Origin of the sequence: Duganella sp. Leaf61 (assembly GCF_001421905.1) — a bacterium.
Taxonomy (GTDB): Bacteria; Pseudomonadota; Gammaproteobacteria; order Burkholderiales; family Burkholderiaceae_D; genus Rugamonas; species Rugamonas zoogloeoides.
In genome coordinates this window covers 1-112,061 of record NZ_LMLM01000031.1, presented here as the reverse complement: position 1 = coordinate 112,061, position 112,061 = coordinate 1, and the positions used below count along the sequence as shown (strand labels likewise).

Genomic DNA, 112,061 nt, shown 5'->3' with positions numbered 1-112,061 from the left:
GCGAAAATGATGATCGAGATGCCATTACCTAAGCCACGCTCGGTAATTTGCTCGCCCAACCACATCACGAACATGGTTCCGGTCAACAGCGTTACGACCGTTACGAAACGGAATGCGTAACCAGGATCGAGCACCAGACCTTGTTGCGACTCCAGAGCGACGGCAATGCCGAGGGCCTGGAACGTAGCCAGAACAACCGTGAAATAACGGGTGTACTGGGTGATCTTGCGACGGCCTGCTTCGCCTTCCTTCTTGAGCGCTTCCATCTGCGGCGAGACGATCGACACCAACTGCATGATGATCGAGGCCGAGATGTACGGCGTGATACCCAGCGCAAACACCGTAAAGCGCGCAAGAGCGCCACCACTGAACATGTTCAACATGCCCAGGATGCCGCCCTCTTGCGACTTGAACAGTGCGGCCAGCTGTACCGGATCAATCCCGGGGACCGGGATGTGAGCACCGATACGATATACCACCAATGCGCCAAGCAAGAACCAGAGCCGGCCCCAAGGGAACCCGGCTGCAGCGCTTTTTGCAAGTTGTGGATTAGTCGCCAATTTTCGCTCCGATCAAGCTGTTTAGCGGCAAGCTCAGGCTACCGAGCCGCCAGCTGCTTCGATGGCTGCTTTCGCGCCAGCGGTCACTTTCAGGCCTTTGAGGTTCACCGCTTTGGTGATCTCGCCGGACAGGATGACGCGCACGTCGCGTGCCAGCACGCTGAGAACGCCAGCTTGCTTCAGCACCAGGATGTCGACATCGCCAACAGCCAGGTTGTTCAGGTCGGACAAACGCACTTCAGCTTTGAAGGTGGCGTTGAGCGACTTGAAACCGCGCTTAGGCAGACGGCGTTGCAGAGGCATCTGACCGCCTTCGAAACCGACTTTGTGGAAGCCGCCCGAACGCGATTTTTGACCCTTGTGACCACGGCCCGAGGTTTTGCCCAGACCGGAGCCGATACCGCGGCCGACGCGACGCTTGTAGTGCTTGGCGCCGTCGGCTGGTTGAATGGTATTCAGTTCCATGATTTCTCCGTGTGTAAGCCTCGCGGCTTACCCAACTACTTTAACGAGGTACGAGACTTTATTGATCATGCCGCGCACGGATGGGGTGTCTTGCAGCTCGGAGACCGAGTTTACACGACGCAGGCCCAGGCCGCGTACGGTGGCACGGTGATCTTCACGCGTACCGATCAAGCCCTTGACCAGTTGTACTTTGACAGTTTTGTTAGTCATATCGTTCACCTTAGCCCAGGATCTCTTCAACCGACTTGCCGCGCTTGGCAGCGATATCGGAAGCAGTCGTCATTTTTGCCAGACCGTCGAGGGTCGCACGCACCAGATTGTAAGGGTTGCTCGAGCCGGTGGATTTCGCCACGACGTCGGTCACGCCCATTACTTCGAAGATAGCGCGCATGGCGCCACCAGCGATGACGCCGGTACCTGGTTTCGCCGGGATCATCATTACTTTCGATGCGCCATGACGACCGTGTACGGTGTGATGCAGGGTGCCGTTTTTCAACGGTACTTTGATCAGGTTGCGACGGGCTTCTTCCATTGCCTTCTGCACACCCACTGGTACTTCTTTCGACTTGCCTTTACCCATGCCGATGCGGCCATCGCCGTCACCAACCACGGTCAGCGCGGCGAAACCCATGATACGACCACCCTTGACCACTTTGGTCACGCGGTTGATCGCGATCATTTTTTCGCGCATGCCGTCATCCGGCTTGTCGCTTGCCATTTTTGCTTGCATTTTTGCCATGATCGCTCCTTAGAACTTCAGACCGGCTTCACGCGCGGCTTCAGCCAGCGCCTTCACACGGCCATGGAAACGGAAACCGGAACGGTCGAAGGCGACTTCGGTGATTCCTGCTTTCAGTGCTTTTTCTGCGACACGCTTGCCCACCAGTGCGGCAGCAGCGGCGTTACCGCCCTTGCCCGATTGGCCAGCCAGTTCAGCGCGTACTTCCGCTTCCAGGGTCGAGGCCGAAACCAATACTTTGGCTTCCGGGCTGATCAGGCTTGCGTAGATGTGCAGGTTAGTGCGGTGCACCGACAGGCGGTTCACTTTCTGCTGCGCAATCTTGATCCGGGTTTGACGTCCGCGACGCAGACGAGATTCTTTTTTATCCATCGTCAGCCCCTAATTACTTCTTCTTGGTTTCTTTAAGCTTAACCACTTCGTCCGAATAACGGACGCCCTTGCCTTTGTAAGGCTCAGGAGCGCGGTAAGCGCGAACTTCGGCAGCCACTTGGCCCACTTTTTGACGGTCGATGCCTTTGATGACGATCTCGGTCGGAGTGGCGGTAACAACCGTTACGCCTTCTGGCATGGCATGCACGACAGGGTGCGAGAAACCAAGCGACAGGTTCAGCTTGTCGCCCTGGGCTTGAGCTTTGTAGCCCACGCCGATCAGGTTCAGTTTTTTCTCGAAGCCTTTGGTGACGCCATTGACCATGTTGTTGACCAGTGCGCGCAGCGTACCGGACATGGCGTTGGCTTCACGGCTGTCGTTTGCTGGCTCAAAGCTCAGCGTGCCGTCGTTGTTTTGTACTTTTACCAGGCCGTTCAGGTTCTGGGTCAGGACGCCCAGGGGGCCCTTGACGGTGATCGCTTGTGCGGAGATGGCGACATCAGCGCCAGCTGGCACAGCGATTGGCATTTTAGCTACACGGGACATGTGTTACTCCTTAAGCGACGTAGCAAATAACTTCGCCGCCGACACCGGTAGCGCGTGCTTTGCGATCGGTCATGACGCCTTGCGGAGTCGACACGATGGCCACACCCAGACCGTTCATCACCGTTGGGATCTCGTCTTTGCCTTTGTAGACGCGCAGGCCCGGACGGGATACGCGCTCCAAGCGCTCGATGACGGGACGACCGACATAATATTTCAAACCGATTTTCAGTTCCGCTTTGCCACCATCTTCGGCAACTGCGAAATCTTCAATGTAACCCTCGTCCTTGAGGACGTTGGCAATCGCTACTTTGACTTTCGACGATGGCATGGCCACGGTCGTTTTTTGAACGCCTTGGGCGTTGCGAATGCGGGTCAGCATATCGGCGATAGGATCGCTCATACTCATTGCATATTCTCCTATTACCAGCTAGCTTTAGTCATACCCGGAATTTCACCACGCATGGCGAATTCACGGAGCTTGATACGGCCCAGACCGAATTTACGGAAGGTGCCGCGTGGACGACCGGTGACGGCGCAGCGGTTACGCTGGCGGGTCGGAGCCGAGTTACGTGGCAGGGTCTGCAGTTTCAGACGCGCTTCGTAACGTTCTTCTTCCGATTTCGACTGGTCATCGATGATGGCCTTGAGCGAGGCGCGCTTGGCGGCGAATTTGTTCGCCAGTGCCACGCGTTTCGCTTCACGGTTAATCAGTGCGAGTTTTGCCATGATCTCTTAGTTCCTGAACGGGAATTTGAAGGCGGCGAGCAGAGCTTTCGCTTCGTCGTCGGTCTTAGCGGTGGTGGTGATCGAAATGTTCATACCACGCAGCGCATCGATCTTGTCGTACTCGATTTCCGGGAAGATGATCTGCTCTTTCACGCCGATGTTGTAGTTACCACGACCATCGAACGAACGGCCATTCACACCGCGGAAGTCACGCACGCGTGGCAGAGCCACGGTGATGAAACGATCCAGGAACTCGTACATGCGAGCGCCACGCAGGGTAACCATGGTACCGATCGGATAGCCTTCACGGATTTTGAAGCCCGCGATTGCTTTGCGCGACTTGGTGGTCACTGGCTTCTGGCCAGCGATCTTGGTCAGATCGCCAACAGCGTGCTCAAGGACTTTCTTGTCCGCGATTGCCTCACCAACACCCATGTTCAGGGTGATCTTGGTCAGACGGGGAACTTCCATCACCGACTTGTAACCGAATTTTTCGGTCAGGTCAGCGACGACTTTTTCTTTATAGAACTCTTGGAGACGTGCCATGATTTCTTAAGCCTTCACTACTTCGCCGGTCGATTTGAAGACGCGGACTTTTTTGCCGTCGACATCTTTGAAACCTACGCGGTCTGCCTTGCCACTAGCTGCATTGAACAATGCAACGTTGGACACGTGAATCGGCATAGTCTTGTCGACGATACCACCTTGTACGCCAGTCATCGGGTTCGGCTTGGTCGCTTTTTTAGCAACGTTGACGCCTTCAACCACTACGTGTTCTGCGTCTACGCGACGCGAAACGACACCGCGTTTGCCCTTGTCTTTACCGGCCAGAACGATGACTTCGTCGTTTTTACGAATCTTATCCATTGCTGACTCCTTACAGTACTTCAGGTGCCAGGGACACGATCTTCATGAACTTTTCAGTGCGCAGCTCGCGCGTCACTGGTCCGAAGATACGGGTACCGATCGGTTCCAGCTTGGCGTTCAACAGAACGGCGGCATTGCCGTCGAACTTCACCAGGGAACCGTCTTGGCGGCGAACACCTTTAGCGGTGCGCACAACCACGGCGTTATAAATTTCACCTTTTTTGACACGACCACGTGGCGCAGCAACCTTAACGGTTACTTTGATCACGTCGCCAATGCCAGCATAACGGCGCTTGGAGCCACCCAATACCTTGATGCACAAAACTTCTTTTGCACCGGTATTGTCGGCAACTTCGAGCCGGCTTTCAGTTTGAATCATAGTATTCTCTTTCCCAACTTAAGCCGAAGAATCCACACAATGCGGACCTGCGGTCAGTCTTGGTCCCGCCAATGCGCTCAAGCAGAGCTCATTGTTTGGGTGCTTGACCTTCGTACTGCTACTGACCGCACGGTTCAGCGTCTGTGGCCAGACACTTTGCGGCGTTACATGAACGAAGCCCGCAAGTATTACATACCTTTTGCGGGCTTGCAAGAACTAATTGAAAAGCGCCGCCGAAAACACAGTTCCGGCGGCGATGTCTCAATTAAACGATTTGCGCGGCTTGCACCACGCGAGTCACGGTCCATGCCTTCGTTTTGGAGATCGGACGACCTTCCACGATTTCCACCGTGTCACCGGCTTTCACCTGGTTGGTCTCGTCGTGCGCGTGATACTTGTTCGAGCGCACGATGATCTTGCCGTACAAAGGATGTTTCACGTGACGTTCGATCAGAACGGTAACGGTTTTGTCCATTTTGTCGGACACCACTTTACCGATCAGGGTGCGCTTGAGCGACTTTACTGGTTCGGTCATTTGGCTTCCTTGGTGTTCATTACCGTTTTTACGCGTGCGATATCGCGACGTACCTTCTTGAGCTGCGAAGTATTGCTCAGCTGCTGCGTAGCGATTTGCATACGCAGGCCGAACTGGGCCTTCAACAGGTCATTCAGCTCTTTTTGCAGAGCTGCCTGGTCTTTGCCGCGGAGTTCAGATGCTTTCATATTTCACTCCTGTTATTGGCCGACTTGACGGACCACGAAAGTGGTCGCCAGTGGCAGTTTGGCAGCGGCCAGGCGGAATGCTTCGCGCGCCAGTTCTTCTGCGACGCCGTCCATTTCGTACAGGACTTTGCCCGGACGGATTTCAGCGACGTAGTACTCTGGATTACCTTTACCGTTACCCATACGAACTTCAGCTGGCTTGTTCGAAATCGGCTTGTCCGGGAAAACGCGGATCCAGATACGACCGCCACGTTTGATGTGACGGGTCATGGCGCGACGAGCGGCTTCGATCTGGCGTGCCGTGATACGACCACGGGCAACTGCTTTCAGACCGAACTCACCGAACGACACCGAAGTGCCGGTGCCATGCGAAATGCCGGTGTTACGGCCTTTCTGCTCTTTACGATACTTTCTGCGTGCTGGTTGCAGCATGATTATTCTCCTGCTTTCTCAGCCGGCTTGGCAGCAGCACGACGGGCGCCTGCAGGACCAGCTGGACGTGGACGGCCCGATGGCTTGCCGTCGTCACGACGTGGGCCACGTGGCTTTTTCTCGTCAGGTGGGGTATCGATGACTGGTGCATCGCCGTTAGGCGCGCGGTCACCTTTGTATACCCAAACCTTGACACCGATGATGCCGTAGGTGGTCGAAGCTTCGCTGGTGCCGTAGTCGATGTCAGCGCGCAGGGTGTGCAGTGGCACACGGCCTTCGCGATACCATTCGGTACGGGCGATTTCGATGCCGTTCAGACGACCCGACGACATGATCTTGATGCCCAGGGCACCCAGACGCATGGCGTTTTGCATCGCGCGTTTCATGGCGCGACGGAACATGATGCGTTTTTCGAGCTGTTGCGAGATCGAATCGGCGATCAGTTGCGAATCGATTTCCGGCTTGCGGATTTCCTCGATATTGACGTGCACTGGCACGCCCATGATCTTGGTCAGCGCCGACTTCAGCACTTCGATGTCTTCGCCTTTTTTACCGATGACCACGCCCGGACGCGAGCTGTAGATCGTGAAGCGCGCGTTCTTGGCTGGACGCTCGATAACGATGCGACCGACCGAAGCGTTCTTCAGTTTGGTTTTCAGGTAAGCGCGTGCTTTCAAGTCTTCGTTCAGCATGGCAGCGAAATTGCCGTTGCCTGCATACCAGCGCGAAGCCCAGTTACGGGTGACCGCCAGGCGGAAACCGGTTGGATGAATTTTCTGACCCATCGTAGCTCCTTAGTTACCGACGGTCACATAAATGTGACACGATTGTTTCGAGATACGATCGCCACGACCTTTAGCGCGTGCAGTGAAGCGCTTGAGGATCGGGCCCTTTTCAACGTAGATCGTTTTCACGAACAACTCGTCGATATCGGCACCATCGTTGTGCTCGGCGTTGGCGATAGCCGACTCGAGTACTTTCTTGATGATGGTGGCGCCTTTTTTCGGGCTGAATTGCAGAATGTTGAGTGCTGCGTCAACTTTCTTGCCACGAATCAGGTCAGCAACCAGACGGCCCTTTTGGTCCGACAGTCGCACGCCTTTGAGGATAGCTTTGGTTTCCATTATTTCTTCGCCTTCTTGTCAGCGGCATGGCCCTTGAACGTGCGGGTCAGCGCGAATTCGCCGAGCTTGTGACCTACCATGTTCTCGGAGACGTACACAGGCACGTGCAGCTTGCCGTTGTGAACAGCGATCGTCAGGCCGATGAAGTCAGGCATGATGGTCGAACGACGGGACCAGGTTTTGATTGGCTTTTTGTCTTTGATCGCTTGCGCGGCTTCGACTTTTTTCACCAGGTGGGCGTCACAGAACGGCCCTTTTTTCAATGAACGAGTCATGATTTATCCTTATTTCTTGCCGCGGCGCGAGACGATCATGGAAGACGTGCGCTTGTTGCTGCGAGTCTTCTTACCCTTGGTCTGCTGGCCCCATGGCGACACTGGGTGACGACCGGCTGCAGTTTTACCTTCACCACCACCGTGCGGGTGATCGACCGGGTTCATGACCACACCGCGAACGGTAGGACGAATACCGCGCCAACGCATGGCACCGGCTTTACCGATCTTGCGCAGGCTGTGTTCGGCATTGCCGACTTCGCCTACGGTCGCGCGGCACTCGATGTGCACGCGGCGCACTTCACCCGAACGCAGGCGAACCTGGGCGTAGGTGCCGTCACGGGCCATCAGAACAACGCCGGCGCCGGCCGTACGGGCCATTTGGGCACCCTTACCTGGCAGCATTTCGACGCAGTTCATCACGGTACCGACCGGGATGTTGCGAATTGGCAGGCAGTTACCGGCCTTGATCGGGGCTTCCGAACCGCTCATCACGGTATCGCCTACGGACATGCCTTTGGTGGCGATGATGTAAGCGCGGGCGCCGTCGGCGTAGCACAGCAGTGCGATGTGCGCGGTACGGTTTGGATCGTATTCGATACGTTCCACTTTCGCCGGGATGCCATCTTTGCTGTTACGCTTGAAGTCGATCAGACGGTAGTGCTGCTTGTGACCACCACCGATGTGACGGGTGGTGATGTGGCCGTTGTTGTTACGACCAGCAGTTTTCGATTTTTTCTCAACCAGGGCTGCCAGCGGACGACCTTTGTACAGGTCGCTGTTGACAACTTTCACCATGCCGCGACGGCCTGGGGAGGTTGGCTTCATCTTAACGAGTGCCATTATTTAGCCTCCTCGGTGAAATTGATTTCCTGGCCAGGCTTCAGGCACACGAAAGCACGCTTGGTGTGGTTGCGACGGCCAGTGTGGGCGCCCGAGCGCTTCTGCTTACCTTCGCGGTTCACGGTCTGCACCGATTCCACTTGCACTTTGAACAGCAGTTCAACGGCAGCCTTGATTTCTGGCTTGGTTGCGTCGGTGGTGACGCGGAACACGATCTGCTCGTTCTTTTCCGCGACCATGGTGGCCTTCTCGGAAATCACTGGAGCAACCAGCACCTTCATCAGGCGCTCTTCGCTAAATTTCAATGCGCTCATGCCAGCATCTCCTCAATCTTGGCCAATGCAGCTTTGGTGACCACGATCTTCTTGTAGAACACCAGGGACATCGGATCTGCGTGACGTGGTTCAACAACCAGTACGTTAGGCAGGTTACGCGATGCCAGTTCCAGGTTTTCGTTGGCGACGTCGGTGATGATCAGCACGGACTCCAGGCCCATACCGTTCAGCTTTTGCGACAGCAGCTTGGTTTTTGGAGCTTCGATAGCGAAGTCTTCAACAACAACCAGGCGCTCTTCACGAGCCAGCTGGGACAGGATCGAGCAGATACCTGCGCGATACATCTTCTTGTTCACTTTGTGGGTGAAGTTCTCGTCAGGCGAGTTCGGGAAGATGCGACCACCGCCGCGCCACAGTGGCGACGACGACATACCAGCACGAGCACGGCCGGTACCTTTTTGGCGCCATGGCTTCTTGGTCGTGTGGTGGACTTCTTCACGATCTTTTTGTTTACGGTTGCCGCTGCGAGCATTGGCTTGGTAAGCAACGACGATCTGGTGGATCAGGGCTTCGTTGTAGTCGCGACCGAATACGGAATCGGCGGCAGCAACATTAGAGGCGGCTTGACCTTGAGCATTCAAGAGCTTGAGTTCCATCGTTTAAGCTCCCTTCTTTGCTTTAACTTTGACAGCAGGCGATACCACTACCTGGCCGTTTTTGGCGCCAGGAATCGCACCTTTGACCAGCAGCAGCTGACGGTCGGCGTCGATACGAGCGATTTCGAGGTTCTGCACGGTGCAGGTAACGTCACCCATGTGACCGGTCATGCGCTTACCAGGGAATACACGACCTGGATCCTGCGCCATACCGATCGAGCCTGGTACGTTGTGCGAACGCGAGTTACCGTGGGTAGCGCGGCCCGAAGCGAAGTTGTGACGCTTGATGGTACCGGCGTAGCCTTTACCAATCGAAACACCTTGAACGTCGATTTTTTGACCGACTTCGAACAGGGAAGCAGCGATAACTTCGCCAGCTTTCAGTTCTGCAGCTTTGGCTGCGTCGATGCGGAACTCTTTCAGCAGAGTACCAGCTTCAACACCGGCTTTAGCGTGGTGACCAGCAACAGCTTTCGTTACGCGGGAAGCGCGACGTTGACCGAATGCGACCTGAACTGCGGTGTAACCATCAGTTTCAGGAGTTTTGATTTGTGCAACACGGTTGTTCGATACGTCAACAACGGTGACTGGGATCGAATCCCCGTCATCGGTGAAGATGCGCATCATACCAACCTTGCGACCGAGGAGGCCAAGGCTCATTTTTTCTCCAATTCCCACCTACGATTGGGCGGGGATATGTTGAACTACAAAATAAGTACGGATCAATAAAAAGATGAATCCATACCGAAGCCGGCTAGTGTAGCGTGAAAAGACCCTTGACGCAACAACTTAGTACGAGGTATGTCAGGTTTTTGCGGCGTTGTTGTTGCGGGTTCGTTGCATGTTGGAAAAGCTGTGGCGCGAATGCGCATTTTTGGCCGCAAAGCGTGGCGCCATGCGGGTTTGGCGGCGGTCCCTGCGTGCGCGCAAACGGCGCGGGGAACAGCGGCCTAGCATCGATCAGGCAGGCGTCCGTCTGCCTCGCCCATCCTTCCACCCACCGGAGCTCCCATGAAAACCGTGCTACCCGCAGTGCTGCTGGCCCTGGCCGCACTGACCACCACCCTCGCCGCGCCGTCGGCCCAGGCCGGCGCCGACGGTGCCTCGCGCATCGAGAATGTCACCCTCGGCGTGATCGACCTCACGCCCGGCGACGGCAGTGGCGCCAGCTATACGCTCAACTATGGCGACAGCCGCCTGCTGACTTATTCCAACACGCTCAACAACGGCGGCAGTTACACCCAGCTGTCGGTGTACCCGGCGCCGTTCTCTGCCGGCCAGGCCGTGCTGCCTGCCAGCGCCGGTCCGGGCACCGCCGTGGCTGGCACCACCGGCGCCGTGGGCAATGTCGCTGCCAACGCAGCGGCCGACATGTCGCTGGGGGTGGGCAACTACGTGGGCGCCGAAGGCTACCAGCAAGTGGGGCTGACGCTGGCGCCGCACACCTTGCTCACGGTCGGCGGCGATTTATTGACGCAGGCGCGCCGCACCATGGCGGCCGGCGAGAACTACGCGGTATTCAGCTGGGCCTCGATCGACATCACCGACGCCGAGGGTACGACGTCCACTACGCTCAACCGCGAAAGCGCGTTGCGCTGGGATGCCCCCTACTCCACCGAGGCCGCGCGCCAGGAGCGCTTCCTGCTGGCATTCGCCAACCCTGGCGACTACGACCTGTTCCTGACCTTGAGCTTCCTCGCCTACACGGACATCACGGTCAACCCGGTCGATGCGCTTGGCGGCGGCGTGGCGCCGGTGCCGGAACCGCACACCTGGGCCATGCTGCTGGCTGGCCTGCTGCTGACCGGCACCCTCGCCCGCCGACGCCGCCAGCGTCCGTTCTAAGAACCCATCCCGGTAGGGAGGAGGCAGCGGATTGCGATGCCTCGGTAGCGGGGGCAAGGCCCGAGGAAGAAGCATGGCGGGCCATGCGATGACGAGCAACGCTGGCCCCGCTGCCGAGGCGCGCAAGCAGCGCCTCATTCCCTGCCGGGATAGGTTCTAAGCCTCGGGGACGTGAATGCTGGCCTTGATATGCTTGAGGTGGGCGATGATGGTGAAGGTCATCACCACCAGCAGCGACCACGAGCTCCATTTGCTGACGTGGACGGCGCTCCAGGCGCCGAGCTGGTTGGGGTAGCGCCATACGCCCCAGAACGTGCTGATGTTTTCTGCCAGCCAGATGAACAGGCCGATCAGCACGAACGACAGCAGCAAGGGCATGCGGCGGTCGCGGTCGAGCGGGCGATATACCACCATGGTGCGGGCATACAGGCCCAGTGCGGCGGCAGCCAGGTACCAGCGGTAGTCGCCGATGTAGTGGTGGGTAAAGAAGTTGGCGTAGATGAGGAGCGCGATCAGCACCGCCATCCAGTACGGCGGGTGGTGACGGATGCGCAGATCGAACAGGCGCCAGGCCTGGATGATGTAGCTGCCCACGGCCGCATACATAAAGCCCGAGAACAGCGGCACGCCCCACAGCTTGGTGTAAGCGAAATCGGGATAGCTCCACGAAGCAATCGCCCCGGATACCTTGAACACCTCGAGTGCAAAACCCACCAGGTGGAACAGGCACACGGCCTTCAGTTCATCCCATGTCTCCAGCTTGCTCCACACCATGCCGGCCTGGATCGCCAGCGCGGCAACGAGCAGCACGTCGTAGCGCGCCACGCCAAACAGACCGGCGCGCGGGGTCAAAAACACGGCGCTGAAGAACAGTCCCACGAACAGGCAGGCACGGGCGTTCTTGATGCCGAAATACAGGAACTCGAGCAGGAAGCGCTGCTTGCCAAGCAAGCCGCTGCGCGGGGCGCCATCGAGCAAATGGGTGTCGAACGTGTTGATGGTATTGAGCATGCGACAACTCTAGCGCCCGCCCCTTGAGATGTAAAGCGCAAAAAAAGACCAGGCATCGAGCCTGGTCTTTTGGTCGTCGCCCGGTATTGCTATCGGGCGGCATGATCAGCTGGCGCCGATCAGAAGAACTTGTAGCTTGCGCTCACGCCAATACGACGGAACTGGAACGACTCGGCATAACCACGACGCCACTGGATTGGCGCAGCCTGGTCGAACAGGTTGTCGATGTACAGGCTGACCTTGGTATTTTTGATACCGGTGTATGCCAGGTTGTAATCGACCGTGGTGTTGCTGCCCACATGGCCGCAGGTTGCCAGGTTGGCAGCCGAAACGTTGTTGGTGGCGCAGTAGTTCATCGAGTCGAGGCTGTTGTTGCTGAAACCACTTGCGTAGTTCAGGGTCAGGCCGTTGTCGAAGTTACCCGATTTCAGATAGCCACGCAGTTTGGTTTTCAGGCGCGAGCCCATGTCGTACGTACCGGCCATGTTGACGTCGTAGGCATTGTCCGCAACGCTGAACTGCTGGTAACGATCGAGGTAGGTACCTTCCAGTTTCAGACGGACCAGGCCAAGTGCCGTGTTGAAGCGACCCGATGCGTCGAAGTCGAGGCCCGAAGCACGGGTCTTGCCGCTGTTGACGTATGGGTTGTACAACAGGCCGATTGCGCCAACGCCGCCGAAGTTCAGGGTGTTGCTTGGCACGTACTTGTTCACCAGTGCCAGGAATTGTGCATCCGAGGCAGAGTTGTCAACACGAACCAGCTGACCTGCTGGCAGGTTGGCTTCGCCGCGCAGGATGTCGGACGTGGTGCGGGTGCCGATTTCATCTTTACGCTCGATGTGGAAGTAATCCACAGCCAGGGTCCAGTTTTTGATCGGCTCGAACACGAAGCCGGCGGTCAGCGAACGCGAGGTTTCTGGTTTCAGGTCCTTGTTGGCAGACACGAAAGTCGGGATACCTGCCAGGCAGTCGGCGTTCTGCAGCACGTTACCTTGGGTTTTGTCAGCTGGGGTCACGCCGGCGGCGTTCTGAATCAGCTTGTTCAGTGCGCTGGCGGTAGCGCAGCGGCGTGGGTCGCTGATGCTGTTGGCGAACGAGCTACGGCCCAGGCCGTTACCGGTTTCAACGATGTTCGGTGCACGGAAGCCGCCAGCAGCGGTAGCGCGCAGCAACAGGCTGTCGGTAGCGTTGTAACGCAGGCCCAGTTTTGGCGAATAGTGCACGTCGCTGTTGGTCGACTTGTCGGCGCGTACCGCTGCGCTCAGTTCAACACGCTTGATCACTGGAATGGTCGCTTCCGCGAACAGTGCGTAGTGATCCATCTTGTCCTTGACTTGCAGACCGGCGATGCCGATCAGCTCACCACGCAGCACATTGTCCGAGCTGGACATTTCATATTTTTCCTGGCGAATGTCGGTACCGAACGCAACGTTCAGAGGACCGGCCGGCAGTTGCGCCACTTCGCCCGATACGACAGCATTGGCAAAGCCGATTTTCGATTCGCCGATGGTGGTACGGACCGGGAACATCGAGTCCAGCAGCGCATAGCTGTTAGGGCTGCTGGTGCTGTTGAACTTGTAGGTACCGTTGACGATGGCGGCAGTGTAACCGGCGGCGCTGGCAGCACGGGTCGCCTTGGTAGCGTCCGAGGTCATGTAGCCAACCGACGATTTCCAATCAAAGCCTTTGACTTCGCCCGTCAGGCTCAGCATGACGCGCGACTGTTTCGATTCGGTGCGGTTGAAGTTGAAACCATCGCCAGTGTCCATGAAGCGGGCACGGAATTCGACCGGGGCGCCGGTGGTATTGGCCGGGTTGTTGGCTGGCAGCTTCGGATAGAAGAACGGACCAACCATTTTGCCTTCCAGCGCGTTGTACCAGGTGCTCGACGCGGTGGTCGGCTGCACGGCAAACGGTGCAACGATGTAATCGTTGCTGGCACTGGCGTGGGTGATCTCGAAGTTGGCGTCGATATCCTTGCCGATACGGAAGTGCGTATTGCTGGCCACTGCGTAACGCTTGGCGTCGGTGGTCAGGCCGGTATCGTTGAGGATATCGTATTTGCACAAGCCGTCGCGCGGGTCGATGCTGGTTGCAGGGCAACCTGGCGCTGGTTTGTAGTTGTTGGCGTTGACGTAGTAGTTACCGGTAGGCGAATAAACACTCGGGGCGTCCCAAGTCGAACGGGCCGGGGTCTGGCGATGCCATTCCGGGTAGTGACTGCGCAGGTCGCCAACCGAATAGCCGTCGCTCTTGTACGCTTCGTACGTCAGGTAGGTATTGAAACCGTTCTTGTCGATGTCGCCCCAGCCGATGATGCCAGAGATGTTGCGGTTGCGCTGATCCTTGAAGCCGTCGGTTTCCTTGTAGTTACCGGTCAGCTTGGCGCCTTCGAAGTCCTTGAACAGGATGATGTTGACCACGCCGGCGATGGCGTCGGAACCGTAGATGGCCGATGCGCCATCTTTCAGGATCTCGATACGCTCGATTGCTGCCGCTGGAATCGCATCCAGGTTGGTGAAGTTTTGTTGTGCACCATCGGCCAGGCCGTACTGCGCAATGCGCTGGCCATTGACCAGAATCAGGGTTGCGACCTTGCCCAAACCGCGCATGTCCACGCCCGACGAACCGGTAGCGAAGCTACCCGAGCTGCTCGATGCCGAGCTGATGTCGGTACCAATGGCGGACGACGAACGCAGGATATCCAGTGCAGTGGTCTGGCCAGTACGCTCGATGTCGTCACGGTTCAGGATCTGGATCGAGCCGGCGGCTTCTTGTTCGGTGCGCTTGATGCTACTACCGGTGATTTCGATGCGTTGCAGCTTGGGTTCGGTGGCTGCTGCTTCTTGGGCTGCAGCGTGCTGCGAAAATGCCAAGCCCAGCGCCATCGCAATGGCACTTTTTTTCATGGTGTGTTTCAAAACTACTCCCGAGAAATTAATGGATTCCATGCGCTTCTGAGTACCATCGACCGGGTAAGGTGATCAGCACTTTCGACGTCTAAGGAAGAATCTCTCACAATATTGATGGGCGGGAAAAGGCCCAGTGCAGTTTTTGCACGGCATTTGTCGAAAAACCCCGCATTTTGTTGTTTTTCTGTTCGAAAATGATTGTCTATTGAATAGCAACAAAATATTCCACTCAAGAACATTAAAAGAAAAGCTTTTTATATTAGCAACCCCATGCCGATACGGCTGTTCTCGGAGTACGTGCGTCTAGCGCTTCATGCGGTTGAGCAAGTGCGCGCGCAGCATGCGGGCGCCCATGGCGTCGATCGGCGCCAGCACATGGCGCGCTGCCTCGGGGATGTGGGCGGCCTCGGTGCCGTCGCTCTCGAACACGTAGTGGCGGAACAGCTCCTGCCACGCCAGCCGCTGCGCGGGCGGCAGGTCGCGCATGGTCAGCAGCGCGTGCAGCAGCGTGGTTGCAGGCGTATCCATGTACGCAGGCGACTGCCGCCACCAGTAGTTGACCAGCACATTGAAGCTGTCCTGCGCCTCGATATGGTGCCACCACATGCTGGGAATGAAGATGGCGTCGCCGGCGGCCAGCTCGGCCTGCTGCGCATGCGCCCACGCGGTGGCGAAACGCGGATAACGCACCAGGTCCGGCGCGGCGAAATCGACCAGGCTCACGGCCTGCCCGGCCGGTGTCAGGTCGAGCGGACCGATGTACAGGTTGGCCAGCTGGTCGGGCGGGAACAGCGTAAAGCGGCGGCGCCCGGCCGCCACGCACGCCAGGTTGTCGGGCAAATCGTAGTGGGCGGGTATGCGGGTACGGTTGCCCACCCAGATGCTGGCCAGCGCATCGCGCCCACCGAGCTTGACATCGTTTTCAGCCGTAAAGCCAGGCAGACAGGCGTCGATCGTGGTCGAGCCCACGTACAACGTGGGCGGGCGCGGGTCGTCCTGGTGCGCGCGCAAGGCGTCAAGCACGGCGTCGAAGCGCACCTGCTGCATGCTGAAATTAAAGCCGGACAGGTCGTCGTTGTAAAAAATCCGCCCGTCGATCTCGGGTGCACCGTGCATCGCCATCACGGTGGCGTCGCGGTAAAAGCCGCGCAGGTAGGCATCGGCCGCCTGGCTGGACGTTTTGGCGGCGCGTACCATCGGCCAGTGCGATACCAGTCCGCGCAGCACTACCGGTTCGGTGGCGGCCAGGATCTCATCGGGCAGCGGCGCGCCGGCGGTCCAGGCGATCTCGGCGATCGGCTGTGCGGCCGTCGGCATCACGGCGTCAGCGGGGGACGGCATGCCGACGGTTCTCGCGTTCGATCAGGGCACGGAAGTTCGACAGCGACGCCACCACCATGTAGATCGGCAGCAGGTAGCCGGCGCGGTGCAGGCGGTCCAGCGCCGCCGCGTCCAGCGCTGCCAGCGCTTCCTCGTTGATGGTGTACAAGCCTTCCAGCCGGCGCTCGCTGCCGTCAGCCAGTTCGATCTCGAACACGAATGCCTCGAGCAGCGCGTGCTCGCGCAGCGCGGCAATCAGGCCGGTCATTTCCAGCATGCCCTCGTGCAGTGCGAACAACATCGAATTGACTTGCTCGAGATACGGCGTGGGACTGCCCTCCTCCAGGAATACGGCTTCGCCTTCGTCGGGACCGCAGCGCAGGCGCGCGTTGTCCTCGTCCACGTGGACGGTCAGTTCCTGGCCCGACACGCCGATCAGGAACGGCTGGCGGCGCACGGCCAGCGGCACGTAGTCGGCATCCCAGCCGTCATTGCTCAGGAAAAGGTTGTCGCCGGCAGCCAGGCCGAACAGGGCCAGCGCTTCGAAACCGTCGCCGGCCGTGGGCCGGAACACGATCGGATAATGCGCCTGCGCCTGGCGGAACTCGGCCGCGACGATCGGTGCGGCCATCTGGTTGTCGCCGAATTCGGCGCCGGGGCCGGTGCGCACCCGCAGGTGCTGGTGGGTGATGTTATTGAGTAAGACTGGCTTGGCCATGGTTGCTCTTTGATTGCGTTGACTGAACAAGAAAGGGGCGGCACTTGTCAGCGCCGCCCCCGGGTCACACCTCGGTGTTACCGATCAGAACTTGTAGCGCGCGCCCAGCATATACCGTGGGCCGGCTTGCGTCACGTTCAACGTCGCCATGCTGGTACGGCCGTGCTGACGCTGGGTCTCGTCGGTCAGGTTGATCGCCTCGACCTGGAAGCTCAGGTTCTTGTTGTAGTTGTAGCCGATGCTCACGTCGGTCTGACCATAGCTGTCAGTGTACACCGGCGCCGCCTTGCCCGAACCGTCCACGGTGGCGGCCAGGAACTCGCCGCGCCAGTTATAGGCCAGGCGCACCGACCACTTCTCGTTCTCGAAGATGCCGACCACGTTGGCCGAATTGCTCAGCCCCAGGATTGCGAACTGGTCGCTCACGTTGGCGTTGTCGTACTTGAGTGGCGAACGCACGTAGGTGTAGTTCGCCTGCACGCCAAAGCCGGTACGGCCGAACATGTGCTGGACGTTTGCTTCGGCGCCGCTGACACGCGCCGACTTCTGGTTGGCGTAGCTGGTGGTAAGGAAGTTCGCCAGCGGGTCGCCTGGCAGGCCGGTAATGCGCCCCTTCAGGTTGCCGTCGGGGTTGACACCGGTGCGCACCACGCCAGGCTGGCCGTCGTACGTGCTCAGGATGTAGTTGCGAATACAGTTGGTGTCTGCCACCGTGCAGCCACCGGTGGCCAGCGCCGCCTTGTAGTAGGCGCCACCGACCGGGGTGTGCAGGTCATACAGCGAGCCCGGAGTCACGATGGTACCGGCATAGTTATCCATTTCCTTGCGGAACAGGGCCAGCGAGAACACGCTCTGCTTGTCGTAGTACCACTCGTAGGACAAGTCGAGATTCTTCGATTTCACCGGTTTCAGCGCCGGGTTACCGACCGATGCGGTGCCGTTGTAGGTGCTGGCGATCGTACCCAGGCTCAGGCCGCCCTGCAGCTGGTCGTAGCGGGCACGGCCGATGGTGGCGCCGGCGCTGGCGCGCAGCTTCATGTCGGCACGCAGATCGACGTCGAAGTTCAGGCTCGGCAACACGTTGTTATACGACGACGAGGTATTGGCCGTTTCCGCCGGTGCCAAGGTGATCGGCAACTCGTTCTGCGACTCCCACACCATGGCTGTGCCGGGCTGGAACTGGGCCGCCGACATCACCTTGGTTTTCTCGAAGCGCACGCCAGCGGACGTGTGCATCGGCATGGCGGTATCCCAGTCGGTACCGAACGACGCATAGACCGAGCTGGTTTTTTCGACCAGCAGGCGGTCGGTATCGGCACTGGCGAAGTTCGGCAGGTAACCGGCCTGGTTGCCGGTGGCATTCGCCGTCAAGGCGCGTACGGTGGCGAAGTCGAACGTGTACAGCGTGCCGAACAGGTTAGGCGAACCGCCGATCTTGCTGAAGTAGTCGCCCAGCGGGTTGGCCTGGTAAGCGCTGGCCGGGTAGTCGGACGCCTTGCTGGCGCCGCTCCAGGTGTTGTTCTGCACGTTCGAGTACGTCGAGCGGTTGGACGACTTGCTGTAGCCGCCGCCGAACTTGACGGTCGAAGCCTCGAGCACCTGCCAGTCACCGCCAACTTGCACCTGGTCTACCTTGGCCTTCTGGTAGCTGTTGTGGAACCACGAACCGGTACCCTGGATCGGTTGCGCGGCCAGGTTGGCCGCTGGCATGGAGACGATCGGCAGCTTGTTGGTGAAATCAACCTTGGTGTCGCCACGGCTGAAGCTGGCGTTGGACAGGTTGTTCTCGGTACCCCACGGGCTGTCGGCGCCCGATTCGGCGGTCGAGTGGTGGACGTCGAAATTGAGCTTGAGGGCGTTACTGGCTTTCCATACGGTATTGAAACCGATCGACTCGTTCTTGGTCTTGGTGGCGTAGTCGCCGCCAACGATCGATATGTCCTGCGGATCCTTGTAGGTTTCCGAGTACGTCAGCGGCGACTGCACGTGACCACCCGGCCAGGTGCTGGTCGAGGTTGGCGTCTGCGCGAACCATACGCTCAGCTCGTTACGCTTGGTCTGCACCTTGTTTTCCGAATAGGTCAGATCCAGCGTGGTAGTAAGGTCCTTGACCGGGCGGAACTGCAAGGCCAGTTGGCCGTTGGTGCGTTGGCGCTGGATGCCGTTGACGCCATAGCCGAAGTTTTGCGGGATCGAATACACATCGGTCGGACCCGGGCGGTTGGTGATGTTTTGCGAACCGGGCTGTCCTGGCTGCGGCAAGGTGGCGCCATCGGGAGTGGTCGCCGAACCCAGGAACGGTCCCTGGTAGCCGTTGGCCAGGCCGGCGCGGTTGAAGCCCGAATTACGCTCCTGGTAGCTGGCGCTCACGGCCACGCCGAAGCGGCCGTCTTCGCTGGTGTTGGTGTAGATGCCCGACACTTCCGGCGTCACACTATCGCCCTTGAGCAGGCCCGGCAGGTGCTTGTTGGACGTGTCGTGCACAGCCTTCACGCCGATGCTCGAATGCATGCCCGGGTTGTCGAACGGACGCGCGGTCATCACGTTGATGGTGGCGCCAATGCCGCCGGTCGGGTTGTCGGCACGGCCGGACTTGTACACCTGCAACTGCGAAATCGCTTCCGAGGCCAGGTTGGAAAAGTCGAACGAGCGGCCGCCCAGGTCACCGAGGTCGGTGGTCGGCATCTGGCGGCCGTTGAGCAGCACCAGGTTAAAGTCCGGGCCCAGGCCACGCACGGTGACCTTCTGCCCTTCGCCATTGCTGCGGTCGATCGACACGCCGCTGATGCGCTGCAGCGATTCGGCCAGATTGGTATCGGGGAATTTACCGATGTCGTCAGCGACGATGCCGTCAACGATGCCGTCGCTGTTGCGCTTCATGTTCATAGTGGACTGCATGCTGGCGCGGATGCCGGTAACGACCACTTTCGGGCCATCGACGTCGCCTGGTACCGGAGCGGCGACCTGCTGTGCATGAGCTGGCACGAAGCTGGCGCACGCTCCGGCAACCGCCAAGGCGATCAGACGGCGTTGCTTCGGCAGCGGTTTCGGCAGAAGCTTTGAAAACGTTTTCAGATTTTGTTGCATTTTGTCTCCGTTGTTTGTCAGTTTATTTTTTACGACTTATTTTCGGGTAAAACAGGCGGGGCGGTTGTAGCCCCGGGGGGCGCGTTACGGCACGGTCTGCCAAAGTGGCATGCTTGGCGTGTAGATAGCGCTATCAAGAATAGGAGGAAAATAATTTTTAGTCAATTCAAGTCGCACATTGTGCGAAGCAATCTCGACAATGAGGTAAACGCGCAACAGTTACTTCAGGTATGGACGAAAAAAAACCGGACGCTGCCGTCCGGTCTCTTCTTAGCTGGCAGCGCTGTGCGCCGCCCGGCTGGAATACAATTATTGCAGTTTGATTTCGACGTCAACACCAGCTGGCAGGTCCAGCTTCATCAGTGCGTCAACGGTTTTGTCGGTTGGGTCGACGATGTCCATCAGGCGCTGGTGGGTACGGATCTCGAACTGGTCACGCGAGGTTTTGTTGACGTGCGGGGAACGCAGTACGTCAAAACGCTGGATGCGGGTTGGCAGTGGGACTGGGCCTTTGACCACGGCGCCGGTACGCTTGGCGGTGTCAACGATTTCCAGTGCGGACTGGTCGATCAGCTTGTAGTCGAAAGCTTTCAGGCGAATACGGATTTTCTGGTTTGGTGCGGACATGATATTTCCTTGAAAAGAACGAACTGGCGACTATGTAGTGCCAGCAAATTTAAAAAGAACGAGGTTCTGCAATGAAGCCCGACATGGTATCACACCTTGCCGGGCTTCATTTATTCAGCGCTTAAAAATTAAGCGATGATTTTTGCAACAACGCCGGCGCCGACGGTACGACCGCCTTCACGGATAGCGAAACGCAGACCTTCTTCCATCGCGATCGGGTTGATCAGCTTGACGGTGATCGACACGTTGTCGCCTGGCATAACCATTTCTTTGTCCGCTGGCAGTNGCGAAACGCAGACCTTCTTCCATCGCGATCGGGTTGATCAGCTTGACGGTGATCGACACGTTGTCGCCTGGCATAACCATTTCTTTGTCCGCTGGCAGTTCGATCGAACCGGTCACGTCAGTCGTACGGAAGTAGAACTGTGGACGATAGTTGTTGAAGAACGGGGTGTGACGGCCGCCTTCATCTTTCGACAGAACGTAGATCTCGCCGGTGAAGTGGTTGTGCGGCTTGATCGACGCTGGCTTGGCCAGAACCTGACCACGTTGCACGTCTTCACGCTTGGTGCCGCGCAGCAGCAGACCAACGTTATCGCCAGCTTGACCTTGGTCCAGCAGCTTGCGGAACATTTCCACGCCGGTGCAAGTGGTTTTGACGGTGTCGATRATGCCGACGATTTCGATCTCTTCGCCGACCTTGATCACGCCGCGCTCGATACGACCGGTCACAACGGTACCGCGACCCGAGATCGAGAACACGTCTTCCACTGGCATCAGGAAGGCGCCATCGACTGCGCGCTCTGGCGTAGGGATGTAGCTGTCCAGTGCATCKGCCAGACGCATGATGGCGTCAACGCCCATCTCGCCTTCTTTGCCTTCCAGCGCCATACGTGCCGAACCTTTGATGATTGGYACGTCGTCGCCTGGGAACTCGTATTTCGACAGCAACTCACGMACTTCCATTTCRACCAGTTCCAGCAGTTCTGCGTCGTCGACCAGGTCGCACTTGTTCAGGAACACGATGATGTATGGAACGCCAACTTGACGGGCCAGCAGGATGTGCTCGCGACACCGGCGTGGGCCACGACGCCGGTCAATTCACCTTCAAGGCCGGCGATGCGCTGTACGGCGCTTTCGANAGTTCCAGCAGTTCTGCGTCGTCGACCAGGTCGCACTTGTTCAGGAACACGATGATGTATGGAACGCCAACTTGACGGGCCAGCAGGATGTGCTCGCGAGTCTGTGGCATTGGGCCGTCAGCTGCGGAGCAAACCAGGATCGCGCCGTCCATCTGCGCTGCACCGGTAATCATGTTTTTGATGTAGTCGGCGTGGCCTGGGCAGTCAACGTGGGCGTAGTGACGGCCGGCGGTTTCGTACTCGACGTGAGCGGTGTTGATGGTAATGCCGCGTGCTTTTTCTTCTGGTGCAGCATCGATCTGGTCGTAGGCTTTAGCTTCGCCGCCGAATTTTTTCGACAGAACGGTAGCGATTGCAGCGGTCAGGGTGGTCTTGCCGTGGTCAACGTGACCAATGGTGCCGACGTTGACGTGCGGCTTGGTCCGCTCGAATTTCTCTTTTGCCATTTTAGACTCCTAACGATGTGGGGTGATTGCCCGGGCCTACGCCCGACTGCTGACTTAATACTATGCTTTTTGCTGATGGGGCCGCGCGTGGCAGCCAATACTGCGTACTGCGAATTCTGGTGCCCTTTACGTGGATTGAACACGTGGCCTCTCCCTTACCAAGGGAGTGCTCTACCACTGAGCTAAAAGGGCTGATTGGGTACTGCTTTATTGTGTACTACGGTGATGCCCTGATTGCGCATCGGCATTGCAACAACACTGGAGCGGGTGAAGGGAATCGAACCCTCGTCGTAAGCTTGGAAGGCTTCTGCTCTACCATTGAGCTACACCCGCGAGGTATCGTTCATTTCACTACTATCAGTCTCACTGCAACAACTTGGTGGAGGGGGCTGGATTCGAACCAGCGTACTCATAGAGAACGGATTTACAGTCCGTCGCCTTTAACCACTCGGCCACCCCTCCGCGAGGAACCGCAGAGTATGAAGCAACTTCTTTAACCTGTCAACTGCGCCTGACATTATTTCGTGTCGTTGCAATTAACTGTCTGCTTCGGGGCGAGATTGTAACTGCACGAACTGCAAAAGTGCAAGTGTTGTTTTTAAGTTGAATTGAATGCTGAAATTTTAGGCGATGATTTCCTCCAAACAACCCTATACAATCTTTCGACCATCACGTGCCAGGAGCCCCTTCGTTTGGACCATCAGTCGGGAAACAACCCATGGCGCCTGCTGTGCGCCAACCTGGCCCTGCTGGCCGCCTATGTGATCGCCGGGCGCCTGGGCCTGCTGCTGGCAATGCCGCCTGCCTATGCCTCCCCCATCTTTCTGCCGGCCGGCATCGCCCTGGCCGCCTGCGCCGTCGGCGGCGCCCGGCTGTTGCCGGCGGTGGCGCTCGGCGCCCTGGTCGTCAACTTGCTGGTGCTCCTGGTCAATCATATCCCCCTCACGCCGGCGCTGCTGGCGTGCGCCGTTGCCACCACCATCGGCGCTACCTTCCAGGCCTGGGCCGGCAGTACCGTGTTCCGCCACTGCATCGATCCGGCCATCGGCTCCGGGCGCGATGTGGCGCGCTTCGTCCTGCTGGCTGTCGGCGTCACGTTCGTCAGCAGCACCGTGGCGCTGGCCGGTCACGTGCTGGCGGGCCAGCTGCAGGGCGACACCATCGTTGGCGACTGGCTGGCCTGGTGGATGGGCGACTCCATCGGCATCCTGCTGGCCGCGCCGCTGACCTGGATCGCCATCGGCCGCCCGCGCGCGCTGTGGTCGCGCCGGCGGTTGCTGGTTGGCCTGCCATTGCTGCTGTCCACCGCCGCCTTCATCGGCATCTACCTGCAAGCCGACCGCTGGGAGAACAACCAGCAGATGCAGACGTTCCGCCTCAAGGCGCAGCAGACCGGCGACCTGCTGCAAGCGCAGTTCAGCGAGCACGAGCGCTTTGTTTTCGCCATGGCCAAGGCGCTCGACGATCCGCGCCGCACGCTGCACGCGGAAGAATTCAGCAACCTGGCGCACGGCTACCTGGACCAGCGCCCCGAACTGCTGTCGATGTCGTGGCTGGTGCCGGTGGCCGGCAGTGAACGTGCCGGTTTCGAGACCTGGGCGCGCCAGCATATCGACCCCGGCTTCGAGATCCGCGAACCGACGCTCACCGGCTATCCGCGCAGGGCCGGCACGCGTGAACAATATTTTGTGGCGACCTACATCGAGCCGGCCGATGCACGCGCCTACCTGGGCCTGGACTTCCTGTCCGAAGACCAGCGCCGCGCCACGCTGGAGCTGGCAATCCAGTCCGGCCAGCCCACGGCGGGCCCGCCTTTGCAGTTCGTGCGCAACCTGCCCGGTGCCGGCCTGGTGCTGCTGCAGACCGTGTATCCCGCCAGCGATCCGCGCAATGCCACCGGCGCCCTGCTACTTACCATGCAGTTCGACACGCTGCTGGAACAGGCGCTCAAGCGCTCCGAGTTCGAGCATTTTCTGGTCCGCTTCATCGATGTGGGCGACACCAGTTCCAGCCGCATCCTGCGCGATACCCTGCCGGCAGGCGCCAGCACGAGCGGCAACGACTACCGCCGCCAGCTGAGCTTTGGCGGCCGCACCTACGATCTGACCCTCGCGCCCACACCGGCCTACCAGATGCTCCAGCGCGGCTGGCAAAGCTGGACCGTGCTGACCGGCGGCCTGCTGCTCACCGGCCTGTTGGGCGTGCTGATGCTGCTGATCAGTGGGGAACGCGCACGCATCCAGGCGCAAGTGACCGACAGCACCGCGCGCCTGCGCGAGCGCGAGGCGCGGCTGCAGGCGATTTTGAACAAGGCCGCCGACGCCATCCTCACGGTCGATGGCGACGGCTGGCTCAAGTCGGCCAATGCCGCGGCCGGCCGCCTGTTCGGCTACTCGCCCGAGCAGATGATGCGCCTGCGGCTGGAGCGCCTGGTGCCGGTCGGCGTGGGCGAGGCCGAGGGGCTCGATGCGGCGGGCCTGCTGCGCATGATCGCCTGCGGCGTCACCCACGGATACGAGCTGACGGGCTGGCGCAGCGACGGCAGCGAATTCCCGCTGGCCATGTCGGTGAGCGAGGTGGAGCTGCCCGACGAGCACCTGTTTGTGGCCATCCTGCACGACCTGACGGCCCAGCACCAGGCGCAGGAGCGCATCCACCGCCTGGCCCACAGCGACGCCCTCACGGGCCTCGACAATCGCCTGTCGCTCAACCTGCGGCTCGACCAGTTGCTGTCGCAAACGCGGCGCGGGCAAGGCACTGCTGCCGTGCTGTTCCTCGACCTCGACCACTTCAAGAAAATCAACGACACCCATGGCCACGCGGTGGGCGACCAGTTGCTGGTGGCGGTGGCCAACCGGCTGCGCGAACTGCTGCGCGAGGTGGACATCATCGCGCGCCTGGGCGGCGACGAATTCATCATCGTCACGTCCGGCGCGGTGAGCCCGGACGATGCCTCCAACATCGCCGTGCGGCTGGTGGAGTCGCTGAGCGCGCCGTACACCTTGCAGGGCAAGACCATCCACAGCGGCACCAGCGTGGGCGTGGCGATGTTCCCGTCCGACGGCCTCGACGCCGGCACCCTGATGCGCCATGCCGACACCGCGATGTACGCGGCCAAGAACCAGGGACGCGGCAATTTCCAGTTCTTCTCGGCCGAAATGAACGCTGCCACCCACGAGCGGCTGCTGCTCGAAGGCCGGCTGTGGCAGGCGCTCGAACAGCACGAGTTCGAGCTGTATCTGCAACCGCAAGTGGACCTGGCCACCGCGCGCATCATCGGTGCCGAAGCGCTGCTGCGCTGGCACCATCCCGAGCTGGGCATGGTGGGGCCCGACCGCTTCATTCCGATCGCCGAGGAATCGGGATTGATCCTGCCGCTGGGCGAGTGGGTGCTGCACGAGGCCACCGCGCGGCTGGCGGCATGGCGCGGCGCCGATCTGGCGCATTTGCGCCTGGCCGTCAACCTGTCGGCGCGCCAGTGCCACGGCCCCGGCCTGCTGCCCCTGCTCGACCGCTTGCTGAGTAGCCAGGGTATCGACCCGGCGCTGCTGGAACTGGAGATCACCGAATCGGCGGCAATGCAGGATCCGGAACGCAGCCGCATGCTGCTCGAACAACTGCGCGCGCGCGGCATCAAGGTGGCAATCGACGACTTCGGCACCGGTTATTCGTCGCTCAGCTACCTGAAGCTGTTCGAGATCGACCGCATCAAGATCGACCGCGGCTTCGTGAAGGATATCGAGACCGATCCCGACGATGCGGTGATCGTGGCGGCCACCATCGCGCTGGCCCATTCGCTGGGCCTGGCCGTGGTAGCCGAGGGCGTGGAAACCGAAGCCCAGCGCGACTTCCTGCGCTCCAAGCAGTGCGAAGAGGCGCAGGGCTACCTGTTTGCGCGGCCGATGCCGGCTTGCGAGTTCGAGGCGATGGTGCGCGCCGGCGGCAGTTCCGTCTAAGTGGGCGTATGCCCGATCGACGGATCGCGCTCGATCAGGTCGCACAACGCCGCCACCACCTCCGGATCGAACTGCGTGCCCGCCCGCTCACGTATATACGTCATCACCTCGCTGTGCGGCCACGGCTCCTTGTACGGGCGCTTGTGCAGCAGCGAATCGAAGACATCGACCACCGCCACGATCCTGGCCGCGATCGGGATGGCGCGGCCCTTGAGGCCATGCGGGTAGCCGTTGCCGTCGAAGTGCTCGTGGTGGCCGCCGGCGATCTGGGCGCCGTAGGTGAGATAGCTCACGCCATCGACCATGTTGGCCGCGCGTTCGAGGATGGCCTGCCCCACGCCCGCGTGTTCGCGCATGCGCACCCGTTCCTCGGGCGTATGCGGGCCGGGCTTGAGCAGGATGGCGTCGGGCGTGGCCACCTTGCCCACGTCGTGCAGGATGCTGGCCAGGCCGATCATCTCCAGCAACTGCGGGGTGATTTCATCGGCACACGCGCCGCGCTCGGCCACGCGTTCGGCCAGCGCCGTGGACAGATGCTGCACCCGCCGCACATGGCCGCCCGTGGTGTCGTCGCGGAACTCGGCCAGGTCGGCCAGCGCCACCACGGTGGCTTCCTGCGCCTTGCGCAGCTGGCCGAACATGTACAGGTTGTCGAAAGCGGCCGCAATGCGCTGGCAGAACACCTCGAGCAGGTCGCGCTGGATCTGCGCCAGCGGCCAGGGCGGCGTGACGGAAATGGCGACTTCACGGTTTTCCAGCGTGTGGATGAACAGCACGTTGGCCGGGTGGTCGAACTGGCTTTTCTTTTCAGTGAAAGCCTTGGCGATGGTGGGCCATAACGGGTGATCCAGCGGCATGGCCTCGGCGTCGGCCAGCGTCGCATAGCCGCCGGTGGCGGCCACCACGCTGGTGGCGCCGGTGCCGCCCTGCATCAGGCACAGCACGCCGTCGGCGCCCACGTCCAGGATGGCGCTGACCTGGTTCAGTACCCCGGAGGCGAATTCGCGCAGCGAGTGGATCTGGTACAGGTTGGTGGCGCCGGATAGGATTTTGCCCAGCCCCGCGCGGCTGCGTTCAAGCATATTGAGGCTCTCGTACGCGCGCAGCGACGAGATCACCGTGGTGAACAGCTTTTGCGTGGTCAGCTCGGTCTTGGCCTTGTAATCGTTGATGTCGTATTCGATGATCACGCGCTGCTCGGGCGCCTGGCCCGGCTGGCCCGTGCGCAGCACCACGCGCACGATCTGGTTGTCGAGCTCTTCGCGGATGCGGCGCGCCAGGATCAGGCCCGCATCGTCGGTTTCCATCACCACGTCGAGCAGCACCAGCGCGATGTCGGGCGTATCGCGCAGGATGGCGAACCCTTCGCGGCCGCTGTAGGCCGAAAACAGTTCCAGCTCGCGCCCCTTGAAGCTCACATTGCGCAGCGCCAGCCGCGTGACCGCATGCACATCGACATCGTCATCGACAATCAGCACGCGCCATTGGCGCTGTTCCGGGCCGCCGTAGGCTGGCGGGGGAAGCTCCTCGTCTTCCTCGATCAGCCAGTCTTCCTCGGTGGCGTGGGAATCGGTCATGCGGACTATCTCCTGTTGAGTCACGTGCGGCTGATATTGCCCTAGCATAATCAGATTCCCACACGGTGACAAGCCCAATGGAAGTCGGCCCACCAGCGCGCAACAACCCGCCGGGCAGCGCTGCCGGCACGGTTGAAACTTGCCTTATGAAAGTATCAGAGCAGCGAGGACGGACGCGGGTTGGCGTCGGCCGCGCGGCTTGGCGCGGGCACCGTGGACGCCGGGCAGGACGCGCTGCTGTCGAGGTTCTGGTAACGGATTTCGTACTTGCCGTTGGCCAGCTGATCGACCATGTACTTGTCGTGCGCCTGCACATACGCGTAGCGCACGTTGGCGCGGCGATCGACGTCATAGACCTTGATGAACACGGCCGAGGCATTGTTGGCGTTGTCGAGCATCAGCTGCATGTCGTCGCCGCGGTTGCCGACCGAAAAACCGTCGAGATAGCCGGACTGGCGCGGCCACGGTTCGCCGTTGGGGGCGAGCAGCGGCAACGCGTGGTTGCCGGTATCGTTGTTGTCGCAGTCGCCGCTGGGCAGCACCACCTGCGACATGGCCACGACCTTGATGCCGGCCGGGCGGTCGGACAGGCCGGCGCGGTCGGCGGCGGCCAGGGCGTCGTGCGGTTCGGGCGGTGCATCGGACGCGGCGGGCGCGGCGGCGCGTGCCTGGGAAATGCCGGGCGGCGTGCGGCCGCCCCAGGCCTTGTCGAGCCAGTGCGGCTCGGCCGTGATGGCGCCGCCCACCCAGCCCACCACCAGGCAGCCGAACAGCGCGGCGCCCCACTTCCAGCGTCCCAGCGCTTTACGCTTGCGGGGCGTACGGTCCACCGTCTCTGGCTGCCAGTGCTCGGTATCGGGACGCCCCTTGTCGCCGCGATGATCTTCGTGGCGCGTGCTTTCGACCCAGTCGACTTCCCATTCCTCGGCCGCAATCCACTCGTCGTGCTCCTTGCGGCGCTGGGGGTCGGACAAGGTGGTGTACGCGCCATTGACGATGGCCATGATGCGCGCAGCTTTTTCATCGCCCGGGTTTTTGTCCGGGTGATATTTCTGGCTGAGTGCCTTGTAGGCCGCACGGATGACCTCCTGCGGCGCCATGCGCGACACTTTCAGGTTGTCATAGTGAGTATGTACTTTGCCCATCTGTGCAATGCTGGCCGAGGCGGTGGAAGGAGGTTGACGTCAATGATGCAGCCAAATCGACGCTGAATCATTCATGATAGCCGATCTTGCGCCGCGCGCAGCAGCAATCCGGCACGCAGAGTCGATGCACGCCATTGCTTTATCAATCATCGTGCCTTTTTAGCTACAGATTCGCTCATAGCCGGTGGCTGCGGTCCTGCGCCAGGATCGTTTCCGGCAGCACTACATTCTTGCCAATCGCCAAAACTTTGAACAATTCGCCCATCTCGGCAGGCGACACCAGCTTGTGCACGGCTTTTGACTGCGGGATGTAGGCGACCACGTTGTCCGGGTCGGTACGCAGCAGCAAGTCGCCGATGCCGGCGCCCAGCAGGAAGCCGGCCTGGTTGAAGTAGCCGAGGATGTCGATACCGGCGTCCTGCGCGGCCAGCGCCATGGCCGTGAAATCGACGTGGGCAGTGATGTCCTGCAAACCAGGGTGGAAGAACGGTTCGGCGTGGGCATGGTGGCGGTAGTGGCACATCAGGGTGCCGGTGGCGCGCAGGTCGAGGTAAAACTCGTGCGCCGGGAAACCGTAGTCGAACAGGAAGGCGGCGTTGGCGCGGCCGGCCAGCAGCATGCGGCTGACGCTGGCCATGAAGCCGCAGGCCACGCCGTGCACCTCGCTCACATAACCGACCGGCAGCGCGTCGTGGTGGGCGATCTGGCGCTGCACCTGCGCCAGCAGGTCGGCGCCGATCGGCGCTTCCAGGTAATCGAAGCGGCCGTTGGCCACCGTCACTTGCAGTTCGCGCCAGCCGTCCGGATGTCTGGTGACCAGGTGCACCGGCATGGCATCGAGCACCTCGTTGCCGAACACCACGCCGTCAAACGACTCGGGCATGGTGTCGAGCCATTGCACTTGCGGGAAATCGCGCAGCGTGTGCTGCTGGCGCGCGCGCAGTTCGCCCGACAGTTCGACGATGCTGTAGCGTTCGACGCGGATGCCGGCAGCGGCCAGTTCGGTCAGGATATCGAAGGCCAGCTTGCCGGTGCCGGCGCCGAATTCGAGGATGTACGGCGCGCTTTGGGCGATAATAGCGGCTGCCACCCGCGCCAGGGTCGCGCCGAACAGCGGCGTGAGTTCGGGCGCAGTGGTGAAATCGCCATCTTTTCCCAGCTTGGCGGAGCCGCCGCTGTAGTAGCCCAGACCGGGCGCGTACAGGGCCAGCTCCATGTAGCGGGCAAAGGAAATGGCGCCTGCGTTGCGTTCGATGTCGGCGGCGATCAGGTGCTGCAGGGCGTGGGACGCGGCCAGCGCGTCGCTAGAAGGTTCGGGTAGGGACATCCCGATATTGTAGCGAATCGGCACGCCCTGCCTCTTTTTAAACGATCAGACCATCATGACAACCTTGGAATCGCCTACTGCTCCCGCAGCTCCCGTAGCTCTTGCAGCGCCCGTCGCGCTGGTAACCGGCGCAGCCCGCCGCCTGGGCCGCGCCATCGCGCTCGGCCTGGCGCGCGCCGGCTGGGACGTGGCCGTGCACTACCGCGACTCCGCGACCGAAGCGCAGCAGGTGGCGGCCGACATCGCGGCGCTGGGCCGGCGCGCGGTCACGCTGCGCTGCGACCTGGCCATCGAGGCCGACGTGCGCACGCTGCTGGCGCAGGCGATTGCCGCCCTGGGCCCGGTGCGCTGCGTGGTCAACAACGCCTCGCTGTTCGACTACGACAGCGCTGACGATTTCACCGTGGCCCGGCTCGACGCCCACATGCACGCCAACGTGGCCGCGCCGATCCTGCTGGCGCAGGCGCTGCACGCGGCCACGCCGGCGACTGCGCCGGCCGGCCAGGCCGTGGTGATCAACCTGCTGGACCAGAAACTGTACAATCTCAACCCCGACTTTTTGTCGTACACCCTGTCCAAGGCGGCGCTGCACACGGCCACCACCATGCTGGCGCAGCAACTGGCGCCCACGGTGCGGGTGGTGGGCGTGGCGCCCGGCATCACCATGGTGTCCGGCGACCAGACCGCAGACGGCTTTGCCAACGCCCACCGGCAAACGCCGCTCGGGCGCTCGAGCACGCCCAACGATATCGCCGACAGCGTGGTCTACGCGGCGTCGGCGCGCGCGCTCACCGGCACCACCTTGCTCGTCGATGGCGGCCAGCACCTGGTGCCGCTGCCGCGCGACGTGATGTTCGTGGCCAAATAATGTTAGTAGCACCCCTATTCAACCGAAAGAAGGTAATGCCCATGTTGTCCTCCCTGATGCACCCCAGTCTGACCGACTGCCGCCGCCTGTTCCTGCGCAATTACGAAGTGATGATCAACATCGGCGTGTACGAGTTCGAGAAAAAGGGCGAGCAGCGCCTCCTGATCAACGTCGACCTGTACATCCCGCTGGCGGAATCGACCCCGGTCAACGACCAGCTCGAGGAAGTGGTGGACTACGATTTCATCCGCGACACCATCGCCAAGCTGATGGCGCGCGGCCACGTGCAGTTGCAGGAAAGCCTGTGCGACGACATCGTGCGCGCCATGCTGGCCCACCCGCGCGTGCGCGCGGCCAATGTGTCCACCATGAAGCCGGACGTCTATCCGGACTGCGAAGGCGTGGGCGTGGAAGTCTTCAAGACCAAGGAGTCGGTATGAATGCCGCAGTGATGGAAACCGTGGAAACCCTGAACGCGCCGCTGGGCAAATCGGCCGAAAAGATCGCCCACGAGAACAACAAGCTGCACAAGCGCCTGTGCCGGCTGGTGGGCCAGGCCATCGGCGACTTCAACATGATCGAAGAAGGCGACAAGGTGATGGTATGCCTGTCCGGCGGCAAGGACAGCTACGCCCTGCTCGACATCCTGATGACGCTGCGCGAGCGCGCGCCGATCAACTTCGAGATCGTGGCCGTCAACCTGGACCAGAAGCAGCCCAACTTCCCCGACCACATCCTGCCGGCGTACCTGGAAAAGCTGGGCATCCCGTACCACATCGAAAACCAGGACACCTACAGCATCGTCAAGCGCCTGATCCCCGAAGGTAAAACCACGTGCTCGCTGTGCTCGCGCCTGCGCCGGGGCATCCTGTACCGCGTGGCCGACGAACTGGGCGCCACCAAGATCGCGCTGGGCCACCACCGCGACGACATCCTCGAGACCTTCTTCCTGAATATGTTCTTCGGCGGGAAACTGAAAGGCATGCCGGCCAAGCTGATGTCCGACGACGGCAAGCACATGGTGATCCGCCCGCTGGCGTACGTGAAGGAAGAAGACACCGAACGCTATGCCGAAGTCAAAGGCTTCCCGATCATCCCGTGCGACCTGTGCGGCTCGCAGGAAAACCTGCAGCGCAAGCAGATCAAGGCCATGATGCGCGACTGGGAAAAGAAATTCCCGGGCCGCGTGGAGAGCATCTTCTCGTCGCTCTCCACGGTGGTGCCGTCGCACCTGATGGACCGCGACCTGTTCGGCTTTGCCGACCTGAAGGCGGACGGCCAGGCCAATCCGCTCGGCGATATCGCGTTCGACGAAGAGCCGTGTTCGACGCCCACCACGGGGCTGGGCGTCATTTCGCTGCAGCGGGAAGACTAGTACTTCATCGCCGTGCGCATCACCGGGTAGAGGTTGTAGCGCTCATCCCACGACGAATGGCGGCGCGCGAAGAATTCCAGCCGTGCCTGCGGACTCTTGTTGAAGTCCGCATCGGTGTCGAGCTTCTTGCGGAATTCTTCGCGCAGCGCGGGGCTGGTTTCCAGCTGCTCGCGCGCCACATCCTCCGCCACGTAGTCCTCCATGTACTCCTTGCGCTCGAACCAGTTGTTGAACGCGCCCCAGGCCAGCAGCGAATCCGGGCCGCGCGGCTCGAGCATGGTCATCACCAGGCGCGCCTTCGGCTGCGCGATCGGCACGAACAGCGCGCCCTTGGACAAGGCGCGGCGCTCGCGCGCCCACTCGCCTTCCACCGCCAGCGCCTGGTGGCCCTCGAACGACTTGGCGCCGAACGTGGTCTTGGTGGCGCGGAAGGTTTCCACCTCGGCCGACATCTCGTCGGCGCCCAGCAGCTTGTAAGTGATGCCGTGCTGTTTGAGCTTGGCGGCCACGCGCGCCGCTTCGGCCAGCGGCACCAGGTAGCCGCCCTGCGGCGCCGCCACTTTCAGCTCCGGCACGATCTCGTCGCGTAGCGGCACGGTCCACACCTGCGGTTTGGTTTCATCGTACTGCGTCATCAGGGCGCCGGAGATCTCCGAGTGGCCACGCGTGTAGGCGTAGCCGGGAAAGTCGATGGTCTTGGCGTTGAAGGTGGTGCGGTACGTGAGCGTAAAGTCGGCGCCACCCATGGCCGCGGCGCGGGCGTCGGCTTCCTGCGCGGTCTTGGCCCATTCCTTGCCATGCTGTCCCACCTGCGACAGCAGCGAGACGATGGTGTTGCGGGTGATGCGCACGCGGGTCGGATAATCCTTCCACGAGTGGGTTTCCACCAGTACGCCGAAACGGTTGCGCATGACAAAATAACCGTGCGAGAAGCGCGGCGTGGGCATGCTGTCCACGAAGCCCGACATCGGGTCGTCTTCCTTGGCAAACGAGATGTAATACGGCTTGGGATCGGAACCCTGGGCCTTCAGATCGGCCAGCACCCCTTGTTGCAGCGCGCTGCCGGCCTCGCGCAGCGGCGCGTCGCCGCCGTGCACCGGCTCCACCTGGATCGAGATATCGGGCTGGAACTTGGCGCCGTCGGTCACGTGCAGATCGACGTACGCCAGCGGATCCCAGGCGTTGACCAGCGCCAGCATGGCCTGCATCTCGGTGGTGTCGGCCTTGACGTAATCGCGATTGAGGTTGTAGTTCTGCGCCGTGGTGCGCCAGCCCATTTCCACCGGGCCGCGCTGGTTGGGGCGGTTGTAGCGGCCGAAGCGCTCGTGACCATCGACATTGAACACGGGGACGAACAGCAGCACCTGTTTTTCCAGCGCACCGGGGGCGGCGCGGTTTTCCAGCACCTCGCGCAGGGCCAGGAAGCCGGCGTCCTTGCCGTCGATTTCACCGGCGTGGATGCCGCCCTGGATCAGCAGCACCGGCACGCCTTTTTTCTTCGCCTGGTCGGCGGTCAGGGCGCCGGTGCGGGTGACGGCCAGCGCCAGCATCGGCCGGTTTTCCGGTGTGCGGCCAAACTCGAAGCAGCGTACCTGCTTCGGGTACGCTTTTTGAAAGCGCGCGCACAGGTCCACCACCTCGGCGTAACGGCCGGTGCTCTGGAAGCCCGAGCGTTCGGAGACGGTGGTCAGTGGCGATGACGATGCGGCAGGCGCTGCGCTGGCACTGGCGGCCAGCGTGGCAAGGGCGAGCGATACGGCGAAACGGATCATGAAGGAGTTTCCAGGTGGGCCGACGCCGGGACGGCGTCGCAACCTGGAAAATTATAATCCGCTTCGGCGCTTGAAACTACCTGAGGATGGCGGCTTCCTTGGCCAGCGGGCGCACCAGTTTCAGCGGCGTGGCGGCGCCGGCGGCAAAGCGCGACGCCGTGGCGGGACAGATGCCATTGGCGCGGTAGCTGAGCGCCGCCGACAGCATGCCTTCGCTGGTGTCGCCCACCGGGCGGGTCAGGTCGTCGCTGACGCGGCAGGTCGGCTGGAAGCCGTTGGCGTAGTCACCGAAGCCCTTGTCGTTTACACCCTGGAACTGCACCGCGAAATACGTGGTGCCGCAGTTGTCCTCGGGGTAGAAACCATAGGGCTTGCCGCAGGTTTCGCCGCCGACCAGGTTCACCTCCACATCGACGCCGCGCAAGCCGTTGATCACCGACTCGCTGGCCGAGCAGGTGCCGGGCGTGGTCAGCATCGTTACCCGGCGCAGGCCGAGGTAAGGCAGCGCGGTGCCGGCCGCAGTCGGCGCCGGCGAGCTGATACCCGCAGCGCTGGCAAGGAAGTTCATCGGCGCGATCGGTGTAGTCTTGTCGTTGAACTGCAGGCGCGAGAACACTTTGCCGGTAGTCGGGGTGGGACCGGCGATCATGTAGGCCAGTTCGTTGGCAATGGCCAGGTAGCCGCCGCCGTTGTAACGCATGTCGAGCACCACGTCGGTGACGTTGGCCGCTTTCAGGGTGTTGATGGCGGCAATCAGCTGGGTTTCGGCGACCGCATTATGGTCGTTGAACAGCAGGTAGCCGACCTTGCCGGTCGGGGTGTCGATGACCTTGACGTTGGCGACCGGCTGCAGCGACAGCCGGGCGGCGGCCAGCTGCACATTGACGGTGACGCCGTTGCGGTCCAGCGCAAAGCGGTGCAGGCTGCCCGCCGACTGCGGGAACAGCGCCGCATTGATCACGTTGATGCCGGACTGCGTGGTGTCGGAAATCGATACGCCATCGACCAGTTGCAGGGTATCGCCGCGCTGCACGCCGGCGAGGGCGGCCGGTGAACCCGGCTCCACCAGGGTGACCCGCCACAGGCGCGGCAACACGTTGGCCGCGCTGGAAGCCCAGGTCACGCCGTAACCCAGTTCGATGCCGCTGGTGGACGACGCTTCCCACTCGTCGGTGGCATAGGTGAAGTGGAACTGGTCCTTGGCACGGCCCGAGGACGTGACCGCCGTCGTCTTGAGGTCGGCGAAGTAATCGATCGGGTTGCTGTAGTTTTCCTGGCGCAGGGTGGTTGGCACTTCGCGGTACCACAGGTAGGTCTCGTCGATGAACGAACGCACCCATTTGAGCTCGTCGCTCAGGCTGCCCTGGCGGTCGGGGAAACGCACGCCGGCGGCCGAGGTGCCGCTGCGCGGACGCTGGCACGAAGCGGCCAGCTTGACATAGTCGCTGCGCGTGTCTGTTGAGCCCGTGGCTCCGCTGCCGGAATTTGTACCGTTGCCGGCGGTCGTGCCGGAGGAGCCACCACCACCGCCGCAGCCGGACAACATGGCTGCGGCAGCGAGCGCGGCCATGAATGCAGGAGATAATTTAATGTTCATGTGCAACATTATAGCTGGCGGCATACGAGAAAAGTGCAAATTAAGCTACTTATTTTCGCAATCGACGGGCTCTATGCCTGCAAGTCGGGGTCGCTGCGCAACAGCTCCGCCAGCCATGCCGCGAACACGCCCAGGCGCGGCGACGCCATGCGGCCTTGCGGGTACAGCAGCGAGATCGGCATCGGCGCCGGTGGCGTGGCCGCCAGCACCTCCACCAGCGCGCCGCTGGCCAGGTGGTCGCGCACCTGGTAGCGTGCGGCCTGGATCAGGCCCATGCCCTGCAACGCGCAGCTGATATAGGCATCCGGTTCGTTGACCGCGATCGCCCCGCGTATGGGGACGATCACGGCGCGGCCATCGACCATGAAGTCCCAGTCGAACACGCGCCCGGTGCGGCCGGAAAAATGCAATACGCCGCGGTGGCCGGGCAAATCGTCGAGCGTGTGCGGCGCCCCGTGCTGCGCTAGGTACCAGGGCGAGGCGCAGGTAAGAAAGCCCATATTGCCCAGGCGCCGCCCCACCAGCGACGAGTCCTGCAACTCGCCCACGCGCAGCGCACAGTCGAGGCCCTCCTGCGTCAGGTCCACCACGCGCTCGGTCATGCTGACCATCAGTTCGATCTCGGGATAGGCGCGGGTGAAGTCGGCAATGCGCGGAATGACCAGGTGGCGGCCCACCGCGCCGGGCAGGTCCACCCGCAATTTGCCGCGCGGGCGTTGCAAATTCTGGCCCCGAAAAGTACTTTCGGCGTCTTCCACCGCCTCCAATATGTCCAGGCACTTCTTGAAGTAGTCGGCACCGTCGGGCGTGAGCGACAACCGGCGCGTGGTCCGGTGCAGCAGGCGGGTGCCGAGGAACGCTTCGAGCTTGTTGATGGTGGCGGTGAGCGCGGCGCGCGGCAGGTCGAGCGTTTCCGCAGCCTTGGTATAGCTGTTGGCTTCGACGATGCGCACAAAGGTCTGCATGGCCTTCAGTCTGTCCATGATTGTTCACATTAAATGAATGGTATGTGACCATTATGCCCTGATTATCTTAGTCCGCAATCGGCCTACACTGGGTTCATCGTTATCTCCACCGGAGTTCATCATGAATCACACAGAAGACAAAGACATCAAGGAACAAGATATTAGCCCGGGCATGGTCATGCTGCTGGCCGTGGCCACCGGCCTGATCGTCGCCAACCTGTACTACGCCCAGACCCTGGTCGGCCCGATCAGCGCCGCCACCGGCCTGTCGGCCGAAGCGGCGGGCCTGATCGTCACGCTCACGCAAATCGGCTACACCATCGGCCTGCTGTTCATCGTACCACTGGGCGACCTGCTGGAAAACCGCCGCCTGATCTTCACCGGCCTGTTGTTTACCTCGGCGATGCTGGTCATCGCCGCGTTTTCCACCAGCGCCTGGCTGTTCCTGGTGGCCGCATTGGGTATCGGCCTCGGTTCCGTGGCGGCGCAGATCATCGTGCCGTTCGCCGCCCACCTCTCGAAAGAGGCCACGCGCGGCCACACGGTCGGTAAGGTGGTCAGCGGCCTGCTGCTGGGGATCATGCTGGCGCGCCCGGTCGCCAGCCTGGTGGCCGACGCCACCAACTGGCACGTGGTGTTCGGCGGCGCCGCGCTGATCGTGCTGGTCGTGGCGTTGATCCTGCGCGCCAAGCTGCCCGAGCGCGTACCGGTATCGAGCATCACCTACCCTGCCCTGCTGGCATCGCTGTGGCATCTGTTTGCGACCACGCCGGTACTGCGCCGCCGTGCCGCCTACCACGCCGGCCTGTTCGGTTCGTTCAGCCTGTTCTGGACCGTGACGCCGCTGATGCTGGCCGGTCCGCAGTTCCACCTGTCGCAAACCGGCATCGCCATCTTTGCCCTGGTGGGCATGGCCGGTGCGGTAGCGTCGCCGATCGCCGGCCGCCTGGCCGATGCCGGCCACACCTTGACGGCCACCGCTGCGGCCCTGGCGCTGGGCGTGATCGCTTTCGCCTTGCCGATGCTGGCGCCCGAATCGGCGGCCATGCGCAACGTCTCGCTGGGAATATTGGTGGTGGCGTCCATCGTGCTGGACATGGGGGTAGCGGCCAACCTGGTGCTGGGCCAGCGCGCGATCTTCTCGCTGGGCGCCCATGTGCGCAGCCGTTTGAATGGGGTGTACTTCGCGCTGTTCTTCGCCGGTGGCGCGTTGGGTTCTGCCCTGGGCGGCTGGATGTACGCCGCACATGGCTGGCATGCGGCGCTACTGACCGGGATGGCGTTCCCCGGCCTGGCATTGATTTACTGGATGACCGAGTATGCCGCCCACACCTCGGCGCAGCGCAAACCGGCATAACATAGCCTTCATGGCGGCGTTGCAGCGCCTCGCCGTACTATCGTACTGTCTTCGTCGCTGCGCCTTGCTCTGAAGGCTATGTCCAATTTTAGAAGTGGTAGTTCACTTCCAGCCAGCCCTGTCGTCCGACCGGGCTGTAGTTGCCTATCGGGTAGTACGGCCAGCCATCGCTCGCATCTTGCTTGACCTTGTTGAACAGGTTGTTGACCGCAACCGATACCGTGGTGCGTTCATTGAGGCGATACACCACGCTGGCGTTGACCAGCACCGTCGGCGTCAGGTATGCCTCGGATGCAGCATTGGGCACCTTGCCGTAGCGCTGCAGGAACAGCGTGTTGGACCAATCGCCCTTGTTCCACGCCAGGCTCACATTGAGCTTGTCGCGCCAGTCGTGGTTGTCCAGGTCGGCCTTGTCGTCGTTGAGCGGATCACCGGCAAACTGACGCGAGTGCTTGTCGAGCGTCTTCGAATAATTCACCCGCGTGGTCAACACGCCAAGGTTCTGCGTCCGCATGGCGTAGCGACCGCTGATGTCGATGCCATCGACGCTGGTGGACGCGGCATTGATCGGATTGACCAGGATGGTATTGATCTCGCCCGGCTTGTTCAGCGCCGTCAGCGGATTGCGCACGATGCGGCGGATGGTGTCGGCGCAGGTAGGCGACGTCAGGTCACCGGCCATGCGGCAGTCCGACTCGTCGCGCAGCAGTTTATCCGCGTTCAGATTGGTCACCAGGTCGTTGATCTTGATGTTCCAGTAATCGACCGTCACATCGAAGTCCGCGCTGGGTGACCACACCAGGCCCAGGCCGGTCGAGCGGCCCTTCTCCGAACGCAGGTCACGGCTGCCGGTCTGCACGTAGTCGGCGCCCGGCGCATATTTGCAGGTGGCGGCCGGCTGGCCGGTCTGGGCGCAGCGGTAGTAGTCGGTGGTGGACTCGTAGTAGCCGGTGCCGCGCGCCTTGTAAATGTAATTCATGTCCGGCGCGCGGAAGCTGGTGCCGTACGTGGCCCGCACCAGCAATTGCTTGACCGGGCGCCATTCGATGCCGCCGTTGTAGGTGGCCTTGCCGTCGTGGCGGTCGGCGAAGCTGTAGCGGTCGTAGCGGCCGGCCAGCGTGGCCGACAGTGTATCGACAATCGGCACATTCGCTTCCAGCCCCAGCGCATAACGCTCGCGGGTGCCGGACGTGACATCCGAACCGGCCAGATTGAAATAGCCCTGGTTCAGGCGGCTGTCGGGACGGTTGGAGAAGCCCTGCTTGCCGACTTCGGCCACCGTGGCCAGCCGCACCGGTCCTGCCGGCAACGAGAACGCCTCGCCGTTGGCCGACAGGCTCACCGTGTTGGTCCACGACTTGTCGTTGCTCACCGCCGTGCCGTAAATGCTGTTGAATTCCGTGGGCGTGAGACGCTGCGCCAGGCGTGCTGCATCGGGCGCGTAGATTGCCACGCCGTTGGCGTCCACGCCCTGCTGTGGCCCCAGGAAGAAGCTGTCGATGGTGGACAATGCGCGTGGCGTAAAGCTCTGGCTCTTGTACAGCGACGCGGTGTAGCCCGCCTCGTACTGCCAGCTGGTGCCGGGAATGTCACCGCGCGCGCCGAGCGACAGCGACGTTGCTTCGTCGTCCCAGCGGCGGTTGAAGCGCGCCACGCCCCCCATCTCCTCGGGCGAGATATAGCGGCTCCAGTTTTCGTAGCTGCCGCTGTTCTGGTTCAGGAGCGCCTTGTCGGAGAGCGAGCGCGATTCCCAGATCGGGCCGCGCGTGTTGTTGATGCTGCGGTTCTTGCCGAACAGCGCTTCCGCGAACAAGGTCGTGGTGGGCGAGAGCGCATAGTTGGCACCGCCGAACACGTTCTGGCTGCTGTTTTTGGTCTGCGTGGTCCAGTAGGTGGGACGCACTTTCTCGCTGCCGCAGTAACTGCCGGTGCTGCCGGTGCGTTTAACGGTGCTGCCGCCGAACAGGTCGCCCAAGTTCGAGCAGGTGTCACCGGGATCGACATAGCGGCCGGTACCCAGGTCACGTCGGCCCAGCACCGACGTGAACGTGCCCCGGTTGACGCTCATGAAATCGCGATCGGTGCTTGACAACGGATCGCGCTCAAGCAGCTCCACGCTGAACAGCGTATTGAGCTTGCCGAAAGTCTGACCGCCGGAAAATTGCAGCCGCTGGTTGGCCGCGCCACCGCGCGACGTGCCGCCGGCTTTGAGGTTGATGTCGTAGCCGTCGTACTGCTTTTTCAGAATGATGTTGACGACCCCGGCGATCGCGTCCGAGCCATAGATGGCGGAGGCGCCGCCGCTGAGGATCTCGATGCGCTCGACTACGCTCGACGGAATATTGGCCAGGTTGGTGAAGTTGACGGCGCCGTCGTAGGCGACCGGGAAGTCCGCCATGCGGCGCCCGTTCAGCAGCACCAGCGTGTGATTCGGCCCGAGGCCGCGCAGGCTGATGGCGTTGGCCGACGGCGTAAACGTGTTGCCGTAGTCGGCGCCCTGGGTAAAGCCGCTGTTCTGCGACTGGTTCGACAGCGCGTCGAACACATTCGTGAAACCCTGTTTGGTCAGATCGGCCGCAGTGATCACGGTCACGGCCGACGGTCCTTCCAGGCTGGCGCGCGGAATGCGCGAGCCGGTGACGACGACGCTCGTCGGCGCCGGGGGGACGGTGGTGGCCGGTGTCGGCTGGCCTTGAGTTTGGGCCAGGGCAAGCGACGGGCCGGCAACACTGCACAGCAGCGCGATGGCACCAGTCGCCAGCGGCGTCAATTCGAATTTTGTTGTCATTGAGTTATCCGGTAAGCAGAGGAGGGCAAAAGGGGCGGAACTTTACCAAAATTTACTTCACCAGTGAAATAACGATTCCGTACTAGCTTATGCAGAAACTGGCGGTCGATTGTGCTGCCTACATTTGAGGCAGGTCGAAGGATGGACTGGCAGCGCTGCTAACTTGGATCCTCGTCCGTCCACTTTCTCTGCCCATCATGGCAACCTCGCTGCGCAACGATTTACTGCAAATGGGCATCGCTCCGGGCGACGTGGTGCTGGCGCGGGCCGCGTACCGCGCCGTCGGCCGGGCGGGTGCCGGCGGCGGCGATTTCCTGGCCGAGCTGCTCGACCTGCTGGGCGACCAGGGCACGGTGGCCTGCCTGGCGTTTACCAAGGGCGGCTGGTGGTGGCAGGCCCGGCATCTGGCGCCGTTTACGCCCGCCACGCCCTCGTATGCGGGCGCCCTGCCCAACGCCATGCTGGCCCACCCCGATGCCTGTCGCAGCACCCACCCGCAATGCTCGATCGTCGCCATCGGCCGCCATGCGCGGGCGCTCACCGAAGGACACGGCCCCGCCAATGGCGCCTACGAACCGATGCGTAAACTGATCGCCCTCGACGCGAAAATGCTGGTGGCCGGCTGCGTGGCCGTCAACCCGGGCTTTACCACCACCCACCTGGCGGAAGTGGACCTGGGTCTGCACCGGCGCCGCATCTTCCCCTGGCTGTCGGTGAGCCGCTACCGCGACGACCAGGGCCAGGTGCGCGTATTCCACCGGCGCGATCCCGGCTGCTGCTCCAACTCGTACTGGAAGTTTTATGGCGCCTATGTGCGGCACGGCATCCTCACCACGGGCCGCGTCGGCAACGCCTATGCCATCTGCGCGCCGGCCGCGCAGTGCTACGCCATCGAGCATGACATCCTGGCGCGCGACCGTCGCTTCAACCTGTGCGATTCGCCCGACTGCCTGACCTGCAATGCGCTGCGCTGGGACCGGGTTCACCGCTGGCCCCTGTGGCTGTGGCGGCGGGTGCGCCGCCAGTCATTCACCTGATACTGGAGGCCTTTTATGAATGACGCTCTCGAGATCGTGGTGCCAGCGGCCTGCCGCCAGCCTGCCCAATGGGTGCTGCGGTGGGTCTTCGACGAGGTGCTGGGCGTACCGGCGCGCTTGATGGATTACGCCGAACAGCAGATCGACGGAAAGCAGGCCGGCGGTAATGCGGGCGACCAGTTTGCATTGCGCTGGCGCGGTCGGGTGCTGACGCTGGAGAACGACTTCTTCCGCCGGCACCAGGACCTGTGGCAGCAACCGGCGGCATTGCTGCTCGATCCGCCGTGCCAGTGGATCAATGTGCGCGCCATGCTGGACGTGCAGCTGGAAGATGCGGCGATCCCGGTGCTGTGGGGCGCGCCGGGCCTGGTCCATACGCCCCACGGCGCACACCTGAAGCTCGACGTGATCGGCGCGATTTTCTTCCTGCTGTCGCGCTACGAGGAAGTGCTCTGCCCCGCGCGCGACCAGTACGACCGCTTTCCCGCTGCCGCTTCGCTGGCGGTGCAGCGCGGCTTCCTGCAACGGCCGCTGGTGGACGAATACATCGAAATCCTGTGGGCGGCGCTGCGCAGCGTCTGGCCCGGCCTCACCCGCAGGCAGGCCGGTGGCGCCATGCGCGTAAGCTGCGATGTCGATGAACCGTACGAGCGCTGGATCCGCAATCCGTGGCTGCTGGCGCAGGGCGTGGCCGGCGCACTGCTGCGCAAACGGTCGGTCGCAGGCGCGAAGGCGCGGCTGAAAAACGCGTGGCAAAGCCGCCGGGGCGACTATCGCCACGACCCGCACTGGACCTTCGACTGGTACATGACCCAGCTCGAAGCGTGCGGCAGCAGGGGCGCGTTCTACTTCATCGCCACGCCGGGGCGCACCCGCTACGACTGCGCCTACACGCTGGAGGAACCGAGGATGCAGGCGCTGCTGGCGCAGATCGCCGCGCGCGGCCACGAGATCGGCCTGCACGGCAGCTTCCATACCTACCGCAACGGCACGCAACTGGCCCGTGAACGCCAGCGCCTGATGGCCGCCTGCACACGCGCCGGTGCAAGTGCCAGTGGCGGCGCAGGAGCCAGTGCTGGTGCTGGTGCGGGTGCGGGTGCGGGTGCGGGTGCGGGTGCGGGTGCGGGTGCGGGTGCGGGTGCGGGTGGCGGTGCAGCTGCAGCTGCGGCTGCGGGGGACGGGCGCGTTACCGGGACCGGCGGCGACACCCAGGTACGCGGCAACCGCCAGCACTACCTGCGTTGGGATGCGGGCATCACGCCGGACCTGCTGGAGCAAGCCGGCTTCGACTACGATGCGACCGGCGGTTTTCCATACGATCCGGGCTTTCGCCATGGCACGGCGCGCGAATTTCCGATGTGGAGCTGGAAAAAGCAAGGGCCGCTGCGCTTGCGGCAGCGGCCCCTGATGCTGATGGAAAGCGCCGTGCTTGGCGACTCGGCCCGGGCGGACCGCGGGTCGGCGCTGGACACCATGGCGCGGCTCAAGCACACCGCGCTGCGCTACGGCGACTTCAACCTGCTATGGCATAACTCGCGCTTCACGGAACCGGGCGACCGCGCACTGTTCCGCAAAATCCTCGAAGCGTAAGCTGCGTGCGTCAGGCCACGTGCGCCTGCCGCACCAGCTCAATCACCTTTTCAGCCGGCTGATCAAAAGCGGCAATCAAGCCCGCTTCCTTCTGCCTGGCCGCCTTCAGGTGGCGTTCCTTGACGTGGCCATAACCGCGGATATCTTCGGGAATGCTGGCAATCGCCACCGCCTGCGCCAGGTTCGCTGCGGTCAGCTTGGGCAGCAGCGTACGCACGGTCTCGCGGTACTGGCCGATCAGGGCGCGCTCGGTCTTGCGCTCTTCGGTGTAGCCGAAGATATCGAACGCCGTGCCGCGCAAGCCCTTGAACTTGGCCAGCACGCCAAACGCCTTCATCATCCAGGGGCCGAACTCCTTTTTCACCAGCTGACCCTGGGCATCATGCCTGGCCATGATCGGCGGCGCCAGGTGGAACTTGAGCGTGATATCGCCCTCGAACATGGCGGCGATCTTTTTCTGGAACGCGCCGTCCGTGTACAGGCGCGCCACCTCGTACTCGTCCTTGTAGGCCATCAGCTTGTAGTAATAGCGCGCCACGGCTTCGGCCAGGCGCGTGCCCTTGCCCAGTTTCGCTTCGGCGGCGCGCACGTCATCCACCAGTGCCAGGTACTGCTGCGCGTACGCCGCATTCTGGTACGCGGTGAGCAGTTCCACCCGTTTGGCGATCACGTCGTCAAGCGTCTGGATGCGCTTGAACTCGATCACCTTTGCTGGCGCGGTCAATCGCGTGACCGAACCGAGGTCGTGCGCGGCCGTGCGGCCCCAGGTAAACGCGGCCTGGTTGAACGCCACCGACACGCCATTGAGTTCGATCGCGCGCACGATCGACGATTCCGACAGCGGCACATGGCCCTTCTGGAACGCATAACCAAGCATGAACATATTGGTGGCGATCGAGTCGCCCATCAGCGCGGTAGCGATCTGGCCGGCATCGACGAAGTCGGCCATGTTTTCGCCGCAGGCGCGCACGATTTCGCTGCGCGAGCTGGCGTCCGGGAACTGCCAGTCCGGGTTCTTGACGAATGCCGCCGTCGATGAGCCGGTGGAATTGATCATGGCGTGCGTGCGGTTTTCTCCCATGCGCGACAGGGCGTCGCGGCTGGCCGTGACGATCAGGTCGCAGCCGATCACCAAGTCGGCGCTGCCGGTGCCCACGCGGGTGGAGTGCAGGTCGGCTTGACTGTCGGCCAGGCGCACGTGCGACATCACCGGGCCGCCCTTCTGCGCCAGGCCGCTCATGTCGAGCACGATGGCGCCCTTGCCTTCCACGTGCGCGGCCACGGCCAGGATCTGGCCGACCGTCACCACGCCGGTGCCGCCGATGCCGGTGATCAGGATGCCGTACGGTTGCGCCGTGGACGGCAGTACCGGCGTTGGCAGCACCGCAGGCGGCGCAGCGTCCTTGCCGGCAGCAGCCTTCTTCGGCTTTTTCAGCGCGCCGCCTTCCACCGTCACAAAGCTCGGGCAGAAACCGGTGGTGCACGAAAAGTCCTTGTTGCACGACGACTGGTTGATTTGCCGCTTACGTCCCAGTTCCGTCTCCAGTGGTTCGACCGACAGGCAGTTCGACTGCACCGAACAGTCGCCGCAGCCTTCGCACACGGCTTCATTGATCACGGCGCGCTTGGCCGGATCCGGGTACTCGTTGCGTTTCCGGCGGCGGCGTTTTTCGGACGCACAGGTCTGGTCGTAGATCATGGCCGACACGCCCGGCTGGTCGCGCAGTTCGCGCTGCACGTCCATCAGTTCCGAGCGGTGGCGCACGGTCACGCCTTCGGCCCACTTGTAATCGGACGGGTATTTATCGGGTTCGTCGGTGACGACGATGATCGGCGTGACGCCTTCGGCGGCGATCTGGCGCGAGATCATGCCGGGATCAAGCGGACCGTCGAACGACTGGCCGCCGGTCATGGCCACCGCGTCGTTGAACAGGATTTTATAGGTGATGTTGACCTTGGCCGCGACAGCAGCGCGGATGGCGAGTATCCCGGAGTGGAAATACGTGCCGTCGCCAAGATTGGTAAACACATGCTTCTCGTTGGTGAACGGCGCCTGCCCCACCCAGGTCACGCCTTCAGCGCCCATGTGGGTAAAGGTGGACGTCTCGCGGTCCATCCACAGCACCATGTAATGGCAGCCGATGCCGGCCAGCGCGCGCGAGCCTTCCGGCACCTTGGTCGAACTGTTGTGCGGGCAGCCGGAGCAGAAGAACGGCGTACGGTCGGTTTGCGGATTCGGTTTTGCCGGCAGCGTGGTCAGCGCCAGCTCTTTCGCCTCCAAAAAGGCGATACGCTGCTTGACGCGTTCGGCCACCGGGTGGCCGTCGCAGTAGTGGGCGATGCGGCTAGCAATCGCGCGGGCGATCTGCGCCGGATTGAGTTCGTAGGTGGCTGGCAGCAGCCAGTCGCCGTGGCCGGTCTTGCCCTTGTTGCTCCATTCGCCCGTGTCGTCGAACTTGCCCACCACGCGCGGACGTTCGCCGTCGGGCAGGTTGTACAGTTCTTCCTTCAACGCGTATTCGAGGATTTGCCGCTTTTCTTCAACCACCAGGATTTCGTCGAGGCCCTTGGCGAATTCGTGCACGCCGTCCGCTTCGAGCGGCCAGGTCATGCCGATTTTATACAGGCGGATGCCGATGTCGGCGGCGGCCTGCTCGTCGATGCCGAGGTCGGCCAGCGCCTGGCGCGTGTCGAGGTACGACTTGCCGGCGGTGATGATGCCGATCTTCGGCTTCGGGCTGTCCCAGATGATTTTATTGAGTTTGTTGGCGCGGCAGTACGCGAGCGCCGCGTACCACTTGTACGTGTTCATCCGCACTTCCATATCGAGCACGGTGTCGGGCCAGCGGATGTTCAAGCCGCCGGCCGGCAGCTCGAAGTCCGTCGGCAGCTCGATCTTGACGCGGTCCGGGTCGAAATCGACCACCGCGCCCGACTCGATGATGTCGGTGACGCATTTCATCGATACCCACAAGCCGGTATAACGGCTCATGGCCCACGCGTGCAGGCCGTAGTCGATGTACTCCTGCACCGAGGCCGGGTACAGCACCGGGATGCCGCAGGCATTGAGGATGTGATCGGACTGGTGGGCGGTGGAAGACGACTTGGCGGCATGGTCGTCGCCGGCCAGTACCAGCACGCCGCCGTGCTGCGCGGAACCGGCGTTGTTGGCGTGCTTGAAGACATCGCCGCAGCGATCGACACCAGGGCCCTTGCCGTACCACATGCTGAACACGCCGTCGTACTTGGCGTCCTTGAACAGGTTGGTCTGCTGGGTGCCCCAGACGGCGGTGGCGGCCAGGTCTTCGTTCATGCCGGGATGGAACTTGACGTGGTGGGCGTCCAGGTATTTCTTGGCCTTCATGGCCGTCATATCGACGCTGGTGACGGGGGAGCCGCGATAGCCGGTGATATAGCCGGCGGTATTGAGGCCGGCCTGCAAGTCGCGTTCGCGCTGCATCATCGGCAGGCGGATCAGGGCCTGGGTGCCGGTCATGAAGGCGCGGCCGCGTTCGAGCGTCCACTTGTCGTCGAGCGAGAATTCAGGTACATCCGTCGGGATGGCCGGATCCAGTAGCAAACCCTTTTGAGGTGCGTTCATTGTGTTTGTCTCCACTATTCTTGCAGTGCGCGCCTCGTGAGCGCGCACGGAATGTGTTTCAGTGCCGGCGCGCCAATCTGTGAGGCGCTGCCGGCGAAAATAACGATTATGCGGTCAACACCCCGCGCTTGATTTGATCGAGTTCGATCGATTCGAACAGGGCGCGGAAATTACCCTCGCCGAAGCCCTGGTCGCCCTTGCGCTGGATGATCTCGAAGAAGATCGGGCCGATCACGTTTTGCGTGAAAATCTGCAGCAGCAGTTCCCGCTCAGTTTCGTTACTCTGGCCATCGATCAGGATGCGCAGGCGGCGCAGGTCCTCGAGCCGCTCGCCGTGGTTCGGCAGGCGGCGGTTGACCAATTCGTAATACGTTTCGATGGTGTCCTGGAAGGCGATGCCGGCAGTCTTCATGCCCTCGATCGACGTGTAAATGTCGTCGGTGCCGAGCGCGATGTGCTGGATGCCTTCGCCGTGGTACTGGTCCAGGTATTCGGCGATCTGCGACTTGTCGTCCGACGATTCGTTGATCGGGATGCGCACCTTGCCGCATGGCGAGGTCATGGCCTTCGATTTCAGGCCGGTGTGCTTGCCCTCGATATCGAAGTAGCGCACTTCGCGGAAGTTGAACATCTTCTCGTAGAAGTCGGCCCATTCCTTCATGCGGCCGCGATGGACGTTGTTGGTCAGGTGGTCGATGTACGTGAGGCCATGGCCGACGGGGTTGGCCTCGGCGCCGGGTATGGCGACGAAATCGACGTCATAGATGCTGATGTCGCCGATGGCGCCCTGCTCACCGCCGTTCTTGCCGCGCCAGCGATCGACCAGATAGATCAGCGAATCGCCCACGCCCTTGATGGCGGGGATATTGAGTTCCATCGGACCGTTCTTGTTGTCGAATCCCCAGGCGCCCTGCTCGAGCGCGCGCCGGTACGCAAACGCGGCGTCCTTGACGCGGATCGCGATCGCGCACACGGACGGGCCGTGGTGGCGCGCGAAGCGCTGGGCGAACGAATCCTGTTCGGCGTTGATGAGGAAATTGATGTCGCCCTGGCGGTACAAGGTGACGTTTTTATGGCGATGGCGGGCGATGGCGGTAAAGCCCATGCTCTCGAACAGGGCGCCAAGCGCTTGCGGGTCCGGGGCCGCATATTCGACGAACTCGAAGCCGTCGGTGCCCATCGGGTTGTCCCATGGCTGGAATTGCATTGCTGTCTCCTCCTGGTTTTGTTTTGCAAATTTATCGCCCAGTATAGACCCGCCAACCCGGCATTTAATTGCAAACAATTCCCCGGCATGGCGAATGTGCGCAATAATATTGCCTTAACGCTGATTTATTGAGGTATTTATGACCAAAGTTGCATTGGACAAAACCGATCGCAAAATTCTGTCCATTTTGCAAGCCGACGGCCGGCTGTCCAACCAGGATGTTGCCGAGATGGTGGCGCTGTCGCCATCGCCGTGCCTGCGCCGCATCAAGCGGCTTGAAGAGGCTGGCGTGATCCGCCAGTACGTGGCGCTGCTCGACCCCGACAAGATCGGCCTGGGCCTGCTGGCCTATGTGAACGTGCGGCTCGAAAAGCACAGCGACGCCGGCGCCCACAGCAACGCGCGGGCGCTGGGCGCCCCCAATGCGCCGCCATCGCCGCGCGCCGACTTTGCCGACTCGGTGGGACAGTGGCCAGAAGTGGTGGCCTGCTATGCGATGACGGGCGAGATGGACTACCTGCTGCGCGTCCACGTGGAAGACATGGAGCACTTCTCGCGCTTCATGATGGCCACCCTGCTGCGCCACCCGGCGGTGCTCGACGTGAAATCGAGCTTCGCCCTGCAGCGCATCAAGGATACGACCGCGCTGCCGCTGACCAGCCAGCCGTAACCGCCGTTATGGGAAGTGACGGTTCAGATGATTTAAAAACGGCTCGGCTTTCATGAAGCCGATCACGCGGCTGCCCGGCACTTCCTGGCCATCCTTGAACAGGATCATGCCGGGGGGGCCGAACAGGCCGAAGCGTTTCATCAGCGCCTTGTCGTCCGCGTTATTGGCCGTCACGTCCACTTGCAGCACGCGGATCTTCGCCATCTTGTCTTTCACCGCCTGCTGCGAGAACGTGAAGCGCTCCATCTCCTTGCACGACACGCACCAGTCGGCGTAGAAGTCCAGCATCACCGGGGTCCTGGTGGTGGCCAGGACCTGGTCCAGCTCCGCCACGGTTTTGATGCGCGGGAAGTGCGCGTCGGCCGCCGCCGGCGCGGCGCCTGCGTCACCACCGCGTGCGGCCAGGTGACCGAGCGGCTGCAGCACATCGCGGCCACCGCTGGCGGCGCCCGTCAGTTCCAGCACACCGACCAGCAGCAGCGCCATGCCCAGCGCCTTGCCCACGTACGTGCCCAGTCCCGCGCCCTTGGCGGCGGATTCGAACACGTTGAGGAACGCAGCGCACAGCAGCGCGAACACACCCCACAGCACCATGCCGGTCGTGGCCGAGAACACCGGCGTGATCATCCAGATCGCGGTGGCGATCAACAGCAGGCCAAACAGCTTTTTCACGCCATTCATCCAGCCGCCGGCGCGCGGCAGCAGGCTGCCGGCCGAGATCCCGGTGAGCAGCAGCGGCACGCTCATGCCCACCGCCATCGAGAACAGCGCCCAGCCGCCGGTCCAGACATTACGGGTCTGGCTGATGTACAGCAGCGCGCCAGCCAGGGGACCGGCCACGCACGGCCCCACGATCAGGGCCGACAGCGCGCCCATGACAAACACGCCGGCGAACTTGCCGCCGCCCATATTGCCGCTGGCGGAACTGAGCTTGCTTTGCAGGCTGCTGGGCAGCTGCAACTGGTACACGTCGAACATCGACAGCGACAGCACGAACAGCAGTGCGCCAAAGGTCAGCAGCACGGCCGGCTTTTGCAGCGCTGCCGCCAGGCCTTCGCCGGCCAGCCCCGCCGCCACGCCTAGCGACGTATACACCAGCGCCATGCCCAGGCTGTACGCCAGCGCCAGCGCAAAGCCGCGACCGCGCGACGGATTGCCTTCACCGACGATGATCGAAGACAGGATCGGCACCATCGGCAGCACGCAGGGCGTAAACGACAGCAGCAGGCCGAAGACCAGGAAGGCGAGGCCGATGCGCCAGGCGCTGCCGCTCTCCAGCGTGCGCTGGGCGATCGAGCTGTCGTCTTCATGCACGGCCGGCGCCGCTGCCGGTGCACCCGCCGCCGCTGGCGGCACGGCTGGTGCAGCACTTGCGGATGCCGCCAAAGCAGCTTCGCCATCGGCCGTCAGCGCCGTCAGCACGCCGGTTTTGGCCGGGTCGATGGCATAGCTGGCACTGGCCGGCGCGTAGCACAGGCCCGCGTCGGCGCAGCCCTGGTAATTCACCGTGAGCTTCATCGGCTTGCCAGACGCCAGCGGCAGATCGACCACCAGCTGATCCTGGTACGTCTCCATCTCCTTGTTGAAGTTGGTGTCGAACTTGCGGATGCCGTCCGGCAGGCGCGGCGTGGCCAGCGCCACGCCGTCGGCCTCGAAGCTCAGGCGCTCGCGGTACAGGTGGTAGTCGGGCGCGATCTTCCACGCCAGCCGCACGGTGCGGGCGTCAGTCTGGGTGGCGGTGAGCTTGAACGCCTGCTCGGGTTCGAGGAAGTCGGCGGCGCGCGCCGGGTTGGCCATGCCAACGATCAGTGCCAGCAGCATGGCCAGGGCGGCCACCACCATGGCAGCCGGCATTTGCATGCGGCGCCACAGCCATTGTTGTGTTTTCATGTCAGAGATTCCTGTAAAGCGTCTGTCCGTGCTCGTCGATGGCCAGGTAGCCCATGTCGGAGGTCTTGAGAAAAGTGTGTCCTTCGTGTTGCTTGAGCATGGCGATGGTGGAGCAGCTACCCGCCGCCACCGCCATCGGCGCCATCACGCTGACCGAGCGCCAGTACCGCACCGGCATGCCGCTGCGCGGATCGAGGATGTGGCAGTAACGCACGCCATCGAGCTCGAAAAACCGCTCGTAGTCGCCGCTGGTGGTCAAGGCGCCGGAGCTGATCGGGATGCTGGCAATGGTGGCGCCGGGGTCGCGCGGGTCCTGGATGCCGATGCTCCACGGCCGCCCGTCCAGGCGCGGGCCGATAAAGCGCATGTCGCCGCCCAGGTTCACGTATCCGTGCCGCACGCCGGCCTCGATCAGCACCGCCGCCGCGCGGTCGGCCGCGTATTCCTTGCCGAAGCCGCCGAAGTCGATCTCCATGCCCGGTTGCAGCAGGTACACCTGCTGCCGTTCGCAATGGACATGGCGCCAGCCCACCAGCGCCAGCAACGGCCCCAGGGTATCGGCATCGGGCACGCGCGGCTTGCCGAAGTCCCAGGCCCGGCGCAGCACGCCCGACGTGATGTCGAACAGGCCGCCGCTGGCCGCGAACAGCGCGGCCGCGTAATCGATCAGCGCCATGGTCTCGCTGTCGCACGCCACCGGCGCGCGGCCGGCAGCGGCGTTGATGCGCGAGACGATGCTGTCGGGCCGGTAGCGCGAGTACTTGGTCTCGATGCGCCGCACCTCGGCGATTGCGCGCGCCGCCAGGTCTGCAGCCGCCGCCGCGTTCGGCGCCGACAGGCGCAGCTCGCAGCGGCTGCCCATGGCGTCGAACTGCTGGCGGTGGATGGCCGCTACCATGTGCGGTTGACCGCCAGCTGGATGGTGCGCGCGCGCAGCGGTTCGAGGCCCGGGCTGCCCGAGCCGAACGCGCGCCAGCTGCCGCGCTGCTGGTAGGCCGAGACCTTGGCATCGACCGACCAGTCCTTGTCGATCTGCTTGCTCACCTTGAGGCCCAGCGTCACCGCGCCGAAGCCCGAGAGCCGGTAGTCGGCCGACGCGAAGTTGCTCGGACTGTACCCCGGCGGGAACGGCTGGCCCAGCGCCTGGTCGTACACGGGATCGAAATAAAAGTCGGCCGCGCGCTGGGTGTACAGCCGTACTTCCGGCGTGACGGTCCAGCCATCGGCCAGCGGCTGCACGAACTCCTGGCCGAGCGTGTGACCGCGCACGCCGAAGCTGTCGCGGTAGTAGCGGTACGACGTGCGGCTGGTGCCGCCGGTCGCTTCCACGTAATGGTTCCAGCGCAGCAGCAGCGTGCTCTCGTCGCGGCTGCGCGGGCGGTTATCGGGAAACTTGTACGGATCGTTGAAGTATCCCTTGCCGATATCGTGGGCCAGCGTGACCTGCACCACGTCGGCCTTGCCCAGCACCTGCGTCACGCCGAGCAGCAGGTTGGTGCTGTGTTTGCGCTCGTCCCGGACGATCTGGTTGGTGGGGTTGATTTCATCGTTGGCGCGGCCGATGCCGGCCGACCAGGTGGTGTTGCGGTCTTCGCTCTCGAAGGTACCCGACAACGACACCGCGCGCGACAGGTAATCGTCCTCGGACGAATACGCCGCCCCCACGCTCAAGCTGCCGCGGTCGAAGTAGCGCTTGACGGCAACGTCGCCGGCCGTGCGATGGTCGCTCATGCGCGAGGCGCCCGATACCGCGCTGTGGTAGCGCGGGGTAGCGCCCGAGACGTCGTCATTCACGGCCGAAGCGCTGATGCTCCACACGCCGGCCACCGGCGCCATGACAGACACCGACGGCGCCTTCACGTGGATGCGGTCAAGGCCAGACTGGCTGTCCTTGTAATCGAGGTAGCCGATGCTGATCACGCCATTGGTGGGCGGCGCCTCGGCCTGCGCCTGCACGCCGGGCAGCAGCAGCGCGGCGGCCAGGATGGCGGAGGCCGCGAAGGGAGACGTAGCGGACGGGGCCGCCCCGGAAGGGGTTTCGGTCTTGATAGGTTCCATGTGCCTGTTCCTAGTTGCAGCCGCAGCCGCCGCCACCAACGCCGGCGCCGCCCGAAGACGATTCGCGGCTGGTGTAGATATGGTCGTCATAGCGGTTGAACACCCCGCTGTCGTTGAAGGTCATTTCGGGCTTGGCCAGGTTGCCCTTTTCCCACGGCTGCACCTGGCCGAAGCCTGCGCAACCGGTCAGCCCTGCGGCCAGCATGAGCGCGAACACGAGCTTCATTTGGCCGCTCCCAGGGCGGCGACGATCTGCGCCTCCAGCGCGGCGCGGTCGCTGTCGCGGAAGCCCGAGTGCTCGGCGATTACCTTGCCGTCGGCGCCCACCAGCACGCTGCTGGGCATGCCCTTGATGCCGTACTGGCGCGGGGTGGCGCCCTTGGGATCGAAGGCGATGGTGAACTTGGCCGGCGTGGTGGCAAGGAATTTGCGCGCCTCGTCGCTGGTGGCGTCCACGTTGACGCCCACGATCTGTAAACCGCGCGCGCCGTACTTGGCCTGCATCTCGTTCATCCACGGGAACGACTGGCGGCACGGACCGCACCACGATGCCCAGAAGTCCACGTACACCACCTTGCCCTGCAGGCTGGCCAGTTTGATCTCGCCGTCGGCGCCCGGCAGCGTGAACTGCGGTGCGGGCGCCCCCTTGTCCAGCGCCAGCACCAGCGCGGGCGCTGCGGCCAGCGTAACGGCCAGTGTGGCCGCCGATACCATCGATAACATCTTCATTGCTTAGCTCCTCGGTTGGTGTTGGGCGGGCCGCCGCGTGGACGGCCCGGTATGTCATGCCAGCGCGATCACGTGCTGCGCTTGCGGCGCCAGAAGATCACGCCGCCGGCCAGCAGGACCAGGAAGGCCAGCATCGGGTCGTTGACGTCTTGCGAGGCCGAGCAACCGCCGCCGCCGGTGTTCTGCGGCGTGGCGTTGGCTGCCGGTGCGGCAGTGGCCTGGCCGGTCAAGGCGATGGTCGAGCTGCCGCCGGCCACGTTCGCATTGAGCACGATGGAACCGCTATTGCTGCCCGGGTTGACCGGGGTATAGCGCACCACCAGGTCGCACGTGGCGCCGGGATTGAGCGTGAGCGGGAACGCGGCGCAGCCGGTGCTGTCGGTAACCTGGGCGAACGGACCGCTGAAGGTGGCGCCGGACAGCGTGAGCGCAGCCGAACCGCTGTTGGTCAGGGTGAAGCGACGCGTTGGCGTGGCGCCGATGGTGACAGCGCCGAAGTCGAAGCTTTGCGGATTGACGCCAAGCGCCGGCGCACCGGCTGCCACAGCCACGCCATTGCCGCCCAGCGCCAGCGAGAACTGCGCACCGCCGTCGGTGACGACCATCAGCGTGGCGCTGCGGGCGCCGGCTGCCGTCGGACGCAGCGCCGTGGTCAGGGTGCAGCTGGCGCCGGCGCCCACCTGGGCGTTGGCCACGCAGGTGCCGCCGAGGACAAAGTCGCCGGGATTGGCGCCGCCCAGCGTGAGCGTGGCGATGCGCAGCGTGGCAGTGCCGGTGTTATTGAAGGTGGTTGTGTGCACGGCGGCCGTGGCGCCCACCTGGGTATCGGCAAACGCGATCGGACCGGCTTCGGACAAGACCGGCACGCCAACCGCCTGGGCGCTGCCGGTGCCGGTGACCGCCACTTGCAGCGGCGCGGCGTTCGACGCGACGGCCAGGGTGGCGGCAATGGCGCCAGCGGTGGTCGGTGCAAAGCGCAGCGGCACCGAGCAGCGCGCGCCCACGGCCAGCGTGTTGCCGCAATCGCTGCCCGCGATGGTGACGCTGGCCGCGCCAGTGACGCCGATGCTGGCGATGTTCAGGACCACGTTGCCGGTATTGGCCAGTACCACGGTCTGCGCGACGGCCGGCGTGTTGACGGTCTGCGCGCCAAAGGCGATGGCCGATGGCGTGGCGGTCACCGCCGGGGCGGCGGCGCTGGCGGTGCCGCTCAAGCCCACGCCGGCGCTGCCGTTGGCAGCGTTCGACGCCAGCGTCAGCGTGCCGGCAAAGGCGCCGGCGGCGGTTGGCGTGGCGGTAACGGTCACGGTGCAGCTGGCGCCGGCGGCCACCGGAGTGGCAGTGGCGCAGGTGCCGCCAACCGTGAAGATGCCGGCATTGGCGCCACCCACGGCGATGCTGCTGAACGTGAGCGTGGCCTGGCCGCTGTTGGTGACGGTGACGGTAGATGGCGCGGACGCGGCGCCCGTCAGCTGGGCGCCAAAGTTGATGGTGGCAGCCGACAGGCCGATAGTGGCTTGCGGCGTGCTGTTGCCGGTACCGGAGAGGGCCACGCTGCTGCTGCCGCCGGTGGCGTTATGGGTGATGGTGAGCGTGGCTGCGCGGCTGCCGGCGGCAGTCGGACGGAAACTGGTTTGCACGGTGCAGCTGGCGCCGGCGGCAATCGCCGCGCCGTTGGCGCAGGTGCCGCCGCCGATGCTGTAATCGCCCGCAGCGGCGCCGCCCAGCGCGATGGTGCCGATGTTGAGCGCGGCGCTGCCGGTGTTGCTGAGCGTAGTGGACAGCGGGCCACTGGTCTGGCCGATGGCGGTGCCGGTAAACGTCAGGCTCGCCGGCGCCAGCGAGGCTGCCGGCGCGGCGGTCACATTCGGGTTGCCGATGAACGCGGCCAGGTCTTCCAGCTCGGTAGACGAGAACCGGCCCGTGAACAGGCTGCCCATGCCGCCGCGATTATTGGCAATCGCATTGGCGATGACGGACGGCTGGTTGGCCGCGCGCGTGATGCCGTTGACATTGGCCGCCGGCGAGGCGCCGTGGCACGACGCGCAACTGGCGCCGCCGGTCACCGGGCCGTTGAGATACAAATTCCTGCCGTTGAGCGCATCGGCGGCGCCTGCATGCGGCGCAGCTGCTGCCGCCCCGATGATCAATACCGCCCCGGCCATACGTCCCGCCAATCCCGTCCCCATTGTCCCGCCCATGCCTGTTCTCCTGAAGTGAATTTAGATACTGCAAACGGAGATCGCAAAGGCATTCATGCCGCTGTGCGCCAGCGCGCACCAGCGCCAGCTGCGGGTGCGCGCATACAGCATCGCCAGCACCAGTCCCGGCCCCAGCACCGCCAGCGCCACGTGCCAGCCGCTGCCCAGGTGCAGCAGGCTGAAGGCGCCGGCCGACACCAGCACCGGCCACGCCGAAGCCGGCCAGCGCCGCATCAGCCACTCCTGCAATCCAGCGCGCACCACGAGTTCTTCGAGCACGGGCGAGAGCAGCAGCAGGCGCAGGAAGTCCCACGCCGACGGGGCGTACAGGTGCGCGCCGCAGGCGGCGTCCCAGGTCCAGGGCAGGATCGATGAAATCAGCGACACGGTAAGTGAGAGCCTCGCTGCCAGTTGCGTATCTTGTCGGACCGTTCATTCCGGCCCGGGCAGCAAAGGTTCTAGAAAGGCACTACTTTTTTTTCGGCTTGCGAAACGTGAGGCGCTCCAGCCATTTCAACGCGGCGCGTTTGTTGGCCTTGAAGGTGTAGTCGAGAGTGGCGAATTGTTCGTCGAGCGCTTCCTGCATCACGCTGGAAGGATCGGCCGGCAGCAGCTTGAGGTAGGCGTCGGCCTCGCCGTATTCGCGGTGGATTTCCATGCCCGCCTTTTTGGCGATGTGCATCATGGTCTTGTTGGACGACAGGCAGTGCATGTACAGCGTATCGACATCGTTGTTGCGGCAGTGGATGGCGGCGCGCTCGAACATCTTCGAGCCGACGCCGATGCCGCGCGCGCTGCGGCTGACCGACACGCCGAATTCGGCCACGCGCGCCTTGTCGGTCACTGCGTCCTGCGCGGCGTCGCGCGGGGCGAACGCCAGGTGGCCCACCGCCACCAGCCGGAACACGCGGTTGTACACGCCGAACACGATGTCACGGGAAAAATCGATGGCGGCGACGTAGCGCTCGATCTGCTCGTCGGGCAGTTCGGTGCCGAAGCGCAGCAGGCGATCGGATGGTTCGAGGTCGAGGAAGTGACGGCGCATGCGGCGCCGGTCGCGCGGGTGCAGCTGCTTGACCGGCACGCGCGGGCGGTATTTGCCGTCGGGGGTTTTGCTGCGCGCGCGCAGCGGGTTCTGGAACAGGTCGATGGGGGCCATCGCTAACCCCGCACCCCGGCGCAGCCGTGCCGGTTACACGGCGGCGTCGTCATCGTCGGCATTGAGCGCGATGTTGACGGCCTTCACCCGCTCCCGATGGACGAATTCAGGGATGCGTTGCGGGTTGTCGAGGCACCTTTGCGCAATCTCGCCCGCATTCACCGCGCGCGCGGCTGCCATTGCCGTTTCCAGGTACGCCGCTTGCGGGAACGGCGCATCCTGGTAGCTGGCCGACGGTCCGATGCGCCCGCGCGAATCGCACTCGGTCGCCAGCAGCATTTGCGAAAACCGCGCCGGCTTGCGGAACGCGTCGCAGCGTTCCAGCAACTTCACGATGGTGTTGGGCCGCAGTTGCAGTGCGCGGCCCACGTTGCCATGCTCGCGCGCGGTCATCACGGCCAGGTCGCGGCAGTCGGTGGGCACGCGCAGGCGCTTGCACACCTGCTCCACCAGTTTGACGCCGAGTCCCTCGTGTCCGTGGTGCGCCGGCCAGTTGTCGGGTGGCGTCACGCCCTTGCCCAGGTCGTGCATCAGGCAGGCCACGCGCGCAGGCAGCTCCAGGTTGGCGCGGGCGGCGCAGTCGATCACTTGCAGGATGTGGGCGCCGGTGTCGATCTCCGGGTGCCATTTTTCCGGCTGCGGCACACCCCACAAGACGTCCAGTTCGGGCAGGATGCGCGCCAGTGCGCCGCAGTCGCGCAGCACCTCGAGCATGCGCGACGGCTGCTGCTCCATCAGACCGCGCGACAGTTCCTGCCAAACGCGTTCGGCCACCAGTGCATCGACTTCGCCCTGCTCCACCATATGCCGCATCAGCGCATTGGTTTCGGGCGCCACGCGAAAATCGGGATAGCGCGCGGCAAAGCGCGCCACGCGCAGGATGCGCACCGGGTCTTCGGCAAAGGCGTCGGACACGTGGCGGAAGATGCGCGCGGCGATATCACGCTGGCCGCCGAACGGATCGGTGAGCGTGCCGTCGTCGGCGCGGGCAATCGCATTGATGGTCAGGTCGCGCCGCACCAGGTCTTCTTCCAGCGTCACCTCGGTGGACGTGTGGAAGACAAAACCCTTGTAGCCGGGCGCGGTCTTGCGTTCGGTACGCGCCAGCGCGTATTCCTCCTGCGTCTTCGGATGGAGGAACACCGGGAAATCCTTGCCCACCGGGCGGTAGCCCTGCGCCACCATGTCATCGGGCGTGGCGCCCACCACCACGTGGTCGTGGTCCTTGACCGGCAGGCCAAGCAACTCGTCGCGCACGGCGCCGCCTACGACATAAATCTTCATCATCAATCCGGCAGTTCGGCGTCGTGCTTGGGCGCCGTTTCGGTTTCGGCCAGCGCTTCGGTCACCCACCGCGCCACGGCCGGATGGGCCAGCACGCGCTGGCAGTAGGCATCCAGCGCCGGCGCCAGCGAGACGCCATAGGTACGGAAGCGCGCCACCACGGGTGCGAAGTACGCGTCGGCAATCGAGAAGTCGCCAAACAAAAACTGGTGGTGACCAAAGCGCGACAGGCATTCCTCCCAGATCTCGCTGATGCGGCCGATGTCGGCCTGCGAGCCGTTGGTGCGGCCCTTGCCCGGCAGGCTGGCGCTGATATTCATGGGCATGGCGTTGCGCAGGTCGGTGAAACCGCAGTGCATCTCGGCGCAGATCGACCGGGCCATGGCGCGCGCGGCCACGTCCTGCGGCCACAGGTGCAGCTCGGGGAACTGCTCGGCCAGGTATTCGACGATGGCCAGGCTGTCCCAGATGGTGATCTCGCCGGCCAGCAGCACCGGCACCCGGCCGCAGGCCGAGTAGCTGCAGATGCGGTTGGCGGTGTCGGGCTGGTCGAGCAGGATGCGCACTTCCTGGAACGGGATGCCGAACGCGGTCATCGCCACCCATGGACGCATCGACCATGACGAATAATTCTTGTTGCCGATGACGAGGGTCAGGCCGGGCGAACGGGCGGCAGCCAAAGCGTTGGACAGGCTGGGATCGAGTTGGGTGGTCTGCATGATGGTTTGATGGTGTGAATAATCAGGTCGCCGCCGGTTCAGCGGGCGAAGGTCGTTTCCTGCTCTTCCTGCAGGGTGTAGCCCTTGGGCGTGACCACGCCGATGCGCGCCTTGAGCGACTGCGGCCGCCCCTCGAACAGCGCGGCATAGTAGTTGGCGTTGGACATAACGTTCTTGACGTAGGTGCGCGTCTCGAAAAACGGAATCGACTCGATGAACACGGCCGACTCCATCGGCTTGTCCAGCGACGCGCGCCAGGTGCGCGAGCGTCCCGGGCCGGCGTTGTAGGCGGCGGTGGCCAGCACCTGCGAGCCGTCCATATTCCCGAGCACCATGTTCAGGTAGTTCGTGCCGAGCATGATGTTGGTCTTGACGTCGGAGAGCATGTCCTGCGCGAAGTCGGTCAGGCCCAGTTTTTTCGCCACCCAGCGGCCGGTGGACGGCATCACCTGCATCAGGCCCGACGCGCCCGCGTGCGACTGCGCGTCCATGATGAAGCGCGACTCTTGCCGGATCAGGCCATACACCCAGGCCTTGTCGAGGCCCAGGGTCTTGGTGGCCGGGTGCATGATGTCGTCGTGCGGCGACGGGAAGCGCTGGGTGTAATCGACCAGCACGCGGGTGCGGTCCGACGTGTTGACCATTCGGTCGAGGATGTGGTTCTGGCGCGCGTATTCGGCGGCGGCCAGGTGTTCGCGTTCGCTCAGGCCGCGCAGGCCCCAGTTCCATTCGCGCGTGCCTTCGAAGCGCAGGCGCATGCTGAAGAATTTCAGCGCGCGCTGGAAGTTGGGGTTGGCGGCAATCGGCGCGATTTCAGCGGCGGTGATCGGCGCGCCCGGCGGCGGGATCGACACCAGGCGGCCGGTTTCCTCGCGCGCCAGCTGGCCATAGAAATTGGGCTGGTCGGCAATGCTGTTGAACAGCCGCAGCGCCTCGCCCGACGGCGGGCTGGTATCGCTGCCGTCGGCCATCAGGGCGCGGCCCTTCCAGTAGATCCAGGTGGGATCTTCGCGCAGGATGGCCGGCATGGCATCGATATTCTTGTGCACCTGGCGCCAGTCGCCGTTGCGCAGCGCGATGCGGGTGCTCCACTGGGCCTGGTCGATCGACAGTGGCGCGCCGTCGGCCCGCTTCCAGTAACCGGTGGTGTCGTCCGACAGCGAGTACGACGATTGCAGCGCAATTGCCGCCCAGGCGGCGCGCTGCTCCTGCGCTGTCAGCCTGGACGCGGCCTTGTTGAGCGCCAGCGTGGCCAGCTTGATGCTGGTCTTGGCCAGGCGGCCCACGGCAACGATGAAGATTTCATGTTCGGTGCGCCCGTTACCCGGCCCCTTGGCCACGGCCACTGCGGGCAGATCGATCGCCTGCACGACTTTTTTATCGGGCCCGCCGAGCAGTGCGACGATGCGCCGCGCCTGGCCGGTGGAATTGAACTCGCCGGACAGGCGCAACTGCGTGTACAGGTCGTCGGCGTCGAACTGGCGGGCCTGGTACAGGGTGCCGATCAGGCCCGCGCACGGTTCGCCGTAGCCGTTGGGGGAAATCAGCAGCGCGCGCGCCTCGCTGGCGACGTTCTGGCCCTTGATCGCGCGCGATTGCAGCGCGTAGCATTTGAGCTGGGTGTCGTCGTTGAGAACGAACAGCGGCAGTTGTTCGTCGAAGGTGGTCCAGTCGCGGGTGCGGCCCAGTTCGAGCAGCCAGTCGTTGCGCAGCCGATCGACGATGGCCTGGCCCTGGTAGCGCTGCATGAAGCCGCGAATTTCCGCCTGCGAAGCATCGCGCAGGCGCGCTTTGAGCCGATAATAGTCGACGTACGACGGAATCGAATAATTGGCCAGGCGCGCGGCGTAGAAATCGACCTTGGACGTCTCGTCCTTGCGCACGGCGTCGCGCATGAGCAGGAAGGCATCGTCCTCGCGCCGGGTTTCAGCGCCGATATCCTCGGATTGGGCAAAGGCGGTGACGGCCACCATGGCGACCACTGCGCCGGCGATCCATTTCGAAACGGAAATCAATGTGCAACTCTCTATTAGTCTTGAACCTGTCTTGAACCTGAGTAGAACCAACCATGGCCAGCGACCCTAGAATACCACGCAGCGAGAACGAAGCAATAGCCCCATCCGCACCGGGCAAGGCAGAATTAAGGCAGCAACTGCTGGCCGCGCGGCGCGCCTTCGATGCGGAGTCGCGCACGCAGTGGGACCGGGACATCGGCCGCCAGGTGGTGGCGTGGTGGCACGCGGCGCAACCGGCCACATTGGGCGTGTACTGGCCGCTGCGCGGCGAGCCCGATCTGTCGGCTGCTTACGCGGAGCTGGAACGCCTCGGTGCGCGGCTGCTGCTGCCGGTGGTGGTCGCCCGCGACGCGGCCCTCGAATTTGCCGACTGGCGCATCGGCGAGGCGATGGTCAGGGATGGCATGGGGGTGGCGGTGCCGGCCGATTTGCGGCTGCAAGACTACCCGGCGGCGTTGCTGGTGCCGTGCCTGGGGTTCAATGCGGGGGGATACCGGCTTGGGTATGGCGGAGGGTTTTATGACCGGACGCTGGCAAGGACGCCACGGCCGGTGACGGTGGGGGTGGCGTATTCAAGCTTGCAGGTGAAGTTTGAAGCGGATTTGCATGATGTGGCGCTGGACCGGATGATCACCGAACCAACGCCACGCTGACAGTTATACCAGCCGCTGCCACAGCGCCGTGGTCGGCGCCGCCTGGTTCATGCTGTAAAAATGCAGCCCCGGTGCGCCGCCAGCCAGCAGGCGCTCGCCCAGCTGCGTCACCACGTCGAGCCCGAACGCCTTGATCGAGGCCGAGTCGTCGCCGAAGCTGGCCAGCTTGAGGCGTACCCAGCGCGGAATCTCGGCGCCGCACATGTCCGAAAAACGCATCAGCTGCGTGTAGTTCAGGATCGGCATGATGCCCGGCACGATCGGCACATCGATGCCCAGCTTGCGGGTTTGCTCGACAAACTGGAAGTACGCGTCCGCATTGTAAAAATACTGGGTGATCGCGGCGTTGGCGCCGGCCTTGATCTTGCGCTCGAACGCCAGCAGGTCGTCCTGCGGCGATTTCGCCTGCGGGTGCACCTCGGGATAGGCTGCCACTTCGATGCGGAACCAGTCGCCGGTTTCCTGGCGGATGAACTCGACCAGCTCGTTGGCGTAGCGGAATTCACCTGCCCCGCCGTAGCCGCTGGGCAGGTCGCCGCGCAACGCCACGATGCGGCGGATGTTATGCGACTTGAACTCGGCCAGGATGGCGCGGATCGACTCGCGCGAACCGCCCACGCACGACAGGTGCGGCGCGGCGTCTTCGCCGGCGGCCAGGATTTCCACCACCGTGTCGAGCGTGCCGCGCTGGGTGCTGCCGCCGGCGCCGAAGGTCACGGAAAAATACTTGGGTTTCAGTTCGGACAGCTTGGCGCGCGTGGCGCGCAGCTTGTCCGCTCCTTCTGCCGTCTTGGGCGGAAAGAATTCAATACTGAAATTATGATTAGCCATCTGCGTTCTTCAAAAGTAAGGTAGACAGGGCCCAGGAAATAATGCTGTACAACAGCGCGCCACCGACAGCCGACATGAAGCTGTCAACGCTAAAGCCGGGCACGAATTGCGCCGCCAGCCAGAACGAAAAGCCATTGATGATGAAGATAAACAGTCCCAGCGACACCACGGTCACGGGCAACGTCAGGATCAGCAGCACGGGGCGGATCAGCGTATTGACCAGGGCCAGTACGAGCGCGGCAAAGAGGGCGGCGCTAATGCTTGTGACATTAACGGAATGCATCAGGTAAGGGATTGCCAGCAGGGCAACCGCATTGATTAGCCAGGTAAGGACCAAACGCATAATATAGATTCTCGCTGCTAAAAGTCGATAAAAAACAGGGCCGGCAAACTCCGCCGACCCTATTCAACCAGCGCTAATTAATAGCGGTAGGTGTCAGGCTTGTAAGGGCCGTCGACGGACACGTTGATGTAGGCCGCTTGCTCCGGGGTCAGCTCGGACAGTTGGGCGTTGAGCTTTTTCAGCTGCAGGCGCGCGACTTTTTCGTCCAGGTGCTTCGGCAGCACGTACACGCCGACCGGGTAGTTGGCGGTGTTGGCAAACAGTTCGATCTGGGCGATGGTCTGGTTCGCAAACGACGAGCTCATCACGTACGACGGGTGGCCGGTACCGCAACCGAGGTTCACCAGGCGGCCTTCGGCCAGCAGGATGATGCGCTTGCCCGACGGGAAGATCACGTGATCGACCTGTGGCTTGATGTTTTCCCAGGTGTATTTCTTCAGCGCAGCAACGTCGATTTCGTTGTCGAAGTGGCCGATGTTGCAGACGATGGCCTGATCCTTCATCTTGAGCATGTGCTCTTCGGTCAGGATGTGATAGTTGCCGGTGCAGGTCACGAAAATGTCGCCGTGTTCGGCAGCGTAATCCATGGTCACCACGCGGTAGCCTTCCATCGCAGCTTGCAGCGCGCAGATCGGATCGATCTCGGTCACCCATACCTGCGCCGACAGCGCGCGCATGGCCTGGGCCGAGCCCTTGCCCACGTCGCCGTAACCGGCGATCACAGCCACTTTACCGGCGATCATGACGTCGGTCGCGCGCTTGATGCCGTCAACCAGCGATTCGCGGCAGCCGTACAGGTTGTCGAACTTCGACTTGGTGACGGAATCGTTAACGTTGATGGCCGGGAAGGCCAGCTTGCCGTCCTTGTGCATCTGGTACAGGCGGTGCACGCCGGTGGTGGTTTCTTCGGTCACGCCGAGGATGTGCGGCAGGCGCTTGGAGTACCAGGTAGGGTCGATCGCCAGCTTGGCCTTGATGGCGTTGAACAGGCAGATTTCTTCTTCCGAGGTCGGGTTGCCGACCACCGAGATGTCCTGCTCGGCGCGCGCGCCGATGTGCAGCAGCAGGGTGGCGTCGCCGCCGTCATCGAGAATCATGTTCGAGTACACGGCATTGCCGGCAGCGTCCGCCGGCCACTCGAAGATGCGATGGGTGTAATCCCAGTATTCGTCCAGGGTTTCGCCCTTGACGGCAAACACCGGGGTGCCGGCGGCAGCGATGGCGGCAGCGGCGTGGTCCTGGGTGGAGTAGATATTGCACGAAGCCCAACGCACGGTGGCGCCCAGCGCTTCCAGCGTCTGGATCAGCACGGCGGTCTGGATGGTCATGTGCAGCGAACCGGTAATGCGCGCGCCTTTCAACGGCTGGGCTGCGGCGAATTCGTCGCGGATGGCCATCAGGCCCGGCATTTCGGTTTCAGCGATCTTGATTTCCTTGTCGCCCCACGGGGACAGGGAAATATCGGCGACCAGGTAGTCTTGCAGAGGTTTGAGTACGGCGTTCATCACGCCCTCCTTTCAGTTAGAAAAAAGTAACGTGAGCGCGGTTGCAGATTCCGAGCCTGGCGAAAAGGATTCGTCGCAGCGCTCCTCGGAAGGGGCATTCTAGCATCGTTGCGCGCCGGTGACGACGTGCAACGTGCTAAAACATGCAGGGCAGCATCACCACCCTGGCAGAACGACAAGCTTATTTCAGGCCGGCCGCATCGCGCAGGATCGCCGCCTTGTCGGTGTGCTCCCACGTGAATTCCGGCTCTTCGCGGCCGAAGTGGCCGTAAGCGGCGGTCTTGGCGTAGATCGGACGCAGCAGGTCCAGCATCTGCACGATGCCTTTCGGGCGCAGGTCGAAGTGCTCCATCACCAGCTTGGCGATTTGTTCGTCAGGAATCACGCCCGTGCCTTCGGTGTACACGGTGATATTGATCGGACGGGCCACGCCGATCGCGTACGACACCTGCACCTGGCACTGGCGCGCCAGGCCGGCAGCGACCACGTTCTTGGCCACGTAGCGGGCGGCATACGCTGCCGAACGGTCAACTTTCGTCGGATCTTTACCGGAGAATGCGCCGCCGCCGTGCGGACTGGCGCCGCCGTAGGTGTCCACGATGATCTTGCGGCCGGTCAGGCCGCAATCGCCTTGCGGACCGCCAATGACGAAGCGGCCGGTCGGATTGACCAGGTACTTGGTGTCAGTCAGCCATTCGCGCGGCAGCACCTGCTTGATGATCTCTTCGATCACCGCTTCTTCGATCTGTTTATGTTGCATTTCCGGCGCGTGCTGGGTGGAGAGCACCACGGTGTCCACGGCCACCGGGCGGCCGTTGACGTAACGCAGCGTCACTTGCGACTTGGCGTCCGGGCGCAGCCATGGCAGGCGGCCGTCCTTGCGCAGCTGTGACTGGCGCTCGACCAGGCGATGCGCATAGTGGATCGCCGCCGGCATCAGTTCCGGGGTTTCGTCGCAGGCGTAGCCGAACATCAGGCCCTGGTCGCCGGCGCCCTGGTCGAGGTCGATACCGGCACCTTCGTCAACGCCTTGGGCGATGTCCGGCGACTGCTTGTCGTAGGCGACCAGCACGGCGCAACCACGGTAGTCGATACCGAAGTCGGTATTGTCGTAACCGATGCGCTTGATGGTTTCGCGGGCAACTTGAATATAATCCACATTGGCGTGGGTGGTGATTTCACCAGCCAGCACCACCAGACCGGTGTTGCACAGGGTTTCGGCGGCAACGCGCGCTTTCGGATCCTGGGTCAGGATGGCGTCCAGAATCGCATCGGAGATCTGGTCCGCAACTTTGTCGGGGTGGCCTTCCGAGACAGATTCGGAAGTGAAGAGGTAATCATTAGACATCGCAACTCCTGGAAATGGCGGTAAAAATGGTTGTCGCGCACCAACGGGGGTTGCGACGCTTTAGCGATATTTATATCCCGCATCGCAAGTTGTCATTAACTCAGCGGTTCCTACTAACGTGTTATTTTACGCTTTTTTAAAAAAACTTGCTTCTCGTCCAGCAACCAGGCAAGCATAAACTCAGGCACACAACACTTTCATGCTCGTACCCATTTTTCGTTTCCTTTCCGTATTTCCCTTGTCCTTCCTGCATGCCGCCGGCAGTGCGCTGGGATGGGTGGTGTACCTGGCATCCCCGTCGTACCGGCGCCGTATGCGCGACAACATGACCCAGGCCGGCTACTCGCAGCACCTGTCCGCCGCCGTGGCCGAAGCCGGTAAAAGCATCATCGAATTGCCCTTCATCTGGTGCGCCGATCCGGCGCGCGTGTCGCGCCACGCCACGCTGGAAAACTGGCAACTGGTGCAAACCGAGCTCGACGCCGGGCGCGGCATCGTGTTCCTCACGCCCCACCTGGGCTGCTTTGAAATCGTGGCCCAGGAAATCGCCCTGCGCACCGAGCTGATGGTGATGTACCGGCCGCCGAAAAAAGAGGCATTGAAGCCGCTGATCGAAGGCGCGCGTGCGCGCAAGAACCTGCTGCTGGCGCCAGCCAATATGAGCGGCGTGCGCATGCTGGCCAAGTTCCTCAAAAAAGGCCAGCCGATCGGCCTGCTGCCCGACCAGGTGCCGCAGGAAGGCGAAGGCGTATGGGCCACCTTCTTCGGCCGCGACGCCTACAGCATGACCTTGCCGGCCAAGCTGGCGCAGATGGGCAACGCCACCGTGATCGTCACGTACGCCGAGCGTCTGCCGGGCGGAAAGGGCTACGTGATCCATTTCGTGCCGTTTACCGAGTCGCTGGAAGGCGACACCGCCAGCCAGGCGCAGGCAATCAACACCGCGATGGAGCACCTGATCGCGCGTAATCCCACCCAGTACTACTGGAGCTACAACCGCTACAAGGTGCCCCACGGCATCGATGCGCCACAGACTGGAGAAGCAGCATGAAGTTAGTACTCGGATTGATGTGGCTGCTGCACTGGCTGCCGTTGCCCGTGCTGGGCCGATTTGGCAAGTTTACCGGCAGCCTGCTGTTTATCGTCCTGCGCGCGCGGCGCGAGATCACGCTGACCAACTTGCGCCTGTGCATGCCTGAGCTGACCGAGGCCGAACGGGTGACGCTGGCGCGCCAGCATTTCCAGGCCTATGCGCGCAGCATCTGGGAGCGCGGCATCCTGTGGTGGGCGTCGGAAGCGCGCCTGAACCGCCTGATCACCGTGGAACCGGGCCCGGTGCCGGTGGCGGAAATGACAGCCAAACCGACTATTTTGCTGTGCCCGCACTTCGTGTGCCTGGACGTGGCCGGCGCCTCGATCGCGATGGTGGCCAGCGCGTCGTCGATGTACGTGACGCAAAAGAACGCCGCGTTCGACCAGGTGCTGCGCGCCGGCCGGGCCCGCTTCAAGCCGGTGAAACTGTTCACGCGCCAGGACGGCATCAAGCCGATCCTGCGCGCGCTGCGCGACAAGCTGCCTTACTTCATGCTGCCGGACATGGACTTCGGCGAGAAGGATGCCGAGTTCGTGCCGTTCTTCGGCATCGACGCGGCCACCCTGACCGCCACCGCGCGCATCGCCGCCACCACCGGCGCCCAGGTGATGCCGGTGATCGCCACGTTCCTGCCGAATTACCAGGGATGGCGTGTGAAATTCTACCCGGTGTGGGACAATTATCCCGGCCCCGACATGGTGGCCGCCACCCGCCGCATGAACGAGTTCATCGAGGAGCGCGTGCGCGAAGCCCCGGCTGAATATTTCTGGACGCACAAGCGCTTCAAGACCCGCCCGAATGGCGAACCATCGTTGTATCCACGTCGTAAATAAACTATGAAACTCAAATTCACCAAAATGCACGGCGCCGGCAACGACTTCGTGGTCATCGACGGCATCAACCAGCACATCGACTTCACCCCGTCGCAATGGCAACTGCTGGGCGACCGCCGCTTCGGCGTGGGCGCCGACCAGATCCTGCTGGTGGAAAAGCCGACGCAACCCGGGTGCGATTTCCGCTACCGCATCTTCAACGCCGACGGCGGCGAAGTGGAGCAATGCGGCAACGGTTCGCGCGCCTTCGTCAAATTCGTGGCGGAAAAAGGCCTGACCGACCAGCGCAGCATCACGGTGGAAACCAAGGCCGGCATCATCGCGCCGCGCCTCGAACTCGATGGCAGCATCACCGTGAACATGGGCGCACCCGTGCTGGAACCGGCCAGGGTACCGTTCCATGCCGAGGGCTTGCAGGGCGAAGCCCAGGCGCAGGACACGCTGTGGCCGCTGCTGCTGGAACTGGGCGGCGCGCGCGAAACCGTGCTGATCTCGGCGGTCTCGATGGGCAACCCGCACGCGGTACAAATCGTCGATGACGTCGAGACGGCGCCGGTGGAACTGACCGGCCCGCTGATCGAGCACCATGTGCGTTTTCCGAACCGCGTCAATGCTGGCTTCATGCAAGTGCTCGACCGCCAGCACGTCAAGCTGCGCGTGTTCGAGCGCGGCGTGGGCGAGACGCTCGCGTGCGGCACCGGCGCCTGCGCGGCCGCAGTGGCCGGTATCCGCCGTGGCGTGCTCGACAGCCCGGTACGGGTCGATGCGCGCGGCGGACAGTTGTCGATCAGCTGGGCTGGCGAGGGTGAGCCGGTGCTGTTGACGGGGCCGGCGGTGACGGTGTTCGAGGGCGAGATCGAGATTTAACTAGCCAGGCTGCCAGCGCTGCGCCTGCCTTAAGAGCTTCAAGCTGTTGGGCCTCAAGCCAGTGGGTTTCAAGTCAATGGGCTTGAAGCCGGCGGTTTTCAAGCCGGCTGGTTTCACGCCGTCGAAAGTTCGTCCGCCAGCGCCGGCAAGCAGGTCTTGAGGCGGTACAAGCGCTGGCGGTAATTCCCTTCCAGGCAGCCATCAAGCCGGTCGAACTGCGCCACCACCTGGTCCAGCAGTTGCCGGTCCTGCGCCGTGCGCAGCGCAATCAGGCGGCGCTTGCTGCGCCCGTAACTGGCGCGGATATCGACCACCAGGCAATGGCCGTGATCGGCCTCTTTCACGTCAAGTAACAACGCTTCGGCCCGGTTCAAACCGAAGGCACGTGCCAGCGTCAGCCGCGCCGCCAGCAACGGCTGGCGCATGGCCAGCGTGTGCAATGCTGCCGGCGCCAGGGCCAGCAGTGCCGGGCCCCACGCGGCCGCGCGCGGCGCCGGGGCGATGCGCGCCAACTGCCGCTGCGCCTGCTCGCACCCCTGGGCCGTCGCTTTCTGCAGCCAGTACATCGCGCGCACGTCGCCATCCGCTTCGTGGCGGCGGTGACGCCACGCATAGAGGCCGCACTCGCGCTGAGCGTTTCGATGGCCCAGCTCGGCTGCACGCTCCAGGCAGACCTGCGCCTCGGCCACGCTACGCTGCGAAAACTCCGGTTTCATGTAGATGCGCGAGAGCGCAAACCAGGCATCGGGATCGCCCTGTTCACCGGCCAGCGTGAGCCAGCGGATCGCGCGCTTGAAGTTGACGGTGGCGATGCCGTCCGGCTGCCGACTGCCATCGCGCTGCAGGCGCGCGAACCACAAACCAAGCGCCAGTTGCGCCGCGCGGTCGCCGGCCTGCGCGGCCTGTTCGCGATTTTCTACGGACGGTTCTCGCGGCACTGCGGCGAGCCCGCGATTGTGCAGCGGCGCCAGCCCATCCCAGGCAGACTCGGCGGGTAGCACGTCAAAGCGCGCCTTGCGCAGCAAAGCCTCCTGCATTTCCACGTGATTCGGCGGCGCCAGTTGCGCCAGCACCACTCCAGCCTGCTCGACCCCGGCCGCGAAGGCACGCTCGTACCACGGCAACACTTCGTCCACGCAGTGCCGCGCATGCTCGAACGGCACGTGGCTGCCGATCAGCATCCACGCTTCAGCCTGCTGCTGGCGGGCCGCGCGGTTGAGCCAGTGCAGCGCGGTGGGCATGTTGCGCGGCAGGCTGGCGCCGCCGAACAGGTACAGCTTGCCCAGGGCCAGCTGGCAAGCGGCATCGCCGGCGCGCGCGCCACGGATGACGCCTAGTTCAGCTCGATTGACCATCGTTTAGGCGGGGAAAGATTGATCAGGAACAGAGGGTTGGGAAGTGCGGAGTTGTCGTCCAGTGTAGCGTGCGATCCACGCCACATCCTAGGGAAACCGCGCCATGGCTTGATCTCTCACAAATCGAGCACCCTGCCCGCGCTTGTAGGCTAGAGCTGTTTTAGTACCCGATTGAAAGGAGTTAGCGTAACCGTTCCGAAGAAAGCGAGACCTGGCGGGCACACTCCCGCGTTTCAAAAAAACCACAAGCAGCTGTCGTTGCGGGGCTTTCAACCAAGACTGGCCTCCTCAATCGACCACTCCCGCGCAATTTTCCCGGCGAGCCTTTAAGGTTCCGAACCAAGGACCTACCAGTACCGATACAGCGGCGGACGCTTGTTCGATCTACTTAAAAAAGGAACCTATCAATGAAAAAATCTCTCGTGGCCCTGGCACTTACCGGCGCGTTCGCTGGCGCCTCATGCGGCGCGCATGCGCAATCGTCGGTGTCCATCTACGGCACGCTCGATGCCGGCATTGCCAATCGCAGCGGCCCCAACACGCCCACCGTGGTGGGCAAGCGCGACAACAACAAGCTGGGCTTTCGCGGCGTCGAAGACCTGGGCAGTGGCCTGAAGGCCCTGTTCCAGCTCGAGATCCGCTACGAGCCCGATACCGGCACCATCGAAAGCAACTCCCGGCCGCTGTTCCAGGGCCAGTCGCGGGTGGGCCTGCAAGGGGACTTCGGCACGCTGCGTCTCGGCCGTGGCCTGACCGCCTTCCAGGAGACCAGCACCGCGTACGAACCCTGGAGCGGCATGCCCGCCGTGGCCGGTTACCAGACCGACCTGCAAGTGGCCGGCTACACCAGCGATCCGCTCAGCCCGGCCGGCAACTCGCTCAACCGCTTCTCCAACGCCGTGTTCTACAACACGCCGCTGATCGCCGGCATCTTCCAGCTCAACGTCACGGTGGCGTCCAAGGAAGCCAACAACAACCCCGCCATCATCGGCCGGGGCACCGCGCTGGCGCCGCAGTTCCCGGCCAACAGCCAGGCAGCCGTGGTGCCGTACTCGGTCAGCGCCACGGCCACGCAAGGCAAGTTCTCCGCCTACGCCGCCTACGAGCGCAACGCGGTGGACACCACGCTGTGGTCGGTGGGCGGCTGGTTCAAGCCGATCGAGCCGCTCAAGCTGATGGCCACGTACCAGAAGCAGGACCAGGAAGAAAGCGTGCTCATCAATCCTGAAACCAAGGGCTGGGTGTTGGGCGCCAACTACACGCTCGGTGCGGGTCTGATCCGGGCCGGCTATGGCCAGAAACGCCCGGACAACCAGTTCAATGATCCGGGCATCGCCAAAACGCGCCAGTACTCGATCGGCTACGACTACAACCTGTCGCCGCGCACGTACCTGTATGCGGACGCCACGCGCAAGAAAGCGGTCACCGCGTTCAACTTCTTCAGCGTCGGCATCCACCACAACTTCTGACGGCTGCAGGGGCAAGCACGGACAAGGGCAACCTTGTCCGTCTTTTCTGCCCGTGTCGGGTAGAATGGTCGGCTAGTTCCCACCCCGATTTCGATAGAGCAGCCATGACCGTCCCACTGGATTCCACACTAGTCGCGCAATACCTCACCGAGCATCCGAATTTCTTCGTCGAACATGCCGATTTGCTCGGTGAAATCAAGCTTGCCAGCCCCATGATGGGCCGCACCGTCTCGTTGCAGGAACGGCAAATGGAAGTGATGCGCGAGAAATACAAGACGCTGGAACTGCGCATGAGCAATCTGATGCGCCTGGCGTCGGAAAACGAAGCCATCGCCAACAAGTTCCACCGCTGGACCAAGGTGCTGCTGGAAGCGGAAGATGTGGGTTCCATGCCACACTCGGTGGTCAGCGGCCTGAAATCCGCGTTCGACGTGCCGCAAGTGACCGTGCGCCTGTGGAACACCGCGCCAGACTACGCCGACGAATGGTTCACCAAGGGCGTGACCGAAGATGTGCGCATCTTCGCCAACAGCCTGCTGTCGCCTTACTGCGGCAGCAACAAGGATTTTGAAGCCGTGCGCTGGCTCGATGACTCGGCCAGCGTGGTCTCCACCGTGATCATCCCGCTGCGCAAGACCGGCGACAAGCAGGCCTTTGGTTTGCTGGTGATGGGTTCGGCCGATGCCAACCGCTTCACCTCGCTGATGGCCACCGACTTCCTGGTCCACATGGGCGAAACCAGCAGCACCGCCCTGGCCTGGCTGCTGGCCTGACCATGGCTGGCGCCGGTGTGCCCGCTGCTACGCCTGCTGCTGGCCCGGCAGCGGGCCGCGACTGGATCGCCGACTACCTGGCGCACCTGCGCCACGGCCGGCAACTTTCCAACAACACTACCGCCGCCTATGGGCGCGACCTGGTCGAACTGCGTACGCTGGCCGAAGGCCGCGACTGGACCGATATCGATCATTTCCTGGTTCGCCGCCTGACGTCGAAGCTGCATGCGCGCGAGCTCGATCCGCGTTCGATCGCCCGCAAGCTCTCGAGCTGGCGCGGCTTTTTCGACTGGCTCGGTACCCAGACCACCCTCGCCGCCAACCCCGTGCAAGGCGTGCGCGCCCCCAAGCGCGCCAAAACTTTGCCACGGGCGCTGTCGGTGGACGACGCGGTCCAGCTGGTGGCCCCGGCCCATCTGCAGCTGCGCGCCGCCGGCAGCGATGGCAAGGGCGGCGCGGAACCGGCCGAGCTCTGCAACCGCGCCATGTTCGAATTGCTGTATTCCAGCGGCTTGCGGGTATCGGAACTGGCCGGCCTCGACGTCACGCCCGGCAAAGATGCGCTCGGCTGGGTGGTGCTGGAAAACCGCGAAGTGGTCGTGACCGGCAAGGGCAACAAGCGCCGCGTGGTGCCGGTGGGCAGCGCGGCAATGACCGCGCTGGCGGCCTGGCTGGCGGTGCGCCCCGCTCCCACCGACGGCAGCGCTGCCTTGTTTTTAAGCACGCGCGGCACCCGCGTGTCGCCGCGCGTGATCCAGCAGCGCTTGCAGGCGCACGGCGTGGCCAGCGGCGCACCGGTGCATGTGCACCCGCACATGTTGCGCCACTCGTTTGCCTCGCATGTGCTGCAATCGTCGGGCGACTTGCGGGCGGTGCAGGACATGCTGGGGCATGCCAGCATCAGTTCCACCCAGGTATACACGGCGCTCGACTTCCAGCACCTGGCCGACGTCTACGACAAAGCGCATCCGCGCGCCAAGATCAAATAAGCCGCTGGACGTACTGACGCGCCTCAATCGGACGAAACATGGTTCCGATTAATTTTCCGGCATAATCAGCGATTGCATTTTTGCACTTGATCCCCATCTAGGGGACCCACACACCAGACTGGCGCGCGCATATGATACCTACCACGATCCTGACCGGCTTTCTTGGCGCCGGCAAGACCACGCTGCTCAACCGCATCCTGCAGGAACCGCACGGCATGCGCATAGCCGTGATTGAAAACGAGTTCGGCCAGGAAAACATCGACAACGAAATCCTGGTCCAGGACAGCGGCGAGCAAATCGTCGAAATGAACAACGGCTGCATCTGCTGCACCGTGCGCGGCGACCTGATCGTAGCGCTGTCCAGCCTGGCGCAAAAGCGCGAAGCCGGCGAGCTCACGTTTGATCGCGTGGTCATTGAAACCACCGGCCTGGCCAACCCGGGTCCGGTGGCGCAAACCTTCTTCGTCGATGAAGAAGTAGGCGCTCACTTCATGCTTGACGCCGTGGTGACGGTGGTCGATGCGCGCCACGCGATGGACCAGCTGGACCAGCACGAGGAAGCCCAGCGCCAGGTAGGTTTTGCCGACAAGCTGCTGCTCTCGAAAACCGACCTGGTCACGCCGGACGAACTGGCCACGCTGACCGCGCGCCTGAAACGCATCAACCCGCGCGCGCCGATCAGCACCGCCGACTTCGGTCGCGCGCCGCTGGCCGAGGTGATGGACCTGAAAGGCTTCAACCTCAACGACAAGCTCGAGCTTGACCCGGATTTCCTGGCCACCGACCAGGTCCATGACGACGACCACGTCCATGACGAACATTGCGGCCACAACCATGGCCACGAGCATCATGGCCATGATCACGGGCACGAACATAACCACCATCACGGCCACCACAGCGACGACATCGCCGCGTTTGTCTTCAAAAGCACACGTCCGTTCGACACCGCCAAGCTCGACGAATTCCTGGGCGGGCTGGTCAATGTCTATGGTCCTCGCATGCTGCGCTATAAAGGCGTATTGTTAATGCAGGACGCCGATCGCAAGGTGGTGTTCCAGGGCGTGCACCAGATCATGGGGAGCGACCTCGGCGCAAAATGGGGTGAAAACGAGGTCCGTGGCAGCAAAATGGTATTTATAGGTAAAAATCTGCCAAAAGATATCTTTATTAGCGGATTAGAACAATGTCTGGTATAAACTATCCGGGTTTTGTGGGGATAGCATAAACACCACACCATCTGCAAGCTGGCAAGCCCACTGGCGGATACCGGTGCAGCGCAACGGCCTGGGGCCCTTCTGCTGATCAATTTGAAAACTCTGTCGTATCGAAGGTAAGCGAAGTTATGACCACTAAAACTAATAAATCGACCGCAGCCGAACGCATCCTGACCGAAGAAGAAATTCTCAAAATGGATGAGAAGGACTACATGAACCCGGCGCAGATGGCGTTTTTCAAGGCGAAATTGCAACAGCTTGAAAAAGAGCTGCTCAAGAACGCCGGCGAAACCACCGAGCACCTGCGCGAAACCGTGCTGGTCCCCGATCCGGCCGACCGCGCCACCATCGAGGAAGAACACGCGCTGGAACTGCGCACGCGCGACCGCGAGCGCAAGCTGCTCAAAAAAGTCCAGCAATCGATCGTGGCCATCGACGGCGGCGACTACGGCTGGTGCGAAGAGACCGGGGAGCCGATCGGCATCCCGCGCCTGATCGCCCGCCCGACCGCCACGCTGTCGCTGGAAGCGCAGCAGCGCCGCGAACTGAAGCAAAAGCTGTACGGCGATTAACCGCCAGGCAATACCTACCCAAGCACGCGCCTGATCCCGCGTGCTTTTTTTTGCCCTGGCGCCGTGCCGGGCGCGGGGATTGCAATTGCGTTTTCCGTCCCCATTTCCCCCTTCAAGACGCAGTGCGGCATCAACCAACTGAATATTCGAGGTCAACATGGAACAATTTCACGGCACCACCATCTTGTGCGTGCGACGCGGCAAGGAAGTCGCGCTCGGCGGCGATGGCCAGGTCACGCTCGGCAACATCGTCATGAAGGGCACGGCCCGCAAGGTGCGCAAGGTGTATAACGGCAAGGTCCTGGTCGGCTTCGCCGGCGGCACCGCCGACGCCTTCACCCTGCTCGACCGCTTCGAAGGCAAACTGGAAAAACACCAGGGCAATCTGCTGCGCGCCTCGGTCGAACTGGCCAAGGACTGGCGCACCGACCGCGTGCTGCGCCGCCTCGAAGCGATGCTGCTGGTGGCCGACAGCGAATCGACCCTGGTGATCACCGGTAACGGCGACGTGCTCGAGCCCGAAGATGGCGTGGGTGCGATCGGCTCGGGCGGCACGTACGCCCAGTCCGCCGCCAAGGCGCTGGTGGAAAATACGGAACTCTCGCCTGCGGAAGTGGTCAAAAAATCACTGACGATCGCCGGCCAGTTGTGCATCTACACCAACTTGAACCACATCATCGAAACACTGGAACCCGCATGAACATGACTCCCCAGGAAATCGTCGGCGAACTCGACAAACACGTGGTCGGCCAGGGCAAGGCCAAGAAGGCAGTGGCAATCGCCCTGCGCAACCGCTGGCGCCGCCAGCAGGTCGAAGAACCGCTGCGCCACGAAATCACGCCCAAGAACATCCTCATGATCGGCCCCACCGGCGTGGGTAAAACCGAGATCGCCCGTCGCCTGGCCAAGCTGGCCGATGCGCCGTTCATCAAGATCGAAGCGACCAAGTTCACCGAAGTCGGTTACGTGGGCCGCGACGTCGATACCATCATCCGCGACCTGATCGACATCGGCATCAAGCAAACCCGCCTGGCCGAAATGGCCAAGGTGCGCGCACGCGCCGAAGACGCAGCGGAAGACCGCGTGCTCGACATCCTGCTGCCGCCGCCGCGCGACTTCGGCTTCCAGCCTGGCAATAGCACCGCGACCGACGCACCGAAGGAAGGCGACAGCACGCGCCAGACCTTCCGCAAGCGCCTGCGCCAGGGCGAGCTCGACGAAAAAGAAATCGAGATCGAAATCGCCGATGCCGGTCCGCAAATGGAAATCATGGCGCCGCCGGGCATGGAAGAAATGACCGAGCAGATCAAATCGATGTTCTCGGGCATCGGCAACACGCGTAAAAAAGCACGCAAGGTCAAGATCAAGGAGGCAATGAAATTCCTGGTCGAGGAAGAAGCCGCCAAGCTGATCAACGACGAGGAAATGAAGCAGAAGGCGATCCAGAACGTCGAGCAGAACGGCATCGTGTTCCTCGACGAGATCGACAAGATCGCCACCCGTTCCGAGATCGGCGGCGGCGACGTCTCGCGCGCCGGCGTGCAGCGCGACCTGCTGCCGCTGGTGGAAGGCACCACGGTCAACACCAAGTACGGCATGATCCGTACCGACCACATCCTGTTCATCGCGTCGGGCGCATTCCACCTGGCCAAGCCGTCGGACCTGATCCCCGAGTTGCAGGGCCGCTTCCCGATCCGCGTGGAACTGGAATCGCTGTCGATTGCCGATTTCGAACGCATTCTGACCAGCACCGATGCGTGTCTGACCAAGCAGTACGAGGCGCTGCTGGCTACCGAAGACGTTAAAATCGAGTTTTCGCAGGAAGGCATCACGCGCCTGGCGGAAATCGCGTTCTCGGTCAACGAGCGCACCGAAAACATCGGCGCGCGCCGCCTGCACACGGTGATGGAAAAGCTGCTGGAAGAAGTATCGTTCTCCGCCAGCGAAACCAGCGGCAAGGTCGTCACGATCGACGCTGCCTATGTCAACGAGCGGCTTGACGCGCTGGCAGTCAACGAGGATTTGTCACGTTACGTACTGTGAGGGGTTAGTGATGGCAAACAAGGCACTGGCAACGCGGCAAAAGAAACAAGTAACGCCCACGCGGGTGCCGCCATCGCCGCCGCCGCGCAACCCGGTGGCGGTCGCTGCCAAGGCGCGCGCCGGTGGCGCCGGACCGCATGCCAAGCCGCAGTCTGCCGAGCGCCAGGCGGCCAAGCGGCTGCTGGCCAAAATCGATCCCAAGGCCGACCCCGACCAGTCATAAAAAAGGCCTCGAAACACGTTGCCGTGTTCGAGGCCCTTGCTGGAATTGGTCTGGATCTGCGGCGGACGCCGGTGCTGGCGTCGGCTCGCTATCCATGCAAGCAGTGTCCTCCCATTTCCCGCCCAGTCCTAGCGGATTGTCCCAGGCATCACTTTTCACTACGCCTGGTATCGTGCTACGATACCTTATCACACCGACCAGGCGGACCATGAGCTCTCCCGAATTGCTGTTGCAGGTGCTGCGCACGCAGATGCGCACCGCCGGCGTCACCTACAAAATGCTGGCCGAGCGCATCGGCATGAGTGAATCGAGCGTCAAGCGCATGTTCGGCCAGCAAGATATGGCGCTCTCGCGCCTGGCCCAGATCTGCAAGGCTGCCGGCGTGCCGATGGAAGACGTGCTGCGCGGCGCTGCCGACGCCACCCCGCAAACCGACGCCCTCACCCTCACCCAGGAAAAAGCGCTGCTGGCGCACCCGCACCTGCTACTGATGGCGATCTGCTGCCTCGGCCACTGGACCGTGGAGCAGGTACTGGAAACCTACACCCTCACTGAACCCGAATGCATCATGCTGCTGGCTGAGCTCGACCGCTTGGGCGTGATCGAATTGAAACCGCTGAACCGTTACCGGCTGCGCGTCTCGAACGCCTTCCGCTGGCTACCGGACGGCCCGGTGCAGCAATTTTTCCGCGACCACGCGGTCAGCGATTACTTCAGCGGCAGCTTCGACGGCGCCGGCGAAACCCTGCTGTGCCTGCCTGCGCGGCTGTCGCTGCCGAGCGCCCAGGAACTGGTGGGCCGCATCCAGCAACTGGCGGGCGAACTGGCCCGCCTGCACCAGGGCGACCGCAAACTGGCACCAGGCGACCGCGATGGTTTTACCTTGCTGGTCGGCTTCCGGTCGTGGGAGTTCGCGGCATTTACCGCACTCAGGCGCGCGCAGTCGCCAGCGCAATAGGCTCGCCGACAGTTTATCCGATACACATTACCAAACCGGCCCCAGGAACAAATACCCGCTGGTACTGCCATCGCGGGTCTTGCCGGCGCCGAAGTACAGCGGGCCGAACCGGGTATCGACCGAGATGAACGCGCTGGCTGCCTGGCGCAGGGTGTTGCGGTGCAGGGAGGCGTTGTCGCTGTAGGCGCCGCCGGTTTCCAGTGAGAACCCTACCCGTACGTCGCCCCCCAGGGCGGCCGGCATGCTGCCGATGCTGCGCGCCGTCACCACCCGCGCCAGCACGGTGCGCGCGCCGGCCACCGATTCGGGCATGGTGCCCGACAGGCGCAGGAAGCCGCCCAGGCTCGACGTGGACGAGGCGCCCCGGTTGCGCGACCATTCGCCATAGACGTGGCCGGCCCAGCGGTCGAGGTGGAATGCTTCGAGCCATTGCACCCGCTGCTGGGTGGCGACGGCAGCGTTGGCGTCGCCGTTTTCCCGGCCCTGCCACTCGATGTTGAACAGCCGGCCCCGGGTGGGGAAGGCGATGGTGTCGAGGCTGTCCACGCTGTACGACAGTGCGCGCACGGTTTCGCGGTCGCTGGTGCTCTGCGACTGGTAGGGAATGGTCTGCTGATAGTTGGCGCGCTGGCGCGACACGCTGTAGCGCAGGTCTCCCCAGCGGCCCAGCTGGCGGCCGATCGCAAAGGTGGCGCTGTGGGCGTTGTAGCCGTAGCGCGCCTGGCGGAAGCCACTGCTGTCGAAGATGTCGCGCGCGACGATGCCGTGCTGCAGCGACGGCGCCACGTACCATTGCGAACCCGCGCCCAGCGGTTGCCAGAACTGCGTGCCGAACGCGCGCTGGGTGCCGAGGTTGACCACCGTGCGCAGCTCGGCGCCCCAGTCGTTGACCGACGATAGCACGTGCATGAACTTGAACTGGAAGGTGTTGTTGTCATGCGAATCGCTGCTGAACTCGAGCCCCACGCGCAGGCGGCTGCGGGCCCAGTCGGCCTCGGTCGGCTTGATCAGCACGCTGCGGCCATCACCATCGTCGCGCACCTCGGTTTCTACCCGCGCCAGGTCGCCGCGCCCGAACAGCGAATTGCCAGCGCGCTGGGCCTGCTCGCCGGTGACCATTTGCCCCACTTTGAGGCCCGACTGCGCGGCCAGTTCGTTGGGATTGATGTGGCCGCTCGGCGCGACCTCGAGCTTGGCCAGGCGCATCGGCTGGTCGATCGGCACCGGCGCCGACAGCCGGCTCAATTCATACGCTGCGTACTGCCCCTCGGGCAGCGCCAGGCCGACCAGCTTGTCGCTCATGGCGCGCACCGCCGCTTCCCCCGCCCGCATGGCGCGGTCGTGGCGGGTAAAGTCGAGGAAGCCGATGCCCCCCAGGTCCGGTGCCAGCAGGATGTCGTCGGGCCGCAGTTCCTTGAGCGAGCGCTGCACGTTCTGCTCGGTAAGGATTTGCAGCATCTGCTGCGCCACGCTCACTGCACTGACCAGTTCCTTCTCCTGCGCCAGCGGCGTGCCGACATTGACGGCAATGATGATGTCGGCGCCCATCTCGCGCGCCACGTCCACCGGCAGGTTGCGCACCAGGCCGCCATCGACCAGCAGCCGGTCCTTGATGCGCACCGGCGCAAACACGCCCGGCACCGCCAGCGACGCGCGCATGGCCAGGAACAGCGGCGTGTCGGACAGCTCGACCAATTCGCCCGTCACCAGGTCCGACGCCACCGAGCGAAACGGCAGTTGCAGCAGGTTGACCGGCTTGTCGCGCGCGCCGTGCGGCAGCACCCGCGTCAAGGCCAGCTCCAGCGCCTCGTTGCCGGCGGCGGCCGGCGGCAGGGTCACGCCGTCCCACTTGGCGCCCAGCTCGATGCGCGAGGGCAGCAATAAATCTTCCTCGCGGCGGCGGAACACCAGCTCGTCGCGCGGCGGGCGGTCGGCCACCACCGCTGCCCAGTCGGTGCGGCGCACCAGCAGCTCCAGTTGCTCGACCGAGCTGCCAGCCGCATAAGCGCCACCGACCACGCTACCCATGCTGGTCCCCACCACGATATCGACCGGCACCCGCAATTCCTGCAGAGCCCTGAGCACGCCAATGTGGGCGAAGCCACGCGCACCGCCACCGGAGAGCACAAGCGCCACCTTGGGACGGGTAGCTGGTGCCGCCGGCGTGGCAGGCAACGCTGGACCGGTAACTACGGGCGCGTCGGCGCTGGCAGCATCAGCAACCGTCACGGACAAGAAAAAGCCGCAGCACAAAGCTGCGGCCAGGAGGCGAAAACCTGTCATGGGTTGAACCCGGTTCATTGTTGGCGGCCGAAGCCGGGGACCGGGCCGATCGCGTTAGGGTTGTTGGGCGTGTTGGGGTTATTGGTATCGCTGGGAGCGCCGGGGTTGTTCTGGGGCCGGGGATTTTGCTGGCCGGCGGCCGGCGGCACCGTGCCGGGCGGCTGCATGGCCGGTGCCGGCTGCATTTGCACCTGCGGCGCCGGCATGACCGGTGGCGGGGTCTGCACCGGCTGGATCGCCGGCAGTGCTGGCGCGGTACTGGTGGCGCCGGCATCGCTGGGCAGGTCCACCCGCTTGATGGCGCCGCCTTCGGACAGCAGCACGAACCTCGGATGGATTTCCTTGACCGTCACGCCGGGCGACACTTCGCGGCCCAGGCCGTAGGCTTGGGCCGGCTGGTTGTCCATCGCCAGGATGGCGGCGCTGTCGCGGCCGTTGCCGCTGCCAACCGCCGCTACCACGCCCTTGAGCTGGTAGTTGCTGGCGGTGGCCACCGTAATCTGGCCGCCAAACAGGCCCTTGGCGGCATCGAGGTTGAGGGCGGCAGGCGGGGCCGGTGGCGGCGCGGCAATCGCGCGCTGGCGGGGCTGGTTAAACTGCAGCACCCAATAGGCCAGCGACGCGGACAACAGCGCCACGGCCAGGACGGTAACAAACAGGGGCAAACGCTTCATAACGGTCTTTCCGGGTCAGCGCACAAGCTGGTTGATTTCGATAATAGGCATCAGCACCGCCAGCACGATCAAGAGCACGACCACGCCCATGGCGAGGATCAGCGCGGGTTCGAGCAGGCCGGCGATGGTGAGCGTGCGACGCTCGAGGTCGGCTTCCTGGGCGGCAGCGGCACGGTCCAGCATGGCCGGCAGCTCGCCGGTGATTTCGCCGGCGCGGATCATGTGCACCAGCATGGGCGGGAAGTGGCGCTGGGCTGACAGCGACCGCGCCAGGCTCACGCCTTCGCGCACGGCGTCGCTGGCCTCTTCCACCAGTTCGCGCATGGCAACGTTGGACAGGGTGTCGCGGCTGGTTTCCAGCGCGCGCAGGATCGGCACGCCGGAGCCGGTGGTGATCGCCAGCGTGCTGGCAAAGCGCGCCGTGTTGAGGCTGCGCTCGAACTTGCCGTACAACGGCGCAGTCAGCAGCCAGGTGTGCCAGCGCCGCTTGAGCGACGGATTTTCCAGCGCCCGGCGCCAGGCGAACCAGGCGCCGATCAGCGCGATCGCCACCACGATGCCGTAGTTGCGCACGAAGTCGGAAATCGCCAGCATGACGACGGTGAGCAGCGGCAGCTTTTGCTTGGTATTGGCAAACACCGAAACGATCTGCGGCACCACGTAGGTGAGCAGGAAGATCACGATGGCAAACGCCACCACGGTCACGATCGCCGGATACGTGAACGCCAGGCGCACCTTTTGCACCAGCGCGTTGCGGCGCTCGATGTAATCGGCCAGGCGCGACAGCACGCGCGAGAGCTGGCCGATCTGTTCGCCCGAGGCGACCAGCGCCCGATAAATTTCGGCGAAGTCGCGCGGATGGCGGCTCAGGGCATCGGACAGCGCGGCGCCGCCGATCACCTCGGCGCGGATCGAGGCGATCAGGTCGCGCAGGTACGCGCGTTCGGCCTGCTCCAGCAGCGCGGTGAATGCCTGTTCGAGCGGCAGCCCGGCTTCGAGCAGGCTGGCCATCTGGCGCGTAAACAGCGCCAGCTCGGTGGTGGACAGGCGCTCGCCAAAGCCGCGGCGCTTGGCCACGCCGGCGGCATCGACCTGGGCGGCAATCGCATCCACCTTGAGCGGCACCAGGCCCAGCGTGCGCAGCTCGGCGCGCGCCGAGCGGGCGCTGTCGGAGTTGAGCACGCCTTTCTTGGTGGCGCCGCCGGCATCGACGGCTTCGTAACGGAATGCTGGCATCTTAGTCTTTCGTCACGCGCAGCAGCTCGGCCTGGGTGGTGACACCGCTGGCTAGCCAGCGCTCGCCGTCCTCGCGCATGGTGATCATGCCGCTGGCAACCGCAGCAGCCTTGACCTCCGCTTCCGACGCGCGGTTGTGGATTTGCGCGCGGATCTGCTCGGTCGTCTCGAGGAATTCGTACACGCCCACCCGGCCGGTATAGCCGGTATGGCCGCAGTGCTCGCAGCCGACCGGCTGCCACAGCTGGCCGTCAAAGCTCTTGCAGTGGCCGCAGAGTTTGCGCACCAGGCGCTGGGCCAGCACGCCCAGCAGCGACGACGACAGCAGGAACGGTTCGATCCCCATGTCCAACAGACGGGTGACGGCGGCGGCGGCGTCGTTAGTGTGCAGGGTGGCCAGCACCAGGTGGCCGGTGAGCGACGCCTGCACCGCGATCTGCGCGGTTTCCAGGTCGCGGATCTCGCCGATCATGATCACGTCCGGGTCTTGGCGCAGAATGGCGCGCAGGGCCTTGGCAAAGGTCATGTCGATGCGGGCGTTCACCTGGGTCTGGCCGACGCCGTTGAGGTCGTACTCGATCGGGTCTTCCACCGTCATGATGTTGGTGGTGCTGGCGTTCAACAACGACAGCGCCGCGTACAGCGTGGTGGTCTTGCCGGAGCCGGTCGGACCGGTCACCAGCACGATGCCGTGCGGCTGGTTGATCAGTGCGTCGAACTTGGGCAGCATGGTCGCGCTCATGCCCAGGTGGTTCAGATCGAGGCGCCCTGCCTCTTTGTCCAGCAGACGCAACACGGCGCGCTCGCCGTGGCCGGTCGGCAAGGTGGAAACGCGCACATCGACCGGTTTGCCGCCGATGCGCAAGGTGATGCGACCGTCCTGCGGCAGGCGCTTCTCGGCGATATCGAGCTGGGCCATGATCTTGATACGCGAAATCAGCGAGCCGTGGATGGCCTTGCGCGGGCGCACCACGTCGCGCAGCGCGCCATCGACGCGGAAGCGCACGACCGACGTCTGCTCGAACGGTTCGATGTGGATGTCGGACGCGCTGTCGCGCAGCGCTTGCGTCAGCAGCGCGTTGATCATGCGGATCACCGGGGCATCGTCGGATGATTCGAGCAAGTCCTCGATGGCCGGCACGTCCTGCAGCAGCTTGGTCAGATCGAGATTGGCGTCGAACTCGTCGGCCACCATCGAGGCGTTGCCGCCGGCGCCCGCGTACGCGGTGGCAATGGCGATCTCGAGGTCGGCGCGGGTGAGGTTCTTGAGCTGGATGCGGCCGAACCGGCGCGACACCTCGGCAATGGCGGCCGGCGCGGTGGCGCCGCACACCAGCACGTCCACCGTGTTCTCGGCGGTATCGCTCGGCTGCGCCAGCACCACGTAATCGCGGGCAAAGGCGAAGGGCAAAAGGTTGTTCATTGCAGGCGTTCCATCATTGTTGCGGCTGCGGTTGATAGAGCGGCTGCGGCTGCTGCGGTTGCTGCGGTGGCTGCGGTTGCGGTTGTTGCGGCTGCGGCACGAGATTCTCGGCGCGGCCCGGCACCACTTGCGACGGCACGGTCTGGATCGGCCGCGCCAGCGTACCGCTGGCGGTCGGCTGGCCGCTCTGCATATTCGGCAGCATCGGCTGGCCCAGGTCCTTGACCAGGATGCTGTCCGGCGGTTTGATCGCCTCCTGGGCGCCGCGCATGTAGTCGTAGCGGTCGGTAGCCAGGCTGGTGCTCTGCTCCTTGCTGCGGATCACGACCGGGCGCAGGAACACCATCAGATTGGTTTTCTTGCGCGACCGTTTCTGGTACTTGAACAGGTTGCCCAGGATCGGAATATCGCCGAGGCCACGGGTTTTATCGACGCTGTCGCCCTCGGTGTCTTCGATCAGGCCGCCCAGCACGATGATCTGGCCATCGTCGGCCACCACGTTGTTTTCGATCACGCGCTTGTTGATGGTGATGCCGGCGGCGGCGGACAGGGTGGACTGGTCCACGCTCGAGGTCTCGTGGTAAATCGCCAGCTTGATGGTGCCACCCTCGGAAATTTGCGGCCGCACCTTGAGCGTCAGGCCCACTTCCTTGCGGTCGATGGTCTGGAACGGGTTGGTGTTGGTGCCCGAGGTGGTGGTGAACTGGCCGGTCAGGATCGGCACGTTCTGGCCGACCGAAATGGTGGCCAGTTCGTTGTCGAGCGTGATCATGTTTGGCGTGGACAGCACGTTGGCATTGCCGTCCGATTCGAGCGAACGGGCCAGCACGCCCAGGCCCAGGCCGCCGGCGACCTGCTTGAAAATACCCACGGTCAGGCCGGCGCCGGGCAGGTTGGCAGCCGTGGCGGAGGACGTATTGCTGAGCGCCTGCGCCACGCCCAGGATGTTGTTGTTGGCGCCGGCCACGCCAGACGACTGTACGCCGCCCAGGCGGTACTTGCTGTTGGCGTCGCCGGTGGCGCCCAGCCACTGCACGCCGAATTCGGACGCCTTGTCGGACGACACTTCCACGATCAGCGACTCGATGTACACCTGGGCGCGGCGCACGTCGAGCTGGTCGATCACCGCGCGCAGGTTGCGGTAGATCGATTCGGGCGCGGTAATGATCAGGGTATTGGTGGTGGCGTCGGCCTGGATGAAGCCGGCCTGGCCACCACCGCCCTGTTGCTGCTGGTTGTTATTGCCGGTCAGCAGAGGGTTGGTGGGACCGTTGGTGCCGCCGGTATTGCTGCCCGAGCCGGAATTCATGCCGGTATTGCTGCTCTGGCCGCCGAACGAGTTGCTGTTCATGCCCTGGTTGTTATTGCTGGTGCCGCCGCTGGTCTGGTTGGGATTGGACGTGTCGCCCGATACCAGCGAACGCAGGGTTTGCGCCAGCTTGACGGCTTCGGCATTTTTCAGGTACACCACGTGGACGTTGCCCAGTTCCTGGGTAGGCTGGTCGAGCTTGGCGATCAGCGACTTGGCCAGGTTGGCGCGCGCCAGCGACGGCGCCCGCAGCACCAGCGAATTGGTGCGCGGATCAGCCAGCACATTGACGCGGCCGGCATCGCCACCGCCAGCGGCAGCCCCGCCGCCACTGGCATCCATCAGCTTGTTGATCATGGCGGCCAGGTCGCTGGCGATCGCGTAGCGCACCGGGATCACGTCGAGATCGGCCGTGGCGGGCGCGTCGAGTGCGGCGATGATTTTCGCCAGGCGCTTGAGATTGTCCGCGTAGTCGGTGATCACCACCGTGTTGTTGCCAGGGTTGGCGTTGATGGTGTTGTTGGGCGAAATCAGCGGGCGCAACACGGTGACCACGTTGTTGGCCGACTCGTAGTTGAGCTGGAAGATCTGGCTGACGATCTGGTCGCCCTTGATCTGGGTAGGCGCCGAACCGACTTGCGTGGGCGACGATTGCAGCTTGGCGTCCGCCTCCGGCACCACCTTGGCGTAGCCGTCGCCGCTCACCACCGCAAAGCCCTGCAGGCGCAGCGCCGAGGTCAGCAGGCTGAACGCCTGCGACTTGGTGATCGATTTTTCCGATACCAGCGTCAACGTGCCCTTGACGCGCGGGTCGATCACGAAGGTAATGTTGGTGTAGTGGCCCACGGCCTTGATCACCGATTCGATGTCGGCGCCGACGAAATTGAGCGCGGCGGCGTCATCGTTACCGCTGCCGGTGGCGGCCTTGGCGGCGTGCGCGACGCCCGGCAGCAGCGCCGTGGCGGCGGGCGCCACCAGCGCACAGCACAGCATCGCAGCGGCGTTCAGGCGACGCAGCGCGGGAAGTTGGGTTGGGCTCTGTTTTTTCATGGGGCTGAACTTTTAAGAATGGAACTCTAAAGCGATGATGGTGCGGTCACTACCGGGGCGGCGCTGACCTAGCAAACTCAACAGATTGGCCAGCACGTCGTCGTATCCTTGTGCTGCTTCGGCCTGCCCGGAAAAATTCAGGCGGCCACGGTTCAGGTTACCGCTGCCGCTAAGCAGCAGGGGGCCTTTGACGGAACTCAGCGTGAGCGCCGCCTGCTGGCCGCGCCAGTCGAGCGCCAGCGCATAACTGCCGAGCGGGCGCACCGGCGCCAGCCGCGACGACATGTCCGTCATCTCCAGCGTGGTGCGGCCGTTGACGGCGATCTGTTGTTTGTCCAGCACCAGCTCGAGCCCGGTCCACGACAGGCGCATGCTGCCGCTTGGCGCCAGCGTATTGAGCGGCGCGCCGAGCCCGGACAGGCCTTCGGCCGGCAGCAGCAGCGCCGACGCGCTCAGTTGCCACTGCGACCAGCTGCCCTTGAAGGTGACCGGCTGCGCCAGCGCCTCCGGGTTCTCCAGCCGCAGATCGACCATGCCGATCAGCGCCAGCGGCGAAACGGTCCACGTAAACCGTCCAGGCAGCAGCGGCGTGACCGGGCCATTGCCGCCAGCCGCGCCGCCGATGAAGGCGGAACCGCGCCACAGCGTACCCTGCGCGTCGCCCAGGGTCAATCGCCCACCGGTACGCTGTTCGACCAGCGAACCGAGCCAGGCGGCGGGAAAGAAAATGGCCAGCGTCAACAGCACGCTGAGCACGCAGGTAGCCACCCACAGCAGGGCGCGCTTCACGGACGGGCTTTCGGGAAGATCGTCATTGCAGGCTCTGGCGCAAGGTGATATTGCCGTTGACCATGCCGGCCACGTCCTGCGCGACAAAATTGGCGTCCTGCACGGCGATGCGGCTGTCCATCCGCGCAGATTCCAGCCAGGTCACCACCGCCGCGAACGGCACGTTGGTGAGCTGGACCTTGGCGTACTCGCCGGTGATGTTCACCGTGGGCGAACCGAGGCCCTGCGCCGCCATGCTGGCCGCCAGGCTTTCGCGCGTCATCGCTGGCGGGGCGACACTGGTCTGGCCGCGCAGCGCCACCGCTTCGCGCGCGAGCGATTGCATTTCCGCTGCCTGCTGGCGTTTGAGCGGCAATTCCGTCGCCAGCCGCGCGCGCCCGGTCAGCGCCGGGTCGAGCAGCACGCCGTAGAACAGGCCGAGGCCCAGCACCACGCCGCCCACCGCCAGGAACTTGCGTTCCTGCTCGGTACGCGCCAGCCAGAAAGTGGCGGCGCGGCCGCGGGCGTCTTGCAGTTTCTGTTGCAACTTGCTCATGTTACTCATGCTGCTCATGCCTTCGCCGATGGTTTGGGGGTGGCCTTGCGACGGATCTGCCAGGTGCCCGGCGTGGCTTCCGACAATTCCAGCTGGCGCGCTTCCAGCGCGGCTCGTACCTGCGCCATGGCGGCGCCATCGACCGTATTGGGTTTGACCTTGACCTGCAAGGCGCGTTCCCGGTAATCGATGCTGGCCACCACATCGCGCCTGGGCAGCGTGGCCAGCACTTCGCCCACGTCCACCGACAGCGCCACGAAGCTGTCGTTCGGCGCCTGGCCGTCGCCGCCCTTGGCGCGTTCCACGTTCTGGCGCATTTGCCGGATCGGATCGACACTGAGCGGCTGGTTCGGATACGCCGACTGGAACGCCTGCGCCATCGATTGCTCGACGGCGGCCATGTCACGCTTCTGGCCCAGGTAATCGATATTGAGGCCCACCACGTTGACCAGCAGCGCCAGCGCGGCCAGCCGCAGCGGCCAGCGCCAGCGGCGCCATTCCCGCGCGGCGGCGCCTGAAGCACCCAGCGCTGGCGCCAGGTCGAGGCCGGCGGCGCGGGCCGACGCCACCCAGTGCTCCCAGCGGTCTTCTTCCAGCGTCAGGCTGTCGCCATGCTGGTTGACGTCCACCAGCAGCGGCGCGAAGCGCTGGATCTCGTCGGCCGGCAGGTACAGCGTGACCGGCTCGGCGCCGGCCAGCGCGCGCACCGTGTGCAGCGCGGCCGATGGCTGCGCCGGCAGGGTCAGGCCCAGGCCGTCGAACTGATCGCGGCGCATGGTCAATTCAAAACCGGCGTCGTTGGTCTGCAGGCTGGCGGACACAGAGCCGGGCTGGAACGGCAGGCACAGTTGCGCCGGCACCGCCGACACGCTGTGCGCGCCCTGGGCGATCAGCGCCTTGACCAGCACCTCGAGCCAGGCCCGTTGCACCACGGCCACCGTGCGCAGGCCGTCGGGGCCATTGCCGGACGCGGCCAGCACGCAGTCCGCGACATCGCCCAGCACGTGTTCTTCCACCAGCGCCGGCAGCGCCGCCTTCAGGCGCGCGGGCGCCAGCGGCGGGGTTTTCACACGCAGCAGCGTGACGTCGGACGCGGCCAGCAGCAAGGTCACGCGGCGCGCGGACGCCACCATGGCGCCCAGGTTGCCCAGCGGTGCGTTGCCCTGCTGTTGCACGGCGCCGCCGTCGGCCACCAGCGCGAATGCGCAGGTCTGCGCGGCGCCGCTGTCGACGCTGGCCTTGGCCGGGTAGCGGATAAATAAAGTAGTCAAAATTCTCGCTTTCGTTGATCGCCGTTCTCGTTTTCCCGTATCCACAACACCGTGCTCTGCCCGGAGGTACCATTGCGCTGCAACAGCGACACCGCATCGAGCGCCGCCCGGTCCAGCCGCACCCGGCTATAGACCAGAAAGAAGCTGCTTTTTACATCGAAGTCGCCGGGCGTGCGGTTGGCGGCCTGCAGCTGCGGCTGGTTCTTGTAGCCTGCCACGTCAAGGTAAAAGCCGCCGCGCTTGCGCGCATTGACCATCACGGTGGCGTCGGCCAGCGGCAGGTTGGGCGACAGTGCCGCCAGCAACTCGGCCGGCGCCGTATTCACATTGAGCAAGGTGCGCTGCGGCAGGATGATCAGAAAGTCCCGCAGCCGCTCCATCGCCTGCGGCGTGAACCCGCTCACCGACAGTAAATCATCGACCCGCACCAGCCCCATCGGCTCCGTGCCACCGCTCGCCCCCGACTGCGCCGCAGTCGTGCTGCCGGTGCCGGTGCCGGTTCCAGTACTGGTGCCAGTCCCCGCGCCGGTCGCCGGCGTGGGCGCTGGCTGGGAGCTTGCCACCTGCCTGGCCAGCGGCAGCGCCAGGCTGGGGTTGAGCTGCAACTGGGTCAGCAGGCGCTCGAACATCGCCACATCGGTCGGGCTGATCGCGCGGCCATTGGACAGATTGGTCAGATTGTAACGCGACTGCGCATCCACAATCTGGCCGGACAGCGTGGCATTGAAATTCTCGCTCTCGCGCTGTTCGCGTTCGATGTAGTCGTCGATCCTGGTTTCTTCGAGCGGCTGGGCCCAGATGCCGTTTTCGATGGTCAAGCCGCCCTTGCTGAAGAAGTCCACTTGCAGGATCAGTCTGCTCAAGCTCAGTGCGCCGCGCACGATCCAGCGCGTCTGGAATTGCAGGCGCTGGTTTTCCATCGAGCGCACCTGCACCTGCTGCTGCCAGAACAGGCTGGCCACGATGGTCACCGCCAGCGTGGTCAAGAGCAGCGCGGTCACCACCGCGACGCCGCGCTGGCGCAAGAGTTGGCGTGGGCGGGCGGCCATCACAGTTCCCCCAGCAGGTAGGATTTCACCAGCGGCACTTCCTGTCCGCGCACCGTCAGCGTCACTTCCAGCCCGGTCGGCACGCCGGTGCCACTCACGGGCGCGGTGCCGCTGGCTGGCAGCCACTGGTTGTCGGCCCAGTAGCGCATGGTCATCCCCTGTACGCCCGACTGCAACACCACGTTGGCCGATGTGCCGGTGTCACTGAGCGCAGCCTGCCACAGGGTGTCGAGCTCGCGCAGGTCGCGGGTGGCGTTCGACTCTAGGCGCACCAGCACGCCATCTTCGCGTACCCGGTATGAGACCACCAGCAGCCGCGTAGGTTCATTTTCCAGCATCGCCATGCGCACCAGCGTGATGCGGTTGTTTTCGGCCGCGATCATCGGACGGCGATTCAGATAGCTCGAGTTGGCCAGGCTGGACAAGTCGCTTTGCAGCTGGGCAAACGCCAGTTGCAGGCCACGCGTGTAGGCCATTTCCGTGGTCAGCGCATCGCGCGAGCGGATGATGCCGTCGAGCCCGCGCCAGCCGAGCACCGCCACAAACGCCAGGATGGTGATTGCGACAAGTAATTCGATCAGGGTGAAGCCACGCGGGCGCGGCCGGTGCTTCGGCATCGACTGCGGCATCATGGACTGAGCACCTGTGCCAGCTTGATGATGCGGCGCTCCGGGTTGGCCTGGTCATACACGCTTACCTCCACCCGGCGAAAGCGCGGATTGGCCGTGGCGATCACGGCCTCCTCGCACATCAGCTTGAGGTCGCCCTGCGGGCATTCGAAGGTTTGCTTGCCGATGGCCGGATAGGTGCGGGCCAGGCTCAGTTGCACCAGCCGGTTCTCGGCCGACCACGTGGCCATCATCGACGCGCGCAGGCCGGCGCTGTTCTGGGTGAGGCTGCCCACAGCGCGCAGCGAGGCGCCCAGCGCGGTGCCCACGATCACCAGGGCGACCAGCACTTCGAGCAGGGTAAAGCCGGAGGAATAAGCTGAAGAGCGGCGCATGGTCAATCCACCATGAAGTGACCGACGCCATCGGCGCGGATGGCCACGCTGCTGCCGTCATTGCTGGCCATGGTCAGCACGAACGGCTTGTCCACCGGCTCGCGGCCGAACACGATGCGCATGACGCCTTGCTGAAAGTTGGGTTGCGGATCGAGCATCAGGGTGTAGGGGCCGCGCTTGAATTCGCGCGCGCGCAGCAGGTCGTCCTGCACTGCCACGTCCCACTGGCGGCCGTTGCGGATCAAGAAGCGGTAGCCGTCGCTGCTGGCCTCGAACGCCACCTGGCGGTTGCGCACGATGGCTTCGTCGCGCGCCATTTGCAGCAGCAGCGCGATGCGCTGGGCTTCCTGGTGCACGGTCTGGCGCTGGTCGGGCATGGCGTTGAGCGAGACGATCCCCAGGGTAATGCCCAGGATGACCATCACCACCAGCAGTTCAATCAGCGTGAAACCACGCGCGCGGCCCGCAACCATGGGCGTGTCCTTAAAATAATACCGGGGGCTTACTCGTCCCAGGAACCGATGTCGGCATCGTCACCGGTGCCGCCCGGCTGACCGTCGGCGCCCAGCGAGTACACATCAACCTCGCCCTTGACGCCCGGCGACAGGTACTGGTACGGCGCGCCCCATGGATCTTTCGGGGTTTTCTCGATGTAGCCGCCCGCTTTCCAGCCATTGGCGGCCGGGCCGCTGGTCGGTTTTTCGCGCAGGGCCTGCAGGCCCTGCTCGGTGGTTGGGTAGCGCTGGTTGTCCAGCTTGTACAGTTTGAGCGCTTGCATGATGGTGGCGATGTCCACCTTGGCGGCGGCAACTTTCGATTCGCCGGTGCGGCTGAGCAGCTTGGGCACGACCAGCGCGGCCAGCACACCCATGATGACCACGACCACCATGATCTCGATCAGGGTGAAGCCACGGGCAGCGCGTCGGGAAAGAGATAACTTTTTCATAATCTGGTGCAATAATTAGTGAGTGCAGAGTATAAGGCCGAAACACGGTCATCGACCGGATCGCGACCACGATTTTTGCGCGCCGGTGCTGAGAAAACTCTTAACCGGCGCCGGAATTTACGCTGTTTTACCGGTTTTCGGGTGCCGGTAATACAGCGGTCACGGTGCTGTCACGCACGCGTCACAAACGAGACATCAATCGTGCTTGCGGGCGCTGCCCTCGATGCGTAGCAGCGCGCCGTCGTTGCCGCCGCCGCCGACTGCCTGCCCCGAACTGGCGGCCAGCGCCGATTGCTGGACCACCGGCGGCGCCGTCTCGACAAACGACTTGATGCCCAGCGCGGCGTCGATCTGGTTCGGGTAAATGATGAAACCGCGCGTAATCACCGCCGACACCTTGCGCACGTCGCGGATATCCTTGGTCGGATCGCCATCGACCAGCACCAGGTCGGCCAGCTTGCCCGGCACGATGCTGCCGCGGTCGTTGCTGGTGCGGGTGTAGCGGGCGCCGTTGCGGGTGGCCACCTGCAGCGCCTGCGCCGGCGTCAAGCCGGCCTTGACCAGCAGCGCCAGCTCCGAGTGCAAGGTAAAGCCCGGCACATCGTCGGTACCGGCCACGATCGGCACGCCGGCGCGGTACATGACGCCGACGAAATCGACCATCCTGGCATACGATTTTTCGTAGCGCTGCACCTTGTCGGCCGGGATCTTCATGGTGCCCACCGAGAAACCGCGCTTGACGTCGGGCGGCATGTAGTCGGCAAAATCGGCATACGGCTCGTTGACGTCGCCGTCGCGCTGCTTGATGAAGGCGAACGCCGACAGGGTCGGGTCGATCGAGATCTGTTTTTTGGCCAGCTGCGCCACGAAATCCTTGACCGGCTTCGAGTTGAGGTCGAGGTCGGCCACTTTCTCGGCCGGCAGCACGAAGCGGTTCAGGTTGCGGGTTTCGGTATCGGGCTTGACGAAGAAATTGAGCATCACCTGGTTGATGTGCTGGATCTCGTCGTAGCCGGCGTCAAGCGCCTGCTGGGCGCGCAGACCGGCCGGCACGTGGCCGGACACGCGCATGCCACGACTGTGGGCGTATGCCACCGTGTCCTTGAGGATGTCTTTCGGGAACGAGTTATAGATCTTCAGTTGCGGGTAGCCGCGCTGGGCATACCAGTCGATGGCGTTTTTGGCGCCCTCGAGGTCCTTGACCAGGAAGCCGCCACTGGCGCTGTACGGGCTTTCGCCCTCTAAAAAGCCGGTGGGCACCACTTGCGGCGCCAGCAGCTTGCCGGCGGCGGTTTCATCGAGCATCGCCTGCAGCTGGGCGTTGTCGTTGCCCATGTCGCGCACGCTGGTCACACCGGTGGAGATGTTCAGGGCGCCCGACCAGCGATCGACGTGGCCGTGCATGTCGAACAGGCCAGGCAGCACGATGCGGCCGCCCGCGTCGATGATGTTTTTCGCCGCGCGCGTGGGCGAGCCGGCCGGCAGAACGGCGGTAATACGTCCGCGCAGCAGGTAGATATCGGACGGCTGGCCCACGGTGGCCTTCTCGCTGTCGAACACGCGGGCATTGCGCACCACGGTCAAGCCGTCGAGCGGGTGTTGCAGCCTGGTCGCGACATCGGTCAGCATCTGCGCCTCGGCCGCTTTCTGGCGGCTGGCCAGGTCGGGGATGGCATCCTGCCAGCCCTGCTCGAGCATGGACAGGAAGCCGGGAATGACCACCGCGAACAGGCGCGGCTGCTCACCCGTGGTGGCCCAGTAGAACGACGGCGACAGGCCGATGCCGGTCAGCGCCAGCAACTGCACGGTCTGCTTTTCGCCCCTGGCGTTGGTCACTTGCGCCGTTTCCAGCTTGGTTTGCGACAGCGTACCGGTAGGCAGCAGCGCGATCTTGCCGTCTTTCGATGCGGCCAGCGCGGTAATCGCGGCAGACACGACCTCGAACGAACTGTTGAGCGGCACATAGCTGGCCGGCGCAGCCAGCGTGGCGCGGCCCTTGTCCGAGGTGGTGGTCCATTCGGCCACGTTGCCCTGGCGCGTAAAACGCTCGTCCACCACGGCGCCGAAGGTGGAATTGCCCTTGACCTGGTACTCGGTCATCAACAGGTCGGGGCCGAGGCGGAATTGTTCGGTCAGCTCGGGACCGCGGCCGTTGTTCTTGTAGGTGAAACGCACGGTGGTGCGGCCGTCGTCCTGGCGCTCGACCACCTGCTCGCCCATCTGCTTGTTGCTCTCGTTGAGGATGAGGAAAGTCGTGGTCGTGGCGGCATGGGCGCCGTGGGCCAGCAGGGCGGCAGCCAGGGCCAATGGTAGTGCGCGTTTCAGCATGACGGTTTTCTCCGGTGAGTATCAGGGGTGCCCGCACACGGGGCAATGCTCGTTGCGGGCCACGGCAATGCTGGTCCATTCCATGTACAGGCCGTCGAGCATCAGCAGCCGGCCGGACAGCGACTGGCCCACGTGCATCAACAGCTTCAGGGCCTCGGCCGCCTGCATGGCGCCGACCACGCCGACCAGCGGCGCGAACACGCCCATGGCAGCGCACGCCACGTCTTCGAATTGCTGGTCTTGCGGGAACAGGCACGAATAGCACGGCTGGTCGCCGCCGCGCGGATCGAACACGCTGACCTGGCCATCGAAGCGGATCGCTGCGCCCGACACCAGCGGCTTGCGCTGCGCCACGCAGGCGCGGTTGACCGCGTGGCGGGTGGCAAAGTTGTCGGTGCAGTCGAGCACCACGTCGGCCGCCGCAACCAGCTGCGCCAGGCGCGCCTCGTCCACCCGCTCGGCCAGCGCGGTGATGCGAATGTCGGGATTGATCTGCGCCATGGTGGTGCGGGCAGAGAGCGCCTTGGACTGGCCCACGCGTTCGGTGGTGTGGGCGATTTGCCGTTGCAGGTTGGTCAGATCGACCACGTCGTCATCGACGATGGTGATGTGGCCCACGCCGGCCGACGCCAGGTACATGGCCGCTGGCGAACCGAGGCCGCCGGCGCCGATCACCAGCGCGTGCGACGCCAGCAGGCGCTGCTGGCCCTCGATGCCGATCTGGTCCAGCAGGATGTGGCGCGAGTAGCGCAGTAGTTGCTCGTCGTTCATGTTCGGCCGCCAGCCGTCTATTGCGCGGCCGGCTGGGTTGGTGATGGTTGCGGGGCGGCGGCTTCCGGCTTGGGCTTGGGCAGTTGCAGCGGTTTGTTGGCTGGCTTGTCGGTGGACTGGTCGCCCGGCTTGGCCGGCTTGTCGCCCGCTTTTGCGTCCGGCTTGCTGTCCAGCTTGCTGTCCGACTTGGTTTCACCGCTGGCCGCGCCCGGCGCCTCTTTTGGTTCCGCCTTGGACAGTTGGACCGGCAACCCCTTGAAATGGTTCAATGCCTGGGTCAACTGGAAGTCGTCCTTGGTGCCGAATTCGACCGGCTTGATTTTCCTGGACAGTGCGATCAGGCGCTGTTCTTCTTCCAGGCTGTCGCGGCGGGCGTTCAGCGTCTTTTGCTCGGCAGCTTCGGCGGCCGGGTCCTTGTCGTTGCCCAGGTGTTTTTGCAGGTCCGACTCGCGCATGCGCAGGCTGTTCAAGCCATCGCCCTCGGCGGTTTCATCGACCATCAGGTCGGGCACGATGCCGCGCGCCTGGATCGAACGATTTTTCGGCGTGTAGTACCGCGCGGTGGTGATCTTGACGGCAGTATCGGCGGTCAGCTGGCGCAGGGTTTGCACCGAGCCCTTGCCGAAGGTCTGCGTGCCCATGATGGTGGCGCGCTGGTAATCCTGCAGCGCGCCAGCGACGATTTCGGACGCCGACGCCGAGCCGGCATTGACCAGCACCACGATCGGCACATCCTTGACGCCGGCCGGCAATTTGGCCAGCGGATCGCCCTTGCCGCCCGGGGCATAAAACTCGGGGCGGGCATAGAAGGTCTCTTTGGCGCTGGCCAGCTGGCCGTTGGTGGACACCACCGCCGCATCGCGCGGCAGGAAGGCGGCCGAGACGCCGATGGCGCCCGGCACCACGCCACCGGGGTCGTTGCGCAAGTCCAGCACCAGGCCCTTGAGCTTGGGTTCCTTGGCGTACAGCTCGTTGATCTTCTTGACCATGTCGTCCAGCGTGGGTTCCTGGAACTGCGAAATGCGCAGCCAGGCGTAACCGGGCTCGATGATCTTGCCCTTGACGCTCTGCACGCGGATTTCCTGGCGTGTGATGGTCATGGTGAGCGGCTTGTCCTCGTCCTTGCGGCTCAAGGTGAGCGTGACCCTGGAGCCGGGCTCGCCGCGCATCTTTTTCACGCTCTCGTCGAGGTTCATGCCCTTGATCGGCGTGCCGTCGATGCGGGTGATCAGGTCGCCGGCCTTGATGCCGGCCTTGAACGCAGGCGTATCCTCGATCGGCGAGACCACCTTGATGTAGCCGTCCTCGGCGCTCACCTCGACGCCGATGCCGACGAACTTGCCGGCCACGGTGTCGCGCATTTCGCGGAAAGCGCGTTTATCAAGGTACACCGAGTGCGGATCGAGCGAGGACACCATGCCGGCGATGGCGTCGGTGACGAGCTTCTTGTCGTCAACGCTTTCCACGTAGTCGGTCTTGATCAGCCCGAACACATCGGACAACTGGCGCAATTCGGCCAGCGGCAATGGCGCGCCGGTGACTTTTTGTGCAATGGCGGAAAATTGCAGGGAAGCGGCAACGCCCGCCACCATGCCGATACCGATCAGACTGATACTCTTGAACTTGTTTGCCATGGTTTCCTTAGAACTTCACCCAACCCGACGGATCGAAAGCCGCGCCGCGCAGGCGAAGCTCAAAGTATAGCCCCGATTCCTCGTTGCCACCGCTGTTGCCCACGCTGGCAATCGCATCGCCGGCCTTGACCACGTCGCCGGGACGCTTGAGCAGCGACTGGTTGTTGCCGTAAATGCTCATGTACTGGCCGCCATGATCGACAATGATCAGGTTGCCGAAGCCGCGCAGCCACTCGGCAAACACCACCCGGCCACCGGCCACCGTGTGGATTTCAGCGCCTTCGGCCGCCTTGATGAACACGCCCTTCCAGGCCGGACCGTCGCCGCGCTTGCTGCCATATTTGGCAGCGACGCGGCCGTTGACGGGCGCGCGCATCTGCCCCTTGAGGCTGGCAAAGGCGCCGGCCGGCGCCGCCGGTGCCAGTGCGATATCGGCCGCCTTGGCCGGCGGCTCCTTCGGTTCCGGCGGTACCGGCGTGGCAGCGACTTTTGGTTCGTCGGCGTCGATCGGATCGAGCTTGACCGGCGGCGGCGGGGTGACCGGGGTCGCCGGTTGCTGCGGCTTGATGGTGCCCGATTTGCCGGCGTTGGCCATGGCGGCAGCCTTGGCTGCGGCCTCCCTGGCGGCAGCGGCGCGCGCCAGGCGCAAGCGCTCGGCTTCGGCCGCCCTGGCTTTGGCCAGCGCGCGTTGCTCGGCTTCGGCCTTGGCCTTGGCGGCGGCGCGGGCGGCAGCGAGTTGTTCCTGGCGGCGCTTTTCGGCAGCGGCAGCGGCCGCCTGCTCCTCGATCAGCTTGTTCAGGCGCGTGACCAGGCCGCCGAGGCGCTGCTCGTCGCGCTCGACATTGCCGACTTCCTTGCGCTGGGCCACCAGCTTGTTCGACAGCTGGGCCAGCAGCGCCGCGCGGCGCGCCTTTTCCTGCTCCAGCTTGTTCTTTTGCTGCAATTGTTCCTGGGCGATCTCGCCCAGTTCGTCCTTGGCGTTCTGGGTGGCGGCCTGGTTGTCCTCGACCGCCTTGAGGCTGGTGCGCAAACTTTCCAGCAACTTGGCCTGTGCTTGCGACACGTACGACAGCATTTGCAGGTCGCGGTTGATGCGGTTCGGGTTGTCGCCGGACAGCAGCAGCTTGATGCGGTCCTCGTTGCCGGCCACGTAGTGCTGGCGCAGCATTTGCGCCAGTTGCTGTTGCTGGTCCTTGACGGTGGCGCTCAGGCGCTCGCGCTCGGCGCCAAGCGCGGTCAGCTTGCTGTTGGTATCGTTCTGCTCCTGCTGCAGGTCGCGCAGGGCGCGGTTGGCGTCCGAAATCGCCGCTTCCGATTCGGCCAGCGTATCGGCCGCGTCTTCCTTGGCGCTCTCGGTCTTGCCGATATCTTTCTTGAGGGCGGTGAGTTTTTGCTGCAAGCCGGCGCGTTCGGCTTCGGCCAGCGCCTTTTGCTTGCTGCGCTCGGTCGGCTTGCCCGGCGCGGCGTGCGCCACCGGGACCGCCATCGAAGTTGCCAACGAGGCGGTGACCAGCAGCGCGGCACAGACGCCGCGCCAGTTATTACTAAGCTTGGAAGAAGACAAATTACTTGGCCTTGCCCTGGTTGGCCACTGCCGCCTGCGCTGCCGCGATGGCATCGGCGTCGCCGAGGTAGTAGTGGCGGATCGGTTTCAGGTCGGCGTCCAGCTCATACACCAGCGGCTGGCCGTTCGGGATGTTGAGGCCGACGATGTCGTTGTCGCTGATGCCGTCGAGCATCTTGATCAGCGCGCGCAGGCTGTTGCCGTGGGCCGAGATAATGATTTTCTTGCCGGCGCGGATGGCCGGGGCGATTTCCTCGTCCCACACCGGTACCACGCGGGCCACGGTGTCTTTCAGGCATTCGGTCAGCGGAATCTGTTCTTTCGACAGGCCGGCGTAGCGCGGGTCGTTGAACGAGACGCGGTCGTCGGACGCTTCCAGCGCCGGCGGCGGCGTGTCGTAGCTGCGGCGCCAGACCAGCACTTGCTCGTCGCCGTACTTGGCGGCGGTTTCACCCTTGTCCAGGCCTTGCAGGGCGCCGTAGTGGCGCTCGTTCAGGCGCCAGTCGTTCTTGATCGGCAGGTACATCATGTCCATTTCGTCCAGCGCCAGCCACAGCGTGCGCACGGCGCGCTTCAGTACCGAGGTGTACGCCAGGTCGAAGGTGAAGCCCGATTCCTTGAGCACCTGGCCGGCGGCCTTGGCTTCGTTGATGCCTTTTTCGGTCAGATCGACGTCGGTCCAGCCGGTGAAGCGGTTCGACAGGTTCCAGGTGGATTCGCCATGGCGCATGAATACGATTTTGTACATGTGAATAATCTTCAAAGAAAGGTGAGTAATAAGTGAGTAAGATCGATCGCCGCTTCTATTTTATAATGCGCGGATTCATTTAAACCATTGGAACCCTGTGAAATTCTTCATTGACAATATTTTCTTGATCGCCGTGGTGCTCGTTTCCGGCGGCGCCCTGCTGTTCCCGATGCTGACCCAGCGCGGCAAGCGCGCCAACCCGGCCGACGTCACGCTCTTGATTAATCGCAGCAAGGCCACCATTGTAGATGTACGCGAGGCGAAAGACTTCGCGCTCGGCCACCTGCCGGACGCGAAGAACATCCCGTTTGCCGAATTCGACCAGCGCATCGGCGAACTGGACAAGTTCAAGAGCAAAACCATGGTGGTTGTGTGCCAGACTGGCGGCATGCGCGCCTCCACCGCCGCCAGCAAGCTCACCAAGGCCGGCTTCACCGACGTGGTGACCCTCGATGGTGGCATTGCCGCTTGGAAAAAAGCCAACCTGCCGCTGGCAAAGCCTGCACAGGCCAAGCCATCGCCGGCGAAACCGCAAGCCAAATAACTGGAAGGAAGCATGATGACTGCCGAAGTGACGATGTACACCACCGCCGTATGCCCCTATTGCATCCGCGCCGAGCGGTTGCTGGAAGCGAAGGGCGTGACCGACCTGAAAAAAGTCCGCGTGGACCTCGATCCGCAGCAACGCATGCTGATGATGGAAAAAACCGGCCGCCGCACCGTGCCGCAGATTTACATCGGCGATACCCACGTCGGTGGTTTCGACGACCTGTATGCGCTGGACCAGGCCGGCAAACTGACACCCATGCTCAACGGCTGATTGAACTTTTCAGTCAACTGCGAGACCAAATACAACGCCGGGCCAGAAAGTCTTGGTTGCGATGATGGTTTTGATACAATTGCCTTCGCGTTGATTTGAGCTGTAGCATTGCCCATACCAAGCACAACTTATATTGAACGGCCACGGCCGTTCTTGTTCACCATAACGAAAGCGCTCCATGTCTGAAGAAAATCTGCAACCAGTATTCCAAATCCAACGCGTCTACCTGAAAGACATGTCGCTGGAACAACCGAACTCGCCAGCTATCTTCCTGGAACAGGAAGCGCCAAGCATCGAAGTCGCCCTGGACGTTGGCGCCGAGCCACTGGCCGAAGGCATCTTCGAATCGACCGTGACCATCACCGTGACCGCCAAGGTCAACGACAAGGTCGCTTTCCTGGTCGAAGGCAAGCAAGCCGGTATCTTCGAAGCCCGTAACATTCCAGCCGACCAGCTGGACCCGCTGCTGGGCATCGGTTGCCCGAACATCGTGTATCCATACCTGCGCGCCAACATCGCCGACGTGATCACCCGTGCCGGCTTCCCGCCAGTGCACCTGGCCGAGATCAACTTCGAAGTGTTCTACCAGCAGCGCCTGCAAGCCGTGGCTGACGCCGCTGCTGCCGCACCAGCTGCCGACGGTACCACCACGCACTAAGTAGCATCCGCCGCCGGCGACTCTGCCGGCGGCTGTTTCACCAGACAAGGTTTGCAATGACATATCCCCGTTTGATCGCCGCCCTGGCCATGACGCTGGCCGCTGCCGCCGGCCAGGCATACGACTTCAAAACGGTGGGCGCCGCGCCTGCGGTGCTGTACGACGCGCCTTCCACCAAGGGTGGCAAACTGTTCGTGGTGCCGCGCGGCGCCCCGCTCGAAGTCGTGCTCACCTATGGCGAATGGATCAAGGTCCGCGATATCAACGGCGACATGGCCTGGACCGAAGCGCGCAGCCTCACCGGCAAGCGCAACGTCATCGTGCGCGCCGCCAACCTCAAAGTACGCAGCACCCCGGACGATGCCGCCACTGCGGCCTTTATCGCCGACAAGGGCGTGCTGCTCGAAGTGCTGGACACCGCCGCCGGCGGCTGGCTCAAGGTCCGCCATAAAGACGGCGTGACCGGCTACGTCAAGAACGCCGACATCTGGGGCGTATGATTCCCGCTCAACAAACCGCAGTGGCCGGCACCCGCAAGGTTACCGTGCTGGGCGCTGGCGCCTGGGGCACGGCTGTCGCCATGGCCCTGGCCCAGCGCCACGACGTGCTGCTGTGGGGCCGCAATGCCGCCGCCCTGCACGCCATGGGCGAGGCCCGCGAAAACACCGATTACCTGCCCGGCCACCCGTTTCCCGAGCGCCTGCACGTGGCTGCCGGTTTCGACGCGGCACTGGCCCATGCGGCAGGCCCCGACGGCCTGCTGATCGCGGCCTGCCCGGTGGCCGGCCTGCGGCCGTTATTGAAACAACTGAAACCCCACAACGTCGCCCATGTGGTGTGGCTGTGCAAGGGTTTCGAATACGACACCGGCCTGCTGCCGCACCAGATCGTGCGCGAAGAACTCGGCGACGGTGTCGCCGGCGGCGCGCTGTCCGGCCCATCGTTCGCGCAGGAAGTGGCCCGCGGCCTGCCATGCGCGCTGACCATCGCTTCCACCAGTTGCCAGCTGCGCGAGAGCGTGGTGGCAGCCGTCCACGGCGGCAACGTGCGCGTGTATTCGAGCGCAGACCTGGTGGGCGTGGAAGTGGGCGGTGCAGTAAAAAATGTGCTGGCCATCGCCACCGGCGTGGCCGACGGCCTGGGCCTGGGCCTGAATGCCCGTGCCGCGCTGATCACGCGCGGCCTGGCCGAAATCACGCGCCTGGGCACCGCGCTGGGCGGCCAGGCCGAAACCTTCATGGGCCTGACCGGCATGGGCGACCTGATTCTGACCTGCACCGGCGACCTGTCGCGCAACCGCCGCGTCGGCCTGGCGCTGGCGCAGGGCAAGGCCCTGGACACCATCGTCCAGGAACTGGGTCACGTGGCCGAAGGCGTGCCATGTGCCAAAGCCGTGCGCGAACTGGCGGCACGCATTGGCGTCGAGATGCCGATCACCAACGCGGTAGCCGGCGCGCTGTTCGACGGCGACCTGCCGCAGGCGATGGTGCTGCGCCTGCTGGCGCGCGATCCACGCGACGAAAAGGTGCTGCGCTAGGCTTCGTTGAAGCCTGGCGGTATCACTCCTCGACGATCTCTTCCTTCGCGCCCCGCATCCATTCCACCAGCGGGAATGCATCTTTCAAGCCGCTGGCAAGAATCGGCACCAGCAACTCCGGCTGGTTGAGCGGCAAATCGATCTCGGTCCAGATGAAGAAACTTTTCAGCTTGATGTACTCGATGTGCTCGTGCGCCGGATCGAAACCCTTGGGCGGACGCATCAACTTGCCTTCGTCGCGGATATCGCCGAACGTCAGCTTCAGTTTTTTATTCTTCAACACCTTTTTGAAGCCGGCCGCGTCATCGACCATGTGCTGGCGCAGCGCCTTCAAACGCCCGGCCGGCGGCATATACTCGCCGGCGCCGAACAGCATGCGGCCCGAGCCGTCGATCTGCATGTAGTAGGTGGGGCCACCGGCCTTGCTGGGGCGGCGCATGTCGTTGGGCGCTACCGCTGCCGAAAAGCGCGTTTTATACGGGCTTTTATCGTGCGCAAAACGCACGTCGCGGTTGATGCGGAACATCGCCTTCTTTGGGTTGCTGAACTTGACCGCCGGATCGAACTTGCCGAGTTCGGCAATCATCTCGGTGACCACTTGCAGGAATTCTTCGCGCAGGATGTCGTAGCGCGGCTTGTTCATGACGAACCAGGGACGGTTGTTATTGTCCGCCAGTTCGCGCAAAAATTGCGTCAGATCGCGTAAATGCATGGGTGTGACTGAACCTTATTTGGGGGGCGGGCGCTTGCCGACGGTAACGTCGAGCGTGGTCTCGCGGCTCTTGCGCAGGACCTTCATTTTAGCTTTTTCCCCCGGAACCAGTTGGGCGATCTGGTTGAGCATGCCGGTGGTGTCGCTGACCGGCTTGTCGTCCACCGACAGCAGGATGTCGCCGGGCCGCACGCCGCCCTTGTAGGCGGGACCGTTGCGCACTACGCCGGCAATCATGGCGCCGTTCTGGCGCGGCAGGCTGAAGCTGCGCGCCAGTTCCGGCGTGATGTCCTGGGTTTCCACGCCGATCCAGCCGCGCACGACGTGGCCCGACTTGATGATCGCTTCCATCACGGTTTTTGCCGTACTCATCGGGATGGCAAAACCGATACCGACCGAGCCGCCCGACTGCGAATAGATGGCCGAATTAATCCCCAGCAGGTTGCCGTGGGTATCGACCAGCGCCCCGCCCGAGTTGCCGAAATTGATCGCGGCATCGGTCTGGATGAAATTCTCGAAATGGTTGATGTGCAGATTGTTGCGACCGAGCGCGGAAATGATGCCCATGGTCACGGTCTGGCCCACGCCGAACGGGTTGCCGATGGCCAGCACCACGTCGCCCACCTGCGCCTGCTCGGCCTGGCCCAGCACGATCACCGGCAACTTTTCCAGCTCGATCTTGATTACGGCCAGGTCGGTCTCGGGATCGGTGCCCACCACCTTGGCGGCAGCCTTGCGGCCGTCGGCCAGCATCACCTCGATCTCGTCGGCCGCTTCCACCACGTGGTTGTTGGTCAGGATATAGCCTTCGGCGGAGACGATCACGCCGGAACCGAGCGACGAATCTTCCTCGTCGCCTTCATCGCCGAAGAAGCGCTTGAAGAACGGGTCTTTCATCAACGGATGCTTGCTGCGCTTGGGCCGCTTGCTGGTGACGATGTTGACCACGGCAGGCATGGCGCGCGCGGCGGCGTTGCGGTACGAGCCCCCGGCCAGCGCCGGCGGCTTCGACGGGCCGGCCTCGAGCATCGGCGCGGGCCGCTCGGCGCTGCCCATTTGCTGCAGGCGCACGGGCGCGGCGCGGTCGGTGACGAGCGCCGTGTAGACAAAATACAGTGCCAGCGCGACGGTGACCGTTTGCGCAAACAACAACCAGAGTCGTCGCATAATTCAACCCGCCACAGCAGGCGTCCTCGTTAATTCTTCGGTGAAGCGTTGCTGTTTTTCAGCGAATCGCGGATCTCGCGCAGCAGCACGATATCTTCCGGCGTGGCTGCCGGTGCAGCGGGCGCGGCCGGCTTTTCCAGGCGTTGGCGCGCACGGTTCATCAGGCGTACCATCTGGAAGATGATAAAGGCCAGGATGATAAAGTTGAGCAAGATGGTGATGAAGTTACCATAGGCGAACACGGCGCCCAGTTTCTTGGCTTCCTCGAGCGGCAGGCTGCTGGCCTGGCCGTTGAGGGGAATGTAGTAGCTGGCGAAGTCCAGGCCGCCGAACAGGATACCGATCGGTGGCATGATGATGTCTTTCACCAACGAATCGACGATCTTGCCGAAGGCGCCACCGATGATCACACCGACCGCGAGATCGACCACGTTGCCCTTCATCGCGAATTCTTTGAATTCTTTCATCATTGCCATATTCTTACCCCTCGACGTGTGGTCTTTTGTTTACAAAACTGCCCAAGGATCATACTATTTTTTCAATTGGATTCCAAACACCCTTGCCGTTTGCACACATCGACAAGGAATTAGTTTAAGTTTGACCTATATCAATAAAATAAAAAACAGGGGACGATTCAATAGCGCACCGTTCGCGGAAAACTGGCGCAAATCGGCGGAAGGCGCTCGAAAGTTACTTTTGAGAAAGCTTTTCCCGCCTTGTGGAACTCCCCTTCCCTTATAATTTTTGAGGTTGCAAGAAGCACACATCGAGTGCTCGGGACTTGGTCGGTTCTCCGGAGCATAGGCGCTGCACGGCAGGCAGATTTTTGTTGGCACTTTAAGAAAAAGATTGGGGTAAGAATGGGTAACGAAAAACAGATCGATTCCGGTCGCCGCAACCTGATCGTCGCGACAGGCGCGGCGGGGGGCGTGGTGGGGTTGGCGACGGCGGGGGCGCTGGTCTCCACCTTCCAGCCATCCGAACGGGCCAAGGCGGCGGGTGCGCCGGTCGAGGTCGATATTGCCGCCCTCAATCCGGGCGAAATGGTCACCGTCGAGTGGCGTGGCAAGCCGGTCTGGGTGCTCAAGCGCACGCCGGAAATGGTGGCCTCGCTCAAGAAAACCGACGGCAAGGTGGCCGATGCCGAATCGAAACGCAATCCCGACGAATACACGCCCGAGTACGCCCGCAACGAATGGCGCTCGCGCAAGCCCGAAATCCTGGTCGCAGTCGGCATCTGTACCCACCTCGGCTGTTCGCCTTCCTCCAAGTTCCAGCCCGGTCCGCAGCCCTCGCTGCCCGACGACTGGGAAGGCGGCTTCCTGTGTCCCTGCCATGGCTCCACTTTCGACATGGCCGGCCGCGTCTTCAAGAACAAGCCGGCGCCGGACAACCTGCAAGTGCCGCGCTATATGTTCCTCTCCGACACCAAGCTGGTGATCGGCAAAGACGAGAAAGGCGAGGCATAAACCATGGCGGCGTTCAAAGAGACCAAGCTTCCGGCCGATGCTCCGGCCGCACAAAAAGCCCTCGGCTGGGTGGATGACCGTTTTCCGCTGACCAAGCTGTGGAACGACCAATGGGGCAAGTACTACGCCCCGAAAAACTTCAATTTCTGGTACATCTTCGGCTCGCTGGCGATGCTGGTGCTGGTGCTGCAGATCGTCACCGGCATCTTCCTGACCATGCACTACAAGCCGGACGCCACCCTGGCGTTCGCCTCGGTCGAGTACATCATGCGCGAAGTGCCGTGGGGCTGGCTGGTGCGCTATATGCACTCGACCGGCGCCTCCGCCTTCTTCATCATCATCTACCTGCACATGACGCGGGCGCTCCTGTACGGTTCTTACCGCAAGCCGCGCGAGCTGATCTGGCTGTTCGGCTTTGCCATCTTCCTGTGCCTGATGGCCGAAGCGTTCTTCGGCTACCTGCTACCATGGGGCCAAATGTCGTACTGGGGCGCGCAGGTGATCGTCAACCTGTTCGGCGCGATTCCCGTGATCGGTCCCGACCTGTCGCTGTGGATCCGGGGCGACTACGTGGTGTCCGACGCCACCCTGAACCGCTTCTTCGCCTTCCACGTGATCGCCATTCCACTGGTATTGCTGGGGCTGGTAGCAGCCCACCTGATCGCCCTGCACGAAGTGGGTTCGAGCAACCCGGACGGCATCGAAGTGAAGGAAAACCTGGGCCCGGACGGCCACCCGCTCGATTCCATCCCGTCGCACCCGTACTACACGGTGCACGACCTGTTTGGCGTGTCGGTATTCCTGTTGATCTTCAGCTGCGTGGTGTTCTTCGCGCCGGAAATGGGCGGCTACTTCCTCGAGTACAACAACTTCCTGCCCGGCGACTCGCTGAAAACTCCGCTCCACATCGCGCCGACCTGGTACTTCACGCCGTTCTACTCGGTGCTGCGCGCCACCACGGCCGACTTCATGTGGGTGCTGATGTGCTTTGTGGCCGCCTACACCGTGTTCATCTGGCTCAAGTCGCGCCTGTCGCGCATCACCAAGATCATCATCGCCGTGGTGGCCCTGCTGGCCATTATCGGCATGCTGCCACAGGTACTCGACGCCAAGTTCTGGGGCGTGGTGTTCTTCGGCGGCTCGGTGGTGATCCTGGCCTTCATGCCGTGGCTCGACCATTCGCCGGTGAAGTCGATCCGCTACCGTCCAAGCTGGCACAAGTATGTGTACGCGGTGTTCTTCATCTCGTTCATCATCCTGGGCATTCTCGGCACGCTGGCGCCGACCGACCTGTTCACCATCATTTCGCAAGTGTGCACCCTGTTGTACTTCAGCTTTTTCCTGTTCATGCCGTGGTGGAGCACGATGGGCACGTTCAAGAAAGTGCCCGACCGCGTGGTTTTCCATCCGCACTGAGCCGCTGAATCTCCGTACATAAAGGACTAGACATGAATTTTGCGAAGAAACTGCTGGCCGCGCTGGCCCTGGTGCCGGCGCTGGTACTGGCAAATGAAGCCGGTTTCCCTTACGATAAGGCCCCTGACCGTTCGAATAACATGGCCGCACTGCAACATGGTGCAAAATTATTCGTCAATTACTGCCTGAACTGTCACAATGCGTCCTCGATGCGGTACAACCGCCTCAAGGACCTGGGACTGACCGACGCACAAATCCGCGATAACCTGTTGTTTACTGCGGATAAAGTGGGCGCCATGATGACCACGAGCATGAATCCGAAGGATGCCAAGACTTGGTTTGGCGCGGTACCGCCGGATTTGTCGGTGATTGCACGGGCCAAGGCGTCGGGTTCGGGCAGCGGATCGGATTATCTGTACACGTACCTGCGCACGTTCTACAAGGACGAGACCCGCCCGAACGGCTGGAACAACCGGGTACTGGAAAACGCCGCGATGCCGCATGTATTATGGGAATTGCAAGGCGTACAGAAGATCAAGACGAAGGATGTGCCTGACCCGCACGAGCATGGCAAGACGATCCACCAGTTCGACGGGTTCGAACAAGTCGCGCCGGGCACCATGAGTAAGTTAGAATTCGATAACGCGGTGGCCGACCTGGTTGGCTACATGCAATGGATGGCGGAACCTGCGGCGCAGACCCGCAAGAAACTGGGCGTGGTGGTGGTCTTGTTCCTGTCCCTGTTTGTCTTGCTGGCCTGGCGTTTGAACGCGTCGTACTGGAAAGAAGTGAAATAATCGAGAGCGCCGAAACAGATTTTCGGCGCTTGTTTTTGCGATGCCCGCCTGAGCGGGCAATCGGTTCTGGGGTGATCCGTTCGACGGCTCGCCCCCTTTGTTTCTAAGGAACTATAACAAATGATGGTTCTCTACTCGGGCACTACCTGCCCATTCTCGCAACGTTGCCGCCTGGTGCTGTTTGAAAAAGGCATGGACTTCGAAGTACGCGACGTCGACCTGTTCAACAAGCCGGAAGACATTTCGACCATGAACCCGTACGGCCAGGTGCCGATCCTGGTCGAGCGCGAACTGATCCTGTACGAATCGAACATCATCAACGAATACATCGACGAGCGCTTCCCGCACCCGCAGCTGATGCCGGCCGATCCGCTGATGCGCGCACGTGCCCGCCTGATGCTGTTCAACTTCGAGAAAGAGCTGTTCGTCCACGTGCACGTGCTCGAGAGCGAACGCGCCAAGGGCAACGACAAGAGCCACGACAAGGCCCGCGCCGAAATCCGCGACCGCCTGACCACGCTCGCACCGCTGTTCCTGAAGAACAAGTACATGCTCGGTGACGAATTCTCGATGCTGGACGTGGCCGTGGCTCCCCTGCTGTGGCGCCTCGACCACTACGGCATCGAACTGTCGAAGACCGCCGCGCCGCTGATGAAATACGCCGAGCGTATCTTCTCGCGCCCGGCCTATATCGAAGCGCTGACCCCGTCCGAAAAAGTGATGCGTCGTTGATGCAGGGGCGCTGTGCGCCCTGGTATGAATGGTTGCAATAGTTGATCGATCGGCGCGCCCTGTTGTTCTGCCAGCGGGGCGCGCCAAGTTTCACCGTAGTCTGGAAGACCATGTCCGAAATCTCAACCAAGCCTTACATGCTGCGCGCCATCTACGAATGGTGCACCGATAGCGGCTATACGCCCTACCTGGCCGTCAAGGTCGACGCTTCGACCACGGTCCCGATGGAATACGTGAAAAAAGGCGAAATCGTCCTCAACATCAGCTTCGGCGCCACGTCCGGCCTGAAAATGGACAACGACGCCATCCGCTTCCACGCCCGCTTCGGCGGTGTCTCGCGCGAAATCTACGTGCCGGTCAACAACGTGATGGCGATCTACGCCAACGAAAACGGCCAGGGCATGGCGTTCGAGCCGCAACTCGGTGGCAGCGATGCTTCCGCCGGACAATCGTCGCCCGTGGTGGAAGAACCAAGCGCCCCGGCACTCGCTTCCGTCCCCTCGATCGCCCCCGCGCCAGCACCGGTGTCCACCGCCAAGCCGGACGACGGCGCATCGCCCGACGACGACAACGAACCACCACGCAAGGGCGGCCGCCCGACCCTGACCCGGATTAAATAGCGTATAATCTGCCCCGTACAAGTTTCGCCGACTTAGCTCATTTGGTAGAGCAGTTGATTTGTAATCATCAGGTGGCCAGTTCGAAACCGGCAGTCGGCACCAGAAATATAGTGTTAATTCAAAGGGTTACATGCTTTTTTGCATGTGACCCTTTTTACTTTGCTAGATGAAGCTATCTCTGTGTAGGCACCATGTAGGCAATGCCAGAGCGCCGCTGAAATCGTGCTTGACATATCAGGCCTTACCACACAACATACAGGTTGTCTAATGCTTCCAGACTTCAAAAAAATCAACGGTCTCCTTCCCGAAGGAGAGCATGAAGCGTCTTGGGCTGAGGTTAGTCAGCGATTTGGCAATTCGGCGGGTCGTAACGCTCTTCTTGCTGGGTTGCTAGAAGCTTGTCGCTCGCTTAGCAACGCTGGTGTGAAATATCTATATCTCGACGGTAGTTTCGTAACTGCCAAAAGAAACCCAGGCGATTGGGATGCTTGTTACAGTCAGGTAGGGGTGATAGCTGCTCTGCTGGACCCCGTCTTGCTAGACTTTACTAACGGTAGAGCTGCTCAAAAAAATAAATTCAAGGGTGAAGCCTTTGTCGCGGAAGCCAGCGCCGCCGGATTGCTGGGCCCCCCATACTTGAAATTTTTCCAGACAGAAAAAGGCACCGGTAAAGCAAAGGGCATTGTGAAGTTAGACCTTGGAACTCTTCCATGATAAAAAATCAGCGGCAATATAATTTAACTAAAAATAGTGCAGCTATGTTTGCTGAGGCTTTAGTGCGCCTAAGAACTGAGGAGTGCCCGCAGGGTGTTGACCCATTAATGTTCAAAGCTCAACACGACGGGTTAGAGAGCCAACTCGAAACACTCTTGGCTGAGGTTAAAGAATATGAAGCGCTCCGCAACGGAGAAATTGAATCGTTATCGCTGGTTGGGCTGGAAGAGCTTCCATTGGGGCTAATTAAAGCTCGTATTGCACGTGGGCTTACCCAAAAGCAGCTGGCTGCTTTAATAGATGTCAAACCACAGCAAGTTCAGCGGTGGGAGCACGAAGATTACGAGAATGTGGGTTTCCTAAAGCTGGTCGAAATTGCTAAAGCGCTGGAACTTAGCATTTCTGAGCATATTGAACTTCCAGCCAAGCCACGCAGTGCCATTATGGATTTGAAGCGTCATGGGATTGATAAGACATTTTTGCTGGCCCGTTTAGCATCGAACGACGCTCAATATAGATTAGATTCGTTTACGGATGCTGATTTGCTGAGTGCCGCTGCCGGCCGTCTACATAAGATATTCGGTATGAGAGTTGCCGCTAACGGCGTTTTCTTCTCAGACGACAGGTTTAAACTGGCTTGTGCGGGCGCTCGTTTCAAGGTCCCCCAAAATGCGGACAAGGCTAAAGTTACGGCGTATGCGGTTTACGCGCATCACTTAGCAGATATAGTTGCTAAGGCTACCCGGCACCTTCCCCTGCACGCGGTGCCTGATAGTTGGACTGAGTTACGAAAGGCGTTATGTGGCGAGTCCAAACCTAACTTCGAAAGTATTCTTCGCGGTGCGTGGGCTATGGGTATACCTGTTCTACCTTTGGCAGACCCAATCCATTTTCATGGTGTCTGCTGGCGTTTTGATTATCGTAATGTGATTGTTTTGAAGCAGAGCACACAGTATTCTTCACGGTGGGCCTTCGATTTATTGCATGAAATCCACCATGCGGGAGAAAATCCTGAGTTGCATGCTTTAGAACCTCTTGATGGGGACGCAACGGATAATGAGCGTAGAGATTCGGACGAAGAGCATGAAGCAAATAATTTAGCCGGAGATGTTTTGTTCTCTGGGCGTGCTCAAAAATTATACGACCTGGTCTTAGCACAGTCAGGCGGGCAGATTGTGCGCATTAAAAATTCTGTCATTTCCGTCTCAGCCGCTGAAAATGTTAGCACTGCAGACCTAGCGAATTATGTAGCCTACAGGCTTCAAAAAGAAAAATTCATTACTTGGTGGGGTGCTGCAAACAATCTTCAACCATCTGACGAAAATCCCTTAAAAGTAGCCCGCAAGGTGTTTATGGAGAATTTTGATTTTGGTTCGCTAGATAAGGATGACTGCGAATTACTTAAACAAGCGCTACTTGACCCTGCATTTTAACCATATTGCATTAACGGCGGAATAAGGCGGCCGCCTTATTGGAACATTTCAACCGGGCTTTATGTAGTGGTCTAATGTACCCGGACACTGATTTAGGCGAGAATGCTCGCCATGGAGAGGTGTTTGATGAGCAAGCAAAGACGTACATTTTCCCCTGAGTTCAAGCAGNATGCTGCTCGAGCTCGCTGCCAGCTTGATGAACTGGGGACTGTAGTGGTCTAATGTACCCGGACACTGATTTAGGCGAGAATGCTCGCCATGGAGAGGTGTTTGATGAGCAAGCAAAGACGTACATTTTCCCCTGAGTTCAAGCAGCAGGCAGCATGCTTGGTATTGGATCAGGGATACAGCCACGTGGAGGCCAGTCGATCGATCGGCGTCGGAGAATCGCTGATGCGCCGCTGGGTTCAACAGCTTCAATTGGAGCGACAAGGCGTCACGCCACAGGGCAAGGCGATCACGCCGGATCAGCAACGAATACAGGAACTCGAGGCGCGCATTGAACGTCTCGAGCGGGAGAAATCTATTTTAAAAAAGGCTACCGCGCTCTTGATGTCGGAAGGAATAGAACGTACGAGGTAATCGATGAGATTTGTGGTGACGAATCAATCGAGTTGATTTGCGCGGTGTTCGACGTCGCGCGATCATGCCTGTATGCACATCGGGAGCGCGTGCGACACATTGATGTTGAACGCGTGGCATTACGTAGCCGCGTCCACGAGCTGTTCGTTGAGAGCCGCAGTTCAGCGGGGAGCCGAAGCATCATGGACATGATGCGCGAGGAAGGCACGGCCATTGGCCGCTTCAAAGTTAGTCGTCTGATGGAGGAGTTGGGGCTAGTCTGCAAACAACCTGGCAGGCACGCCTACAAGCAGGCCACGGTGGAGCGGATCGACATTCCGAATCATCTCAACCGTGAGTTCWCAGTGGAGGCGCMAAATCACGTCTGGTGCGGCGATATCACCTATGTTTGGGCGCAGGGGCGATGGTATTACTTGGCTGTGGTGTTGGATTTGTTCGCTCGCCGAGCGGTGGGCTGGGCATTCTCGCTACGGCCCGATGCCGACCTTGTCGTGCAAGCGCTGGAAATGGCCTTCGAGCAKCGCGGTCGCCCCCAAGGGCTGCTGTTTCATTCGGATCAGGGTAGTCAGTACGCCAGCCGAAAATTCCGTCAGCGATTATGGCGCTATCGGATACAACAAAGTATGAGCCGTAGGGGAAGCCCGGCCAGCACGTGCAGGTCAACACCATCGACCGTGATTTCATTGGCGCCCTGCGGCAAGCCGCGCAGCGACTGGGGAATAAAGAAGAAGATGATCAGCATCGCCA

The 112,061-nt window shown here is 62.9% G+C and carries 108 protein-coding genes, 4 tRNA genes, 3 pseudogenes and 1 riboswitch (1 of these 116 running past the window's edge); of the genes and pseudogenes, 36 read left to right on the top strand and 79 right to left on the bottom strand.

Going from position 1 to position 112,061, the window contains the following annotated elements:
• The 21 genes from secY to rplC all read right to left on the bottom strand — a co-directional run.
• Positions 1-560: the 5' end (the start) of a preprotein translocase subunit SecY gene (gene secY, locus ASF04_RS22315; RefSeq protein ID WP_026637582.1), read on the bottom strand. The gene continues 775 nt to the left of window position 1, outside the view; the window shows 560 of its 1,335 coding nt (coding positions 1-560); its start codon is at positions 558-560; its stop codon lies off the left edge, out of view.
• A gap of 33 nt (positions 561-593) precedes the next feature.
• A complete protein-coding gene (gene rplO, locus ASF04_RS22310; RefSeq protein WP_008444334.1) occupies positions 594-1,025 on the bottom strand; it encodes a 50S ribosomal protein L15 in 432 nt (143 codons plus the stop codon).
• 27 nt (positions 1,026-1,052) lie between these two features.
• A complete protein-coding gene (rpmD, locus tag ASF04_RS27070) occupies positions 1,053-1,235 on the bottom strand; it encodes a 50S ribosomal protein L30 (RefSeq protein WP_019923477.1) in 183 nt (60 codons plus the stop codon).
• A 10-nt stretch (positions 1,236-1,245) separates the two neighbouring features.
• Positions 1,246-1,764, bottom strand: coding sequence for a 30S ribosomal protein S5 (gene rpsE / locus ASF04_RS22305; protein WP_019923478.1), 519 nt, complete (start codon positions 1,762-1,764; stop codon positions 1,246-1,248).
• A 9-nt stretch (positions 1,765-1,773) separates the two neighbouring features.
• Complete coding sequence (gene rplR / locus ASF04_RS22300; protein WP_019923479.1) at positions 1,774-2,136, bottom strand: 50S ribosomal protein L18; 363 nt, start codon at positions 2,134-2,136, stop codon at positions 1,774-1,776.
• Between the two features lie 13 nt (positions 2,137-2,149).
• The gene (gene rplF, locus ASF04_RS22295) at positions 2,150-2,683 is read right to left on the bottom strand and encodes a 50S ribosomal protein L6 (RefSeq protein ID WP_026637583.1); all 534 of its coding nucleotides are present in this window, start codon (positions 2,681-2,683) and stop codon (positions 2,150-2,152) included.
• Positions 2,684-2,693: 10 nt separating this feature from the next.
• Positions 2,694-3,089: a 30S ribosomal protein S8 gene (gene rpsH / locus ASF04_RS22290; RefSeq protein WP_019923481.1), complete on the bottom strand. Its 396-nt coding sequence runs from the start codon at positions 3,087-3,089 to the stop codon at positions 2,694-2,696.
• Positions 3,090-3,103: 14 nt separating this feature from the next.
• The gene (rpsN, locus tag ASF04_RS22285; RefSeq protein WP_019923482.1) at positions 3,104-3,409 is read right to left on the bottom strand and encodes a 30S ribosomal protein S14; all 306 of its coding nucleotides are present in this window, start codon (positions 3,407-3,409) and stop codon (positions 3,104-3,106) included.
• A gap of 6 nt (positions 3,410-3,415) precedes the next feature.
• The gene (rplE, locus tag ASF04_RS22280; RefSeq protein ID WP_019923483.1) at positions 3,416-3,955 is read right to left on the bottom strand and encodes a 50S ribosomal protein L5; all 540 of its coding nucleotides are present in this window, start codon (positions 3,953-3,955) and stop codon (positions 3,416-3,418) included.
• Positions 3,956-3,961: 6 nt separating this feature from the next.
• Positions 3,962-4,276, bottom strand: a complete 315-nt coding sequence (gene rplX / locus ASF04_RS22275; protein WP_019923484.1) for a 50S ribosomal protein L24 — start codon at positions 4,274-4,276, stop codon at positions 3,962-3,964.
• A gap of 10 nt (positions 4,277-4,286) precedes the next feature.
• A complete protein-coding gene (rplN, locus tag ASF04_RS22270) occupies positions 4,287-4,655 on the bottom strand; it encodes a 50S ribosomal protein L14 (RefSeq protein WP_019923485.1) in 369 nt (122 codons plus the stop codon).
• A 265-nt stretch (positions 4,656-4,920) separates the two neighbouring features.
• Positions 4,921-5,190, bottom strand: coding sequence for a 30S ribosomal protein S17 (rpsQ, locus tag ASF04_RS22265; RefSeq protein ID WP_008444314.1), 270 nt, complete (start codon positions 5,188-5,190; stop codon positions 4,921-4,923).
• Positions 5,187-5,378, bottom strand: coding sequence for a 50S ribosomal protein L29 (rpmC, locus tag ASF04_RS22260; RefSeq protein ID WP_056146773.1), 192 nt, complete (start codon positions 5,376-5,378; stop codon positions 5,187-5,189). The genes rpsQ and rpmC overlap by 4 nt, the downstream gene beginning before the upstream one ends.
• A 12-nt stretch (positions 5,379-5,390) precedes the next feature.
• Positions 5,391-5,810, bottom strand: coding sequence for a 50S ribosomal protein L16 (gene rplP / locus ASF04_RS22255; RefSeq protein ID WP_019923487.1), 420 nt, complete (start codon positions 5,808-5,810; stop codon positions 5,391-5,393).
• Between the two features lie 2 nt (positions 5,811-5,812).
• Positions 5,813-6,595: a 30S ribosomal protein S3 gene (gene rpsC, locus ASF04_RS22250; RefSeq protein WP_019923488.1), complete on the bottom strand. Its 783-nt coding sequence runs from the start codon at positions 6,593-6,595 to the stop codon at positions 5,813-5,815.
• Positions 6,596-6,604: 9 nt separating this feature from the next.
• Positions 6,605-6,937 carry a 50S ribosomal protein L22 gene (gene rplV, locus ASF04_RS22245; RefSeq protein WP_174864456.1) on the bottom strand — a complete coding sequence of 111 codons (333 nt, stop codon included), beginning with the start codon at positions 6,935-6,937 and terminating at the stop codon, positions 6,605-6,607.
• Positions 6,934-7,209: a 30S ribosomal protein S19 gene (rpsS, locus tag ASF04_RS22240; RefSeq protein ID WP_026133139.1), complete on the bottom strand. Its 276-nt coding sequence runs from the start codon at positions 7,207-7,209 to the stop codon at positions 6,934-6,936. The genes rplV and rpsS overlap by 4 nt, the downstream gene beginning before the upstream one ends.
• Before the next feature lie 9 nt (positions 7,210-7,218).
• Positions 7,219-8,049 (bottom strand): 50S ribosomal protein L2, encoded by an 831-nt coding sequence (gene rplB / locus ASF04_RS22235; RefSeq protein WP_056146772.1) that lies wholly within the window; start codon positions 8,047-8,049, stop codon positions 7,219-7,221.
• Complete coding sequence (gene rplW, locus ASF04_RS22230; RefSeq protein ID WP_019923491.1) at positions 8,049-8,363, bottom strand: 50S ribosomal protein L23; 315 nt, start codon at positions 8,361-8,363, stop codon at positions 8,049-8,051. The genes rplB and rplW overlap by 1 nt, the downstream gene beginning before the upstream one ends.
• Positions 8,360-8,980 carry a 50S ribosomal protein L4 gene (rplD, locus tag ASF04_RS22225; protein WP_019923492.1) on the bottom strand — a complete coding sequence of 207 codons (621 nt, stop codon included), beginning with the start codon at positions 8,978-8,980 and terminating at the stop codon, positions 8,360-8,362. The genes rplW and rplD overlap by 4 nt, the downstream gene beginning before the upstream one ends.
• A gap of 3 nt (positions 8,981-8,983) precedes the next feature.
• A complete protein-coding gene (gene rplC, locus ASF04_RS22220; protein ID WP_019923493.1) occupies positions 8,984-9,640 on the bottom strand; it encodes a 50S ribosomal protein L3 in 657 nt (218 codons plus the stop codon).
• A gap of 351 nt (positions 9,641-9,991) precedes the next feature.
• Between rplC and ASF04_RS22215 the strand changes: the two genes are divergently transcribed.
• Positions 9,992-10,825 carry a PEP-CTERM sorting domain-containing protein gene (locus tag ASF04_RS22215; RefSeq protein WP_056146770.1) on the top strand — a complete coding sequence of 278 codons (834 nt, stop codon included), beginning with the start codon at positions 9,992-9,994 and terminating at the stop codon, positions 10,823-10,825.
• A 156-nt stretch (positions 10,826-10,981) separates the two neighbouring features.
• On the opposite strand, the gene ASF04_RS22210 is transcribed toward ASF04_RS22215, so the two are convergent.
• The 12 genes and pseudogenes from ASF04_RS22210 to ASF04_RS22160 form a co-directional block, all read right to left on the bottom strand.
• Positions 10,982-11,836 (bottom strand): DUF817 domain-containing protein, encoded by an 855-nt coding sequence (locus ASF04_RS22210; RefSeq protein ID WP_056146767.1) that lies wholly within the window; start codon positions 11,834-11,836, stop codon positions 10,982-10,984.
• Between the two features lie 119 nt (positions 11,837-11,955).
• On the bottom strand, positions 11,956-14,745 hold the full coding sequence (locus tag ASF04_RS22205) for a TonB-dependent siderophore receptor (protein WP_056146765.1): 2,790 nt from the start codon (positions 14,743-14,745) through the stop codon (positions 11,956-11,958).
• 306 nt (positions 14,746-15,051) lie between these two features.
• Positions 15,052-16,089, bottom strand: coding sequence for a cupin-like domain-containing protein (locus ASF04_RS22200; RefSeq protein WP_082488953.1), 1,038 nt, complete (start codon positions 16,087-16,089; stop codon positions 15,052-15,054).
• The gene (locus tag ASF04_RS22195) at positions 16,073-16,786 is read right to left on the bottom strand and encodes a SapC family protein (RefSeq protein WP_056146762.1); all 714 of its coding nucleotides are present in this window, start codon (positions 16,784-16,786) and stop codon (positions 16,073-16,075) included. Before ASF04_RS22195 ends, ASF04_RS22200 begins: the two co-directional genes overlap by 17 nt.
• An 84-nt stretch (positions 16,787-16,870) precedes the next feature.
• Positions 16,871-19,873: a TonB-dependent receptor gene (locus tag ASF04_RS22190; protein ID WP_056146761.1), complete on the bottom strand. Its 3,003-nt coding sequence runs from the start codon at positions 19,871-19,873 to the stop codon at positions 16,871-16,873.
• 309 nt (positions 19,874-20,182) lie between these two features.
• A complete protein-coding gene (rpsJ, locus tag ASF04_RS22185; RefSeq protein ID WP_005663509.1) occupies positions 20,183-20,500 on the bottom strand; it encodes a 30S ribosomal protein S10 in 318 nt (105 codons plus the stop codon).
• A gap of 128 nt (positions 20,501-20,628) precedes the next feature.
• A pseudogene (locus ASF04_RS28840) lies at positions 20,629-20,718 on the bottom strand (elongation factor Tu); the annotation flags it as partial.
• A gap of 68 nt (positions 20,719-20,786) precedes the next feature.
• Positions 20,787-21,571 (bottom strand): annotated as a pseudogene (locus ASF04_RS28365) (elongation factor Tu); the annotation flags it as partial.
• Between the two features lie 71 nt (positions 21,572-21,642).
• Positions 21,643-22,088, bottom strand: a 446-nt coding sequence (locus ASF04_RS28835; RefSeq protein ID WP_156368745.1) for a GTP-binding protein, incomplete at its 3' end; no start/stop codon positions are given.
• A gap of 117 nt (positions 22,089-22,205) precedes the next feature.
• Positions 22,206-22,280, bottom strand: a tRNA-Thr gene (locus ASF04_RS22170).
• 67 nt (positions 22,281-22,347) lie between these two features.
• Positions 22,348-22,421: transfer RNA gene (locus tag ASF04_RS22165), tRNA-Gly, on the bottom strand.
• 44 nt (positions 22,422-22,465) lie between these two features.
• A tRNA-Tyr gene (locus tag ASF04_RS22160) sits at positions 22,466-22,550 on the bottom strand.
• A gap of 230 nt (positions 22,551-22,780) precedes the next feature.
• Between ASF04_RS22160 and ASF04_RS22155 the strand changes: the two genes are divergently transcribed.
• The gene (locus ASF04_RS22155) at positions 22,781-26,044 is read left to right on the top strand and encodes an EAL domain-containing protein (protein ID WP_056146758.1); all 3,264 of its coding nucleotides are present in this window, start codon (positions 22,781-22,783) and stop codon (positions 26,042-26,044) included.
• Here the strand turns inward: ASF04_RS22155 and ASF04_RS22150 are convergent.
• The 3 genes from ASF04_RS22150 to ASF04_RS22140 form a co-directional block, all read right to left on the bottom strand.
• Entirely contained in the window at positions 26,041-27,621 is a 1,581-nt protein-coding gene (locus tag ASF04_RS22150; RefSeq protein WP_056146756.1) for a DUF3369 domain-containing protein, read from the bottom strand. The genes ASF04_RS22155 and ASF04_RS22150 overlap by 4 nt on opposite strands.
• A 155-nt stretch (positions 27,622-27,776) precedes the next feature.
• Entirely contained in the window at positions 27,777-28,766 is a 990-nt protein-coding gene (locus ASF04_RS22145; protein WP_056146754.1) for a J domain-containing protein, read from the bottom strand.
• 175 nt (positions 28,767-28,941) lie between these two features.
• Positions 28,942-30,093 (bottom strand): class I SAM-dependent methyltransferase, encoded by a 1,152-nt coding sequence (locus ASF04_RS22140; RefSeq protein WP_056146752.1) that lies wholly within the window; start codon positions 30,091-30,093, stop codon positions 28,942-28,944.
• Between the two features lie 55 nt (positions 30,094-30,148).
• On the opposite strand from ASF04_RS22140, the gene ASF04_RS22135 reads away from it, so the two are divergent.
• Genes ASF04_RS22135 through ttcA form a run of 3 tightly spaced genes read left to right on the top strand, consistent with a single transcriptional unit; the run spans position 30,149 to position 32,336 of the window.
• Positions 30,149-30,961, top strand: coding sequence for an SDR family oxidoreductase (locus tag ASF04_RS22135; RefSeq protein ID WP_056146750.1), 813 nt, complete (start codon positions 30,149-30,151; stop codon positions 30,959-30,961).
• 41 nt (positions 30,962-31,002) lie between these two features.
• Entirely contained in the window at positions 31,003-31,401 is a 399-nt protein-coding gene (locus tag ASF04_RS22130; RefSeq protein WP_026637822.1) for a dihydroneopterin aldolase, read from the top strand.
• On the top strand, positions 31,398-32,336 hold the full coding sequence (gene ttcA / locus ASF04_RS22125; protein ID WP_056146749.1) for a tRNA 2-thiocytidine(32) synthetase TtcA: 939 nt from the start codon (positions 31,398-31,400) through the stop codon (positions 32,334-32,336). The genes ASF04_RS22130 and ttcA overlap by 4 nt, the downstream gene beginning before the upstream one ends.
• Here the strand turns inward: ttcA and ASF04_RS22120 are convergent.
• From ASF04_RS22120 to ASF04_RS22110, 3 genes are all read right to left on the bottom strand, one after another.
• The gene (locus ASF04_RS22120; protein WP_056146747.1) at positions 32,333-34,108 is read right to left on the bottom strand and encodes a M14 family zinc carboxypeptidase; all 1,776 of its coding nucleotides are present in this window, start codon (positions 34,106-34,108) and stop codon (positions 32,333-32,335) included. The two genes, ttcA and ASF04_RS22120, sit on opposite strands and share 4 nt — an antisense overlap.
• Positions 34,109-34,184: 76 nt before the next feature.
• Entirely contained in the window at positions 34,185-35,705 is a 1,521-nt protein-coding gene (locus ASF04_RS22115) for a S41 family peptidase (protein WP_229205162.1), read from the bottom strand.
• 71 nt (positions 35,706-35,776) lie between these two features.
• Positions 35,777-36,688 (bottom strand): LysR family transcriptional regulator, encoded by a 912-nt coding sequence (locus ASF04_RS22110; RefSeq protein ID WP_056146743.1) that lies wholly within the window; start codon positions 36,686-36,688, stop codon positions 35,777-35,779.
• 103 nt (positions 36,689-36,791) lie between these two features.
• On the opposite strand from ASF04_RS22110, the gene ASF04_RS22105 reads away from it, so the two are divergent.
• Positions 36,792-38,027: an MFS transporter gene (locus ASF04_RS22105; protein WP_056146741.1), complete on the top strand. Its 1,236-nt coding sequence runs from the start codon at positions 36,792-36,794 to the stop codon at positions 38,025-38,027.
• Positions 38,028-38,115: 88 nt separating this feature from the next.
• Here the strand turns inward: ASF04_RS22105 and ASF04_RS22100 are convergent, their stop codons facing one another.
• The gene (locus ASF04_RS22100; RefSeq protein WP_056146739.1) at positions 38,116-40,815 is read right to left on the bottom strand and encodes a TonB-dependent siderophore receptor; all 2,700 of its coding nucleotides are present in this window, start codon (positions 40,813-40,815) and stop codon (positions 38,116-38,118) included.
• Between the two features lie 197 nt (positions 40,816-41,012).
• On the opposite strand from ASF04_RS22100, the gene ASF04_RS22095 reads away from it, so the two are divergent.
• Both ASF04_RS22095 and ASF04_RS22090 read left to right on the top strand, forming a co-directional pair.
• Entirely contained in the window at positions 41,013-41,852 is an 840-nt protein-coding gene (locus ASF04_RS22095) for an AAC(3) family N-acetyltransferase (RefSeq protein WP_056146737.1), read from the top strand.
• Positions 41,853-41,867: 15 nt separating this feature from the next.
• Positions 41,868-43,442: a polysaccharide deacetylase family protein gene (locus ASF04_RS22090; RefSeq protein ID WP_056146735.1), complete on the top strand. Its 1,575-nt coding sequence runs from the start codon at positions 41,868-41,870 to the stop codon at positions 43,440-43,442.
• 10 nt (positions 43,443-43,452) lie between these two features.
• Here ASF04_RS22090 and ASF04_RS22085 read toward each other — a convergent pair whose 3' ends face one another.
• The gene (locus ASF04_RS22085; RefSeq protein ID WP_056146733.1) at positions 43,453-47,043 is read right to left on the bottom strand and encodes an indolepyruvate ferredoxin oxidoreductase family protein; all 3,591 of its coding nucleotides are present in this window, start codon (positions 47,041-47,043) and stop codon (positions 43,453-43,455) included.
• 106 nt (positions 47,044-47,149) lie between these two features.
• Positions 47,150-48,250: a 4-hydroxyphenylpyruvate dioxygenase gene (gene hppD, locus ASF04_RS22080; RefSeq protein WP_056146731.1), complete on the bottom strand. Its 1,101-nt coding sequence runs from the start codon at positions 48,248-48,250 to the stop codon at positions 47,150-47,152.
• Between the two features lie 139 nt (positions 48,251-48,389).
• Between hppD and ASF04_RS22075 the strand changes: the two genes are divergently transcribed.
• Positions 48,390-48,920: an Lrp/AsnC family transcriptional regulator gene (locus ASF04_RS22075; RefSeq protein ID WP_019924749.1), complete on the top strand. Its 531-nt coding sequence runs from the start codon at positions 48,390-48,392 to the stop codon at positions 48,918-48,920.
• Between the two features lie 6 nt (positions 48,921-48,926).
• On the opposite strand, the gene dsbD is transcribed toward ASF04_RS22075, so the two are convergent.
• The 11 genes from dsbD to ASF04_RS22020 all read right to left on the bottom strand — a co-directional run bounded on the left by dsbD (position 48,927) and on the right by ASF04_RS22020 (position 60,975).
• The gene (gene dsbD, locus ASF04_RS22070; protein ID WP_082488952.1) at positions 48,927-50,810 is read right to left on the bottom strand and encodes a protein-disulfide reductase DsbD; all 1,884 of its coding nucleotides are present in this window, start codon (positions 50,808-50,810) and stop codon (positions 48,927-48,929) included.
• Position 50,811: 1 nt separating this feature from the next.
• Positions 50,812-51,708, bottom strand: coding sequence for an FAD:protein FMN transferase (locus ASF04_RS22065; RefSeq protein WP_056146729.1), 897 nt, complete (start codon positions 51,706-51,708; stop codon positions 50,812-50,814).
• Entirely contained in the window at positions 51,702-52,868 is a 1,167-nt protein-coding gene (locus ASF04_RS22060) for a DUF3570 domain-containing protein (protein WP_082488951.1), read from the bottom strand. Before ASF04_RS22060 ends, ASF04_RS22065 begins: the two co-directional genes overlap by 7 nt.
• A 10-nt stretch (positions 52,869-52,878) precedes the next feature.
• A complete protein-coding gene (locus ASF04_RS22055) occupies positions 52,879-53,094 on the bottom strand; it encodes a DUF4266 domain-containing protein (RefSeq protein ID WP_056146727.1) in 216 nt (71 codons plus the stop codon).
• Positions 53,091-53,597, bottom strand: a complete 507-nt coding sequence (locus ASF04_RS22050; RefSeq protein ID WP_056146725.1) for a TlpA disulfide reductase family protein — start codon at positions 53,595-53,597, stop codon at positions 53,091-53,093. The genes ASF04_RS22055 and ASF04_RS22050 overlap by 4 nt, the downstream gene beginning before the upstream one ends.
• 68 nt (positions 53,598-53,665) lie before the next feature.
• Positions 53,666-55,798 (bottom strand): choice-of-anchor D domain-containing protein, encoded by a 2,133-nt coding sequence (locus tag ASF04_RS22045; protein ID WP_229205161.1) that lies wholly within the window; start codon positions 55,796-55,798, stop codon positions 53,666-53,668.
• A gap of 21 nt (positions 55,799-55,819) precedes the next feature.
• Positions 55,820-56,185 carry a JDVT-CTERM system glutamic-type intramembrane protease gene (gene mrtJ, locus ASF04_RS22040; protein WP_082488950.1) on the bottom strand — a complete coding sequence of 122 codons (366 nt, stop codon included), beginning with the start codon at positions 56,183-56,185 and terminating at the stop codon, positions 55,820-55,822.
• 82 nt (positions 56,186-56,267) lie between these two features.
• Positions 56,268-56,957, bottom strand: a complete 690-nt coding sequence (locus ASF04_RS22035) for a GNAT family N-acetyltransferase (protein ID WP_056146720.1) — start codon at positions 56,955-56,957, stop codon at positions 56,268-56,270.
• Positions 56,958-56,990: 33 nt separating this feature from the next.
• The gene (locus ASF04_RS22030; protein ID WP_056146718.1) at positions 56,991-58,241 is read right to left on the bottom strand and encodes a multifunctional CCA addition/repair protein; all 1,251 of its coding nucleotides are present in this window, start codon (positions 58,239-58,241) and stop codon (positions 56,991-56,993) included.
• A gap of 2 nt (positions 58,242-58,243) precedes the next feature.
• A complete protein-coding gene (locus ASF04_RS22025) occupies positions 58,244-58,960 on the bottom strand; it encodes a glutathione S-transferase family protein (RefSeq protein WP_056146715.1) in 717 nt (238 codons plus the stop codon).
• A gap of 38 nt (positions 58,961-58,998) precedes the next feature.
• Positions 58,999-60,975 carry a lytic transglycosylase domain-containing protein gene (locus ASF04_RS22020; protein ID WP_056146713.1) on the bottom strand — a complete coding sequence of 659 codons (1,977 nt, stop codon included), beginning with the start codon at positions 60,973-60,975 and terminating at the stop codon, positions 58,999-59,001.
• Between the two features lie 53 nt (positions 60,976-61,028).
• Here ASF04_RS22020 and ASF04_RS22015 point away from each other — a divergent pair, with 53 nt between their 5' ends.
• Positions 61,029-61,628, top strand: coding sequence for a 5-formyltetrahydrofolate cyclo-ligase (locus tag ASF04_RS22015; RefSeq protein WP_229205160.1), 600 nt, complete (start codon positions 61,029-61,031; stop codon positions 61,626-61,628).
• Positions 61,629-61,631: 3 nt separating this feature from the next.
• Here ASF04_RS22015 and metF read toward each other — a convergent pair whose 3' ends face one another.
• The 4 genes from metF to metK all read right to left on the bottom strand — a co-directional run bounded on the left by metF (position 61,632) and on the right by metK (position 65,655).
• The gene (metF, locus tag ASF04_RS22010; protein WP_056146711.1) at positions 61,632-62,459 is read right to left on the bottom strand and encodes a methylenetetrahydrofolate reductase [NAD(P)H]; all 828 of its coding nucleotides are present in this window, start codon (positions 62,457-62,459) and stop codon (positions 61,632-61,634) included.
• Complete coding sequence (locus ASF04_RS22005) at positions 62,452-62,802, bottom strand: phage holin family protein (protein ID WP_026637818.1); 351 nt, start codon at positions 62,800-62,802, stop codon at positions 62,452-62,454. The genes metF and ASF04_RS22005 overlap by 8 nt, the downstream gene beginning before the upstream one ends.
• 77 nt (positions 62,803-62,879) lie before the next feature.
• Positions 62,880-64,307, bottom strand: coding sequence for an adenosylhomocysteinase (ahcY, locus tag ASF04_RS22000; protein ID WP_056146710.1), 1,428 nt, complete (start codon positions 64,305-64,307; stop codon positions 62,880-62,882).
• 26 nt (positions 64,308-64,333) lie between these two features.
• A riboswitch (S-adenosyl-L-homocysteine riboswitch) is annotated at positions 64,334-64,400 on the bottom strand.
• An 88-nt stretch (positions 64,401-64,488) separates the two neighbouring features.
• Positions 64,489-65,655, bottom strand: coding sequence for a methionine adenosyltransferase (gene metK / locus ASF04_RS21995; protein WP_019924733.1), 1,167 nt, complete (start codon positions 65,653-65,655; stop codon positions 64,489-64,491).
• A 199-nt stretch (positions 65,656-65,854) separates the two neighbouring features.
• Here metK and ASF04_RS21990 point away from each other — a divergent pair, with 199 nt between their 5' ends.
• Genes ASF04_RS21990 through dapF form a run of 3 tightly spaced genes read left to right on the top strand, consistent with a single transcriptional unit; the run spans position 65,855 to position 68,448 of the window.
• Positions 65,855-66,706, top strand: a complete 852-nt coding sequence (locus ASF04_RS21990; protein ID WP_056146707.1) for a lysophospholipid acyltransferase family protein — start codon at positions 65,855-65,857, stop codon at positions 66,704-66,706.
• On the top strand, positions 66,703-67,581 hold the full coding sequence (locus ASF04_RS21985) for a lipid A biosynthesis acyltransferase (RefSeq protein WP_056146705.1): 879 nt from the start codon (positions 66,703-66,705) through the stop codon (positions 67,579-67,581). Before ASF04_RS21990 ends, ASF04_RS21985 begins: the two co-directional genes overlap by 4 nt.
• Before the next feature lie 3 nt (positions 67,582-67,584).
• Positions 67,585-68,448 carry a diaminopimelate epimerase gene (gene dapF, locus ASF04_RS21980; protein ID WP_056146703.1) on the top strand — a complete coding sequence of 288 codons (864 nt, stop codon included), beginning with the start codon at positions 67,585-67,587 and terminating at the stop codon, positions 68,446-68,448.
• Between the two features lie 113 nt (positions 68,449-68,561).
• On the opposite strand, the gene ASF04_RS21975 is transcribed toward dapF, so the two are convergent.
• The gene (locus ASF04_RS21975) at positions 68,562-69,803 is read right to left on the bottom strand and encodes a tetratricopeptide repeat protein (protein WP_082488949.1); all 1,242 of its coding nucleotides are present in this window, start codon (positions 69,801-69,803) and stop codon (positions 68,562-68,564) included.
• Positions 69,804-70,210: 407 nt separating this feature from the next.
• Here ASF04_RS21975 and ASF04_RS21970 point away from each other — a divergent pair, with 407 nt between their 5' ends.
• The 9 genes from ASF04_RS21970 to ASF04_RS21930 all read left to right on the top strand — a co-directional run bounded on the left by ASF04_RS21970 (position 70,211) and on the right by ASF04_RS21930 (position 78,044).
• Complete coding sequence (locus tag ASF04_RS21970) at positions 70,211-71,272, top strand: porin (protein WP_056146701.1); 1,062 nt, start codon at positions 70,211-70,213, stop codon at positions 71,270-71,272.
• Between the two features lie 104 nt (positions 71,273-71,376).
• Entirely contained in the window at positions 71,377-72,045 is a 669-nt protein-coding gene (locus tag ASF04_RS21965) for a DUF484 family protein (RefSeq protein WP_019924726.1), read from the top strand.
• A 2-nt stretch (positions 72,046-72,047) separates the two neighbouring features.
• Positions 72,048-73,034: a tyrosine recombinase XerC gene (locus ASF04_RS21960; RefSeq protein WP_056146699.1), complete on the top strand. Its 987-nt coding sequence runs from the start codon at positions 72,048-72,050 to the stop codon at positions 73,032-73,034.
• A gap of 131 nt (positions 73,035-73,165) precedes the next feature.
• Entirely contained in the window at positions 73,166-74,230 is a 1,065-nt protein-coding gene (locus tag ASF04_RS21955; RefSeq protein WP_056146697.1) for a GTP-binding protein, read from the top strand.
• Positions 74,231-74,376: 146 nt separating this feature from the next.
• A complete protein-coding gene (gene dksA / locus ASF04_RS21950; RefSeq protein WP_019924723.1) occupies positions 74,377-74,820 on the top strand; it encodes an RNA polymerase-binding protein DksA in 444 nt (147 codons plus the stop codon).
• Positions 74,821-74,977: 157 nt separating this feature from the next.
• Complete coding sequence (gene hslV / locus ASF04_RS21945) at positions 74,978-75,520, top strand: ATP-dependent protease subunit HslV (protein ID WP_019924722.1); 543 nt, start codon at positions 74,978-74,980, stop codon at positions 75,518-75,520.
• Positions 75,517-76,863 (top strand): ATP-dependent protease ATPase subunit HslU, encoded by a 1,347-nt coding sequence (gene hslU / locus ASF04_RS21940; RefSeq protein WP_200931133.1) that lies wholly within the window; start codon positions 75,517-75,519, stop codon positions 76,861-76,863. Before hslV ends, hslU begins: the two co-directional genes overlap by 4 nt.
• Before the next feature lie 10 nt (positions 76,864-76,873).
• On the top strand, positions 76,874-77,086 hold the full coding sequence (locus tag ASF04_RS21935) for a hypothetical protein (protein ID WP_056146695.1): 213 nt from the start codon (positions 76,874-76,876) through the stop codon (positions 77,084-77,086).
• A gap of 208 nt (positions 77,087-77,294) precedes the next feature.
• Positions 77,295-78,044: a helix-turn-helix domain-containing protein gene (locus ASF04_RS21930; RefSeq protein WP_056146693.1), complete on the top strand. Its 750-nt coding sequence runs from the start codon at positions 77,295-77,297 to the stop codon at positions 78,042-78,044.
• A gap of 27 nt (positions 78,045-78,071) precedes the next feature.
• On the opposite strand, the gene ASF04_RS21925 is transcribed toward ASF04_RS21930, so the two are convergent.
• From ASF04_RS21925 to gpmA, 18 genes are all read right to left on the bottom strand, one after another.
• A complete protein-coding gene (locus ASF04_RS21925; RefSeq protein WP_229205173.1) occupies positions 78,072-80,273 on the bottom strand; it encodes a patatin-like phospholipase family protein in 2,202 nt (733 codons plus the stop codon).
• A 68-nt stretch (positions 80,274-80,341) separates the two neighbouring features.
• Positions 80,342-81,001 (bottom strand): type II secretion system protein N, encoded by a 660-nt coding sequence (locus tag ASF04_RS21920; protein ID WP_056146689.1) that lies wholly within the window; start codon positions 80,999-81,001, stop codon positions 80,342-80,344.
• A 15-nt stretch (positions 81,002-81,016) separates the two neighbouring features.
• Positions 81,017-82,237: a type II secretion system inner membrane protein GspF gene (gspF, locus tag ASF04_RS21915; protein WP_019924716.1), complete on the bottom strand. Its 1,221-nt coding sequence runs from the start codon at positions 82,235-82,237 to the stop codon at positions 81,017-81,019.
• Position 82,238: 1 nt separating this feature from the next.
• Positions 82,239-83,660 (bottom strand): type II secretion system ATPase GspE, encoded by a 1,422-nt coding sequence (gspE, locus tag ASF04_RS21910; protein WP_056146687.1) that lies wholly within the window; start codon positions 83,658-83,660, stop codon positions 82,239-82,241.
• A 13-nt stretch (positions 83,661-83,673) separates the two neighbouring features.
• Complete coding sequence (gene gspD / locus ASF04_RS21905; protein WP_056146685.1) at positions 83,674-86,019, bottom strand: type II secretion system secretin GspD; 2,346 nt, start codon at positions 86,017-86,019, stop codon at positions 83,674-83,676.
• 12 nt (positions 86,020-86,031) lie between these two features.
• On the bottom strand, positions 86,032-86,808 hold the full coding sequence (gene gspN / locus ASF04_RS21900; RefSeq protein ID WP_056146681.1) for a type II secretion system protein N: 777 nt from the start codon (positions 86,806-86,808) through the stop codon (positions 86,032-86,034).
• A gap of 22 nt (positions 86,809-86,830) precedes the next feature.
• Positions 86,831-87,361, bottom strand: coding sequence for a type II secretion system protein GspM (gene gspM, locus ASF04_RS21895; RefSeq protein ID WP_082488948.1), 531 nt, complete (start codon positions 87,359-87,361; stop codon positions 86,831-86,833).
• A complete protein-coding gene (gene gspL / locus ASF04_RS21890) occupies positions 87,358-88,614 on the bottom strand; it encodes a type II secretion system protein GspL (RefSeq protein ID WP_056146679.1) in 1,257 nt (418 codons plus the stop codon). The genes gspM and gspL overlap by 4 nt, the downstream gene beginning before the upstream one ends.
• Positions 88,611-89,663, bottom strand: a complete 1,053-nt coding sequence (gene gspK, locus ASF04_RS21885) for a type II secretion system minor pseudopilin GspK (protein ID WP_056146677.1) — start codon at positions 89,661-89,663, stop codon at positions 88,611-88,613. Before gspK ends, gspL begins: the two co-directional genes overlap by 4 nt.
• The gene (locus tag ASF04_RS21880; protein WP_082488947.1) at positions 89,663-90,295 is read right to left on the bottom strand and encodes a prepilin-type N-terminal cleavage/methylation domain-containing protein; all 633 of its coding nucleotides are present in this window, start codon (positions 90,293-90,295) and stop codon (positions 89,663-89,665) included. Before ASF04_RS21880 ends, gspK begins: the two co-directional genes overlap by 1 nt.
• Positions 90,292-90,666, bottom strand: a complete 375-nt coding sequence (gene gspI / locus ASF04_RS21875; RefSeq protein WP_056146675.1) for a type II secretion system minor pseudopilin GspI — start codon at positions 90,664-90,666, stop codon at positions 90,292-90,294. The genes ASF04_RS21880 and gspI overlap by 4 nt, the downstream gene beginning before the upstream one ends.
• 2 nt (positions 90,667-90,668) lie before the next feature.
• A complete protein-coding gene (locus ASF04_RS21870) occupies positions 90,669-91,139 on the bottom strand; it encodes a GspH/FimT family pseudopilin (protein WP_056146673.1) in 471 nt (156 codons plus the stop codon).
• Positions 91,140-91,168: 29 nt separating this feature from the next.
• Entirely contained in the window at positions 91,169-91,612 is a 444-nt protein-coding gene (gene gspG, locus ASF04_RS21865) for a type II secretion system major pseudopilin GspG (RefSeq protein WP_019924706.1), read from the bottom strand.
• Positions 91,613-91,807: 195 nt separating this feature from the next.
• On the bottom strand, positions 91,808-93,940 hold the full coding sequence (locus ASF04_RS21860; protein WP_056146671.1) for an amidohydrolase family protein: 2,133 nt from the start codon (positions 93,938-93,940) through the stop codon (positions 91,808-91,810).
• A gap of 21 nt (positions 93,941-93,961) precedes the next feature.
• Positions 93,962-94,711, bottom strand: a complete 750-nt coding sequence (locus tag ASF04_RS21855; protein ID WP_056146669.1) for a molybdopterin-synthase adenylyltransferase MoeB — start codon at positions 94,709-94,711, stop codon at positions 93,962-93,964.
• Between the two features lie 17 nt (positions 94,712-94,728).
• Positions 94,729-96,345, bottom strand: coding sequence for a S41 family peptidase (locus ASF04_RS21850; protein WP_056146668.1), 1,617 nt, complete (start codon positions 96,343-96,345; stop codon positions 94,729-94,731).
• A 7-nt stretch (positions 96,346-96,352) separates the two neighbouring features.
• Positions 96,353-97,831, bottom strand: a complete 1,479-nt coding sequence (locus tag ASF04_RS21845; protein ID WP_056146666.1) for a murein hydrolase activator EnvC — start codon at positions 97,829-97,831, stop codon at positions 96,353-96,355.
• Between the two features lie 79 nt (positions 97,832-97,910).
• Positions 97,911-98,657, bottom strand: coding sequence for a 2,3-diphosphoglycerate-dependent phosphoglycerate mutase (gene gpmA, locus ASF04_RS21840; protein ID WP_056146664.1), 747 nt, complete (start codon positions 98,655-98,657; stop codon positions 97,911-97,913).
• A gap of 97 nt (positions 98,658-98,754) precedes the next feature.
• Between gpmA and ASF04_RS21835 the strand changes: the two genes are divergently transcribed.
• The 5 genes from ASF04_RS21835 to ASF04_RS21815 all read left to right on the top strand — a co-directional run bounded on the left by ASF04_RS21835 (position 98,755) and on the right by ASF04_RS21815 (position 101,672).
• Positions 98,755-99,201, top strand: a complete 447-nt coding sequence (locus tag ASF04_RS21835; RefSeq protein ID WP_056146663.1) for a rhodanese-like domain-containing protein — start codon at positions 98,755-98,757, stop codon at positions 99,199-99,201.
• A gap of 15 nt (positions 99,202-99,216) precedes the next feature.
• Positions 99,217-99,477: a glutaredoxin 3 gene (gene grxC / locus ASF04_RS21830; RefSeq protein WP_056147205.1), complete on the top strand. Its 261-nt coding sequence runs from the start codon at positions 99,217-99,219 to the stop codon at positions 99,475-99,477.
• Positions 99,478-99,655: 178 nt separating this feature from the next.
• Entirely contained in the window at positions 99,656-100,135 is a 480-nt protein-coding gene (gene secB / locus ASF04_RS21825; protein WP_056146661.1) for a protein-export chaperone SecB, read from the top strand.
• Positions 100,136-100,191: 56 nt separating this feature from the next.
• Positions 100,192-100,635, top strand: a complete 444-nt coding sequence (locus tag ASF04_RS21820) for an SH3 domain-containing protein (RefSeq protein ID WP_056146658.1) — start codon at positions 100,192-100,194, stop codon at positions 100,633-100,635.
• Positions 100,632-101,672, top strand: a complete 1,041-nt coding sequence (locus tag ASF04_RS21815) for an NAD(P)H-dependent glycerol-3-phosphate dehydrogenase (protein ID WP_056146657.1) — start codon at positions 100,632-100,634, stop codon at positions 101,670-101,672. Before ASF04_RS21820 ends, ASF04_RS21815 begins: the two co-directional genes overlap by 4 nt.
• Positions 101,673-101,694: 22 nt before the next feature.
• Here ASF04_RS21815 and ASF04_RS21810 read toward each other — a convergent pair whose 3' ends face one another.
• The 3 genes from ASF04_RS21810 to mscL are packed head-to-tail and all read right to left on the bottom strand — an operon-like array spanning position 101,695 to position 104,027.
• On the bottom strand, positions 101,695-102,384 hold the full coding sequence (locus tag ASF04_RS21810) for a DUF2461 domain-containing protein (RefSeq protein ID WP_056146654.1): 690 nt from the start codon (positions 102,382-102,384) through the stop codon (positions 101,695-101,697).
• A 15-nt stretch (positions 102,385-102,399) separates the two neighbouring features.
• Entirely contained in the window at positions 102,400-103,551 is a 1,152-nt protein-coding gene (locus ASF04_RS21805) for a Do family serine endopeptidase (protein WP_056146653.1), read from the bottom strand.
• A 29-nt stretch (positions 103,552-103,580) separates the two neighbouring features.
• Positions 103,581-104,027 (bottom strand): large conductance mechanosensitive channel protein MscL, encoded by a 447-nt coding sequence (gene mscL / locus ASF04_RS21800; RefSeq protein ID WP_026637810.1) that lies wholly within the window; start codon positions 104,025-104,027, stop codon positions 103,581-103,583.
• A 384-nt stretch (positions 104,028-104,411) separates the two neighbouring features.
• On the opposite strand from mscL, the gene petA reads away from it, so the two are divergent.
• The 9 genes and pseudogenes from petA to ASF04_RS27050 all read left to right on the top strand — a co-directional run.
• Complete coding sequence (petA, locus tag ASF04_RS21795) at positions 104,412-105,020, top strand: ubiquinol-cytochrome c reductase iron-sulfur subunit (protein WP_019924692.1); 609 nt, start codon at positions 104,412-104,414, stop codon at positions 105,018-105,020.
• A gap of 3 nt (positions 105,021-105,023) precedes the next feature.
• Positions 105,024-106,436: a cytochrome bc complex cytochrome b subunit gene (locus ASF04_RS21790; protein ID WP_056146651.1), complete on the top strand. Its 1,413-nt coding sequence runs from the start codon at positions 105,024-105,026 to the stop codon at positions 106,434-106,436.
• 32 nt (positions 106,437-106,468) lie between these two features.
• Positions 106,469-107,233 (top strand): cytochrome c1, encoded by a 765-nt coding sequence (locus tag ASF04_RS21785; protein ID WP_056146649.1) that lies wholly within the window; start codon positions 106,469-106,471, stop codon positions 107,231-107,233.
• 120 nt (positions 107,234-107,353) lie between these two features.
• Positions 107,354-107,965: a glutathione S-transferase N-terminal domain-containing protein gene (locus ASF04_RS21780; protein WP_017877976.1), complete on the top strand. Its 612-nt coding sequence runs from the start codon at positions 107,354-107,356 to the stop codon at positions 107,963-107,965.
• 110 nt (positions 107,966-108,075) lie between these two features.
• Positions 108,076-108,585, top strand: a complete 510-nt coding sequence (locus ASF04_RS21775) for a ClpXP protease specificity-enhancing factor (protein ID WP_056147204.1) — start codon at positions 108,076-108,078, stop codon at positions 108,583-108,585.
• Positions 108,586-108,611: 26 nt separating this feature from the next.
• Positions 108,612-108,687: transfer RNA gene (locus ASF04_RS21770), tRNA-Thr, on the top strand.
• A gap of 165 nt (positions 108,688-108,852) precedes the next feature.
• Positions 108,853-109,299, top strand: coding sequence for a hypothetical protein (locus tag ASF04_RS27655; RefSeq protein ID WP_156368736.1), 447 nt, complete (start codon positions 108,853-108,855; stop codon positions 109,297-109,299).
• Entirely contained in the window at positions 109,296-110,732 is a 1,437-nt protein-coding gene (locus ASF04_RS27055; RefSeq protein WP_082488946.1) for a helix-turn-helix transcriptional regulator, read from the top strand. The genes ASF04_RS27655 and ASF04_RS27055 overlap by 4 nt, the downstream gene beginning before the upstream one ends.
• Positions 110,733-111,005: 273 nt before the next feature.
• Positions 111,006-111,955 (top strand): annotated as a pseudogene (locus ASF04_RS27050) (IS3 family transposase); the annotation flags it as partial.
• Between the last annotated feature and the right edge of the window lie 106 nt (positions 111,956-112,061).

What these genes read in the sequence shown, in the direction of transcription:
- rplO (WP_008444334.1), bottom strand. Translation starts at nt 1,025, where the DNA reads ATGGAACTGAATACCATTCAACCAGCCGACGGCGCCAAGCACTACAAG.
- rpmD (WP_019923477.1), bottom strand. Translation starts at nt 1,235, where the DNA reads ATGACTAACAAAACTGTCAAAGTACAACTGGTCAAGGGCTTGATCGGT.
- rpsE (WP_019923478.1), bottom strand. Translation starts at nt 1,764, where the DNA reads ATGGCAAAAATGCAAGCAAAAATGGCAAGCGACAAGCCGGATGACGGC.
- rplR (WP_019923479.1), bottom strand. Translation starts at nt 2,136, where the DNA reads ATGGATAAAAAAGAATCTCGTCTGCGTCGCGGACGTCAAACCCGGATC.
- rplF (WP_026637583.1), bottom strand. Translation starts at nt 2,683, where the DNA reads ATGTCCCGTGTAGCTAAAATGCCAATCGCTGTGCCAGCTGGCGCTGAT.
- rpsH (WP_019923481.1), bottom strand. Translation starts at nt 3,089, where the DNA reads ATGAGTATGAGCGATCCTATCGCCGATATGCTGACCCGCATTCGCAAC.
- rpsN (WP_019923482.1), bottom strand. Translation starts at nt 3,409, where the DNA reads ATGGCAAAACTCGCACTGATTAACCGTGAAGCGAAACGCGTGGCACTG.
- rplE (WP_019923483.1), bottom strand. Translation starts at nt 3,955, where the DNA reads ATGGCACGTCTCCAAGAGTTCTATAAAGAAAAAGTCGTCGCTGACCTG.
- rplX (WP_019923484.1), bottom strand. Translation starts at nt 4,276, where the DNA reads ATGGATAAGATTCGTAAAAACGACGAAGTCATCGTTCTGGCCGGTAAA.
- rplN (WP_019923485.1), bottom strand. Translation starts at nt 4,655, where the DNA reads ATGATTCAAACTGAAAGCCGGCTCGAAGTTGCCGACAATACCGGTGCA.
- rpsQ (WP_008444314.1), bottom strand. Translation starts at nt 5,190, where the DNA reads ATGACCGAACCAGTAAAGTCGCTCAAGCGCACCCTGATCGGTAAAGTG.
- rpmC (WP_056146773.1), bottom strand. Translation starts at nt 5,378, where the DNA reads ATGAAAGCATCTGAACTCCGCGGCAAAGACCAGGCAGCTCTGCAAAAA.
- rplP (WP_019923487.1), bottom strand. Translation starts at nt 5,810, where the DNA reads ATGCTGCAACCAGCACGCAGAAAGTATCGTAAAGAGCAGAAAGGCCGT.
- rpsC (WP_019923488.1), bottom strand. Translation starts at nt 6,595, where the DNA reads ATGGGTCAGAAAATTCATCCAACCGGTTTCCGCCTGGCGGTCACCCGT.
- rpsS (WP_026133139.1), bottom strand. Translation starts at nt 7,209, where the DNA reads ATGACTCGTTCATTGAAAAAAGGGCCGTTCTGTGACGCCCACCTGGTG.
- rplB (WP_056146772.1), bottom strand. Translation starts at nt 8,049, where the DNA reads ATGGCACTCGTTAAGATGAAGCCAACCTCCCCAGGCCGTCGCGGCATG.
- rplW (WP_019923491.1), bottom strand. Translation starts at nt 8,363, where the DNA reads ATGAGCGCATTGAAATTTAGCGAAGAGCGCCTGATGAAGGTGCTGGTT.
- rplD (WP_019923492.1), bottom strand. Translation starts at nt 8,980, where the DNA reads ATGGAACTCAAGCTCTTGAATGCTCAAGGTCAAGCCGCCTCTAATGTT.
- rplC (WP_019923493.1), bottom strand. Translation starts at nt 9,640, where the DNA reads ATGAGCCTTGGCCTCCTCGGTCGCAAGGTTGGTATGATGCGCATCTTC.
- ASF04_RS22215 (WP_056146770.1), top strand. Translation starts at nt 9,992, where the DNA reads ATGAAAACCGTGCTACCCGCAGTGCTGCTGGCCCTGGCCGCACTGACC.
- ASF04_RS22210 (WP_056146767.1), bottom strand. Translation starts at nt 11,836, where the DNA reads ATGCTCAATACCATCAACACGTTCGACACCCATTTGCTCGATGGCGCC.
- ASF04_RS22205 (WP_056146765.1), bottom strand. Translation starts at nt 14,745, where the DNA reads ATGAAAAAAAGTGCCATTGCGATGGCGCTGGGCTTGGCATTTTCGCAG.
- ASF04_RS22200 (WP_082488953.1), bottom strand. Translation starts at nt 16,089, where the DNA reads ATGCCGTCCCCCGCTGACGCCGTGATGCCGACGGCCGCACAGCCGATC.
- ASF04_RS22195 (WP_056146762.1), bottom strand. Translation starts at nt 16,786, where the DNA reads ATGGCCAAGCCAGTCTTACTCAATAACATCACCCACCAGCACCTGCGG.
- ASF04_RS22190 (WP_056146761.1), bottom strand. Translation starts at nt 19,873, where the DNA reads ATGCAACAAAATCTGAAAACGTTTTCAAAGCTTCTGCCGAAACCGCTG.
- rpsJ (WP_005663509.1), bottom strand. Translation starts at nt 20,500, where the DNA reads ATGTCCGCACCAAACCAGAAAATCCGTATTCGCCTGAAAGCTTTCGAC.
- ASF04_RS22150 (WP_056146756.1), bottom strand. Translation starts at nt 27,621, where the DNA reads ATGACCGATTCCCACGCCACCGAGGAAGACTGGCTGATCGAGGAAGAC.
- ASF04_RS22145 (WP_056146754.1), bottom strand. Translation starts at nt 28,766, where the DNA reads ATGGGCAAAGTACATACTCACTATGACAACCTGAAAGTGTCGCGCATG.
- ASF04_RS22140 (WP_056146752.1), bottom strand. Translation starts at nt 30,093, where the DNA reads ATGTCCCTACCCGAACCTTCTAGCGACGCGCTGGCCGCGTCCCACGCC.
- ASF04_RS22135 (WP_056146750.1), top strand. Translation starts at nt 30,149, where the DNA reads ATGACAACCTTGGAATCGCCTACTGCTCCCGCAGCTCCCGTAGCTCTT.
- ASF04_RS22130 (WP_026637822.1), top strand. Translation starts at nt 31,003, where the DNA reads ATGTTGTCCTCCCTGATGCACCCCAGTCTGACCGACTGCCGCCGCCTG.
- ttcA (WP_056146749.1), top strand. Translation starts at nt 31,398, where the DNA reads ATGAATGCCGCAGTGATGGAAACCGTGGAAACCCTGAACGCGCCGCTG.
- ASF04_RS22120 (WP_056146747.1), bottom strand. Translation starts at nt 34,108, where the DNA reads ATGATCCGTTTCGCCGTATCGCTCGCCCTTGCCACGCTGGCCGCCAGT.
- ASF04_RS22115 (WP_229205162.1), bottom strand. Translation starts at nt 35,705, where the DNA reads ATGAACATTAAATTATCTCCTGCATTCATGGCCGCGCTCGCTGCCGCA.
- ASF04_RS22110 (WP_056146743.1), bottom strand. Translation starts at nt 36,688, where the DNA reads ATGGACAGACTGAAGGCCATGCAGACCTTTGTGCGCATCGTCGAAGCC.
- ASF04_RS22105 (WP_056146741.1), top strand. Translation starts at nt 36,792, where the DNA reads ATGAATCACACAGAAGACAAAGACATCAAGGAACAAGATATTAGCCCG.
- ASF04_RS22100 (WP_056146739.1), bottom strand. Translation starts at nt 40,815, where the DNA reads ATGACAACAAAATTCGAATTGACGCCGCTGGCGACTGGTGCCATCGCG.
- ASF04_RS22095 (WP_056146737.1), top strand. Translation starts at nt 41,013, where the DNA reads ATGGCAACCTCGCTGCGCAACGATTTACTGCAAATGGGCATCGCTCCG.
- ASF04_RS22090 (WP_056146735.1), top strand. Translation starts at nt 41,868, where the DNA reads ATGAATGACGCTCTCGAGATCGTGGTGCCAGCGGCCTGCCGCCAGCCT.
- ASF04_RS22085 (WP_056146733.1), bottom strand. Translation starts at nt 47,043, where the DNA reads ATGAACGCACCTCAAAAGGGTTTGCTACTGGATCCGGCCATCCCGACG.
- hppD (WP_056146731.1), bottom strand. Translation starts at nt 48,250, where the DNA reads ATGCAATTCCAGCCATGGGACAACCCGATGGGCACCGACGGCTTCGAG.
- ASF04_RS22075 (WP_019924749.1), top strand. Translation starts at nt 48,390, where the DNA reads ATGACCAAAGTTGCATTGGACAAAACCGATCGCAAAATTCTGTCCATT.
- dsbD (WP_082488952.1), bottom strand. Translation starts at nt 50,810, where the DNA reads ATGAAAACACAACAATGGCTGTGGCGCCGCATGCAAATGCCGGCTGCC.
- ASF04_RS22065 (WP_056146729.1), bottom strand. Translation starts at nt 51,708, where the DNA reads ATGGTAGCGGCCATCCACCGCCAGCAGTTCGACGCCATGGGCAGCCGC.
- ASF04_RS22060 (WP_082488951.1), bottom strand. Translation starts at nt 52,868, where the DNA reads ATGGAACCTATCAAGACCGAAACCCCTTCCGGGGCGGCCCCGTCCGCT.
- ASF04_RS22055 (WP_056146727.1), bottom strand. Translation starts at nt 53,094, where the DNA reads ATGAAGCTCGTGTTCGCGCTCATGCTGGCCGCAGGGCTGACCGGTTGC.
- ASF04_RS22050 (WP_056146725.1), bottom strand. Translation starts at nt 53,597, where the DNA reads ATGAAGATGTTATCGATGGTATCGGCGGCCACACTGGCCGTTACGCTG.
- ASF04_RS22045 (WP_229205161.1), bottom strand. Translation starts at nt 55,798, where the DNA reads ATGGGCGGGACAATGGGGACGGGATTGGCGGGACGTATGGCCGGGGCG.
- ASF04_RS22035 (WP_056146720.1), bottom strand. Translation starts at nt 56,957, where the DNA reads ATGGCCCCCATCGACCTGTTCCAGAACCCGCTGCGCGCGCGCAGCAAA.
- ASF04_RS22030 (WP_056146718.1), bottom strand. Translation starts at nt 58,241, where the DNA reads ATGAAGATTTATGTCGTAGGCGGCGCCGTGCGCGACGAGTTGCTTGGC.
- ASF04_RS22025 (WP_056146715.1), bottom strand. Translation starts at nt 58,960, where the DNA reads ATGCAGACCACCCAACTCGATCCCAGCCTGTCCAACGCTTTGGCTGCC.
- ASF04_RS22015 (WP_229205160.1), top strand. Translation starts at nt 61,029, where the DNA reads ATGGCCAGCGACCCTAGAATACCACGCAGCGAGAACGAAGCAATAGCC.
- metF (WP_056146711.1), bottom strand. Translation starts at nt 62,459, where the DNA reads ATGGCTAATCATAATTTCAGTATTGAATTCTTTCCGCCCAAGACGGCA.
- ASF04_RS22005 (WP_026637818.1), bottom strand. Translation starts at nt 62,802, where the DNA reads ATGCGTTTGGTCCTTACCTGGCTAATCAATGCGGTTGCCCTGCTGGCA.
- ahcY (WP_056146710.1), bottom strand. Translation starts at nt 64,307, where the DNA reads ATGAACGCCGTACTCAAACCTCTGCAAGACTACCTGGTCGCCGATATT.
- metK (WP_019924733.1), bottom strand. Translation starts at nt 65,655, where the DNA reads ATGTCTAATGATTACCTCTTCACTTCCGAATCTGTCTCGGAAGGCCAC.
- ASF04_RS21990 (WP_056146707.1), top strand. Translation starts at nt 65,855, where the DNA reads ATGCTCGTACCCATTTTTCGTTTCCTTTCCGTATTTCCCTTGTCCTTC.
- ASF04_RS21985 (WP_056146705.1), top strand. Translation starts at nt 66,703, where the DNA reads ATGAAGTTAGTACTCGGATTGATGTGGCTGCTGCACTGGCTGCCGTTG.
- dapF (WP_056146703.1), top strand. Translation starts at nt 67,585, where the DNA reads ATGAAACTCAAATTCACCAAAATGCACGGCGCCGGCAACGACTTCGTG.
- ASF04_RS21975 (WP_082488949.1), bottom strand. Translation starts at nt 69,803, where the DNA reads ATGGTCAATCGAGCTGAACTAGGCGTCATCCGTGGCGCGCGCGCCGGC.
- ASF04_RS21970 (WP_056146701.1), top strand. Translation starts at nt 70,211, where the DNA reads ATGAAAAAATCTCTCGTGGCCCTGGCACTTACCGGCGCGTTCGCTGGC.
- ASF04_RS21965 (WP_019924726.1), top strand. Translation starts at nt 71,377, where the DNA reads ATGACCGTCCCACTGGATTCCACACTAGTCGCGCAATACCTCACCGAG.
- ASF04_RS21960 (WP_056146699.1), top strand. Translation starts at nt 72,048, where the DNA reads ATGGCTGGCGCCGGTGTGCCCGCTGCTACGCCTGCTGCTGGCCCGGCA.
- ASF04_RS21955 (WP_056146697.1), top strand. Translation starts at nt 73,166, where the DNA reads ATGATACCTACCACGATCCTGACCGGCTTTCTTGGCGCCGGCAAGACC.
- dksA (WP_019924723.1), top strand. Translation starts at nt 74,377, where the DNA reads ATGACCACTAAAACTAATAAATCGACCGCAGCCGAACGCATCCTGACC.
- hslV (WP_019924722.1), top strand. Translation starts at nt 74,978, where the DNA reads ATGGAACAATTTCACGGCACCACCATCTTGTGCGTGCGACGCGGCAAG.
- hslU (WP_200931133.1), top strand. Translation starts at nt 75,517, where the DNA reads ATGAACATGACTCCCCAGGAAATCGTCGGCGAACTCGACAAACACGTG.
- ASF04_RS21935 (WP_056146695.1), top strand. Translation starts at nt 76,874, where the DNA reads ATGGCAAACAAGGCACTGGCAACGCGGCAAAAGAAACAAGTAACGCCC.
- ASF04_RS21930 (WP_056146693.1), top strand. Translation starts at nt 77,295, where the DNA reads ATGAGCTCTCCCGAATTGCTGTTGCAGGTGCTGCGCACGCAGATGCGC.
- ASF04_RS21920 (WP_056146689.1), bottom strand. Translation starts at nt 81,001, where the DNA reads ATGAAGCGTTTGCCCCTGTTTGTTACCGTCCTGGCCGTGGCGCTGTTG.
- gspF (WP_019924716.1), bottom strand. Translation starts at nt 82,237, where the DNA reads ATGCCAGCATTCCGTTACGAAGCCGTCGATGCCGGCGGCGCCACCAAG.
- gspE (WP_056146687.1), bottom strand. Translation starts at nt 83,660, where the DNA reads ATGAACAACCTTTTGCCCTTCGCCTTTGCCCGCGATTACGTGGTGCTG.
- gspD (WP_056146685.1), bottom strand. Translation starts at nt 86,019, where the DNA reads ATGAAAAAACAGAGCCCAACCCAACTTCCCGCGCTGCGTCGCCTGAAC.
- gspM (WP_082488948.1), bottom strand. Translation starts at nt 87,361, where the DNA reads ATGAGCAGCATGAGTAACATGAGCAAGTTGCAACAGAAACTGCAAGAC.
- gspK (WP_056146677.1), bottom strand. Translation starts at nt 89,663, where the DNA reads ATGGCCGCCCGCCCACGCCAACTCTTGCGCCAGCGCGGCGTCGCGGTG.
- ASF04_RS21880 (WP_082488947.1), bottom strand. Translation starts at nt 90,295, where the DNA reads ATGATGCCGCAGTCGATGCCGAAGCACCGGCCGCGCCCGCGTGGCTTC.
- gspI (WP_056146675.1), bottom strand. Translation starts at nt 90,666, where the DNA reads ATGCGCCGCTCTTCAGCTTATTCCTCCGGCTTTACCCTGCTCGAAGTG.
- ASF04_RS21870 (WP_056146673.1), bottom strand. Translation starts at nt 91,139, where the DNA reads ATGGTTGCGGGCCGCGCGCGTGGTTTCACGCTGATTGAACTGCTGGTG.
- gspG (WP_019924706.1), bottom strand. Translation starts at nt 91,612, where the DNA reads ATGAAAAAGTTATCTCTTTCCCGACGCGCTGCCCGTGGCTTCACCCTG.
- ASF04_RS21860 (WP_056146671.1), bottom strand. Translation starts at nt 93,940, where the DNA reads ATGCTGAAACGCGCACTACCATTGGCCCTGGCTGCCGCCCTGCTGGCC.
- ASF04_RS21855 (WP_056146669.1), bottom strand. Translation starts at nt 94,711, where the DNA reads ATGAACGACGAGCAACTACTGCGCTACTCGCGCCACATCCTGCTGGAC.
- ASF04_RS21850 (WP_056146668.1), bottom strand. Translation starts at nt 96,345, where the DNA reads ATGGCAAACAAGTTCAAGAGTATCAGTCTGATCGGTATCGGCATGGTG.
- ASF04_RS21845 (WP_056146666.1), bottom strand. Translation starts at nt 97,831, where the DNA reads ATGGCGGTCCCGGTGGCGCACGCCGCGCCGGGCAAGCCGACCGAGCGC.
- gpmA (WP_056146664.1), bottom strand. Translation starts at nt 98,657, where the DNA reads ATGTACAAAATCGTATTCATGCGCCATGGCGAATCCACCTGGAACCTG.
- grxC (WP_056147205.1), top strand. Translation starts at nt 99,217, where the DNA reads ATGACTGCCGAAGTGACGATGTACACCACCGCCGTATGCCCCTATTGC.
- secB (WP_056146661.1), top strand. Translation starts at nt 99,656, where the DNA reads ATGTCTGAAGAAAATCTGCAACCAGTATTCCAAATCCAACGCGTCTAC.
- ASF04_RS21820 (WP_056146658.1), top strand. Translation starts at nt 100,192, where the DNA reads ATGACATATCCCCGTTTGATCGCCGCCCTGGCCATGACGCTGGCCGCT.
- ASF04_RS21815 (WP_056146657.1), top strand. Translation starts at nt 100,632, where the DNA reads ATGATTCCCGCTCAACAAACCGCAGTGGCCGGCACCCGCAAGGTTACC.
- ASF04_RS21810 (WP_056146654.1), bottom strand. Translation starts at nt 102,384, where the DNA reads ATGCATTTACGCGATCTGACGCAATTTTTGCGCGAACTGGCGGACAAT.
- ASF04_RS21805 (WP_056146653.1), bottom strand. Translation starts at nt 103,551, where the DNA reads ATGCGACGACTCTGGTTGTTGTTTGCGCAAACGGTCACCGTCGCGCTG.
- mscL (WP_026637810.1), bottom strand. Translation starts at nt 104,027, where the DNA reads ATGGCAATGATGAAAGAATTCAAAGAATTCGCGATGAAGGGCAACGTG.
- petA (WP_019924692.1), top strand. Translation starts at nt 104,412, where the DNA reads ATGGGTAACGAAAAACAGATCGATTCCGGTCGCCGCAACCTGATCGTC.
- ASF04_RS21790 (WP_056146651.1), top strand. Translation starts at nt 105,024, where the DNA reads ATGGCGGCGTTCAAAGAGACCAAGCTTCCGGCCGATGCTCCGGCCGCA.
- ASF04_RS21785 (WP_056146649.1), top strand. Translation starts at nt 106,469, where the DNA reads ATGAATTTTGCGAAGAAACTGCTGGCCGCGCTGGCCCTGGTGCCGGCG.
- ASF04_RS21780 (WP_017877976.1), top strand. Translation starts at nt 107,354, where the DNA reads ATGATGGTTCTCTACTCGGGCACTACCTGCCCATTCTCGCAACGTTGC.
- ASF04_RS21775 (WP_056147204.1), top strand. Translation starts at nt 108,076, where the DNA reads ATGTCCGAAATCTCAACCAAGCCTTACATGCTGCGCGCCATCTACGAA.
- ASF04_RS27655 (WP_156368736.1), top strand. Translation starts at nt 108,853, where the DNA reads ATGCTTCCAGACTTCAAAAAAATCAACGGTCTCCTTCCCGAAGGAGAG.
- ASF04_RS27055 (WP_082488946.1), top strand. Translation starts at nt 109,296, where the DNA reads ATGATAAAAAATCAGCGGCAATATAATTTAACTAAAAATAGTGCAGCT.